The sequence below is a fragment of the Bacillus sp. WP8 genome (assembly GCF_000800825.1).
Taxonomy (GTDB): domain Bacteria; phylum Bacillota; class Bacilli; order Bacillales; family Bacillaceae; genus Bacillus; species Bacillus safensis.
Map to the genome: position 1 here is coordinate 3278370 of NZ_CP010075.1, position 115343 is coordinate 3393712.

Genomic DNA, 115343 nt, shown 5'->3' on the forward strand with positions numbered 1-115343 from the left:
GATCGTATCGTGACATTTTACGAGACAATTGTGGGGAAAATTTTCAGAAGGAAGACAAAGGATCAGGGCTCAGACCTGTCCAACTCTTAAGCGGTTTTGCGATAACGTGATGAAGATTCTTCTCTCACTTATCGTGCCGCTTTTTTTATTGGCTGTCTCCCTCTAACCATACTTGAAAAATAAAGACTGACACCAATGCCAATAAGAGAAATGATGATAAGCGTCCAGCCTAATTGCGCAAAATGAGAACCAGCAATTTCATCCCCAAAGAGCATGCCAAGCACAGCAGATGACAGAATGGAACCAAGGTAGCGGCATGTTTGAAAAAGTCCAGAGGACGTGCCAATCATTTGCTGAGGACTTGCTTTGAGCATCGCAGATTGAAGCGCAACATTCCCAATTCCATAACTGAGTCCAAGCAGCGCTAGAACCAATCCTTTCCCCCATAATGGCGCAGGAATAAAAAAGAAAGTCATTGCAGACGCTCCAGCCAGCATCAATACTGCACTCGCTAAAACTGGATGGCGTTCATCCCCGCGATCTACCCACTTTCCTGTCAGAGGCGACACAATAATGCTCACTCCTGACATACACAGCATAAAAAGACCCGTCATCTCCACACGCCAGCCTAACTCATCTTGAAAATAACTCGGCAAACCAAAAAAGAGACAATAGAAAAAGATATTTAAGATGATAAATTGCACATACACAAGTGACAGCCGCTGCTCTTCTCTGAACATCCGAATTTGAATAAACGGTTCATCCACCTGATACTCCCACCAAATAAAAGCGCCTGCACTCAGGAGACAAAGAATGCCTTGAACATATTGAATGCCATCACCGAGTGATAATAAAAATGAAAGCAGGAGAACAATGCAGACAGTAAAAAGAAGCATCCCTGGCAAATCGAGTGTTCGCACGGTTTCGCCTATGCGCAGCTTTCTCTTCTTCTGCTCCTTCGGAAACAACAATAGACCGAGAAAGAAACTGATCAAAATAAACGGCAGATTCACTAAAAAGATAGCCGGCCAGCCGCCAATGGTCATCAAAAATCCGCCAAGCGTCGGCCCAAGTGCCGTCATCGCTGAAGCAAAAATGGATAATACCGCTAACGCAGAAGCCTGTCTTTCTTGAATATGATCCCGAATGAGTCCGACCCCAGAGGGATAAATGGCACTGCTTCCAATCGCCTGTAACAGACGGATCACAATCAGTACGGCAAACGTTGGGGCAAACGGCGCGCAGATGGCAGAGACTGCGACAAGAACCAAACCGAATAAAAATAAGGTTCTCCGGCTCATGACATGATCCCCAATCCGGCCGCTTACCGGCTGCGTCACTGCACTGGCTAAATAAAAAGAAGAAATAAGCCAAGATACAGTCGTAAACGACAAACCGAATTCATGCTGAATTTGATGCAAGGCTAAAGCAATCATTGATGAATTCAGTGGATTCAACATCGTTCCAAAGGCAATAGCGGTTAAAAAAACTTTTCGATTGTCTTTCCACTTGTGCATACACTACTCCTCTTTCTGGCATGTTCTTTGCCCATCCTCCCGTTATTATGAGATTCAATTCCCTTTTTTACCCTGATCAAATCGAGTTCTCTCTCGGAAAAGCTAGACATACATTTTAAAAAGGGCGGCTGTTGGAAAAACACATATAAAATTGAGAATATGAGGAAGGGATGGTAATATTCATTTCATATTTAAAAGCCTACTTTCTCCTTACAGGGAGAACGGCTGAAAAGGAGGAGAAGCTTATTATTAAAAAAAGACGGTTTTGGGTCCCAGCCCTTTTCTCGGTTGCAGTATTACTTCTGTCTTCGTGTGGTTCAAACGAAACAAATGGAAACGGAGATAAACGTAATTCTACAGCGAAAGGGTCGCCAATTTTGGAGGATGGAAAATTTATTTTTGCAGCATCAGGTGAATTTCATCCGTTTAGTTACATGGATGGAAATCAGATGTCTGGCTTCGATATCGACGTAGGCAATGCGATTAGTGACAAACTAGGCCTCGAGCCTATACAGAAAAAATATAAATTCGCAGGCATTGTCGAAGGTGTGAAAGCAGGTAAATTTGATGCGGCAGTTGCAAGTCATACCATCAATGAGGAACGAAAAAAACACGTCCTTTTTTCTAAGCCCTATTACTACTCTGGTCCGCAAATTTTCACAAGACCTGGAGCAGACATTCAACATGCTGATGACTTAAAAAACAAAGAAATTGCTGTATCAAAAGGATCGTCCTACGCTGATATTGCAAAGGAACATAGCGGGAAAGAACCAAAATATTATGATAGTGATGTCGTCGCCTTAGAAGCACTAGCAAACGGAAAACACGATGCAGTCGTGACAGATTTCGCCACAGGTGCAGAAGCGATGAAGAAAAAATTGAAAATCACAGCGCAGGAAAGACTCGGACAAAGCGAGCAGGCAATTGCTGTATCAAAAGAAAATAAACAGCTCATAGAAGAGATCAATGATGCGATTGATGCATTAAAAAAAGACGGAACATTAAAACAAATTAGCGAAAAGTACTTTGATGAAGACATCACGGTCAAACAAGATTAAAACCACGATTGTGCGCCTTTTTATAGGCGCACTTTCTTCAAATGGAGATGATTGTTTTGCCTACCTTAGCACACTTTTTTCAGACACTCATTGATTCTAGAGGCATTTTCTTAGAAGGAATGCTGATCACCTTACAGCTCACGGTGATCAGCATCTTCATCGGTATGTTCATCGGGCTCTTCTTTGCTTTATTGAAAATATCCCGCATAGCCATTTTCAGTTATATCGCCAATGGTTATATCTTTCTTGTACGAGGAACACCACTTGTTGTTCAAATTTTCATCCTATATTTCGGTCTCACCGAATTGAATATACCCGACTTCTGGGCTGCTTCCATTGCGCTCGCCTTTCATAATGGCGCCTATATCGCAGAAATATTTAGAGGCGCCATCCAATCCATCGATCAAGGGCAAAAAGAGGCAGGACGCTCTCTTGGCATGGGTCGTTTTTTAACCATGAGGCGGATCATTCTCCCACAAGCGATGCGGCGCGCCCTTCCTCCTCTTGGCAACCAGTTCATTATCGGTTTAAAAGATTCATCACTCGCCGCCTTTATTAGTGTGAATGAACTATTTAACGTTGCCACCACGCAAGGCTCCAACAGCTTTGATAATATGACGTATTTACTTGTTGTAGCCGTCTATTACTTAGTTCTTGTCCTGCTGTTAACATTCGCTGTCCAAACCTTTGAGAAGAAATTATCAGCCAGTGACCAATAGGAGGAATAGCATGACAGAATCAAAGGAAATCATTCGTGTTGAAAAACTCAATAAATACTTTGGAGAGCTCCATGTTTTAAAAGATATCGATCTCATCGTTTATGAAAATGATGTGGTCGTCTTAATTGGCGCAAGCGGTTCTGGAAAAAGCACCTTGCTCCGCTGTATGAACTTTTTAGAAATAAAAAATGACGGAGATATCATCATCGATGGCAGCCCTGTTCATCCAAAGCGCGACCAATTAAACGAAATGAGACAAAAAATAGGAATGGTGTTTCAGCATTTTAATCTTTTTCCGCACAAAACTGTTCTTGAAAATATCATTGAAGCACCTATTATGGTGAAAAGAACAAAGAAAGCGCAAGCCATCGCCGAAGCCATCGCCTTTTTAGAAAAAGTCGGACTTGCAGATAAAGCCAACGTATATCCTTCTAAACTATCAGGCGGCCAAAAACAGCGTGTAGCCATCGCCAGATCTCTCGCTATGAAGCCTGATGTCATGTTATTTGACGAACCTACGTCTGCCCTTGATCCAGAGCTTGTAGGCGAGGTGCTGCAAACGATGAAAAGCCTCGCAAAAGAAGGCATGACCATGGTCATTGTCACACATGAAATGGGCTTTGCGAAAGAAGTTGCTGATCGTGTCGTCTACATGCACGAGGGCCGCATCGTCGAAGAAGGCGTCCCTTCGGAATTGTTTGATTCTCCTAGGGAGGAACGTACAAAACTGTTTCTCAGCTCCATTTTATAGGTCAAACGCCCTTCATTTTTAGTGCTTAACTGACGTTTTTGCTCATTTTTTACGAACTTTTCATCCATTTATATTGAACTTAACCAAAAAACCATGTCAGATAAACTTACATGTATATGTTATATATGACTTTTCTCTCTATAATGAAGAATTAAGAAAACAATAATTCTGAATGATTCGGGGGAATGCAGCATGCAAATGGGTGATACAGTATTTATGTTCTTCTGCGCACTACTCGTGTGGTTAATGACACCGGGTTTAGCTTTATTCTACGGAGGACTCGTGAGAAGTAAAAACGTGTTAAGCACAACCATGCACAGCTTAACGTCACTAGCGATCGTTTCAATCGTATGGATCGTATTCGGTTATTCCTTAGCTTTTGCACCAGGCAATGCATGGATCGGAGGATTAGACTGGGTTGGCCTGAAAGGCGTAGGCTTTGAGCCCGGTTCCTATAGCGAGACCATTCCACATTCATTGTTCATGATGTTCCAAATGACCTTTGCCGTCTTAACAACGGCCATCATCTCAGGTGCCTTCGCTGAACGGATTCGCTACTCAGCAGTCGTTGTATTTACACTCCTTTGGGTCACATTTGTATACGCTCCAGTCGCACACTGGGTATGGGGCGGCGGTTGGATTGGCGAGATGGGTGCGCTTGACTTCGCAGGCGGAAACGTGGTTCACATCTCATCCGGTGTTGCGGGTCTTGTCGTGGCGATTGTGCTCGGGAAGCGTAAAGACGCAGCAAGCTCTTCTCCGCATAACTTGATCTACACTCTTCTCGGCGGAGCTGTCATCTGGTTTGGCTGGTTTGGTTTTAACGTGGGTAGTGCTCTTACATTAGACAGCGTGGCCATGTTTGCCTTTATTAACACCAATACAGCCGCTGCTGCAGGAATCATCGGCTGGCTATTAGTAGAGTGGATGATCAACAAAAAACCAACCATGCTCGGCGCGATCTCTGGAGCCATCGCAGGTCTTGTCGCCATTACACCTGCCGCAGGCTTTGTTACACCGTTTGCTTCTATTATAATAGGATTCATTGGCGGGATCGTCTGTTTCTGGGGCGTCTTTTCACTCAAAGCCAAATTTGGCTATGATGACGCACTAGACGCATTCGGCCTTCACGGAATTGGCGGTACTTGGGGAGGAATTGCAACAGGACTTTTCGCCACAACCTCTGTCAATGACGGTGGAGCGAATGGCTTATTTTACGGAGATCCCAGCTTACTTTGGAAGCAAGTGGTCGCGATTGTTGCCACGTACGCTTTTGTTGCCGTTGTGACATACGTGATCATCAAGTTGGTCAATGTCTTCTTCAAAATTCGTGCAACCGAAGAAGAAGAATCCGTGGGTCTTGATTTAACCATGCACGGTGAAAAAGCTTATCAAGATTAAGAAAAAGGGGTGTCTCTATGAGCAAAATGTATAAAGTGGAGATTGTCACACGTCCAGCTAATTTTGAAACATTAAAGGTGGAGCTTGGAAAGATTGGTGTCACCTCGATTACCTTTTCAAATGTACACGGCTGCGGCTTACAAAAGGGACATACAGAGCTATACCGCGGCGTCAAAAGAGAAAGCAACGTGTACGAACGATTAAAGATCGAAATCGTCCTAAGCAAAGTACCTGTCGAACAGGTCGTTGAAACAGCTCAAAAGGTACTTCGTACAGGCGAACCAGGGGATGGGAAAATTTTTATATATGAGATAGCGAATACAATCAACATTCGGACAGGTGAAGAAGGACCTGCCGCCCTATAGTTCATCCTCCGCCGAGTGGCGGAGGATCTTTTTAAGCAGAAAAAAACCTCTGCATATTTTTATATACACAGAGGACCTTGTAAGACATTAAGATTGTTTAGTTTCTTCTGACTGACTGCTGTCTTTAGAGGAATCAGAAGACTTTTCTTGATCAGAGGATTTCCCCTTCTCATCAGACTTTTCTTCTGATTTTTCTCCAGCTGGCTCTTTGGCTTTATCTTCAGCAGCAGGTTCCTTCGTTTTTTCCTCAGTCTTTGGCTGAGCAGGTTCTTTTGCTTGTTCCGTCACTTCTTGCGCTGCTTTTTCAATCGTAGAAACAGGCTTGTCAATGAAGCTAAGCGGATTAAGCGCTAAACCTTCCATACGAATTTCAAAATGCACATGGTTGCCGCTTTCAGCGCCATATAGGTTTTTACCAGAAGCACCAATGACATCATTCTGCTTCACTTCATCGCCTTCTTTGACACTCACTTGTGACAACGATTGATAGACAGTTGATAATCCATCTTCATGTTCAATTTCAACGACATGACCAAGAACTGGATCTTTTTTCGCTTGAACCACTGTTCCACTAAGAGCAGCTGTGACATCAAACACTTTGCCATCTTTATCTGCAAGATCAATACCTTTGCTCAAGGTATAGGTGTTATTATAGTTTACAAGTGCTGCTTCTTTTTCTTTTTGGTCAGCATCTGCTTCATAGAACTTTTTCACGACAGAAACATTATCAGAATTCTGGACCGGCATTGCGACATTTTCAATTGGCTTTCCAACTTCAACAGCATCATCGCGCTGTTCTTGTCCTGTTTGATTTCCATCAGATAGTTGGTCTTTCACATCTTTTGATACAGCTTGATACCAAAGAACGGCTGTTAACACGACCGCTGCGCTGACCAAGTAAATAGCAGGGAATACCCAGCGCTTACGGAAAAATTGCTGAACTTTTGTGATTTTGGAAGTACGTTTCTTTTCTTCCTCTCTCATTTTTCATCACCTCAGCAACATTCTGAACACTTTTCAAAAAATATATACACACGAAATCATTTTTCTTTTTATTTTGCGCAATCGCATCAATAATATGTATGATAAATGAAAAAAAGATGGGGGACTTAATTGTGAAAACTTTCAACCGCATAGCAACAGAAGATGACCTCAAAGCGATTGTTGATATCTACAATTCAACCATTGCTTCAAGAGAAGTGACCGCTGATACAGAACCAGTTTCTGTTGAGGACCGCCGGCAATGGTTTTTGAATCATTCCGAAAAAAGACCTCTCTATGTGAAAACAGATGAGGATGGAATTATCTACGGCTGGCTGAGCTTTGAAACATTTTACGGTAGACCTGCATACAACGGGACCGTTGAAATGAGTATCTATTTGAACCAAGACTATCGAGGAAAAGGCTTAGGCTCACTTTTCTTACAAGAAGCCATTGATTTAGCACCTTCATTAGGCATTCGAACGTTACTTGCCTTTATTTTCGGGCACAACGAAGCCAGCATTCGACTATTTAAAAAGCACGGCTTTGAGACATGGGGCCACCTGCCACGCATCGCAGAAATGGACGGTAGCAGATACGATTTAGATATCCTAGGAAAAGAATTATAAAACGAGCGTCTCTCTGACAAAGAGACGCTTTTTTATGACGCATGTAACAGCTGTTCAAACTGTTTCGCATTTTGAAGAGATTTTCTTTGCAGAATGATACCATGTTCATCAATGAGAATTGCTTGTGGGACAACCATTACCCCATACAGCTCCATAATTTGTGAAGAACGCGTATACACAGCCTGGGCCGGAAGCAATTCAAGGATCGGCGTGTCATCCGCCTGCTCATCTCCATTAATAATAATGAATTGAGTATCATCGCCAGCGATTTGCTGCTGCAGATCTGCCAAAATACTTTTGCACGTCATACAAGTAGAATTCACAAATAACAGCATCACAGCACTCCCGTTTTGAAAATATTCCTTCAAAATGATCTTCTCCCCTAAATGGGAATAGCTTCGAAATAACAATGCAGGATCCCCCACATCTGCTTCCTTTAATTCAATTCCATCAAGGGTTTTAATTTTATTCATAAATTTTCCAATAAAACGAGCAAGCAAAAATATCACAGCCAGCTGAGCAATGACAATGAATAACACAATAATCAATAGAATATCTGTCATTTCACATCGTCTCCTTCTATAAATAATTCAAATTGATTGATCCATTTTCTTTTAAACATTAAGACTTCTTGACCCACCGCTATTATGAAAGAGACAGCCACGGCAATGAGAAAACAAATAATGTTATATTGCCATGGAATGGTTTCTACATAGGGATGCACATAAAACAACCCGATCACAAGAGACAGCATCGACACATTGCGAATCACAATTCCCCAGTAAAGGCGTTCATTATCAAGTAGTCCACCACAGCCGCAAGAAATATCACGATGTCCTCTCAATAAATTGAAGGTCACCGCTCCAGTATAAATACATAAAAGTGCTGTAAGACCAATCGCAGGTACAAGAGTCATGTGCCATATGAACAAATAACCAGTACAAACCAATTCAGCAGTTAAAAACAAATAAAACATGGGTGCCGTGAAAGAAGGAGGCAGCAGCCGATAAGCATCCATCTGCTGCATATGTGCAGTCTGTTTTTTCACTTTATCAAACCATGCACCCGCAAAAATGATCCCTAGTAAATAGACACCTATATAATAAAAGACACTCACCTTACGCCATCTCCTTTTGTTGAAATAATTGAGATTGTGCCTCGTAAAGCCTTTTGTACTCTCCGTTCAACACCATCAGTTCATTATGGTTCCCCTCTTCAACGAAAGCACCATCTTTCATTACGATTATACGGTCTGCTAAACGGGCCGCTCCCATTCGATGTGTGATAAACAAGACACCCTGATCCTGCGTGTGATCGAATAGCTTTCGAATGAGTGAAATTTCCGAGAGTGGATCAAGAGCAGAAGTCGGTTCATCTAAAATGATAAAATCACTCTCTCTAAAGAAGGTTCTAGCCATCGCGAGCTTTTGCCATTGTCCGCCAGACAGTTCATGTCCTTCTTCAAAAAACCGTCCAAGCTGTGCATCATACATTTCTTCCATTTGATGAATTCTTTTCTCTATGCCTGCTTGCCGTGCAGCTGAGATCATCCGCTCTTTCTCGTCCATATGATCAATACGGCCAAACCCGATGTTTTCTTTCACAGTGAACTCGTACTTCATAAAATCTTGAAAAAGAACAGCCATTCTCGCATGGTATGACTTTTTATGAATGGTAGAAATAGACTCACCGTTGACTTTTTGCATATTCGGCTGATCTGGATCATATAAACCGGTCAAACATTTGATCAAGGTGGTTTTACCTGATCCGTTATCCCCCACCAATGCAATACGTTCACCTTTATTGATATGAAAATGTATATGCTCAATGGCAGGTGTTTTCATATTCGGATAAGTAAATGAGAGATTTTCAAGTGTAATGGACTGAATAGACTCGATCTTCCGAAGCGATGCCCCCTCTTCTACCTGCTCATGAATTTCTTCTTCTCTCTTTTGAAAAGCTCTCATTTCATCAATATAAAGACTTGTTTCATATAAACTAGAACATTCTCTTGTTAAGTCCTGAAAACCACTTTGGATGTTTTGCACCGCTTGCAGCACAGCGACAAATGTCCCGGCAGCTAATTTTTTTTGAAAAATAAGAAAGACAATAAAAAGACCGCAGCATACATAGGAAAATGTCATAAGCAATCCGCCCGCCATCTCCCAGCGAACTTGCCGATTAAGCAGTTTATATTTTTCATCTGCACTTTTTACATAATGACCTTTCCATTTCTGAAGAAGATAATCCCCGATTCCATATAAACGGATCTCCTTCAATGAATCTCGTTGCGCGACAAGATCGGACACATACATTTCTCTGCGGTCATTGGCAGTTAACATGCGGTTTAATTGATAACGCGCTCCTCCAAAGAAAAGCTCAATCCACAAGACAGGCAGGGTAAACACGATCAGAATGACCGCCAAGCCCCAATGGATACCGATCATATAGATAAGAAGTGATACAACAGTAATCAATGCGCTCATGATTGTAAAGATACTTCTAACCATACTCAGAACATGCTGATGACTGTTCATCACACGTTGACTTTCATTGTAAAAAGACGGGTGTTCAAATGTAATAAACGGCAGCCTGATCGCCTTTTGAAGCAATTCACCCTTCAAATGCAGACCAATCAAATTTGTCGCTTTCTGCTGGCTAAGCTGAAGAACGAATTGAAGCCCATATCCTAAAACCACGATGACCATTTGCAGTCCAAATAACCACAAAACCTTTTGAATGTCTCCTGAAGACGTCATGAATAAAATAATTTCATTAATCAAAGTTTGAATAATCCAGACACTAGCCAAAGGCATAAAACCAACGATTACTTGGATCAATAAGGTAAGAAGAAGATAAGATCGACTTCTTTTCCAAGTATAGGAGATTGCATATAGACAATGGTTCACTGTACTCATCAAACGCTCCACCTTACACCATTTAGTATAATTGACATATTTTTGATATTTGTATTATGATAGCTTTGCGCGTAACTTCACTCTGAGAGGACGATATACGATGAATTCAATCTTACTTTTACAGCTCACTCTTATTCTTTGCAGCCTATTATTAACGATCGGAGTCATCATCTATTTAAAACAACAAATGGAACTGATCATTTTACCGATACAGCATGTTGGACAAAAACTAGTGCATCCGCTGCTTGATAAACCATCACCTATTCCAGTGAATGATTTACTGCAAACCAACAGTAAGCATCAGCTGCTTATTTTCACTGATACATCATGTCCGCATTGCATTCCATCACTTGAACAATTCCTAGAAACGAAAAAGCAGCGTAAATTAGACATTTCATTTAGTATTTTGCTAAAGAATGGGCAAAAAGAGGATCAAGAATTATATCGTGATAATAAAACCAACATGCGAATTATTCCAGTGGACGAACAAATGATAGACACATTCCAAATTGAAGAATTTCCGTATTACATCATGGTAGAAGAAGATGAAATCATCTCATATGCAGCACCTTTTCCGGATGGTCTTTATTCAAGGATATCTGCAAAATAAAGATAAATGAGGCATGTGAAGAATATCAAACACATGCCTCATTTTTTTATTGTGGATCTGAGTGAACATCTAGATCTTTTTCCACTGCAGCAGCTTCACTTGCTTCATCTGATGCCTGTTCCTCGGCTTGTTCAAACTCACTCCGTGCCTCATTTGAAATGTCTACTTGGTCACCATGCTGATTCACAGTAACAGACGAAGAAGACGTCTCTTTTTGAGCCTCTTTCTCTAGTTCCTTTAATTTAGAAACATGAAGTTCCAAATCTTTACCTTGCTGAACTAAAGTAAGTTGTTGAAATAATGCCTTTCTCTCTTCGGGAGAATGGTCACCTTGAACAATTTGAGCCGCTTGGGTTAAAAAAGAATTTGATGATTGACCCGCTTGACGCCTATTTGACGTCTGCATAGCATTTGTTAAGAATGAAATTGAAGATATGCTCATGCGTTCACATCCTATTAAATAAGATCCTTAGATTTAGCAGCCACATCTAACGCGTTCTTGACTAGTACAAATCTCACCTGTGTCACGATCCACGTAGTAACGGAAAGTTCCAACACCTTGAAGGAAACAAGTCGGTGCTGATTTACATGAAGTGACTAATTTTTGCAAAATACATCTTGCAGCTGCAGGTTGAACATTGGTCATTTTGTTTAAGAAACGATCTAACATATGAATTCCACCTTCCAATTTTTATGGTAATACAACACAATAATAACCAATTAAAAGACAACTAACAACATATTTTGATAAATTTACTAATTATTTTTTACTATCAATCTTGTTTATGACATAATTTGTCGATAATTTTAATAGTAAATGTTACTTTTTTCTTATTTGGAAATAATTTATTTATCCATAAATAGTGAAGTGAAGATAAAAACATTTTCATTAATCAACATTCACTCTTCCTAAAGCACTACTTACTCAAGTATGATAAAGAGTGAATACATAAAGGAGTGAACACCAATGCAACAAACTGAGAAAATCATTCAATCTCTTCATTCAATCGTAAAGTGGGGAAAGGTTGGTAGTATCTTTCTCTATATTTCAGGCGGTCTGGCTATTCTTATTGGTTTTTGGCTTGTTCTTCCTGCAGCCCTTGGCGTCTTCCTCATTATGATGGGAATCCATGTACAAAAATCTGTAAAAGCAGCTGAACAATTGATTCAGGCTCCTGATACTTCTTACGAAGAATTATTAGAACAATACGCTAAGATGATGAAAATGCAGACACTGTTTGCCATTTCAAGTATTGCCGCAGTTATTCTTTCATTCATTGCCATTGTTTTGATGCTTATACTAGGCGGGTTAGCCTTCCTCCAAGAAATTCCTTATGATGTCCAGCAGTATGAAGGTGATTACGAACAAGAACTCGGTGACTTTTATTAATGGGGTGGGGTATCAATGGTCGTTCGATACCCCTTTTGTTTTTATCATTTGGCTTGGATTATCCCCCTATGCTTGACATTCAGTCTTGTTCATTTTAAAATACAAATCGTAACTATTACGAATTAAAGGAGGATCCTATTACTTATGCGCGTGAAAATTACGTTAGCCTGTACTGAAACAGGTGACAGAAACTACATCACAACAAAAAATAAAAGAACGAATCCCGACCGATTGGAGTTAAAAAAATATTCTCCTCGATTAAAGAAATATACCCTTCATAGAGAAACAAAATAAATTTTTTAGACTATAAATCGTAATGATTACTTTTTAAGTGAGGCGGAAAACAAAATGATCGTTTTCAAAAGGACAAAAACAAATGAATAAGCGTATACCTGTTACAGTATTAAGCGGCTTTTTAGGAGCAGGAAAAACAACGATATTAAATCATGTTCTTCAAAATCGTAAAGGATTAAAAGTGGCTGTGATCGTCAATGACATGAGCGAAATTAATATTGATGCAGAACTAGTCAAACAAGGCGGTGAGCTTTCTCGATCAGATGAGAAACTAGTTGAATTATCTAACGGTTGTATTTGCTGCACTTTGAGAGAAGACTTGTTAATTGAAGTAGAACGCCTTTGTAAGACAGGTAATATCGATTATATTGTCATTGAATCAACTGGAATTAGTGAACCAATTCCCGTCGCTCAAACGTTTTCTTATATTGATGAAGAAATGGGCATAGATTTGACCCGCTTTTGCCGTCTAGATACGATGGTCACAGTAGTAGATGCAAATCGCTTCTGGACTGATTTCCAGTCAGGAGAGAGTTTATTAGATCGTAAAGAAGCGGTTTCCGATGACGACGAACGAGAAATTTCAGATTTACTCATTGATCAAATTGAATTTTGTGACGTGCTCATTATCAATAAATGTGATCTAGTATCATCCTCAGAGTTAGATCGACTTGAGCATGTGCTGAACAAACTACAACCAGAAGCATCTATCATCAGAACCTCACAAGGTAAAGTACAGCCAGATGACATATTGAATACTGGTTTATTTGACTTTGAAAAATCAAGTGCTTCTGCTGGATGGATCAAAGAGATTAACGCAGGACATGCTCAGCATACGCCGGAAACAGAAGAATACCAAATTTCATCCTTTGTTTACGAAAGAAGACTCCCTTTTCATACAGGCAGGCTGAATAATTGGTTAGATCAAATGCCTGAGCAGATCGTTCGTGCGAAAGGTTTTACTTGGCTTGCCACACATCATGATTTAACCATTTTAATTTCACAAGCTGGGAAATCTGTTGCGATTGAACCAATTGCATACTGGATTGCTGCTTTGCCTGAGCAAGAAAAAACACGGATATTAAATCAGGAACCAGAGCTTCTAGATGAGTGGGACGCAGAGTTTGGTGATCGTCATACAAAACTTGTGTTTATCGGTGTGGATTTGCCTAAAGCAGAAATTATTCGCACTCTTGATCAATGCTTGCTCACACCTGAGGAATTTGATCAAGATTGGACTACATTTGAGGACCCCTTTCAATGGAAAATACAAAATTAGGCTAGGAGGGTTTTAATTGGCAAAGAAATCTAAGATTGCTAAAGAAAAAAAACGACAGCAGCTTGTATTGAAATATGCAGAATTAAGGAAAGAGTTAAAAGAAAAAGGTGACTATGAAGCTTTACGGAAATTACCTAGAGACTCTTCCCCTACCCGCTTAAAAAACCGTTGTGAATTAACCGGTCGTCCAAGAGGTTACTTAAGGAAATTCAAAATGTCTAGGATTGCTTTTCGTGAGCTTGCCTATAAGGGTCATATCCCCGGGGTGGAAAAATCGAGCTGGTAAAGAATGATTTGATCTTATCACAGCACTCGGAAAAGTAAAGCGGCACAAAACGATGAAAAATCTATTTTCAAGTCTTATCTCATGCTTTTTGAAGTTCAAAATAGGCATTTAAAAACCAGCAGAATCTCTGCTGGTTTTTTATAATGAATGAGTTCATAAGATAAAATAACCTGTTCTCAAAAAAGGATTTTCAACAATGATTACGCCATTTTTCCTTCTTTTCAAAAATACCTGATCATGATACTTTGTTGTCATTATCCACCGATGTATGACATTTCAACCTTTTTCTGATCTTTTTTCTGCTCTCTCTCAGCTGAATATTGATCAAGTCTATTCGACCATAGTTCCTTTAACAAGTTTGCTAACTCTTCATTATCTGTTGTCGTACGAATCATCCGTTTCAGATCAAAACCCGATGATGCAAACAGACATGTAAACAATTCCCCTCGTGCAGATAGCCTTGCTCTGTTACATGTTCCACAAAAAGCATCTGAAACAGAAGAAATAATGCCTATCTCACCTGAACCATCTTTGTAAAAAAATCGGTTGGCAACTTCACCTGTATATTGAGGAGGTTCTGGTTTGATAGGATATGTTGAATCAATTAATTCAATTATTTCATTCTTTGTCATGACATGTTCTAGATTCCATTTATTCGTATTACCGACATCCATAAACTCGATAAACCTGAGAACGTGTCCTTCTTTTTTAAAGTAAGCCGCCATTGGTAAGACATCCTGATCATTCACACCTTTTTGAACAACCATATTAATCTTGATAGCAAGTCCAGCCTTTTTTGCCGCCTCAATGCCATCAAACACTTTTTGGATAGAAATGTGCCTTCCGTTCATTTGCTTAAAACGATCGGGATTTAATGAATCTAAACTAATGGTGACTCTATTAAGACCAGCTCTCTTTAACTGATCAGCATATAAAGGTAAAAGCGTTCCATTGGTTGTCATCGCAATGTCTTCAATCCCTGGAATTTTTGCGAGCTTTTCTATTAAGACAGGCAGATCCTTCCGCATTAAAGGTTCCCCGCCCGTGATGCGTATTTTTACCACACCTAGATTCTTTATAAAAAGGGTAGCAAGTCGTTCAATTTCTTCGAAACTAAGCAATTCTTCTTTTTTCAAGAAAGGATAATCTGGTCCAAAAATTTCAGCAGGCATACAGTACGTACATCTAAAGTTACAGCGATCAGTTACTGATATTCTTAAATCGCGCAATGGTCGATGTCTTTTATCTAAAATACTGTCCATACTTTGCCTCCTATTCTGTAATACGCTGAGGATGAGTGTAAATATTAAAGGATTTCCCTCTGACGAATCCAACTGTCGTAATATTTAATTCTTCTGCCATTTGAAGCGCTAGCTCAGTAGGTGCTGATTTTGAAATGACGATAGAGACTCCTAGTTTTGCTGCCTTCAATAGAACTTCTGACGATATCCGGCCGCTAAACACAAGAATTTTATCTCTAAGTGGGATTTGCTGGAGTAAACAATATCCATAAATTTTATCTAAAGCATTATGTCTTCCTATATCAGTTCTAGTGATGAATAGCTTCTCTGTGTCACACAGTCCAGCATTATGCACTCCGCCAGTATGTTGAAATAATTGACTTTCTTCTTGCAAACATTTCATGAGATGCATACAGGTTTCAGCAGAAATACTAATTCGATCAATGGCTGTTTTTGCCGTCTTCACATCTTGAAGAAAATAAAAGTGTCTTCCTTTCCCGCAGCATGAACCAATCACTCGTTTTGTAAAATCTGATGAATCAAATCCACTTGAGTGAACTAAATCAACATAGGCAAAACCCAGACTTTCATCTATTGTAAACCTTTTAATCTCATTTTCAAATCGAATGACCCCTTCTGAAGCCAAAAAACCGATAACCAATTCTTTCAGGTGCTCTGGTGAACAAACAAGTGTCACAAATTCTTCTCCATTCACCATCACAGTTAAAGGAAATTCTTCTACAATTTCATCAGATTTGCATGTAAACTGGCCTTCACGGTATTGGTGTATGACTCGTTTCTTTTTAACAGAAGGATTCATTGTATGATCTTCCTTTCAATGCAAATTTAGTTATATGATCCAATCAAATTGTGATATTATTTTAAAAAGTCATGAAAATGTAACATATTTCTATCTTATCAAACTTCTTGATTGCTTTATATGGGGGGAACAAAATGAACAAATCGAAAAATCGCTGGCTCATTGCAACAAGTGCTGTAGGAATTCATTTATCTATTGGGTCTGTTTATGCTTGGAGTGTTTTTACGAATCCTTTACATGAAGCCTTTCAGTGGTCATTAACAGAAATCAGTCTCACCTTCAGTATTGCTATTTTATTTTTAGGTTTATCTGCTGCTTTCATGGGTCATTTCGTTGAAAGGTATGGTCCAAAGGCATCGGGGCTCTTCTCAGCTATTTTCTTCGGCATCGGAATGACTGGATCAGGATTCGCTGTCCACATGTCCTCACTGCCCCTTCTCTATTTATTTTATGGTGTACTTGCTGGAATAGGTTTAGGTGTAGGCTATATTGCACCTGTATCAACTCTAGTCAAATGGTTTCCGGATCGAAGAGGGCTTGCAACCGGCTTAGCCATTATGGGGTTTGGATTTGCTTCTCTTATTTGCAGCCCAATTATTCAATTTCTCATTGAAAAAGTGAATATCGCAAATACTTTTTATATTCTTGGAATCTCCTATTTTATCATCATGGTGATCTCATCTCTTTATTTATCACCACCAACACCTGATGACGTCAAGCAATTTGACGCATTCAAAACAAAGCAAGGAAAAATTCCTCAAGATTTATCACAGCTTACTGCAAATGAAGCGATCAAGACAAGACGTTTTTATTATTTGTGGCTTATGCTTTTTATTAATATCACATGCGGAATTGCTATTATTTCAGTAGCGTCACCTCTTGCTCAAGAAAGTGTTGGGTTCACTGCAGGTGCTGCAGCTACTCTTGTGGGCATTTTAGGTGCTTTTAATGGGTTAGGACGAATTGGCTGGGCATCGTTCTCAGATTATATAGGAAGACCGAATACGTACACGATTTTTTTCAGTATCCAGCTCATTGCTTTTCCTTTACTCCCCTATTTAAAAGAACCGCTCATCTTTTCAATCGTCATGGCGATCATTTATACGTGCTATGGAGGAGGATTTGCTTCAATTCCAGCTTATATTGGGGATTTGTTTGGTACAAAGCAACTTGGTGCCATACACGGTTATATTCTGACGGCTTGGGCCGCTGCGGGTTTAGCAGGACCCCTATTTTCATCCTTCATCCGAGATATAACAGGTAATTACACACAGAGTCTTATGGTGTTCTCTGGCTTATTTTTCATCGCTTTTATCATATCACTTCTTATTCGGAAGGATATTCAGCAGCTGAGAGAAACAAGCCCACCTGCTGCTTCCTCTGTCTCAGCCCGACCTTAATTTGAATTTGACAGAATCACAATCTAAAGGTAATTTTTAGATATGAAAACGCTTTACAAAGTAATAGGAGGGTGATGATCTCATGGGGAAAACTAAACATAAGGGGCCTGTTAAACTCAATAAAAAACCCTCACCAAAGCTATGGGCCTCTTTTGCACCAATGGGGCTTGGCAAAGTGAAACCGAAACACATTCGAGATACGATGAAAGTGGCATGGGAGAACAAAGATAACCTTCCCTACGCGTACCGTATTTTAACGCAGGGCGTTTGTGACGGCTGTGCCCTTGGCGTCTCAGGACTGTATGATCAAACGCTCACAGGACCCCATATATGCACTACAAGACTAAATGTACTTCGTCTTAACACAATGCCAGCTATTGATCCAAAATGGTTTGAAGATATTCATCAGCTAAAGCAAATGGACAGCACCTCTCTTCGCAAGCTTGGGCGAATTCCTTATCCATTGCTCCGAAAAAAAGGTGACAATGCCTTTACACGTATTTCTTGGGATAATGCACTAGATCAAATCGCAGCTAAAATTCAATCAATTGATAAACGGCAGCTTGCTTTCTATTTAACCGCCAGAGGAATTACAAATGAAGTTTATTATACCGCTGCAAAGGCAGCTCGATTTATAGGGACGAATCATATTGATAATGCTTCTCGCATTTGCCATTCACCAAGTAAAACCGCTCTTAAACGGTCCCTTGGCATCGGCGCTTCCAGCTGTAATTACAGTGATTGGATTGGAACGGATGTATTAATTTTTTGGGGATCTGTCGCAGCAAACAATCAGCCTGTTTCCACTAAATATATGTACGCTGCTAAAAAGAAAGGGACAAAAATTATCGTCATCAATCCATATAAAGAGCCTGCCATGGAAAAGTACTGGGTTCCTTCTATTCCAGAGAGTGCTTTATTCGGGACAAAAATTGCGGATGATTTTTACCAAGTCAATATAGGCGGAGATATTGCGTTTATGAACGGCGTCATCAAGCATTGGTTTGACATGGAGCAGCATGCTCCCCATTCAGCTCTTGATCACGAATTTATTCAAAACCATACAACAGGCATACAGGATTTAAAACAGCATGTCGCACAGTTGAAGTGGGAGGACCTAGAAGCATCATCAGGTTTATCAAAAGAAAGAATGAAGGATTTTGCAACACTGCTTGCCAATGCTAATTCAGGTGTTTTTATTTGGAGTATGGGCCTTACTCAGCACCGCTTTGCAACTGATAATATATCACAGGTAGCCAACCTTGCCATGCTGCGAGGATTCATTGGCAGAAAACATTGTGGTGTCATGCCAATTCGGGGGCATAGCGGTGTCCAAGGTTCCGGTGAAATGGGCGCTGATCCATTCGTTTTGCCGGGTAGTGATTTTGATGAAGAGAATATTGAAAGAATCGAACAAATATGGGGATTTGACATTCCTAAATGGCATGGTGACACCATTGGGCAATCCTTTGAGAAGATGGCTCTCCCAAAAGATCATCCACAAAAACTCAAAATGCTGTTTACAAGTGGTGGAAACTTTTTAGAAACGATGCCAAATCCAGAAGCGATTGAAAAAGCATTATCTGAACTTGAACTCCGTGTCCACCAAGATATCATTTTGAATACCTCTACGCTGGTAGACGCTGAAGAGGCGGTAATTGTGCTGCCTGCTATGACAAGATATGAACAACCAGGCGGCGGCACATCAACCAGTACAGAACGCATGGTATATTTCAGTCCAGAAATTGAAGGACCTCGTATTGAAGAAGCCAGAGCAGAATGGGACATTTATGTTGATCTTGCGAAAAGGGTCCGGCCAGAAGATGCCGAGCTGATTCATTTTGAAACAGCTGAAGACATTCGTCGTGAGATAGCGATCGCCAATCGAAACTATGATGGCATCCAGCATTTACGTCATAAGGGAGACGTTTTTCAATGGGGAGGCGCATGGCTTTGTGAAGATGGCGTATGTCCAACGCCAGACGGAAAGGGACATCTGCTTCCTGCTCAGCTGCCTCAATATCGAAAAACCGAAGGACATTTCAATATTACGACAAGAAGAGGAAAGCAATTCAACTCCATGATTTACAGTGAAAAGGATGCCTTTAATGGTGGAAAACGTCATTCTATCCTAATGAATGAAGAAGATGCAAAGGAGCTTTACGTCCAAGAAGGTGATCCAGTTGTTCTCTTTAATCAATATGGATCCTATCAAGGAGTGGCTCAATTTGGAGAGTTGAGACGTGGCAATATCGCAGTTTATTGGCCGGAAGGGAACGTTTTAATTCCTAAAGGTGTGTATGAGAGCTACTCACAGATTCCCGAGTATAATACGGCTGCCATATTAGAAAAAGCCGAAACCTTCCATGCAAGAAAGGATCAGCATTACGTGGAGAAACGAATTGATGAATTAGAAACGACTTTGAATTAATCGTCAACTTAAAAACAGCTGGGGTTGTTTCCCCAGCTGCCATTCACTCTCTACCGACCAAAAGCGCTCGCTTCTTGTTGAAGAATGCGGTTCAATTCTTCGGCATTTGCAGCCGGTTGATAATGTCCTCCACCCGCTTTTGCAACAGATTTTAAACTTTTTGCTTCTTTTTCATTTACGTCGAAGCCAATGATATTGACGATTGTATCTATTCCGTCTTCATGTAATTCCTTTGCTGCTTGTGAAGGGCTTCCACCACAAGTTTCTTCACCATCACTGACAACATAAACAATATTTTTCCCTTCAGCCTGGTGATCTTCAAAATCTTGTTTCGTATCAGTTAATGCTTTTGCAAGTGGTGTCCAGCCGGTTGGCTTATACACATTTAGTGCTTGCTGAAATGTTGATGGCTCATATGATCCAAATCCGTAAACGGCTTCAGAACTTGAACAAGAAACGGCTTTCCCTGCATTTTTATTGGTTCCTTCATGACCAAACACACGAAGTAGAACTTGTGTATCTTCTGATAAAATGCCCGCAAAGCTTTGAATAGACCGTTTGGCGATATCGATTTTCTTTTCACCTTCAACTGATTGTGCCATGCTACCGCTTAAATCGAGTAATATCACCACATGAGCAGGCGGCTCTTGTTTTGTTACAGCATGAGCTGGTGAAGAAAGAAGCAGGACAAGACTAGCCAAAATGGTTAATATGATATTTCTTTTCATCAATAAAAACCTCCATTTTTTACTTTTGTACAGAAAAAGAGAAACGAAAGCATGAATCAATCGTTTCCCTTTTGTTCAGCAAGTTATTCGTGTAGTTTTAATGATTCTGCTGATAAGATAGAACCCATTTCTTTACCAGTGCTTGCTTGGTAGTAATGGCCTTTACCAGCTTTGGCTACTTGCTTTAATTGACCTTCATAGCCATCGTTAAAGTCTAATCCGATCACATTTACAACAGTTGATCCTTTTGAGTTATGCAATTCTTTTGCTACTTTTACTGGATCTCCGCCACAAGTTTCTTCACCATCAGTGATTAAGTACACAATATGCTTTGTTCCTTCAGTAAGCTGCTCATCCGCTTGCTTTGCATTTTCAAGTGCACGTGCAATTGGTGTCCAGCCATTTGGTCCAAGTCCGTTTAAAGAATTTTCAAAGCTGTCTTTTTCATAAGGCTGTACGCCGTAAACGCCTCTAATGACTTCACATGATTGAGCTTTACCTGAATTTTTGTTGTTTCCTTCAGAACCAAACAAGCTCATACGAATTTTAGCGTCTTTTGGAAGTGACTGGGCAAATTTAAATACCTCTTGTTTGGCGAGATCAAATTTGCGCTCTCCCTCAACTTTTCTTGCCATGCTTCCACTTGCATCAAGCAAGATTGTGACTCTTACATCTTTATTATGTTTTTTGACTGTAGATGCTTCTGCAAATACTGGTGAAGAGATTGACATAGATAATGTCAATACAGCTAAGGTTACGAGTGAGAATACTTTTTTCAACATAATTTTCCTTCCTCCTTATGTATTTAATTGAAACATCTTAATCGTAAAATATTCTGTCTTGGAATGGTATAGGACTCGGTCCCTTTTTCTCTTTCATCAAAATCACTAAAATTCTGTCAGATGTCTAGATATTTTCACCTAACAGACCCTTTATCCTCTCGATTTCTCCTCCTTTTGAGGGGCTTTGTATCGGCCATCAGTTCTTATCGGGACATAAATGTTTAAGTTTTCCTTCGGTGCGTCTTAAGTCGCAATTTGTCACATTCTGTTCAAACCTCTTTGACCACACAAAAAAAATGCCCCATTTCTGAGGCACCTTTGCTTTATTTTTTAGCCATATACGTGTTGAGAAAACGATCGGCTGATTCGATTTGAATTCCTTTATAATAATGTTTCACGATGGCATCTACTTTTTTGCCAGCCTGCGCCATATAATGCGCACCATATTGACTCATGCCTACACCATGACCATATCCTTTTGTTGTAATGACAATCTGCTGGCCCTGGCGTTCCCATGTGAAGTCCGCTGAATGAAGGCCTAGTGATTCTCGAATGTCTCGGCCTGACAGTGTTTTACCGTTGATCACAACTTTCGCTACTTGGTTTCCTGGTGTCCGTTCTACTATCTGTCCGACCTGAGCCTGCTGAGTGAGCGTCACACCTAATTTTTGCTGAAATTCACTTACCGAGATGGTTTTCTTGTTTTGAAATTTTGGCGATTTTTCGTCCCATTTACTTGAGACACTTTTCAAATAAGGAATTTCGTTTTTCCAATAGGCTTCGGCATTTTCCGTTTTTCCGTTACTTGTTGAAAAGAATGAAGCATCAATTGGTTTCTCGTCATAAGTCAGCACTTTTCCTTGTGTGCTGGCAACAGCTTCCGTGACTTTTTTTAATTTCCAATTGTACGCTTTCCCCCAAATTTTCTTGAGTTCCTGTTTGTTTTTGTACACCTGGAACATTTGGGTATCATCTACAAGCGAGCCCTTAGGTGATTTGACGGTCTTATCACTGATCATTTGTCTGACGATATACGTTCTTGCTGCGAGCGCCTGTGCCTTGAGTGCTTCCATTTCAAAATCAGCTGGCATTTCAGATGCTACGACACCGATCACATACTCTTCTAAGGGGATGTTTTCTACCTGCTGATGAGCAGAGCGATAGACGGGGATAGCGACGGGTGATTGCTTCAATTTGACTGAACCCTTCACTTCTTTTTTAACTGATGGTTCCGCTGCTACGTGCTGGCTGGCCGCCGGCTTCCCTTGGAATGTCGGCAACACAAGTAATGTTGGAATCATTAAAATGATGATACATATTCCTGCGATTGTCCATATCATTGGTTTCATATTTGGCTGCCCCCATTTGTCATTGAATCTCTTTTATCCTATGGGCAGGGACAAGCTAATATGACAGCTTCTTTCATTTAGTGGACAAGTCTTTTATGGAGGTATGAGGCTGTTCTTCAAATGGATTTTACTGTTCGTCTGTATGAATAAAATTTAAGATGGTTGGATACACTAATGATAAGCTTCGTGAAATGAGGCATTCTATGAATCTAAAAAAAATCAGCATGCCCAATGGACACACTGATTTCTTTATGATTAAGCGTTCAGATCTGATACAACTTGTTCTTGTGTCACATCTGCTGATTCATCGTTTACTCTTTCAATATCTGCACCGATTGCTGCAAGCTTTTGGTGGAAGTTCACATAACCACGGTCAATATGCTTCAACTCTGTGACACGTGTATGACCTTCTGCCACTAATCCAGCAAGTACAAGTGCTGCTCCTGCTCTTAAATCAGTCGCTGCCACTTCAGCACCTTGAAGTTGAACCGGCCCATTGATAATGACAGAGCGACCCTCAATTTTAATATCGCCATTCATGCGGCGGAATTCTTCAGCATGCATAAAGCGGTTTTCAAACACTGTTTCTGTAATCATGCTTGTTCCGTTCGCACGAAGCAATAGCGCCATCATCTGAGATTGCATATCCGTTGGGAACCCAGGATGCGGCATTGTTTTTAGATCGATTGGCTTGAGCTCAGATGGTCCAATGACTCTTAAACCTTCTTCTTCTTCAATGATCTGAATACCCATTTCTTCCATTTTGGCAACAAGTGATGTCATGTGCTCTGGCACTGCGCCTTTTACAAGAACATTTCCTTCTGTAATGGCTGCTGCCACCATGAAAGTACCTGCTTCAATTCTGTCAGGGATGATGTTGTGTTTTGCACCGTGAAGTGTTTCCACACCTTCGATTTTGATTGTACCAGTACCAGCACCGCGAACCTTACCGCCCATGGCATTGATGTAGTTTGCTAAATCAACAATTTCAGGTTCTTTTGCTACGTTTTCTAAAATTGTTGTTCCTTCCGCTAATGCTGCTGCCATGATGATGTTTTCAGTTGCCCCTACACTTGGGAAATCCAAATAGATTTTTGCACCTTTTAAACGGCCTTTTACTTCAGCCTCGATGAAACCATTACCTACTTGAATTTTAGCTCCCATTGCTTCAAAGCCTTTTAAATGCTGATCAATTGGTCTTGAACCAATTGCACAGCCTCCAGGTAATGCAACTCTTGCATGACCTGTTCTTGCTAAAAGTGGTCCCATGACAAGCACGGATGCTCGCATTTTACGGACATACTCAAACGGAGCCTCAGTTTCTAGTGCATGAGATGCATCAACTGATACTTCGTTATTTTCAAAATGTACTTCTGCTCCTAAATGACGTAACACTTCATTGATTGTATATACATCGGAGAGCGTAGGTACATCACAAATTACGCTTTTTTCTGTACTTGCTAACAAAGATGCAGCGATAACTGGTAAAACGGCATTTTTTGCGCCTTCTACTTTAACTGTGCCGTTTAACTTTTGACCGCCGCGGACGATGATTTTTTCCAAGGTCTTCCCCTCCGCGTCCCAAATTCTCTATATTAATATTCAGTCGTTACGATTGGTGTGCCAACCGTAATCGTATGATTTTCGTTCATTTCCGAACTTCTGATGGCAATTTGAACATTCATTTTATCATTTGAAGTCATAATGAACTGTTCCCACTTATCTGTGTAAGCGGAAAGCGACACAAAATTAGACTCAACGAGATACTCAACTGGTTTTGCTTGAAATTCATCTGCTAACGTTTCAGCTTTTTTTTGCAAAACAACATCCATCATACCATTTACATGACCATCGAGACAAGTAAAAATTACAATTTTCTCTTGTAATATGCTTTTTGCATGACGTACGAACTGATCATATGTATGCTCCCAGGTATTCAGTGGGCGAGCACCTTTTTGCTCATATAATAAATACGACTTTTGATTTGATTTTGTGTCGGTCTTTACGAGTAAAATTTTCGATTCTGTATCATTTTTTTCATCTTTGTAAATTCCTGTGACTTTGGTGACATGTTGTTCTTTTTTTTCGGTCCACTCATACTGTCGTAGTTCGTCTTTCAAACGTTTCACTTTTTTTGAAAATTGTTCGGATGAAATATCTACATTTGTTTTGGCATGAAGGGTCCATCCATCGACTTCGATTTGCTGGTTTTTCAAACCTTCTGCTATTTGTGCGAGCGGAGAAGATTCTTCCGCACGAACACCTTGAATCATCAGAACAAAAAAAAGAATAAACGCAAATAATGGCCAACCTTTCAAATACTTTCTCACCTGTCATTCCCCCTTGCTACAAGTGTTGCCGCAAGGAGGTCAATGCATACGTGGAAAAGTCAACAAAAGGCGAGCCTTTTGACCCTTCTTTTTACGTTCCCGCAGAAGGCCGTGACCAAACCTTTTATGTTAGAACATATAAGGAATTTGTCTGGAGAAATTTAAGTAATCAAGGAAAAAATTGCTGACCGCAGATGCGATGGCAATGGTAATGAGCATCATCAGCAGCCTTGCTTGAACGATTTTCCCTTTTTTAATGAGTGGATCAATATTTACAGCAAGCAGTGCCCACCATGTAACCGCGATAAAAAATAGGTGAATCACAATGCCCACGATTGCTTGTTGTCCTACGTCTTCCATACAATTGAATCCTCCTTTTATTTATTTCTGTAAAGGAAAACTCCCTTTCATTATATCCTCGAAAATCGGAAAGATGAATCATTTGGAAAAAAGAGCTACATTTAGTGTGAATCCCCTCTTATCCTGATGCCAAGGAGATGATATACTGCGTGTGGAAGGAGCTGAACACATTGAAAGATTCTTTTCCTGACTTTGTTGATTTGTACGGAGAATTGGTTCCCTCATTTGATCATGAATGGGAGGCCATTGCTTTCTACTTTGATTATAGACAGACACAGCTAGAAGAATTAGTACAATTGTGTCATTTTCATAACATTTCTTTGGATTACTCTGAGGAAAGCCTGTATCAGTTAGAATCACTATACTTTGATGCATTGACCAAGCAGCTTTTCGCTGAGTGGAAAATGCCAATAGATGCATTAGAAGCGATGATGAGTGTGTATTTAGGAGAGGTTGTCATCCGTCATCATTCAGATGCTGACTGGGTAGTGCGGCCTTATATGGATTCTTCGCACCAATATACGCTTGGCTTACGCAGAAACAATAAAACATGGCATTGCAGTACGCAATTTTGCGAGCAGTTATATTTAGAAAAGCAAGCAACTCACCCTTATGTGTCGATGTATCAATCTCTCATGTCATCCTAAAAAAAATCCTTCTTATCACAGTGATAAGAAGGATTTTCTGTTTTATTTCCCTGCTACATTTAAACGGTTTAACGCCCGTTTTAATGCGAGTTCCGCCCGGCGTACATCACTTTCATTCGGGTGGTTCAAATGCTCTTCAGCACGCTGTTTCGCTGATTTAGCGCGATCAACATCAACTTTGTCTGATGTTTCAGCGGCCTGAGCAAGAATCGTTACTTGTTCAGGGCGGACTTCAACAAATCCGCCACTTACTGCAACCAATTCAGTTGATCCACTATGTTTTAAGCGAACTGCACCGATTTTTAGCGGAGCAACCATTGGAACGTGGCCAGCTAAAATACCAAGCTCACCGCTTTCTGCTCTTACACTGACCATTTCCACATCCGCTTGATACACTGGGCCGTCGGGAGTAACGATATTGACTTGAACGGTCTTCATGCTTTTACCCTCCTAAGGACCAGATTAGGCCTCTACACCCATCTCTTTGGCTTTTTCAACCACTTCTTCAATGCGTCCAACTAAACGGAATGCATCTTCTGGAAGGTGATCGTATTTACCAGATAAGATTTCCTTGAAGCCTTTAACAGTTTCTTTCAATGGCACATAAGAACCCTTTTGGCCAGTGAACTGCTCTGCTACGTGGAAGTTTTGAGATAGGAAGAATTGAACACGACGCGCTCTGTGTACCACAAGCTTATCGTCCTCAGATAATTCATCCATACCTAAAATGGCAATAATATCTTGCAGCTCTTTATAACGCTGCAATGTTTGCTGTACTTCACGTGCAATCGCATAATGCTCTTCGCCAACGATCTCAGGTGCAAGTGCACGAGATGTTGAAGCAAGAGGATCAACCGCTGGGTAAATACCCATTTCAGTCAGCTTACGCTCAAGGTTTGTCGTTGCATCAAGGTGAGCGAACGTAGTTGCTGGAGCTGGATCTGTATAGTCATCCGCAGGTACATAGATCGCTTGAATCGATGTAACCGATCCTACGTTTGTAGATGTGATACGCTCTTGCAGCTGACCCATTTCTGTTGCAAGTGTCGGCTGATAACCTACCGCTGAAGGCATACGTCCAAGAAGGGCTGAAACTTCAGAACCTGCTTGTGTAAAACGATAGATGTTATCGATGAAGAACAATACGTCTTGACCTTGTTCATCACGGAAATGCTCTGCCATTGTCAAACCAGTTAGGGCAACGCGCATACGTGCACCCGGCGGCTCGTTCATTTGGCCGAAGACCATGGCTGTTTTTTCGATAACGCCAGAATCTTTCATTTCGTAGTAAAGGTCGTTTCCTTCACGTGTACGCTCTCCAACACCAGCGAATACAGAAATACCGCCGTGTTCTTGTGCGATGTTGTTGATCAATTCTTGAATCAGAACGGTTTTACCTACACCGGCTCCACCGAATAGACCGATCTTTCCACCTTTGATGTAAGGAGCAAGCAGGTCAACAACTTTGATACCTGTTTCAAGAATTTCAACTTCTGTAGAAAGTTGATCAAAAGAAGGCGCTTGTCTGTGGATTGGGTCTCTTTGAGCTTCCACACCAAGTGGCTCATCTAAGTCAATGTTATCTCCCAGTACGTTGAATACACGTCCAAGTGTTACGTTACCAACTGGTACTGAAATTGGTTTTCCAAGGTCTACAGCTTCCATACCGCGTTTCACACCGTCTGTTGATGCCATCGCGATGGTTCTCACTGTATCATCACCTAAATGTAGTGCTACTTCTAAAGTTAAGTCGATATCAACTTCACTTTCGCTTTCCGCTTTATGCGAAACTTTGATCGCATTATAAATCTCAGGCAAGTGACCGTCTTCAAAACGAACGTCTACGACTGGTCCCATGATCTGACTGATGCGTCCTGTTTTCATTGCATTCCCTCCTGACAATTATTTCTATTCTAAGGCAGCTGCTCCGCCGACAATTTCTGTAATCTCTTGTGTAATCGCTGCTTGACGAGCACGGTTGTAAGAGAGTGTCAGGCTGTCGATCAATTCTTTTGCGTTGTCTGTTGCACTCTTCATTGCTGTCATTCTTGCAGCATGTTCACTTGCTTTGCTGTCAAGAAGCGCACCGAAAATCAAACTCTCTGCATATTGAGGAAGGAGAACTTCAAGAATTTCTTCTTCAGAAGGCTCAAACTCATAAGATGCGGAACGTTTATTTGGTGTCGCTGCGGCCGAAAGGTCCGTTAGCGGCAATAATTTCTTCTCTGTTACTTCTTGTGAAATCGCACTGACAAAGTGGTTGTAGAACATGTAAAGTTCGTCAAACGCTTCATCAGAGAACATTTGAACTGTGCTGCTTGCTAATTCTTTAATATCAGCAAACGCTACTTCGTCTCCAAGCCCTGTTACTTCAGAAATAACTGGAATACCACGCTTTTTGAAGAAGTCGCGTCCGATTTTACCAATGACAATCACCGCATATTCATCTGCGGATTGATGACGAGATTGAATGGTTTGGTAAGCGGCACGCAAAATCGAGCTGTTAAAAGGTCCTGCAAGCCCTCGATCAGATGTAATGACGAGATACCCTGTTTTCTTGACAGGTCTTGAAAGAAGCATTGGGTGCTTAGCACTTGTTCCAGTTGCGATTGCAGCAACCACTTCCTGGATTTTCTCCATGTAAGGAACAAAAGACTTCGCATTGTTTTCAGCACGATTCAGTTTCGCAGCTGATACCATTTGCATCGCTTTTGTGATCTGACTCGATTTTTTCGTTGACGTGATCCTTGACTTTATATCGCGTAATGAGGCCAAAGATTTCACCACCTTTTTTCAGGAATCCGTGTTCATTTACGTGAAAAGAGAGAAAAAGAGAATCTTTTTCTCTCGGAAAGATTACTAATTAGTTGCTTGGTGCAAACGTACGTTTAAAGCCTTCGATTGCTGTCTTCCACTCTTCATCAGCAGGCATATTTCCTGTTTGAGAGATTGTGTCAAACAAGCCTTTATGGTTTTCTTCAATGTACATGAATAACTCAGCTTCAAAACGTTTAACATCAGCAATGGCAACATCGTCTAAGTATCCTCTTGTTAGTGCGTAAAGAATCGCTACTTGTTTTTCAACTTTAAGCGGTTTGTTTAAGTCTTGTTTTAAGACTTCAACTGTTCTTGCACCACGGTTTAATTTCGCTTGAGTCGCTTGGTCTAGATCAGATCCAAACTGAGCGAAAGCTTCAAGCTCACGATAAGAAGCAAGATCCAGACGAAGTGTACCTGCTACCTTTTTCATCGCTTTGATTTGTGCAGAACCACCTACACGAGATACAGACAATCCTGCGTTTACCGCTGGACGTACGCCTGAGAAGAAGAGGTCAGATTGTAAGAAAATCTGTCCATCTGTGATGGAAATAACGTTTGTTGGAATATATGCAGAAATATCGCCAGCTTGCGTTTCTACGAAAGGCAATGCTGTGATAGAACCGCCACCCTTCTCGTCACTAAGCTTCGCTGCACGTTCTAATAAACGAGAGTGAAGATAGAAAACATCACCAGGGAATGCCTCACGACCTGGAGGACGACGAAGCAATAATGAAAGCTCACGGTAAGCTGCCGCTTGTTTAGAAAGGTCATCATAGACAACAAGTACGTGCTTGCCGTTATACATGAATTCCTCACCCATTGTTACACCTGCATAAGGAGCAAGGTAAAGAAGTGGAGCTGGCTGTGATGCAGAAGCTGTGACAACGATTGTGTAGTCAAGCGCACCATGCTTACGAAGTGTTTCAACAACACCACGAACCGTTGATTCTTTTTGTCCGATGGCTACATAAATACAGATCATGTCTTGATCTTTTTGGTTTAGAATTGTATCGATTGCAACAGATGTTTTACCTGTTTGACGGTCACCAATGATCAATTCACGCTGTCCGCGGCCGATTGGAATCAAGGCATCAATTGCTTTAATTCCTGTTTGAAGCGGCTCATGTACAGATTTACGATCCATAACGCCAGGTGCTTCACTTTCGATTGGACGTGTTTTGCTTGTTAAGATTGGACCTAGTCCATCAACAGGCTGACCAAGCGGGTTCACAATACGTCCGATTAACTCTTCACCTACTGGAACCTCCATGATACGACCTGTACGTTTTACGTCGTCACCTTCGCGGATATCTTTGTAAGGTCCTAAAATAACGATACCTACGTTAGACTCCTCAAGGTTTTGAGCCATACCCATTACACCGTTAGAGAACTCAACAAGCTCTCCTGCCATAATGTTGTCAAGGCCATGTACACGCGCGATACCGTCCCCTACTTGAATGACTGTACCGACATCTTTTACTTCAATTTCTGATTGATAGTTTTGGATTTGCTGCTTTATCAGCGCGCTAATCTCTTCAGCTTTGATACTCACTAAGGTTTCACCCCTTCTAACTATTTTCGCCTGCAAGCTGACGTTCAATGCGGGAAAGCTTTCCGCTGACACTGCCGTCATAAATGCGGTTTCCGATACGGATTTTCACTCCGCCTATTAGATCCTTGTCAATCACATTTTCAACACGCAGTGATGTGACTCCGGCTTTTTTGGCAAATACTTCAGATAAAGATTGAATTTCAGCACCGCTCAGCGGTTTCACTGAATACACGATCGCATCGTCTATTTGTTTCGTGCGGTTTGCAAGTTTCACAAACTCAGACGTCATTTCAGAGAAAATATTTGTGCGTCCGCGGTCAATCAGTAAATACATTGTGTGCAATACATAAGTAGAAACACCTTTGAAAGCTTCAGCAATCAACTGTTTCTTTTTGTCTGCCGTAATCTTTGGATGAACAAGGAAGTCATTGAGTTCTTGATCAGCCTTTAGAACTTTTTTGATCTCATTCAGCTCTTTTTCAGTTTCGTCTACTGCCGAAGAAGCAAGAACGATGTCAAAAAGAGCAGAAGCGTAACGCTTAGAGACAATAGTTACGCTCATCGGCTTTCGCCTGCCTCTTTAAGGTACTCTTGAATCAATTTCTCTTGTGCCTGCTCATCAAGTTCTTTTTCAATCACTTTAGATGCAATCAGCACAGATAGTGATGCAACCTGCTCACGCAGTGCAGCCACAGCTTGTTCTTTTTCTTTCACGATTTCAGTTCTAGCAGACTCTTTCAAGCGCTCTGATTCTTGACGTGCTGCTTGAATGATCTCTTCTTTTTGTTTCTCACCAATCTTTTTCGCATTTTCGATGAGTGTATGTGATTCTTCGCGTGCTTCTTTCAATAAGACACGTTGTTCTTCAAGAAGCTTTTCAGCTTGAACGTGCTTTTCTTCAGCACTTGAAATTTCATTTCCTATATAATCTTCACGCTGTTTCATAATCCCTAATAAAGGCTTAAGCGCAAATTTCTTTAAAAGTGCAAGCAAAATGAGCATAGCGATAAGCTGGAATAACATATCACCGGCGTTGAAGCTTAAGCCCCCTGCTCCTAAAACCACTGGTAACTGAGACATTTAGTACGGCAACTCCCTTCTTTAAATAATATGTTAAGAAACAAAACATAAAGGAATGGCGAAGTTTCGAACTAATCTGATCTTCGCCATTAAAATTCATATTAGAACGCTTCTCACATATTAACCAAAGAATGCCAAGAATGCGATAACGACAGCGATAATTGGAAGTGCCTCAACTAAAGCGACCCCGATGAACATAAGTGTTCTTAGTTCTCTACCAGCTTCTGGCTGACGAGCGATTCCTTCAACTGTTTTAGATACGATTAGACCGTTACCAATACCTGCTCCTAGTGCTCCTAAACCGATTGCAATTGCTGCTGCTATTAAATTCATTAAAAAGCTCCTCCTTTAAAATAACGTCCTTTTTGGACTCTCAATTTTTTTAGTGTTCGTCGCTGACTTTATGGGAAATGTACACCATTGTCAGCATGGTGAAGATAAATGCCTGGATTGTTCCGACAAACAAACTGAATGCCTGCCATACAATCATTGGCACGATAGCACCTAATGTACCAACGATACCAAGTGCAATGTTTTGCGAGTAGAAATTGGTCGCAAGTCCTGCAAGTAAACCAAGAAGAATCTCTCCAGCGAAAATATTTCCGTAAAGACGCAAACCAAGTGTTAGCGTGTTTGCAAATTCTTCAATAAGTTTCAATGGTACTAAAAGCGGAATTGGTCTAAAGTAGTCTTTCGTATATTCCTTGACTCCTTTTGCCTTGACACCGTAGAAGTGTGTAAGTCCCATGACCATAATTGCTAGTGTCATTGTGATTGCAGGATCAGCAGTTGGTGATTTCCACCACAAGTTGTGATCGACCGTAATCGAGAATGGCAGTCCAAGCATGTTTGAAACAAATATGTACATGAGTAATGTAACGCCAAGCGCTAGAAATGGGGCTCCTGTTTTCATGTCCATCGAACTACCTATGATATTTCGAACAAAATCAACGATCCATTCCATGAAGTTCTGCGCCTTAGTCGGACGAATAGACAGAACACGAGTAGTCAGCACCGCTATGAGAAGAACGATGATACTAGCAATCGTAATCATGAGAACATTGGATAAGTTGAACGTTAACCCTAAAAATTCTGTAGTTTTTGAACTGTGACCCAAAGAGTATTCACCTCTCTTCCATAGTAGAACGTTTAAGTTGAATGAAGGAATCTATCATAATGACAGGATATATTGTCATTAATCCTATAACAACACCTGCCAGATGAACTTCATTAGGGTAACGCCAAGCAATCGCTACTGCGAGAATCGCGTTGGCCCACCTGGCTGTACTTCCCATTGAACGAATGGATTTTCCTTTTTTAACCGCTCGATCAAAAGCGTGCATTCTCCGTATAAGTAGGAATAAATTAAAGAAAGCAAAAATTGTGCCGATAATGAAACCAAGAAACAGTGGTTTAAAACCAGGCATGGCATAGCCAAACACAAAAATTGCCAATAGATAGAACATGTATTTACTCTGTCTGCGGAAAATCGCGTTTGGATCGTTCATTCATCTGACTCCCGATGAAAAGTATTGTAAATAAGGTGATAAATGGTGATGAAAACTGCGTAGAAGACGCTTATGATAAGCCGTCCTATTCGAAAAAAATCAATCACCCATCGGTCTAATTACACAATCAGACTTGAAATCTTTAGATCTATGGGATGCTGCTTCATTCGTTGATACAAACCCTGATTATTAAAGGGTTCACAATGAGGATTAGTAGAGTGCTATAGGCTATGAAAACCTTACCATAATACCCTCGTTTAGCATACAATAGCGTCTATGATGTGTCAATCGGTTGAAAGTTAAAAAACTTTTCTATAGTGATAGAGCACACAAAATGTTCACAATTTCATCAAACTTTAGGAGAGATGTGACATTCATTGAAAAAAACAGCCAATGTTCAGTATACAATGATTTTTCTAAGAACGGTATCAACCGTTTGTCATATATTTCAAAAAGCCCACATGCACGTTTTGCATGTGGGCTTTTATTAAGGACTTTCTTATTTCGTTCCATACATACGGTCACCAGCATCACCAAGACCTGGAATGATGTAACCTTTTTCGTTTAGTTTCTCATCTAATGCTGCAATGTAGATATCAACATCTGGATGATGCTTTTGCATTTCTTCTACACCTTCAGGGGCAGCAATCAGACACATGAAACGAATGTTTTTCGCACCGCGTTTTTTCAAGCTGTTTAACGCTTCGACTGCTGAGCCGCCAGTTGCAAGCATTGGATCTACTACGATAAATTCACGCTCTTCCACATCAGATGGAAGCTTCACATAATATTCAACAGGCTTTAATGTTTTCGGATCGCGGTATAAACCAACATGTCCCACTTTAGCAGCTGGAATGAGTTTCAAAATCCCGTCTACCATTCCAAGACCTGCTCTTAAAATTGGCACAACACCGAGTTTTTTACCTGAGATCACGTTTGATTTCGCTACTTGTACAGGTGTTTCTACATCTACCTCTTCAAGCGGTAAATCTCTTGTGATTTCAAATGCCATTAATGTTGCGACTTCATCCACTAGCTCTCTAAATTCTTTAGTTCCTGTATGAACGTCACGAATATATGTAAGTTTGTGCTGAATAAGCGGGTGATCAAATACATAAACCTTTGCCATAGCTTGCTACAACTCCTTTTCTGTCATCTTCCGGTGAACTTTGCACACTTCCTACAATTCTACATAAAAAGACATCATCTTTCAATATGATTCGCAAATCCTACAAAAAAAACCCACATGCCAAAAATAGGCAAATGGGTCTGTTTTTTAATAATCTAATTCGTTATATAGAGGGAAACGGGCCGTAAGATCAGATACACGCTTTTTCGCCTCTTCTAATTTAGCTTCATCTTCATGATGTTTTAGCGCAAGTGCAATAATGGAACCGACTTCTTTCATCGCTTCTTGATCGAAACCGCGGCTTGTTACTGCTGCTGTCCCTACACGTACACCACTTGTGACAAATGGTTTTTCTGGATCATAAGGAATTGCATTTTTGTTCACCGTAATACCGATTTCATCAAGAACGTTTTCTGCAATTTTTCCTGTGATGCCAAGAGAACGCAAGTCGATGAGAACAAGATGGTTATCTGTTCCGCCAGATACAAGCTGAATATCTTCAGATAAAAGAGTTTCAGCTAGTTGTTTTGCATTATCAATGACGTTTTGTGCATATGTTTTGAAATCTCCGTTCAATACTTCACCGAAAGAAACAGCTTTTGCAGAGATGACATGCATGAGTGGTCCACCTTGAATACCAGGGAAGATCGATTTGTCGATCTTTTTACCAAACTCTTCACGGCAAAGAATCATTCCGCCGCGAGGTCCGCGTAATGTTTTGTGAGTTGTCGTTGTCACAAAATCTGCGTAAGGAACTGGATTTGGATGAAGACCTGCTGCAACAAGACCAGCAATGTGAGCCATGTCGACCATAAAGTAAGCACCGACTTCATCAGCAATCTCACGGAACTTTTTGAAATCTATTTGACGTGGGTATGCACTTGCACCCGCAACGATTAGTTTCGGCTTATGTTCACGTGCTTTTTCAAGTACATCTTGATAGTCGATATGCTGAGTTTCTTTATCTACACCATATTCTACAAAGTTGTACTGTACACCACTAAAGTTTACAGGGCTTCCGTGTGTTAAATGCCCGCCATGTGATAAGTTCATGCCCAGCACTGTATCGCCATGCTCAAGAATAGTAAAGTAAACAGCCATGTTCGCTTGAGCACCTGAGTGAGGTTGTACGTTCACATACTCAGCGCCAAAAATTTCTTTTGCGCGGTCACGTGCGATATCTTCCACAACGTCTACATGTTCACAGCCGCCATAGTAGCGTTTACCAGGATAGCCCTCAGCGTATTTATTTGTTAATACAGAGCCCTGTGCTTCCATGACTGCTTCGCTTACGAAGTTTTCTGATGCAATTAATTCGATTTTGTCCTGCTGGCGTTTCCGCTCTAGTTGAATTGCTTTGAATACTTGTGCGTCTTGCTCAGGTAAATGTTTCATCAGCGAAATCCTCTCCAATCTATTTCCATTCGATGTTTTCACCATCTCATTGTACACGGTTTTTGAGTAAAATGTAAAAGTTTTTTTTGGAAAATCGACTTCTTTTTTATGAAAACCCGAATATTCAAGTGGTAAAGCGTCTTCATCATTCAACATTATATTAGAAATATATCGAAGCTATGATCTTGTATAAACCGCTCTTTCTCCGCCAATCAGCTTCGGACGTGTTTTCGCAAAAGTCACATGTGCATGTCCTAATTGATGACGGCTGAGACGGACAGGTACTGCGACTCTCTTTAAGTGCATCCCAATTAACGTATCGCCGATATCAATTCCAGCATGCGCCTCAATGGATTCGACTAATACAGGATGTTCCATTTGCTGATACGCGTGAGCCGCCATCGAACCACCCGCTTTACGGACAGGTACTGCAGCTACAATCTCCAAGTTAAAACGGAAAGCCACTTCTTCTTCAACGACTAGGGCACGATTTAGATGCTCACAGCATTGAAAGGCGAGCTCAATGCCGGTCTCTCGTCTTAACTGATCCAATTCTTGATAGATGGACGCAGCAATTTGCTCACTTCCTGCAGTACCAATATGCTCACCAGCCACTTCTGACGTACTGCAGCCAATGACTAAGATTTGCCCGGCACGCAATTCAACTGTTTGATGAAACTCTTTTAACATTTCAAGCCAATCTTGACCAATGTTCATATTAAGCGCTCCTTATAGGTGCTTTTCTTCGTAATCAGCAATTTTGCCAATCCGCACAGCATGGCGTCCTGCTGTAAACTCTGTTGTCAGCCAAATGTGCGCAATCTCACGTGCTAATCCTGGTCCAATCACTCGCTCTCCCATTGCAAGAACGTTCGTATCATTGTGTTCTCTAGTTGCTTTTGCACTAAATGTATCATGTGCTAATGCACAGCGAATTCCTTTTACTTTATTTGCCGAGATGCTCATGCCGATGCCTGTCCCGCAAATTAAAATGCCGCGGTCGACTTCTCCGTTTGCCACCATATTGGCTACAGGGAATGCATAATCTGGGTAGTCTACAGAACCTGATCCGCATTCACAACCCATATCAATGTATTCAATCTTCAATTCATCCATCAGTTGTTTGATTTCTTCACGAATATTCGTTCCGCCGTGATCGGATGCAATGGCTACTTTCATCGGGCAATTCCTCCTAAGGGTGAGTTGATCTGTTATATCTTACATTCATTCTTTATTTACAGTTATATTTTAACCTCTGCCTAGTGATTTGCAAACAAAAGCAGAAAAACCGTTGACGCAACGGTTTTACAGGTTATCTATGATGATGATCTTTTTTCAATTTCTCAGCGAGCTGATACAGTAAGGCTTCAAGTTCATCACGAGTTTCCTGATAAACAGAAAGACTTCCGCCAAACGGGTCGGATACATCGCCTTCTGTTCCTGTCGCAAATTCCTTTAAAGTGAAGACCTTGCCTTTTGCATGCGCATACTGCTCAGTAATCAACTGTTTATGCTGCATAGTCATCGTGAAGACGTAATGAGCTTCGCGCAGAAGCTCCTCTGTCAATTTTGATGATGAGTGATTCAGGGGAATACTTTTCTCAAATAATGCTTCGATCGCTTGAGGAGAAGCCTTCCCTTCATCGGTGGCAAAAATCCCTGCTGATTTTACAGTGACCTCTAAACCTTTTTCATCGGCAATTGAATCAAAAAGGGCTTGAGCCATTGGACTTCTGCATGTATTTCCCGTACAAACAAATAAGATTTTCATCTTTCGCCCTCCTTTTCTTCTATTATATAGCATTTCATTCTACATGTTATGTAAGGAGACTGGCTAGAGCGGAAATAATAATTTGATACCAAAGGCTAGTAAAATGATTCCGCCAAGCGCGCCGCTATATGAACCCACCCATGACCGAACCTGTTTACCGAGTAATAATCCGAGCCATGTGAGAAGCATACTAAAAAAACCAAACAATAATATAGTCATCCACACCTGGGAACCGTAAATTCCGAGGCTTAAACCAACAGAGAAGCTGTCTAGGCTGACACTTGTAGCAAAAAGAACGAGACCAGTCCCAACAGGTGCGATAAAGGGCTTATCCTCTTTGCGGATAGAAGCAACGATCATTTGCAGTCCCAGCACCAAAAGCAGCGCCCCGCCAATATAGGTGGCAAGAAGACCGAGCCATCCGGATAAGAGCTGACCTGTCAGCATACCAAAAAGCGGCATAAACATATGAAATATCCCAATAACAAGTCCAATATAAATGATCTGGCGGAACCTCAGCTGAATCATCCCCATACCAAGTCCAACCGAAAAAGCATCCATTCCAAGTGCAAAAGCCATGATGCTGAGCGTCAGCAATTCGCCAGCTAGTTCGTTCATGTAAATCCCCCTTGGACACACATTCTCCTTTAACCTATGTTTGTCCAAGAAAGGTTAGAACTATTGGAACGAAGGGAGTGTACGCCCTCCTGCGGCTTTTTGCAGACGGTTCATAATGGCAGAACCAACTCCTTGCTCTGAAAAGGCTTCTGAAATAATCAAGTCTACATCCGTTTCATCAAATTGTCTCAGTACACGATAGAGGTTTGCAGCAACCGTTTCAGGTTTTTCTCTCCATCCACAGCTGTACACAACATCTGCCGCAAACAGCGATTTCTTTTCTTCTGTTGTCAGTACTCCGACTTTTAGACCTTCAGCTTTGTATTTCTGAATGTGCCGCTGCATGTCTTCATCACTTCCATGAAAGATATACATCTGGGCTTCAGGTGCATAGTGTGTGTATTTCATACCTGGCGATACAGGCGCCTCGTCCTTTTTTGTCAGCCCTGGATCCACACTCACCGTCCCCACGACCTCTTCTAATGCTTCTTTTGTAATTCCGCCCGGTCTTAAAATCACTGGGGTCTCACCGACACAGGATACAACCGTTGACTCAACGCCAATTCCAGTTGAACCGCCATCCACAATTCCAGCGATTCTTCCTTCGAGGTCACTCGCTACATGGTCAGCTTGTGTTGGTGAAGGTTTCCCTGAACGGTTCGCACTTGGTGCAGCAATTGGCAGACCAGCTGCTCGGATGAGCTCAAGCGCAATGGGGTGGTCAGGCATTCTCACACCTACTGTGGATAAACCTGCTGTAACCTGCTTGGATAAAGTGCCCGGCTTACACGGAAGAACGATGGTTAAGGCGCCCGGCCAAAAGGCATCCATCAGCGCCTTCGCTTTTTCGCTTTCTATTTGTGCAAATTCGTGAAGCTGCTGAACTTCCGCAATGTGAACAATCAACGGATTATCACTCGGACGCCCTTTCGCTTCATAAATTTTCATCACGGCTTTTGTCTCTTTCGCATTTGCCCCGAGTCCGTAAACGGTCTCTGTCGGGAAAGCAACCACTTCATTTTGCTGCAGCAGATCGGCCGCCTGTTTAATTTGTGGATAGTATGTGGATAAATCCTTTTCTAAATCCACAGACCACCTTTTTGTATTTAACATCATACAAACTCCTTTTAAAAAAGATAAAACTGTTGATATATCTCAATTATCCTTTTGAAAGTATAAAAGATGATGATCAATAAAACAAGCGTTGTCCACAATTTGTGGATAACGCTTGTTTTCTAGTGGATAAGTATGTGTATAAGTCCATCATTTTGTGATTAACTGCCTTTTTTTTGCAGGACCACAGCCTGTTCTTTCCCCAATGTCTCTTTTGCATGTGCAGAGCTCCATATGCTTTCTGGGATTTCTTCTAAAGGCGTAAAGCCCATTAATGCCAAAAAATCATGGGAAGAGGAATGGTTTGCAACGACATAAAAAGTATCCACACCTATTTTTTCTCCGAGCGTTTGAACGCTTTGGAACAAGGAGACAATGTGCCCCTGACCGAGCTTATCTGATATGACAAGAGACCGCAGCAATCCCTCTTGTTCATTGAGCTGTTCAAGACCTAAGCAGCCTGCCAGCTGACCATCCGCATCTTCCATCACGACAAATGTCGTTCGCTCTGCAAGCGTTACTCCGCCTTTTGCTTGTCCCTTTTCAAGAAAAACATTGATCGCCGGGACATCTTCCTCTGTGGCTATTCTTAATTGATAATACATGCTTTCACCTCTTTTTTGATCTCTTACTTCAACTCTATGAGGCAAAAACCGATTTATACCTTTTTTAAGAGAAAAGACTAGAGACCCATTCGAACAAAAAGAACTTTACTTCACCTGTCTCTTCTTCCTCTTCTTTCACCACTTCATTGACAGACTCTTTCGTTTGCTGCGCTGTCACTTGTTTATCATCATCGCTTTCTGGTGAGGCAATGGCTTCTCCGTTTGAAAAATCGATAAAACAGAGCGGCGGGAATAACACACACCACCAGTTGGCTCCGTCCCCTTCTCCAAGCGTAATTAAAATGGCTTCATATTTCCCAGCAGGATAGACGAAATTTCCATAGAGTTTTGTTGGAAATGAAGCTTTTTGAAAACTGACCGATACAGATTGATCAATATGCTGTTCCTTCAATTTCGCTTTGGCGATACGATTAATTTCTGGCAGCTTCGATCGAATGACACGTCTTGCTTCTTCAATGGATGTGAGATCTTTGACCCACTCCGTCATATTCGCATTGACCTCGTCACGAATACTTCTTTTCACATCCTGATCCGCTGAACGATCACTATTTGCTAAAATGCGTAATCGAATCGCTTCATCTGGTATGACAACAGGCTGATTTGCAGAAGCAGCCGCCGTCTCCTCTCTGCCAAGGTTTGCAAAAGCACCACATAATAATAGAAACATATAAAGACAAATCATCGTTTTACTTTTCAACATTGTGTGTTCCCCCCACTTTTTCTCTTCGCTACAAACATTGTGTCCAGGAAACTCATTTCATAAACAGTCAATATGATTTTTTTAATAGATTATGAGTCAAAACAAAAAAGCCGTTCTCTTTAAGAACGACTTTTGAGTGAGGATTGGTAGTCAGAAGGGTACAGTCTCCCATCCCAATCTCGGCTGATTTTTAAACCAGATTCTGTTTTAATAACAGTCATGGCCCCTTTTTTCTCGATTTCTTTTTTGACTTTTCCTTTGTGATCGATAAATTGGATCACCATTTCATAGTTAAATTCAATTCTGTCATCGCTTTCATCTGAAGGCGTAAACATAATTTTCTTCAGCTTAATTTGACAATCTTGATCCTTCGCCGCTTCTAATATGCTCGGGAACATGCTGTCTTGTGTATATTCTTGATATTCATGTTCGGTTAAATAAATCTTCAGCTTCTCTTTCATATCAGATAGGTCATCCGTTCGATTCACTGTGTATTGTGCTTTTTTATAGCTTTCTCCAAATGCTGCTGCCTCTTTTTTAAAGCTCGGTTTACCACAAGCACTCACAATCAATAGTACACTGACGATGACCAACACCATCGCATACCTTTTGTTCACACCATTCGCTCCTTCAAAACAAATTTATGTAAAAAATCATGATCAGAATGTTCATTCTTCTATATATACGTTTCTCTTTTACCATAAGTTTCATCTTTACATAATAAAATAGTCCGGCTATATTCAGCCGGACTTTCCGTTTTGAATGTGTGCGCAAATAGCTCGATCTTTTCCATTAATATCTTTGACGGTGTAGACATGCGCTTCAGGAAAAGCCTGCACGAGAAGCGCTGTGACATCTTGACCTTGTGTATGTCCAATTTCAAAGACAACAACTGCCTGTTCACTCAGCACGCTGTGAAGATCACGAACAAGACGTTTATAAAACCACAAGCCATCACGTCCGTCCGTCAGCGCATTCACCGGCTCATGCTTCGTCACAACCTCAGACAGACTGTCCATTTCTTCCGCCGCAATATAAGGTGGATTGGAAATAAATACATCTACTTTAATGCCTTGAGCTATAACCGGTTCAAGTAAATCTCCATGTAAAAAATGAACGTCTGCACCGAGCGCTTGTTGATTCCGTTTTGCTACCGCAAGCGCTTCTTGTGAGATATCAGTCGCTGTGACAGATAGTGATTGTTTTTCAAGAGCGAGCGTAATTGCAATGGCTCCGCTTCCTGTGCCAACGTCAACTGCTTTGAGCGGCTGATCAGGCGGGAAAACGTCACCTACCAAATTGAGCGCCGCCAACACAACTTCTTCCGTTTCAGGACGAGGAATAAGAACATGCTTGTTCACCTCGAAAGGACGTCCGTAAAAGAATTCAACACCCGTTAAATGCTGAACAGGAACACCTGCCTTATGCTGCGTCACAAATTGGCTGAACAGTTGATCTTGCTCCTCAGGTAGCGCATCATGAAATCGTGCAAGAAGCTCACTTCTGCTCCAGCCGAGCACATGCATCAACAGGAGTTCTGCTGCATTTTGGTCTCTGCCAGCTTCCGTTAACAAAGAAGAAGCCCATTTAAGGGCTTCGAAGATTGTTCGCTCTTTATTTTGCATCTTGAAGCTTTCTTGCTTGGTCTTCCATAATTAGTGCATCAATGACCTCGTCAAGTTTTCCTTCTAAAATTTGATCAAGCTTTTGAATCGTCAATCCGATGCGGTGGTCTGTTACACGGTTTTGCGGGAAGTTGTACGTACGGATACGCTCTGAACGATCCCCTGTTCCAACCGCAGATTTACGTGTTTGATCGTATTCAGCCTGTGCTTCACGCTGGAATTTATCATAAATTCTCGCACGCAGTACTTTCATGGCTTTTTCTTTATTTTTAATTTGTGATTTCTCATCCTGACAGGATACAACAACACCTGTTGGAAGGTGAGTTAATCGAACAGCAGACATTGTCGTGTTTACACTCTGTCCGCCAGGTCCGCTTGATGTGAAAGTATCGACACGGATGTCTTTTTCATGGATATCAATTTCAACTTCCTCAGCCTCAGGTAATACAGCGACTGTCGCAGTTGATGTATGAATCCGTCCGCCTGATTCGGTTTCTGGAACACGCTGTACGCGGTGTGCGCCGTTTTCAAACTTTAGTTTGGAGTATGCGCCTTTCCCGCTGATCATAAAGATAATCTCTTTATAACCGCCTGTGCCAGTGACACTCGCTTCCATCACTTCCGTTTTCCAGCCTTGCATTTCAGCATAACGGCTATACATACGGTAAAGGTTTCCTGCAAAAAGAGCAGCTTCTTCTCCGCCTGCTGCACCACGAACCTCCACAATAACGTTTTTATTGTCATTCGGATCTTTCGGGATCAGCAAGATTTTCAGCTCGTCTTCTAAACGTTCCGTTTCCTCAGTGAGCTCTGAAATTTCTTCTTTGACCATGTCGCGCATCTCAGCATCCAGCTTCTCTTCGAGCATTGCTTTCGCATCATTCAGCTGGTCATATGCCGCACGATATTGTCTATATACCTCAACAGTTTCTTGAATATCGGATTGTTCTTTCGAATATTCACGAAGCTTCGTAGTGTCGTTCACCACTTCAGGGTCACTTAAATATTCATTTAGTTTTTCATAACGTTCTTCAATTGATTTTAAACGGTCTAACATGGTCTTCACCTCTGTTTTGTGCGTAACAGTCTAATTATAGTATAGCGGGGTATGACAGTCAAAAAAATTTCCAAAACAATTGATTTTCTGCAATTTTTCGCTAGAAAACACGATCTTTGGCGATTGGTTACTTGTTTTGTCTAACGTGAAGGAACAGGTCCTCCTTAAAGAGAATGGTACTTGTAATTGAAAAAAGGGAGGGCATTTGGTTTGAATACAAATGAGGTTGCAAAGGAAATTGGTGTTTCTTCAAAGACGATTCAGCGTTGGGTCAAACAGCTCAACATCCCTGTCGCCCGGAATGAACTTGGACATTATGAATTTCATGAAGATATTGTACAGCTGCTCAAAGAGGTCAAACACCAGATGAGTGAAGGTGTGATCCTCCAAGATATTCAACTGCCAATCCATAAGGAAACCGTTCGTCAATCAGCACCTGCTGCCGAAGCTGATGTCTCTATACAGCGGATTGAAGCATTAGAAAAACAAGTGAAAGCGCTCATCCAGCAGCAATTACACGTCATTGATGTCGAAGACCGCCTGCAAGAACTTGAACGGAAATTGGCTAAAAAAGCAGATGAAGGTGTATCGTATCAGCTGCTTCAGCACCGCAGAGAAATTGAAGATTTATCCACAAAATTTGACCGCCTCGCCGCAACCTTGAAACAACCGTCACAAGCAGAAGAAAAAAAGGAAATCGTACCCCCTGATCTCAAAAAAAAGCGTGTACTCTTCCCTCTGTTTCATTCATTTCGCTAAGAAAGGCTGCCTCAATAGGCAGCCTTTTTACTATATTATACGGTAAGAGCAATAATGATCGGTAATGTGATAAGTGACATGATGGCACTGATGACAAATGCGGATGCAGTTTCCGCCTCTTGTTTTTCAAATCGTGTTGCGATCATTGCTGCAACAGCTGAACCTGGGAAGGCTACAAGTAATACAGCTTTTGTAATTTCATCAGCCGAAAGACCCATAAGAACCGCAATAAGATACATAAGTATTGGTTGTACAGCTACTTTTAGCAATGCAATACTGAATGCCGGCAAGCTTAATTTAATTTTGCGGATACCAACAGTAACACCGACTGCGAATAGCGCAACCCCTGATGTAACACTGCCAATTTCCTCTAACATTTCATGTCCAATTGCAGGAAGTTTAAAACCTAAAAGAACAAGAATGATACTGGCTAACGGTGCAAGTGCAAGCGGCTCTGATAAACCGTGCAAAATTGCTTTTGTCGTCATTTTTAGGAAGCTTTCGCCGTCTTTGGTTTTCCCTTTTGTTTTTTCACCGACAGTTGATACAATAATTGCAATTGGATCAAGCATTGCATTTACAACTATTCCGGTAATCGCAATCGGAATTGCAACTTCTTGAGCCCCAAATAAACTGCCCAAGACCGGAATCCCCATAAATGCAAAGGTCGGTTGTGCTGAGTTTAATGAGAAAACAGATGAGTCTGTTAAATCATATTTAAAAGCAAATTTCGTAACTAAAAGGATAATGATATAAAAACCAACGATTCCGAAAATCAATGCAACGAAAAATGGAATTTGACTATAGAATTTATCTTTTGGTGTTGACAGAATACTGGCGATAAAGTGCGCTGGTAAAGCATACTTTGTTACAAGTGTACTTACACCTTTTGCAGATTTAGCGTCATAGCTGCCGAAGTGTCCTGCGAACCAACCCAGCGCGATAACGAAAAAAATCGGTGCTAGGAGGATCAAAATATTTAAAAAGTCCATCTTACTATTCCTCCTTAAATCCTTTACATGTTTCTTATTTATTGCGGCATTGCTTAGATTACCCGAAGCAATGCCGCGTTACACATTTTATTATGCTCTTACTATTTTTTTATATTCAGGAATCCACATTGCGTCTTTCACAGCTTGTTCGATGTTGTCCGGCGTTTTTCTTGCGACACCATCTTCAATTGCTGCTTTCGCTACTTCAACAGCCACATGAATTGACACTTCTTGCAATTTATCAATACTTGGAAGAAGACCAGCACCTGGTTTCTCATGATCAACCATTTCAGCAATTGCATTTGCAGAAGCAACGAACATGCCTTTTGTGATGATTTTTGATTCTGTTACGATTGAACCAAGACCAAGTCCAGGGAAAACGAACGCATTGTTTGATTGTCCGATTTCGTGTTCGATTCCGTTATACTCAACGTTTTCGAACGGGCTTCCTGTTGCAACAAGTGCACGGCCGTCAGTCCATTTGAATAGATCCTCTGGCACTGCTTCAGCAAGCGGTGTTGGGTTAGACATTGGCATGATCACTGGACGCTCTGTATGAGCTGCCATTTCTTTAATGATTTCTTCAGTGAATGCGCCGCCTTGACCTGAAGTACCAATAAGAATTGTTGGCTTCGCTTGGCGAACCGTTTCAGCAAATGAGATTTGTCCTTTTTCATCGCGTGCCCATCCTTCTACTTCATCAGAAGAACGCAGGTATGGTTTTTGGAAATCAAGCACTTCATCTTCAAATTGGTCTGTTAGCAATCCTCTGTAGTCTAAAGTCCAGAATGCATTGTTTGCTTCTTCTTCTGTTAGACCTTCAAGAACCATTGTGTCACGCATTTGATCTGCGATTCCGATACCAGCTGATCCAGCTCCGAAGATGACAACACGGTGATCTTTCAATTGAGTACCAGTTTTCTTGACAGCTGCAAGAACACCCGCTAAAGTAATGGCACCAGTACCTTGAATATCATCGTTGAACGTTAAGATGTTATCATTGTATTTTTTCATGATGTTACGCGCATTTTTGTTTCCAAGGTCTTCCCAGTGCAGCAATGCTTTCGGGAAGAATTTAAGTGCTGCTTTTACATAAGCATCAATGAATTCTTCGTATTTTTCACCTTGTACACGTTTGTGATGGTTCCCGATGTATAATGGATCATTCAATAATTTTTCATTGTTTGTTCCAACATCTAATACAACTGGAATCACGCGGCTAGGATCAATACCTGCTGCAGCCGTGTAAACAGCTAATTTACCGATTGCGATGTTGATACCACCAACACCCCAGTCACCAATTCCAAGAATACTCTCAGAGTCAGTTGCAACGATGAGGTCAATGTCTCCAGCAGTTGCGTGCAAGTTTTCAAATGCTTTCTCGATGCCGTCAATGTCGTCGATTGAAAGATAGACACCATGAGGTCTTCTGTATTCATGGCTGTATTCTTGAATCGCTTCACCAACAGTTGGTGTGTAGACAACAGGAAGCATTTCACGAAGCTTTTCTGTTAAAAGCTTGTAGAACAATACTTCGTTACGGTTTTGTAAATCACTTAAGTATACGTTTTGACGAAGACGATCCGGCTGAGCTAGAAATTGCTTGTACGCTCTTTCTGCTTGCTGTTCTAAAGTGAGAACGGTTGGAGGAAGTAAGCCTTCTAGTCCAAGCTCTTGTCTTTCTTCTTCAGAGAAAGCAACGCCTTTGTTCAACGTTGGAATCGATAATACATCTTTACCTGTCAAAGTGGTTTCGAGGTACCCTTCTTTTGTTTTCTTCACGTTGTTCATCAAAAACTACCCTCTTTCTAAAATATAAATAAAGTGAACTATTAATCCAAAGAACGATTAAGGAGAAAAATCCTTAATCAAAAAAATTATGACAAGAAATCGAACTTTTCGTTTAAATGCTTTACACTACAGTTAGTCATTTTATGCCTGCTTATGACAAAACGCAAGCGTTGAAAATTAGATAATTTAATCGTAGTGTTATTTAATTTATTTAAGTACAAATGATGGGTGTTCAGCCAAAATCTCGAAAAACGAAACACAGCGGCATTTGCTATTTTTTTATTTGTCAAGTGTTGTACCAACATCAAGTCTTGGTACTTCATGGTGATGTCTGCATCGTGCTTCGTATGATTCCTGCGCACCTACTAAAATAATAGGATCATCATAGGATGCGGGTTTACCGTCGATCAAGCGTTGTGTTCTACTCGCTGGGGAGCCGCATACCGAACAAACTGCTTGAAGTTTTGTTACAAGCTCTGCACATGCCATTAAATGCGGAACAACACCAAATGGCTCTCCTCTGAAGTCTTGATCCAGGCCTGCAACAATGACTCGGTAGCCTTGGTCAGCCAATTGAGTGACAATGTCAATGATTGTCTCATCAAAAAATTGCACCTCATCAATGCCAATGACATCGGTTCTTTCTGATATGTGCGTTATTATGTCTTTTGGTGAGGCTACTGCAATCCCATCTAATGATGAACCGTTATGTGACACAACTGAGCTTGTACTATATCGGTTATCAATCGCTGGTTTGAATATTTTTACTTCTTGTTTGGCAAAGGTGGCCCTTTTGGCTCTCCGAATCAATTCTTCCGACTTTCCAGAAAACATACTACCGCAGATGACTTCAAGCCAACCGCTTTGTTTCATCACATACATAAGGTCTTCTCCCCCGTTTTAAAAAGTTCCATCAATCCACGTAAAAAAACAGGCAAGAACGGATTCCTGCCTGTTTATTGTATCTATTATTACTTAAGACCGTATTTTTTGTTAAAGCGGTCAACACGTCCATCAGCAGAAGCGAATTTTTGACGGCCTGTATAGAAAGGATGGCACTCAGAGCAAATCTCGATGCGTACCTCTTCTTTTACTGATCCAGTTTCAAACTCATTTCCACAAGCGCATTTGACTGTAGCTTTTTTGTAGTTAGGATGAATTCCTGTTTTCATCTACTGTCATCTCCTTCCGCCCTGAATCCAATTCGGAAACAGAGTTAATATCTCAGAAATAAATTCTGAAACGCACATGATAAAATTATAACAGTGTAAGTCTATGATTGCAAATGTATTTTTTAAGAAGCTATCTTCTTGATGCAGACATATTGGCTTGTTTCCATTCTTGCGTTAAAATATCGAAAAACTCTTGGTTTGTCTTTGTTTTTCTCATTTTACGCATGAACTTCTCAGCGAAGTCAGGTGTATCTGACATCGATTTTCTCATCGCCCATAGACGATCAAGATGCTCTTTTGGCACAAGCAGTTCTTCTTTTCTCGTACCAGAACGGCGAATGTCGATCGCAGGGAAAATTCTTCTTTCGGCCAAAGAACGGTCCAAATGAAGCTCCATGTTTCCAGTTCCTTTAAACTCTTCATAAATCACGTCATCCATACGTGATCCTGTATCAACAAGTGCAGTGGCTAAAATCGTCAAACTTCCGCCTTCTTCAATGTTACGCGCAGCACCAAAGAAGCGTTTTGGACGATGGAAAGCCGCTGGATCAATACCACCTGAAAGCGTTCGGCCGCTTGGCGGAATCACAAGATTGTATGCACGAGCAAGCCTTGTGATGCTGTCCATTAAGATGATGACATCTTTTTTATGTTCAACAAGACGCATCGCACGCTCTAAGACAAGCTCTGCTACTTTAATGTGGTTTTCCGGTACTTCGTCAAAGGTTGAACTAACAACATCCCCTGCAACAGAACGTTCGATATCTGTTACTTCTTCTGGTCGTTCATCAATCAAAAGGACAATCAGCTCTGCCTCTGGGTGATTTTCAGAAATGCTGTTGGCAATTTCTTTAAGCAAAATGGTTTTCCCAGCCTTAGGCGGTGCAACGATTAAACCACGCTGTCCAAATCCAACTGGCGCCATCATGTCCATAATTCTAGTAGACAGGTGATTAGGCTGTGTTTCAAGAATCATTTGACGGTCAGGAAATAGCGGTGTGAGTGCAGGAAAGTGAACACGTTCCTTTGCTGATTCTGGGTCGTCCCCATTTACCGCTTCTACATGAAGGAGGCCATAGTAGCGTTCATTCTCTTTTGGAGGTCGTACCTTTCCAGACACTTTATCTCCATTTCGTAAATCAAAGCGTCTGATTTGTGAAGCTGAAATATAAATGTCTTCAGAACTTGGGGAGTAGTTAATCGGTCTTAAGAAACCAAATCCCTCAGACTGAATAATTTCAAGAACCCCTTCCATAAATAAGAGATCCTCTTGCTCAGCATTCGCCTTTAAGATGGCAAAAATTAATTCTTTTTTTGTTAGTTTGCTGTAATAAGAGATTTTGTATCGTTTTGCTAACTCATACAGCTCTTTTAATTTCATATTCTCCAAAGATGAAATCGAAACATCTTTCAATATGGACACCACACTTTTCTAGTCAATGTATTTCTTTACAAATGCATGACCATTGTATTTGATTAGCTTTTTAATTCCGTTGATGTTGGAATGACCTCGCTCTGATGGTAACGCTCCCACTCGTTTTATCGTGAAAGATAGGAACAATGTGAAATAGAGCTTTTTTAACATAGAGAAGGATAATGAGTATATCGTCATGATGCGGCAGTATTTAAACTTGTTGAAGCTTAAAAGAAGTAAATTCGCAGAAAATTTCGCAGCACTCTTTAGTTTTACCTCATTTGCAGAGAATATTCAACTTTAAACAGAAAATGATATACATTTGACACCTATATGAAAAGCGGGTAATGAATACCCGCTTTCAGATTACGGACGAATGACAAGATTCGGTTTTTTCTTTAAGCTGTGTCTGCCGTCTACGAAACGAACTGTACCCGATTTCGCACGCATGACAACACTATGTGTTGTTCCAACAGAGCCTTTGAATTGAACACCTTTAAGTAATTCCCCGTCCGTTACACCTGTCGCTGCAAAAATGGCGTCATCTCCTTTTACGAGATCTTCCATTCTGAGGACTTTACCAACATCCAGTCCCATTCTCTCACAGCGTCTTAATTCTTCTTCACTTTGAGGAAGAAGCTTACCATGGATTTCACCACCAAGTGCCTTTAACGCAACAGCAGAAAGGACACCCTCAGGCGCTCCGCCTGAACCAAATAGAATATCAACACCTGTATGATCAAATGCTGTATTAATGGCTCCTGCAACGTCACCATCATCGATCAGTTTAATTCTTGCTCCTGCTTCTCTCAGTTCAGCAATAATTTTTTCATGTCGATCTCTGTTTAAAATCGTTGCAACCACGTCTTCAATATCTTTGTTTTTCGCTTTTGCAACAGCGCGAAGATTATCAATGACAGGCGCTTCAATGTCGATGCAGCCTACCGCTTCTGGACCTACTGCGATCTTATCCATGTACATATCAGGTGCATTCAGCAGGTTGCCATGATCTGCAACTGCAATGACAGCTAAGGCATTCCAGCCGCCGCTTGCCACAATGTTTGTTCCTTCTAATGGATCAACAGCGACATCCACGCGAGGTCCATATCCGTTCCCAAGCTTTTCCCCAATATAAAGCATTGGTGCTTCGTCCATTTCTCCTTCGCCAATCACCACTGTTCCCTTCATAGGAATGGTGTCAAATACATCACGCATTGCACTTGTTGCAGCATCATCCGCTTCGTCTTTTAATCCTCTTCCCATCCAACGAGCAGATTTTAATGCAGCTGCTTCTGTCACCCGTACTAGTTCCATCGATAAACTTCTTTCCATTTTTGTCCAAATCTCCTCTCACAGTCAAAGCCTTATGAATTTTGAAGTTCTTCTATTTCTTGGTCATTCAGCTTTTCACGCCAGATGGTTGCACCCAAGCCTTCAAGCTTCTTCTCAAGCAAACTATATCCTCTGTCTATATGTTCAAGCCCTGTGATTTCGGTCACACCGTCCGCCATTAGCCCTGCGACAACAAGACAAGCTCCTGCACGCAGATCACTTGCTTTGACCTTTGCTCCTTGAAGCTGCGTTTGTCCGGTAATAATAGCGGATCTTCCTTCGACCTTCATGTTTGCACCCATTCGGCGCAATTCGTCAATGTGCTTAAAGCGAGCTGAGTAGATCGTATCTGTGACCACACTCGTGCCTTTCGCTTTTGTTAACAGCGCCGTCATCGGCTGTTGAAGGTCAGTCGGAAAGCCCGGATACACAAGGGTTTTGATATCGACAGGCTTGAGTCCTTCGTTTCTGCCAACGATCAGCATCTGATCGTTGCTAGTTTCAATGGTGAACCCCATTTCTCTAAGTTTCGCCGTAATTGATTCTAAATGAGTTGGGATCACATTATCAAGTACAACTTCATCTCCCATCGCTGCACCAGCAATTAAAAATGTTCCTGCTTCGATGCGGTCAGGGATGATTGAATGCTTACAGCCATGAAGAGATTCGACACCTTCGATTCGAATGACATCGGTCCCCGCACCTTTGATTTTGGCACCCATGCTTGCAAGCAGTGTCGCTACATCAATAATTTCGGGTTCCTTTGCAGCATTTTCAATCACGGTTTTTCCTTCAGCCAGTACGGCTGCCAGCATGATGTTGATTGTCGCACCTACACTGACAACATCAAGATAAATCCGGGCTCCGACTAATTTTTCAGCGCGCAAATAAATCGCACCCTGCTCGTTTGTCACCTCAGCTCCGAGTGCTTCAAAGCCTTTGATATGCTGATCAATCGGTCTAGGTCCTAAGTGACATCCTCCTGGCAGCCCGATGACAGCCTGCTTGAATCTTCCCAGCATGGCTCCCATTAAATAATAAGATGCACGCAGTTTCTTCACTTTTCCATTAGGAAGCGGCATACTGATCATGGAAACAGGATTAACAACCATTTCACCTTTTTCAAAAGTGACCTTTCCACCAATTTCTTCTAACAGATCTCGCAATGTGTCGATATCTGATATATGCGGAAGGCCTTCAATGGTTACTGGAGAATTAGCGAGAATCGTGGCAGGAATCAGTGCCACAGCACTATTTTTCGCACCACTAATATGTACGGTCCCACGCAAGGGATCACCGCCGGCAATGTTTAACTTTTCCATATTTGTCTCCCTTCTTAAAGAAGATCACTGTTGGAGTTATACTGTTTGTGGATGTCGCGCTTTAAAAGGTCTTGTCCAAAATTTAGCCAATATCAAGAGAAAGAATACAGGTTAAACGAAATTTGTCGGAAGAAAAATAATCGAAGCTTTGCGAGGCTGTGATGTTCTCTTCTTTGCACAAAACATTTCTTAGCGTTTATAAGGAAAACTGCGGCAAACGAGAGACGATCCCGCCTGCCACAATCATTTATTTATTCCAGTCTGCTAAAAATTGCTCAATGCCTGCATCCGTTAATGGGTGTTTCGTCAGCTGCTTGATGACTTTCAGCGGCATTGTGCCGATATGAGCACCTCTAAGCGCAGCTTCTGTCACATGCTGCGGGTGACGAATGGATGCAGCAATGATTTGTGTATCTAATCCATGAACATCAAAAATAGTTTTCACTTCGCTGATGAGATCAAGACCATTTTGGCCAATGTCATCTAAGCGGCCAAGGAATGGAGAAACATACGTCGCACCAGCTCTAGCTGCAAGAAGTGCCTGGTTTGCACTAAAAATCAATGTGACGTTTGTTTTAATTCCAAGGTCCGTTAATGCTTTAACAGCTTTAAGGCCATCTGTAGTCATTGGAATTTTGACCGTGATATTTGGTGCGATAGCAGCAAGCTCTTTTCCTTCTTCAATCATTTCCTCTGCTTTTAAGGAAATCACTTCTGCACTGACAGAGCCTGATACCACGTCAGTGATTTCGCGAAGGCGGTCGTGGAATGATACGTTCTTTTCTTTCGCTACTAAACTAGGGTTTGTTGTGACGCCTGCTAAAATGCCAAGCTCGTGCGCCTCTTTGATGTCTTCAATATTTGCTGTATCTACGAAAAATAACATAACTGTGCCACTCTCCTATCAATAAATTGTCTGAAATGTAAATTTGATTGCGCTTTCTCGAGATATGGAGAAAACCGCCTGTGACTCAGGCGGCTTTCGGTTCTCATCAAATTATGCTTGGTTAGAAGAACCAAATTCGCGCATTTTGCCGATAACAGTCGCTTTAATTGCGTCACGAGCTGGTCCAAGATATTTACGTGGATCATACTCTTCTGTTTTTGCAGCAAGTGTTTCGCGTACTGCTTTCGCAGAAGCAATTTGGTTTTCAGTGTTTACATTGATTTTTGCTGTACCAAGTGAAATTGCACGCTTGATGTCAGCAGTTGGGATACCTGTTCCGCCGTGAAGAACAAGTGGAAGACCAGTCGTTTTACCGATTTCTTCCATTTCAGCGAAACCAAGGTTTGGTTCACCTTTGTATGGACCATGTACTGAACCTAATGCAGGTGCAAGGCAGTCAATACCAGTGCGTTCTACAAGCTCTTGGCACTCTTTTGGATCAGCATAAATAACGCCCTCAGCGATGACGTCATCTTCTTGCCCACCAACAGTTCCAAGTTCAGCTTCAACAGACACACCATGGAAATGTGCAAGTTCAACAACTTTCGCAGTTGTTTCCACATTCTCATCAAATGGGTGGTGAGAAGCATCGATCATGACAGAAGTAAATCCTGCATGAATCGCTTTTGCACAAGATTCAAAGCTTGAACCGTGATCTAAATGAATCGCAACAGGAACTGTTACATTATATTCTTCGATTAACGCTTTAACCATTGCGACAACTGTTTTGAAGCCGCCCATGTAGCGTCCTGCTCCTTCAGATACTCCTAAGATAACAGGAGATTTCTCTTCTTCAGCAGCTTGTAAAATCGCTTGCGTGAATTCTAAGTTATTTAAGTTAAACTGTCCAACAGCGTAACCTTTTTCCTTTGCGTCTTTCAACATTTCTGTCATTGAAACTAAAGGCATGATGAAAAATCCTCCCTATGTAGCTAATTTGCTTGCTAAAAAAAGCTCTCCACCCTAGCATGACCAGAATTTCTCGCCATATGTAAACTTTCAAAGTCAGATCGCTTTCTTCTTCCTTTATAGGATACCAATTATTCGACAAATCGGCAACAGAATGACTCGATTCAATCATTTCCATCTAGCCATTTGTTTCAAGCGGCAAGTATTCTTTGACAGCATCTCGGATTTCATCAATATCAAACGGCTTAGCGAAGTGCGTCAATGCACCTAGTTCTTTGGATTCTTGGATCATATCTAATTCGCCATAGGCTGTCATAATGATGACACGGATATCTTCATCAATTAATTTCATCCGTTTTAAAATTTCGATACCATCCATCCCGGGGATTTTCATATCAAGCAGGACAAGGTTCGGTCTATGATTTTTCACAATATCTAATGCTTGTAGTCCATTGGCAGCTTGGAAGGTTTGATAGCCTTCTTTATGAAACACTTCATTCAATAATATTCTAATACCGTACTGATCATCGACAATTAAAATTTTCTCATTCATCTGTTACACCCCATTGCTTTCATTTTTCGCCATAAAAAGAGCTGTTGTTAAATAATTCTGTTTGATTTTCACATTTCCTTTAATTATAATAGTTTACTTTACGACATTTTCTGAGCATTTTTCCTAATATTCTCTTTATATTCTATTATAAAATGATCTGACCGAAGGAGGAAATGAGTCTTGTTAAAAATTTTTACGACCCAGTTATCAGGTATTTTTTCACGTATTGGAGAAAAGCAGGCTGAAGCGATTGAGGACGGTGCACGCCTTCTTGCACAGGCTGTTGTCAGTGGACATGCCGTTTATTTTCACGGAAAGAATGAACTGGCTGCTGTCGCCCTAGAGGCATCTGAAAGCAATGAGCCGTTTCCCGGTGCGAAAGTGCTGCCGCTCGATCAAAAGGAGCGCAGCTTACTTCAACCTAGTGACAGGGTGCTGCTATTTTATTCAGACCCAGAAGATCAGGAAATTCAATCTCTTGTTAAAGAGCTGCACGAACAAGGTACACCCGTTGTTGGTGTAGGGCCGGCACAAAAGGAGCCGTCCACGATTGAAGAGCATTGTGATGTCCACATTGATTTTCAGCTCAAGAAACCGCTTGTGCCCGCTGAAGATGGGACAAGGTTTGGTTTTCCTGCTTTAATGACCTGCTTATACGTCTACCACGCCCTATCGTTTACTGTGAAGGAGATCGTGGAGGAATATGAATAAAAAAACTGCCGAGAAGTGATATTCTCGGCAGTTTTTTGTTTTATTTTGATTCAGATGCTTGTAGTGAAGCACCAACGAAATCTCTAAATAATGGCTGTGGTCTTGTCGGTCTTGAAACGAATTCTGGGTGGAACTGAGAAGCAAGGAACCAAGGGTGATCCTTCAGCTCGATAATTTCAACAAGACGTCCGTCTGGGCTTGTACCAGAGAAGACGAAGCCTGCTGCTTCCATTTGCTGTCTGTATTCGTTATTAAATTCGTAACGATGACGGTGGCGTTCGTAGACCACTTCGTCATTGTATGCAGCAAATGCTTTTGAGTCTTCATTTAATTTACAAGGATATAGACCAAGACGAAGTGTTCCGCCTAGATCATCTACATCCTTCTGTTCTGGAAGAAGGTCAATGATTGGGAATGCTGTTTCAGGATCAATTTCCGCTGAATGAGCTCCTTCAAGGCCTAATACGTTTCTCGCGTATTCGATAGATGCCACTTGCATTCCTAAGCAGATTCCGAAGAATGGCACTTTGTTTTCACGGGCAAATTGTGTAGCAATGATTTTCCCTTCTACTCCGCGGTCTCCGAAGCCTCCAGGAACAATAATGCCGTCAACATCTTGTACGAAATCAGCGATATTCTCTGCTGTCACTTCTTCTGCATTGATCCATTTAATTTGAACATCTGCATCAAACGCATAACCAGCATGACGAAGTGATTCAACAACAGAAATATAAGCATCTTGCAGCTCAACATATTTCCCTACAAGTCCAATTGTGACTTGTTTTGAAAGGTTTTGCACTTTATCAACAAGTGCTGTCCACTCTGTCATGTCCGCATCTTGGCAGTCAAGTTTCATATGTTCACATACTAGCTTGTCCAGCCCTTGTTTTTGTAAATCAAGCGGAATGGAGTAAAGCGTGTCTGCATCCTGACATTCGATAACAGCTTTTGTATCAATATCACAAAACAGTGCAATTTTGTCCTTCATATCTTGTGCCAATGGCATTTCCGTTCTGACCACGATGACATTTGGCTGAATACCAAGACTGCGAAGTTCTTTTACACTATGCTGTGTTGGTTTTGTTTTCAATTCACCCGCTGCACGGATGTAAGGAACGAGGGTACAATGAATGTACATCACGTTTTCGCGGCCGATGTCACTCTTCATTTGACGAATGGCTTCAAGGAATGGAAGGGATTCGATATCTCCTACTGTTCCGCCGATTTCTGTAATAACCACATCTGCACCCGTTTCTTTTCCGGCACGGTACACGCGGTCTTTGATTTCATTTGTAATGTGGGGAATGACCTGTACTGTTCCACCTAAGTAGTCACCGCGGCGCTCTTTCTTCAGAACAGTAGAGTAGATTTTACCAGTTGTGACGTTGCTGTACTTATTTAAGTTAATATCAATGAAACGCTCGTAGTGACCTAAGTCAAGGTCTGTTTCAGCACCATCATCTGTGACAAAAACCTCACCGTGCTGGTATGGACTCATTGTCCCTGGGTCTACGTTGATGTATGGATCGAATTTTTGAATGGTGACATCCATCCCTCTATTTTTCAGAAGGCGGCCTAACGATGCAGCCGTGATTCCTTTTCCAAGTGAGGAAACAACTCCTCCTGTTACAAAAATATACTTTGTCATTTCGTATGCTCCTCTCTTTTTTACCCTTGCATGTCTACGCATGCACAGCTTCATCCTTTTTAGAGTGTATCCCTAAATCTCTTGAAAAATAAGAAAGCTCCCTTTCAAATAAATGAAAGGGAGCGTAAATGAACGTATCTTTACGTACTCTTTTTTAGAGAGCCCAAAATACATACTACATAGTTCGCTCACGAAAGTCAAGACGGTTTTGTCCTGTTTTGAGGACGGGTTTGAGAGGGTTATTTCTCTTCCTCATCATCGTCTAAATCGTCTTCATCAATCTCCGTTAAGCCGTCATCATCTTCATCATCATCTTCGTCGAAGTCTTCAATATCTTCATCAATTTCTTCATCATCGTCTAGGTCGAGATCATCGTCGTCTTCAACAAGATCAAGGTCTTCTTCAAGCTCGTCGATTTCTTCTTCCTCTTCGATCTCATCGAAGTCGTCTTCAACGACAGCTGCTTTTGTTTTTTTCTTTTTCGCTTTTGTTTTCACAGCTGGCTGAACTTCTTCTTCGATTTGATCAACTGGATACCAGCTGCGAAGCCCCCATCTCTGATCACCTAACGAAATAAAGCGGCCATCTATATTTAAGTCTGTATAAAATTGAGCAAGTCGATCATCAAGATCGGATTTTTGTATTCCTTGCAAACGGACAATTTCATCTATTAACTCGGAAAACGTAATGGGTGTTTTGCTGTCTCTGAAAATTTCATAAGCAAGTTCAACTAAAGACATTTGTTTGAGCTGTTCCTGTGAGTATTCTTTCAAACTCAAGGTCAGACACTCCCTTTCTATTACATGTATGTATCCATTTATCAGTGAAATAATAAGTATTTATACCTTATTCTTACGACAAACCATACCTCTCATTATAAACAAATTAGGGGAGTTTATGCCACCTTTATTGTTGTTAATTTTTGATTTTTATCACGAGTAGCGCCAAGAGGTCCATCATCTGTATGAATATGGACCGGTTCTTGTATACAGCATACTTTTTGTCTTTCAGTTGATCACGTCTATTTTAAAACTGGATATTCTGAATGGATGAGAGAACGAGAAAAATCGTGAATAACATTCCCGCTGACATGAGTACGATTAGTTTTCTGCGGCTGTTGTTTTTTTCTTCCTTCTTTTTTGTAGACTTTGTAAGCTCTGCGGAAACCATAATCCAGATAACCATTGTGACGATTGCTGTAATGCCCATAAATGTTGAGTTCAATATCACACCCCCATATTATTCCTATTTTTAACATAATACCACATGCTTATGGATTATGATTGGAAATTACATTACATACTAACTGCATGGCCCACCAAAACAGACCACCTCACATTCAGGTGGTCTTTGCTTGTTTTCTACATATCTAGCAGTTTCCTTGAGATGACCAGACGCTGGATTTCCTGTGTTCCTTCATATATTTGAGTGATTTTCGCATCACGCATGTATCGTTCGACTGGGTAATCCTTTGTGTAGCCGTACCCGCCGAAGATTTGAACCGCTTCTGTCGTCACCTTCATCGCTGTATCACCGGCAAAGAGCTTGGACATGGCTGATTCCTTTCCATACGGGAGGCCTTTCGTTTCAAGCCATGCCGCTTGGTAAGTAAGCAGCCTTGATGCTTCAATCGCTGTGGCCATATCAGCCAGCTTAAAGGCGATCCCTTGCTGCTGAATAATCGGTTTGCCAAATTGTTTACGCTCCTTGGCATAATCAACCGCCGCATCAAGAGCGCCTTGAGCAATCCCAACTGCCTGTGCAGCAATGCCGTTTCTGCCGCCATCGAGCGTCATCATGGCTATTTTGAATCCTTCTCCTTCTTGACCGAGCCGGTTTCTTTCATGAATCCGGCAATCTTCAAATCGAATTTCAGTTGTTGGGGATGAGCGTATGCCCAGTTTGCTTTCCTTTTTGCCAACGGAAAAACCAGGTGTCTCTTTTTCTACAATAAAAGCAGTTGTATTTCGGGATGAAGCTCCTTGGTCTGTTACGGCAAACACAATATAATAATCTGCAATGCCTCCATTTGTAATAAAGATTTTCGCCCCGTTCAGAACATATTCACTGCCTGCCTTGACAGCCGTTGTCTTCATTCCGCCAGCATCTGAGCCTGAACCACTCTCTGTGAGCGCATATGCTCCTATCTTCTGCCCTTCTGCAAGCGGCTTTAAATAGGTCTCTTTTTGTTCATCTGTTCCGAATGTATAGATTGGCCATGAAGCAAGAGATGTATGGGCGGACAGGGTGACGCCTGTAGAGGCGCATACTCTTGAAAGCTCCTCAACTGCTATGACGTAGGCTAAATAGTCACTGCCGATTCCGCCCACGTCTTCCGGCCAAGGGATACCCGTTAAACCAAGCTCTGCCATTTTGCGAAAAATAGATGGATCATATGTCTCTGTTTCGTCTCGCTTTGCTGCTGTTGGCTCCACTTCATTTTTCGCAAAGTCTCTCACCATTTTTTGAATCATTTCATGTTCGTCACTTAATTGGAACTGCATCGTGAGCCACCTCGTTTCATATTAGCTGTTTACAGATGACCAGCCTTTGTATTTCACTTGTTCCTTCATAGATTTCACAAATTTTCGCATCACGAAAGTAACGTTCTGCTTGATAGCGATTCGTATAACCATCCATGCCTAGCAAATGGATCACTTCTGTACTGATCTCCACCGCCGTTTTTGACGCAAATAGCTTTGCCATTGATGCTTCCTTTGTGACGGGACGATTGGCCTCTTTGAAAGAAGCCGCTTGATAGACGAGTAATTTAGCTGCCTCAAGCTTCGCCGCCAAATCGCCCAGTCGAATGGTCGTTTCAAGACCTGCTGGATGTCGCTTTAAATAGCTGACTGCCTCGGTTAAAGCAGCTTCTGCAATGCCAAGGCTTTGAGCCGCAATTCCGATTCTCCCTGCATTTAAGCTAGACATGGCAATTTGAAAGCCTTCTCCTTCTGCACCCAGCAGCTGATCTTTTGGAATCCGCACGCCATCAAAATGAAGCGTGACTGTTTTTGAACCGTGCAGTCCCATCTTTTTCTCATCTTTTCCAATCGTAAATCCCGGCGTATCTTTCTCTACAATGAACGCCGATATATTTTTTCTCGCAGAAGCCGGATCGGTCACCGCAAAGACAAGATATAACTCTGCTTCTCCGCCGCTTGTGATAAAGATTTTCGTCCCATTTAATACATAATCGCTGCCCATCCGCTCTGCTCTTAACTGAATACTGGAGGCATCTGATCCAGCCTTTGGTTCAGTCAGACAAAAGGCGCCCAGCTTCTCTCCTGATGCAAGCAGCGGGACATAGGATTCTTTTTGTTCCTTCGTTCCAAAAGTCAAAATAGGCATCGTCACAACAGATGTATGAACGGACACAATGACACCGATGGTCGCACTCACTTTCGATAATTCATGGATTGCGATGATATACGTTGTAAAATCTGCTCCTAAGCCTTGATACGAAGCTGGTATTGGAATCCCTAGATAGCCTTGCCTTCCCATTTCACTTAAAAGGGTTTTTGGAAACCGGCCTTGTTCCATGGCTTCTACTTCAGGGAATACACGCTGGCGTGCAAATTCTGCTGTCTGTTCTCTCCAGAGACGCTGTTTATCCGTAAGCATAACATCCATCTTGACTCCCCCTATGAGTGGTCGTGGTATGTGTAAAAACCTCTCTTTGTCTTTTTGCCAAGCCAGCCTGCATTCACGTATTTTTTCAAAAGAGGACAAGGGCGATATTTGCTGTCTCCAAGTCCTTCGTGAAGGGTATTCATAATAAATAAACATGTATCCAATCCGATGAAATCAGCTAGACGAAGCGGCCCCATTGGGTGATTCATCCCTAGTGTCATCACGCCATCAATGCTTTCTGCATCTGCCACGCCTTCATATAGGGTGTAAATGGCTTCATTGATCATTGGCATCAATATGCGATTTGAGACGAACCCTGGGAAGTCTTCCACTTCAATTGGGGTTTTGTTTAATGTCTTCGCTGTTTCATAAACAAATTGATATGTGTCATCACTCGTTTGCAGCGCGCGAATGACTTCAACGAGTTTCATGACAGGAACGGGATTCATAAAATGCATGCCAATCACTTTCTCCGGTCTGCTCGTCACAGCTGCTAATTCTGTGATCGACAAGGAAGACGTATTTGTCGCAAATATGGCCTCCGCCTCTGCAAATTGATCAAGTGTTTCAAAGATTTGTTTTTTGACACTCATTTGTTCAGAAGCAGCTTCAATCACTAAATGAGCCTGCTGAACGTCTTTTAAATCTGTGGATACGGCAAGTCGCTGCGTGATATCTCGGACTGCCTGATGTGCCAGCTTTCCTTTTTCTGCCCGCTTCGTCAGTTGTTTGGTCATGGAGGAAATCGCTCGATGAATCTGCTTTTCTGATGCATCATGGAGCAGGACTGTATAGCCTGACTGTGCAAACACTTGGGCAATGCCTGATCCCATTTGACCGGCTCCAACGACCAGAACGGTCTCTTCTATGCTCATCAAAAAACGCCTCCCTTTTCATCTACCTTTATCATGATCGCATCTCCTTGACCGCCTCCACTGCAAATCGCTGCAATGCCAATGCCACCGCCTCTTTGTCTTAATGCATGAATCAATGTCAATATGATACGTGTTCCGCTTGCCCCAATCGGATGACCGAGTGCGACAGCCCCTCCGTTGATATTCATTTTCCGCCGGTCGATCCCGGTCATTTTTTCACATGCCAGAGCCACAGCTGAAAAGGCCTCATTGATTTCAACCAAATCGATATCCTCTAGGCGCTTTCCTGTTTTCTTTAAAAGCTTCTCGATGGCAAGGGCTGGTGTTTTCGGGAAATCCTTCGCCTCTACAGCAACCTGAGTATGACCGAGAACGACTGCCATAGGCTTTACACCATGCCGTGCAGCATACGTGTCTTTCATTAGAAGAAGTGCACTTGCACCATCATTGACACCTGGTGCATTTCCAGCGGTGATGGTACCTGTCTGATCAAAAACAGGCATGAGCTTTGACAGCCGTTCATATGACGTATCACGCCGCGGAGATTCATCTTCTGTGATCAGCCGTTTTCCCGTTTTTGTTTTGACAGTGACGGGGGTGATTTCATGTTGAAAAAAGCCACTTTTTTGCGCTTCGATGGCCCGTTCATGACTTCTGAGTGCCCACAGATCCTGCTCTTCCCGCGTGATGCCCAGCTCCTTTGCAGCCATACTTCCATACTCACCCATATGAACGCCTGTAAACGAACAGGTTAAGCCATCTAAAATCATCGCATCTTGTACTGCACCATCTCCCATTTTGTAGCCCCATCGCGCTTTTTTTAGCAGATAAGGAGCGTGAGACATGGATTCCATACCGCCCGCCGCGATGACCTCAGCATCACCGGCTCGAATGATTTGATCTGCCGTGCTCACACTGCGCATGCCTGATGCACAGACTTTATTGATGGTTTGTGTTGGAACATACCAAGGAAGATCAGCATATCTTGCTGCTTGCCTTGAAGGAATCTGCCCTTGCCCTCCTTGTAAAACACTTCCCATAATGACCTCATCTATTTCATGAGAACCCGAAACTCTTTCCAGTGCAGCCTTGATCGCTATACCGCCTAGTTCTGCGGCAGTCAAACCACTGAGAGCACCGCCTAGTTTTCCAAATGGTGTTCTTGCTCCAGATACAATGACCGTCGTACTCATGTATGTCCCTCCTAATTGTTACCGCTTACATATCATCTAGGCAGCTGATGTAACAGCGCCATGGATAAGCCGATGAACATCCTATTCATCGGCCTGTCATCTTTACGACACCTGTTTTCCAGGCTCGCCAAACACTGATTTTTCAAGAAGTTCGGCGACATCAAATGTGCCTACCTGCTCCTCTACTTCCTTCGCCTTCGTCCCATCTCCCAGCATCGTTAAGCAATAAGGACACCCTGAGCTGATGATGGACGGCTGGACCTGTAGCGCCTGCTCCGTTCGTGCAGTGTTAATCCGGGTACCCGTCTCCTCTTCCATCCACATTAAGCCCCCGCCTGCACCGCAGCACATACCAGTTTCACGGTTGCGTTCCATTTCTTTCAGCGTCACACCTGGAATGGCTTTTAAAATGTCTCTTGGCGGGTCGTACACTTCGTTATATCTGCCTAAGTAGCATGAGTCGTGGAAGGTAATTACCTCGTTCACTTCATGTACAGGCGTTATTTTCCCTTCTTTCACTAACTCTGCCAATAATTCTGTATGATGGTACACTTCTGCCTCAAGTCCAAAGTCTGGATATTCATTTTTAAATAAGTTGTAGGCGTGTGGATCAATCGTGACGATCTTTGTGACGCCGTTTTTCTGAAATTCTTCAATATTTTTTGCAGCAAGCTCTTGGAATAAAAATTCGTTTCCGAGTCTTCTTGGTGTATCGCCTGAGTTTTTCTCTTTATTGCCTAGGATCGCAAAGGATACCCCCGCTTCATTGAGGAGTTTTGCAAAGGCAAGTGCAATCTTTTGGCTTCGATTGTCATATGCCCCCATTGAACCAACCCAGAATAAATAATCAAAGGTTTGCTCTGCTTTTTTCAGCTCTTTCACTGTCGGCACATGCACATCTTCTCTCAGTTCACGCCAATTTTCTCTTTCTTTCCGGTTCAATCCCCACGGGTTTCCTTGGCGCTCAATGCTTGTCATGGCACGCTGTGCATCTGCGTCCATTTTTCCTTCGGTCAGCACAAGATATCTGCGCATATCAATAATCTTGTCGACATGTTCATTCATGACAGGGCATTGGTCTTCACAGTTTCGGCATGTCGTACATGCCCAGATCTCTTCTTCTGTAATGACCTCTCCAATAAGAGAAGGATGGTATATAGAGCTGGCAGCCGACTCTTCCGCACCTGCTCCTCTCGCCTGCAGTGCCAACTGGTTTCCTGTTGTCTGCTTGAAGGCAAGCTGCGGGACCCAAGGTGTTTTCGATGTAATGGCGGCCCCTTTATTGGTTAAATGATCTCTTAACCTTAAAATCAAATCCATTGGAGACAGCATCTTTCCTGTCCCTGTTGCCGGGCACATATTCGTGCAGCGCCCGCATTCCACACAGGCGTAAAGATCAATCAGCTGAGACTGACGGAAGTCTTCAATTTTTCCCACACCGAAGGTCTCTTGTGTCTCATCTTCAAAATCGATTTTTTGCAGCTTGCCTGGCGGGTCTAATCTGCTGACAAATACGTTGACAGGCCCTGCAATCAAATGGGCGTGCTTTGACTGAGGAACATATACTAAAAATGTCAGCAAAATGAGCAGATGCATCCACCATGCGGCATAAAAAACAATCGCAGCCGCAAGAGGTGAAATTCCTCCCAGCAAGAAAGCAATACCAGAAGCGATTGGCTCAGTTGGTGATAGAGAGTGTCCATGCCAGATGATGTTCATGCCGTTCCCTAGTAAAACTGTCAGCATTAATCCGCCAATAAATAAAAGCACTAGACCCGATTTAAAACCTCGTTTTAAACGGACAAGTTTTTCCACATATCTTCTATGGAAAGCCCATACAACGGCCACTAAAATGAGAAGTGTGACCACCTCTTGGAAAAACGTAAAGACGCCGTATACCGGACCTAAAGGAAGCCCGCTGTCTGGAATAAGCCCCTTCAAAATAAAATCAAGGGCTCCGAACTGTACAAGGATAAATCCGTAGAAAAACAGCACATGAATGATGCCGCTCTTCTTGTCCTTTAACAGCTTCTTTTGCCCAAATACATTGACCCAAACACGCTCTAAGCGTTTCTTCATGTCTTGTTGAAACTCTTCTTTTTTACCAAGACGAATATACGCCGCTCGTGTTCGAATGAGATAAACAAACAAATACACAGCGTAAGCGGTCACCGCCGCAAATGCGATCAAGTTGATGATTAAAAGGCTATTCATCTTGCTCCCCCTTTCATTCCCCAAAACCCACTTTGTTCCGTTTCCATGTTGTACCTCTATCATAAATAATGAATGAGTATTCAGTCAATATTTTTTGTGCGTTTGGGTACACTATTGAAATATGCAAAAAAGGAGGAAGTTTCATGATCGCATTGATCATCCTACTCGTACTCATTGCCATCGTTTTGCTCGTCATGTTAGACCTTTATATGGGAAAGAAATATTTTTCTACGCACGCATTTGAACGGTCTTTTGACCAAACAAGCGGCGATGCCACCTTTTATCATGATGGCGAACCATTTTTCGATCAGCTGCTTACGGATATACAGCAGGCCTCTTCTTCTATTCATATGATGTTCTTTATTGTAAAGAACGACAAGATTGGTCAAAGGGTGTTCCAAGCATTGAAAGCCAAAGCGGAGCAAGGCGTTTCCGTCTTTTTGCTAACCGACCGATTAGGCTCCTATCCGTTTGATCAAAAGTCGATTGACATGCTAGAAAGAAGCGGCATTCAATTTTACTTTTTAAATAAGCCTCGTTTTCCTTTTTTGATTTACCGGTTAAACATGAGAAATCACCGTAAAATTACGGTGATTGATGGGAAGATTGGCTATATTGGCGGATTTAATATAGGTGATGAATATGTTGGGAAAAAAGGCCGCTTTGGCATTTGGAAAGATTATCATTTGCGGATGACTGGACAGGTTGTCGCAGATCTCCAGCATGTGTTTCTGAATGATTTGTACAGGTCGTCTGGCATTCATCAGCTGCAATATGAGGTTTTCCCTGCATTGGAACCGGGAACATTACAATGCACAACACGCGCGACTGCCGGTTTTTCTTTAGAAGCTTTATTTCTCCAAGATATTGAGCAGGCGAAGAAACAGATCATCATCTGTACGCCTTATTTTATTCCATCAGCTCCTCTTCTGAAGGCGCTGCTTGATGCACGAAAACGGGGCGTCACAGTTGAAATTATCATTCCAATGAAAGCGGATCATCCACTTGTCAAAGAGGCTGGTTTTCATTATTTGAAGGATCTCATTGCCTCTGGATGTCTTGTTTATCGTTTTTATAAAGGGTTTTATCATTCGAAAGCCATATTGATTGATCACAGCCGCTGTATGATCAGTACCGCGAATTTTGATAAACGAAGCTTGTTTTTAAACGAAGAAGTAGATGTAGCCATTGATGATCCCGACTTTACTGCACACGTGGAGGAAAAAATTCGGGAGCATATGGAAGTATCTGAGATCCTGACAGAAGAAACATTGTCAAAGCGCCCTCTTTTCACACGGCCGCTTGAGTGGGTTGCCGCCATGTTCTCGTATTTTTTATAAAGGAGATGACCTATGCGTTATCGATTTGGTTATGTGTCCAATGCCGTCACCTTGTGGGAAGCTTCTCCTGCCAAGTCGCTGACCTTTGCAAGATACAGCAAGCTCTCTAAGGAAGAAAGAAAAGAGGCTTTATTGCGAACAACGAAAGCCAATCTCGTGAATACATTAAGAACGCTTTATTTCGCCATTGCTCATGATATCCCGCTGTACCGTTTTTCAAGCTCGATCGTCCCGCTCGCGACCCATCCCGAGGTGCGCTGGGACTTCGTGACACCTTTTCACAAAGAATTTCTTGAGATTGGCGAGTTGGTGAAACGGCACAACTTACGGGTAAGCTTTCACCCCAATCAATTCACCTTGTTTACCAGCCCAAAACCTTCAATTACAGACAATGCCGTCATCGATATGACGTACCATTATCAGATGCTTGAGGCGATGAAGCTCGAAAAGGAAGGTTACATGAATATTCATGTAGGCGGGGCTTACGGCGATAAAGAATCGGCTCTTCAACGCTTTGATGAAAATATTAAACAACTTCCGGCTCATATCAAAGCGAGAATGACACTTGAGAACGATGACAAAACATATACGTCGCTCGAAACGCTTGGTGTATGTGAAAAGCATGACATTCCGTTTGTTTTTGATTACCATCATCACGTGGCAAATAAAGATGACGATGCCGCACTCGATGACATCCTTCCAAGAATGTTCGACACTTGGACAAAGACTGGCATTCCGCCCAAAATCCACTTGTCTTCACCTAAATCAGAAAAAGCCATACGCAGTCATGCAGATGGTGTAGATATGGACTTTGTCTTACCGCTTTTTCAAGCATTAAAACCGTATGGCCGTGATGTAGATTTTATGATTGAAGCAAAATTAAAGGATCAGGCTCTGCTCCGTCTAGTCGAAGAGCTGTCTGCGATTAGGGGCAATAAGCGGACGGGCGGAGGAACCATTGAATGGAAATCATAGAGAAAGGTTTACCTTTGTGCAAATGGGGGTAACAAAGCTATTGTGAAAAAGTAATTAACAGGAGGATATGAAGATGTCTCAAATCTATTCAATCCGAATCGCTGCAAAAGCGTTGAATTTACATAAGCTTATTTCTCTTTATGAAAAGTGCCAGCAGGCTCAGCATCGTATATATGTGTATTCTAAAAAAACAATGTGCAGCATTAAGAACATCGTAGAGCTTGAAACCTTCAGGCTCACTCATTTAGAATCTGATTACTTAATTGTGGTTGAAGGGAAAAAAGCGCAAGATCTTCTTCAGCCGTTTGAGAAAGAAAAGGTTTCATAAAAAAGAGCAGCCTCGGGCTGCTCTTTTTCTTATATCCAATCTTCTGTTAACCAAACTTGTTTAGAAGCTGCATCTATTTTCACTTGTGCCCCAATTGGCATCGTAAGCATTGGGTGCGTATGGGCACAGTCAAAATCAGCGATGAGTGGTCTCTTCGTCTCTCCGAGCACCTCAAGTAAAATCTCGTAAGGCTCTTTGCCCGTCCCCTCGTCATCAAACAACTCATGTTTTCCCAAAAGAATCCCAGATACCCGTTCAAACACTCCATTTACTTTCAATAAAGAGAAGTTCTTTTCTACAACCGAAGCGGTTTTCATACAATCTTCAATGAGAAGGATGTCTCCGTTTTGGATAGCTGGCATGAACTCACTTCCCCAAATGCCGTACATCGCATTCAAGTTCCCGCCGATCAATCTGCCTTCTGCCTGTCCCTCTATGACGCACAGCCAATTGTTCGGACGCTGCTTTTTATCACCCGTCTTTTCTTCCCAATTGATTCGTTCATCTGTCCAAAAAGGCGGTTTTTCAATCTGATAAGGTAAGGTTTGATGGGACTTCAGGATGTCCTCAAACGACTGATATGTATAAGTGACAAACGGTTCAAACTCGCCAAAAGAAGGAACAAGCGCCGGTCCGTAGAAAACAGGCAATCCCGTTTTTTCGTAGGCCGCTAAAAGAATCGCTGTCGCATCTGAATAACCGATCATGATTTTCGGATGTTGTTTCAGCAGGTCAAAATCAAGATAAGGCAGCAAGCTATTTGAATTCGTCCCGCCAATCATTGACATGATGCACGCCAAGTCCTTTCTAGCCATCAGCTCATTCAGCTCATCTGCTCGTTCTTGAATTGTACCTGAACGGTAGTGATCCTCTTTCCCTGTTAATGATCCTGGTACCACAATGAATCCTTTTTGCTCAAGCCACTTCTTCGCCCGCTGATACCTAAGAGGCGAGGTCGCTGATGCAGGACTGGAAGGTGAAAAAATACCGATCTTATCGCCCTTTTGTAATCGCCGAAGCCACTTCATTCCATCAGATCCTTCCTACACGCATTTTTTCTATCCTAACAAAAAAAGCCCTTTATCAAAAGGGCTACTGAACGAATGAAAATCTTTTCAAAAAAATATTTTAAAAAGGCCAAGTAATATGAGCGTAAAACTAATAATCAATGCTATCGATATTTTGACTTTGCTTAAAGAACTGTCTATAACGTTTACAAAAAGGTGAATGCCAAATAAAATAATCCCAATGTAAAAAAATACTGGGTTGATTCCAGCTGGAATGATCAATATAAATAAACCAACAAGAGTCACGTAGTGAATGCTTTTCAGCATGAATGTTTTTGCTGTTTCGCTCAAACAACCCTCTCCTTTTGGATCTAATTTCCTTAAATTATATCAAAATTCCATTTAAATGGTGATTTAAATATTTGCAGGACGAACCACTTTTTATTATCACATGTAAAAAAATGAGTCCAACTCAATAGCTGAACTCATTTACGCCTTACTATCAATGACCAAACTGCGCTTCATGCAGTCTGCTGTACACGCCGCCCATTTGAATGAGGTCTTGGTGGCGGCCTTGTTCTTGGATGCCTTCCTCTGTCACGACGATGATACGGTCAGCGTGCTTGATTGTTGCCAGACGGTGGGCAATGACGAGTGTTGTCCTGCCAATAGCCAGTTCGCTCAGTGCATCCTGTATGGCTTTTTCTGTTTCTGTATCGAGCGCTGAAGTGGCTTCATCTAAAATAAGAATCGAAGGATTTTTCAGGAACATCCTCGCAATCGACAGGCGCTGCTTTTGACCGCCCGACAATTTGACGCCGCGCTCGCCTATGACTGTATTTAATCCTTCTGGGAAACGCTGAACGAGTTCCTCTAAATGCGCACGACGTACAGCCTCCCAAATCTCTGCATCGCTGGCTTCTAGGTTGCCGTACGCGATGTTTTCTCGAATGGTGCCTGAGAATAAAAAGACATCCTGCTGCACAATGCCGATCTGCTGTCTTAAAGAAGACAGGGTCATCGATTTTGTACTCACACCATCAATTGTAATTTCCCCTTCATCCACATCATAAAAACGTGGCAGCAGGCTGCAAATCGTCGATTTCCCGGCTCCTGAAGGCCCGACAAACGCAACAGTTTCTCCTTGTTTGATCTTCAAATCGATGTCCTTTAACACATGGCTGTGCTCATCGTAGCCAAATGTCACGTTTCGATATTCAATTTCACCTTTCAATCCGAATACATCACGAGCTCCTTCTGTATCCTTCACATCTGGCTCTGTTTCAAGTAAGTCGACATAGCTTTTAAAGCCCGCAATTCCTTTTGGATACATTTCAATCACGGTGTTGATTTTATCAATCGGTCTGAATAAGACGTTTGTAATCAGAACAAACGCGATAAATCCACCTGCCGTTAATTGCCCCTGCAGAACAAACCATGTCCCTGCCAGAAGGACAAACAGTGTCACAAGACGTGTGAGAATGTAACTGATTGAGCCGTTAACCGACATGATTTTATATGAAAGAAGCTTCGCTTTCCGAAAACGGTTGTTGTTTTCAGCAAAACGCTTTTTCTCGAAATGTTCGTTGGCAAAGGCTTGAACAAGACGAATACCGCCAATATTGTTTTCAACCCTTGCATGAAAGTCTCCAATGTCATTGTTCAGCTGTGTAATCGCCTTCGTCATCTTCTTATTAAAATGAAGGGCAAGCCAGATGATGACTGGCATGATCAAGAAGGTTAGAATAGCAAGCTGCCAGTTAATCATCAGCATGACAGCAAAGGCGCCAAGAATCGTCATAATCGCAATAAACAAATCCTCAGGTCCGTGATGAGCTACCTCACCAATGTACATGAGGTCATTTGTCATTCGAGACATAAGCTTACCCGTTTTGTTGTTATCAAAGAACTTAAATGAGAGACGCTGAAAATGATCAAACAGCTTCTTCCTCATATCTGTTTCAATATTGATGCCAAGCATGTGTCCCCAGTACGACACAATAAATTGCATAACTGAGCTGAGTGCATAAATGATAAACAGAGCAAGTGCGGTCCAAGCAATGACCGTCCAGTTCCCTGTTGGTAATAATGTATCAATGAAGTAGTTCACGATCAGCGGGAAACCTAGTTCCATCAGTCCAACTGCGACAGCGCAAAAGAAATCTAAAAAGAACAGACCGCGATAGGGCCTGTAATAGGCGAAAAAGCGTTTTAGCATATGTAAAAGAACCTCATTTCCTCTATAATTGATAATCATTTTCAATTATAGAGGAATCCTCTCCAAAATACTAGATCAGGAAATGATTTCTTTGACTGGAAATCCTCATAATACGCCGGAAAACAACCGGGCAAATGATTCTTTCAACCGCTCTTTTAAGCCTCTTTTATAAAAGTGAACAGGACCCATTTGCTCACATTCTTTCATATCTTCCTCATAGTGGGCCATTAATTGCTCAATTGGCTTTTTCGCGGCTGTAAAGACATTGACCTCAAAATTGAGCTGAAAGCTTCTCATATCGACATTCGCGGTGCCGACAGAGGCGAGTTCTCCATCTGCGATCATCACCTTTTGATGCATAAACCCTTTTTGATAGTGATACACCTTGATGCCCTCTTTTAGAAGCTCAGAAAAATAGGATCGTGTGGCATATTGCGTGAGAAAGCCGTCATTGATCTCCGGTACCATCACCCGCACATCCACCCCTCTTGTGGCAGCGATTTTGAGCGCAGTGCGAATCGATTCGTTTGGTACAAAGTAAGGTGTGGCAATCCAGACAAATTGTTTCGCATTAGAAATAAGGGCATCATATAAATCACTCATACTTTCTTTCATATCAGGTCCAGTTGGTACAACCTGAATGACATCCTCGCCTGTCACAGAATGCGGCGTATGATACTTCGGATCATCAATTAATACTTCATCTGATACATACTCCCAGTCCAGCATAAAAACGGAGTGAAGGGTCTGAACAGCCTCACCCTTTAACATGGCATGTGTATCACGCCAAAAGCCGATCTTTTCATCCCGTCCTACGTATTCCTTGCCGACATTTAAACCGCCGACAAACCCTGTCTCTCCATCAATAATGACGATTTTTCGGTGATTTCGGAAATTGAATTTTTGATTAAAGAATCCATATTTTAAAGGCAGAAAAGGAGCGACCTTGACCCCTGCCTGCTTCAAGCGTCTAATATCTTTTCGGGAGAAGCGGATGCTGCCTGCCGCATCATATATAAAACGGACCTCTACCCCTTCTTTCACTTTTTCAATCAAAATCTCCATCATCCGGTGGCCGAGGAAATCGGATTTGAACATATAATATTCTATATGAATGAACGATTTTGCCTTTTTTAGCTCTTCAAAAATTCGAGGAAACGTCTCCTCCCCATTTTTTAAAATGTCCATATCACTATTTGTGTTCACATGCATGCCTGTGGCTTTTTCTGTGTAATGAAAAAAAGCACGCTGATTATCGGTTAAACGTGATTCATCCGGCTTGCTCTCAAGCTCAGAGATTCTTCTTAATTTTTCACGGTTATACATTCTCTTTGATTTGAATAAATGACCTTTTACATAGAGCTGCCCTGAGAACAGATAGAACATATAGCCAATGATCGGGAAGAAAATCAGCACATACATCCATAACAGCGTGTGCTGTGATGTCCGGTTCTCCAGCATGAGTGAGATGATACTAAATAAAATAATGGCGATATAAATCGCTGCGTACAGCTGAACGCTCCACGCCGGCACAGGCCACCAATACACCACATATGCCCCAAATATCATAAAATATAAAAATAAAAATTCCAGTCTCCTCTTTTTCACATTCTCCGCCCTCATTCTGTCTTTTTCTCTTCCATACCCTTTGCACTGCTTGTATGAAACGCACGACCCATTCCTTTTTCCTAGCCTTTACAGACTTGCGCTATTTGATCCGATATAATGGAGAAATATGTGATGGAAAGGAAGATTTGTTTATGCATACACCCTCTCCTTTAAAAAAAGGCGGCCATATTCGTGTCATTGCCCCAAGCCGAAGTGCCAGCATTTTATCAAAAGAAGGAATTTCTCAAGCGAAAAAACGTTTAGAGTCTTTAGGTTTCACTGTCTCTTTTGGACAGCACGTGTTTGAATGTGACATTCATTCCTCATCGTCTATTGAACACCGCTTGTCTGATCTGCATGAGGCGTTCGCAGATGATGAGGTCGATGGTATTTTGACAGCCATCGGAGGCTTTAACTGCAATGAGCTTCTGCATTATATTGATTACGACTTGATCCGTCAGCATCCTAAAGTCCTTTGCGGCTATAGTGACATCACTGCACTTGCAAGCGCCATAACAGCCAAATGTGAAATGGTGACATACTCAGGCCCCCATTTCTCAAGCTTTCAAATGGAGCAGGGGCAGGAGGAGCAGACCGCCATGTTTCAAGCTTGTTTGATGAATGGCGGCGAACCGTTTGATGTAATACCTTCAACAAAATGGAGTGATGACGCGTGGTATTTAGATCAAGCGAACAGGCAGTTTCATCCGACGAAATGGAAAATATATCAGGAAGGAACAGCTGAAGGCACCTTGTTTGGCGGAAACCTTTGTACACTGAACTTACTGCAAGGGACATCGTTTATGCCGAATGTAAAGGATACGATCTTATTTGTGGAGGATGATGAACTGGTGTTCCCTGAAACGTTCGCCAGAGACCTCACCTCCCTCTTGCAGCATGCAGAAACAATCAAAGGGTTGATCATCGGGCGCTTTCAGAAGAAATCCAACATGACAGAGGAACACTTAAGATTCATCCTAGATAAGCATCCAATGCTCAAACACATCCCAGTGATTTACGACGTCGATATCGGACATACACAGCCAGTCTTCACTTTCCCGATTGGTGGAAACATTCAGCTAACGTGTACAAATGGAGACGTGAAGCTGCGCATTCATTCATAACGTAAGGCAAAAAAGCACCCGAATAGGCGGTGCTTTTTTCTATGCCACCATCTTTTTCAAAATTTTTTTAGAAAAAGTGATCCAACCTTCCATCCCCTTCGTTAAGTAGATGTAAAAAGAAAAGAGAGGAGGCAAAAAACATGTTCTCTGATGTACTTAGCCAATTATTTGATTCTATTTCTAACATTATTAATACGCTTGGATAATTTCATTTGACGCACACATACTACATGCTTACCGAAGGGAGGCACACTCTATGTTCTCTGATGTACTTAGCCAATTATTTGATTCTATTTCTAACATAATTAATACGCTTGGATAATTTTCAAAGCCCGCTTGAAGATAGCGGGTTTTTTATATGAAAAAGCCCCACTCATCCAATAGAGTGGGGCTTTCTTTCATTTCATTACATCTTTTCCGGAGCCGATACACCAATTAGTTTTAATGCATTAGCGAGCGTGATTTGTGTTGCTTTCATGAGTGAAAGACGTGCTGTTGTTTTTGTTTCGTTTTCTACATCGATGACCTTCTCGGCATTGTAGAAGCTGTGAAGGGCTGATGCAAGGTCATAAATATAGTTCGTCACGCGGTGCGGAATACGCTTTTCAGCTGCTTCTGCTACAACTTCTGGGAAGCTGCCAATGATTTTGAGAAGATCGTATTCTTTTTCCGATTGAATGTGAGAGAAATCGTCTTTTTCAAGGTTTGGTTCGTAGCCTTTTTCTTCTCCTTGACGCAGCATGCTGCAAATTCTCGCATGCGCATATTGTGCATAGTACACAGGGTTTTCGTTAGACGTAGAAATGGCTAGGTCTAGGTCAAAGTCCATATGTGTCGCCGCACTTCTCATCGCAAAGAAATAACGAGTCGCATCTAAGCCGACTTCTTCAATGAGATCACGCATTGTGACAGCTTTTCCTGTACGCTTACTCATCTTCATCTTTTCGCCGTTTTTGTAAAGATGCACAAGCTGAATGATTTCTACTTCAAGCTTGCCAGCTGGATATCCAAGTGCTTGGATCGCCGCTTTCATTCGAGGGATATAGCCGTGATGGTCCGCTCCCCAAATGTTAATAAGCTGGTCAAAGCCTCTGTCCAATTTGTCTTTATGATATGCGATGTCTGGAAGCAGGTAAGTGAAGCTGCCATCTTTTTTAATCAGCACACGGTCCTTATCATCGCCAAAATCAGTTGAACGCAGCCATGTTGCGCCGTCTTCTTCAAAGACATAGCCTTTTTCACGAAGTGTTTCCAGCGCTAGTTCGATTTTTCCGTTTTCATATAAAGAGGTTTCTGAATACCATACATCAAATGGTACACGGAAATTCTCAAGGTCTACACGTAATTTCTCTAATTCGTATTTCAAGCCGTATTCACGGAAGAACTTCATACGCTCTTCTTCCGGTTCATGCACGAAACGGTCACCAAATTCATCCGCAAGCTTTTGTCCGATGCCTTTGATATCTTCCCCTCTGTAGCCGTCTTCAGGCATTTCTTTTTCAAGACCGAGTGCCTCAAAATAACGTGCTTCGACAGATAAAGCGAGGTTATTAATTTGATTCCCTGCATCGTTGATATAGTATTCACGGCTCACATCGAACCCTGCTTTATCAAGGATATTGCAAAGGGAATCTCCTACAGCTGCTCCGCGGGCATGTCCAAGGTGAAGGTCACCTGTTGGGTTGGCTGAGACGAATTCGACTTGCACCTTTTGACCGCCGCCTGTATTCGTTTCGCCATACGCTTCTTTTGCTTCAAGGACAGCTGGAATCAGCTTTGTTAAATACTGATTGTTCATATAAAAGTTAATGAATCCTGGACCTGCGATATCCAGTTTTTCAATGGAAGCTTTCCCTTTATCAAACGCATTGACGATGTCTTCTGCGATTTGACGAGGTGCTTTTTTCGCAATGCGGGCAAGCTGCATCGCCATGTTGGTAGAGTAATCACCGTGAGTTTTGTCTTTCGGCACTTCTAAAAGGACATCTGGCACCTGGCTTTCATCGGCAAGTCCTGCTTTGACGACTGCCGCAATGATTTCTTCTTTTAACGCATCTTTGACCTGTTCTGCGATATTCATGAACGTAAATCCTCCTTATACGAAATCGATAATGTATGTAAATGCTTTTGATCTTCTCCTGTCAGCATATCGTACGTAATGTGCAGCAGTCCCTTGTCCACATCGAGATCAATGCCATGTGTGTGCACATCTAACTGAAGTGTACCGAATGGCATCGTGTAATGTGTGACGGTCGTTTCTCCAATGAGAAAGCGCTGCTTCATTTGAATAGCCCCTGATCTCATGACAAAAATTTCTTTTTCACTCATTTTCACAACGGTTTTTACTTGACCCATTTCATGTTCTTCATGGTAAGTGAGATACGTTTTGTCATTCTTCTCTTGATACGTTCCAGTCGTGCGGAATTCGATCGTTTCAGCCGGCTCCGTCTCTGGTTTCATCACTGACTTTACATGAATTGAAATTTGGTTTTGTGTCATTTTGCACTTCCTTTGCTAAGACCCGTTTAACTAAAATAGTATACCATAATCATGATCGCCTATCATACCATCATTTCTCTTCTTCACGGCGATTAAACTTTTTCTAACATAAAAAAAGAGCAGATAAACTGCTCTTTAGAAAAATATGAAGATAAAACTGACTAACACAACAAGTACTGCCTTTAACCCCAAATCTTTTCTTTTAATTAAATAAAAAAGAGCTTGTATTCCCGAACTCGCCAAAAACACTTGAAAAAAATCAAATGGAACGATTTGTCCCTTTTTAAATACCACCTGTATAAATAAAGCAATAGCCGTAAGGTAGAAAAAACCTCGATCCTGAAATAAACCAACTAACTCCTCCTTCGCTTCCTTTTTAGAAGCAAAAACTGGTGGATCAGTTGCCAACTCTTTTTTCAGTGTAATAAAGCCTGCCGCTAAAACACATAAAGCGAGTAACACCATGAATATAGAAGATAACATTTTATTCCTCCATTTACTTATAATAGAATTTATGTTAAATATTATATATGGAATCTACTAATTTAAGAAAGAGGAGTTTTTATGAAAAGAAAATTGTACTCATCAATCCCTATTCTAATCACGTTAGCTCTAATTGGAACGATTATTAACCCTAAAATAACGCATGCTAAGAAAGAAATGAACCCCGCTAGTGATATAGAAAATATTACAGGAATAAACGGAATATTGAAATCAATCAAAAGTAATAATACTTACAAGTATGGAAATACTACAAAAGGATATGAAGTGCCAAAAGATCCCAATGCACCTATTCAGCTTGATGTCTCAACTAATATATCTTTGCCTTCCGGAAATATTAAAAAAGGTGTAATTTCTCCAAATGGAACAGTAGTTTATAAAAATAATGATAAGAAAAATGTAATTTACGCTGTTCAACCGACAAATGACGGTCTAAAGAGTTTAATACAGATCAATGACCAAAAAGCTCCTAAAGAATATCGATTTAAAATGAATCTGCCTAGGGGTAGTAAATTGGTAACTGCAGCGGAGTATTTGGGTAGTGAATTCGACACAGGAGAAGTTTATGTAGTTAACAAACAAAATATGATCACTTCTATATTTAGTCCAGCTTGGGCAAAGGATGCCAATAATCAAGATGTCCCTACTTATTATAAAACTGATGGAAATACACTAATACAAGTTGTAGATTTTAATAGCAAAACTGCTTTCCCAATTATTGCTGATCCAGATTGGTCTAAGATCGCTGCATGTTCAGCAGCAATAGCTTGGTTTATAGGTTCTAACTTGTTTGCTGCAGCTAAAATTATAAAAGTAAAAAAATACGTAAAAGAATTAGGTGGAATAAAAGAGACTGCAAAACTATTAGCTGGTGCTACATCATGGGAGGAAAAGTTAAAAATTGGCGGCGAAGCTTTTAAAGGACTTGCTGCCGAAATCACAGGTGTTGGCGGCCTAGCCGTTTGTATAAATTGGTAAATGTTACTTTTGAAAAACCTGTCCAATTAGAAATTGGACAGGTTTTTTTATTTCACAAATCCAAGCAGCATTTCGCGTAAAAGCTTACTCGCTGTATTCGCTGTTTGGTCAGAATGATCATATACAGGTGCTACCTCGACTAGGTCTGCCCCGACTACTTGGACGTCAGATCCTGCAATCGCATGAATGGATGCAAGCAGCTCTTTTGATGTAATACCGCCAGCATCTACCGTTCCAGTACCAGGTGCATGGGCTGGGTCAAGTACATCAATATCGATCGTCACATATACTGGACGCCCTTTTAGCTTTGGCAATACTTGCTTCAATGGCTCCAGCACTTCAAATTTAGAAATGTGCATACCCGCTTCTTTTGCCCATTCAAATTCTTCTTTCATTCCAGAACGGATGCCGAAAGAGAATACATTTTCAGCTCCAATAAGTCCTGCAACTTTACGAATTGGTGTTGAATGTGAAAGCGGCTCACCTTCATATTCCTCACGAAGATCTGTATGTGCGTCCATATGGATGATCGCCAAATCAGGGTATTTCTTATACATCGCACGGAAAACCGGCCAAGACACAAGATGCTCGCCGCCCATTCCTAATGGAAATTTCCCTTTTTCTAAAATGCTGTCGACATACTCTTCAATTAAATCTAAGCTCTTTTGTGCATTCCCAAAAGGAAGTGGGATGTCCCCCGCATCAAAGAATGGCACCTCGTGCAGCTCACGATCTAAATAAGGGCTGTATTCCTCTAAACCGATCGATACTTCACGAATGCGGTTCGGACCGAAACGTGAACCTGGGCGGTAGCTAACTGTCCAGTCCATCGGCATGCCGTATAAAATGACCTTTGCATCTTCCCATGTCGGATGACTTCCAATAAACACTTTTCCTGAATAAGCCTCGTCGAATCTCATGCAAGATTCCTCCTTTTACGCTTCAAAAAATGCGCAAACCGTCATTTGCGCATTTCCATTTCGCTCGATTTATTTGATTAAGTCGCTCACAAACTTCGGCAGAACGAATGCCGCTTTGTGCAATTCTTTTGTGTAATATTTCGTATCAATATCAAAGAAACGGCTGTCTTCTACAGCAAGTGGATCATATTTTTTAGAACCGATGGTGAATGTCCAAAGACCGCTTGGATACGTTGGAATATTCGCTGTGTAAAGCTTCGTAATTGGAAAAATTTCTTTTACATCACGCTGTACATTTGTAATCAGCTCAGGTGTGAACCAAGGGTTGTCCGTTTGTGCAACGAAAATACCGTCTTCTTTGAGTGCCTTTGAGATTCCTGCGTAAAATCCTTTAGAGAATAGGTTCACAGCTGGTCCAACCGGCTCAGTTGAGTCCACCATGATCACATCATACTCGTTGTCAGCTTCAGCAATGTGCATAAAACCGTCTCCGACTTTGACATCTACACGAGGATCGTCTAATTTCCCAGCAATAGAAGGAAGGAATTTTTTCGAGTATTCGATAACCTTTCCGTCAATATCAACAAGTGTCGCTTTTTTCACACTTGGGTGTTTGAGGATTTCACGAATAACACCGCCGTCTCCTCCGCCTACGACAAGAACATTTTCCGGGTTTGGATGAGTGAAAAGAGGAACATGAGCCACCATTTCGTGGTATACAAACTCATCTTTCTCAGATGTCATCACCATGCCGTCTAAAAACAGCATATTGCCAAACTCTTCTGTTTCCACCATTTCTAAATGCTGAAAGTCTGTTTGTTCTGTGTGAAGGGTTTTGTTCACCTTCAATGTAATACCAAAATTCTTCGTTTGCTTCTCTGTATACCAAAGTTCGCTCATTGTTCATCTTCCTCTCATCCAATAATAAACAAACATCTATTGTTAGCGCCTTTTATCGGCTTTGACTATATCGATTGTCCAAGAAAAAAGTATAGTGGATTCATATCAAATTGTAAAGAACCGCATGAGTTCTCTTCATTTTTTAAGGTGCTCCTGCAATCGCTTGTTTAAAACGGTTTTCTTTGTTCCATACTGATAAAAAACCGTCAAAATGGGGGCTTTGCATGGACACAATCATGAGTAATAAAAGAATCCGCATGACCGTGAAAACGATTCGAGCCTGTTTTTTTATCGGCTTGCTCGCTTTTCTATTTGCAGGCACTGTCTTTTTGACGATTCTATTAATAGCTAAATGGCAAGGTGCCCCTTCTGTTCAAGTTCCCCAATCCACGACCATTTATGCAGCTGATGGGTCAAAGCTTGGAGAATCCAGTTTTGGAGAAAAGAGATATTGGGTGCCATTAAAGAATATGTCTCCTCATATGAGACAGGCTGTTGTGGCTGTTGAAGATAAAACCTTTTATGAGCATCATGGCTTTGATGTGAAACGGATGGCAGGTGCTGCGGTGGCCGATATTCGTGCCATGGCTAAGGTACAAGGTGCCAGCACGATCACCCAGCAATATGCACGAAATCTGTATTTAGATCATGATAAAACGTGGAAGCGGAAGTGGAATGAAGCCTTTTACACGATTCGTTTAGAGCAAAACTATACAAAAGATGAGATTTTAGAAGGATACTTGAACACCATTTATTATGGTCACGGAGCGTACGGTGTGGAAGCAGCGTCACGTCTGTATTTCGGAAAAAAAGCAAAGAACTTAACCCTCGCTGAATCTGCCCTTCTTGCCGGTATCCCAAAGGGGCCTTCTCTCTATTCCCCTTATGTGAATGAGGAGAAAGCCGGCGCAAGAAAGAATATGATTTTGAGACAAATGCAAGAGGATGGCATGATTACGAAAAAAGCAGCCAATGACGCTGCGAAAGAAAAGCTGTCCTATCGCCCTTTGCAGAAGAAGCAGCTGCAAGCAAAGCAAGCCCCATATTTTTATGACGATGTGATTCGAGAGTTGAAACAAAGCTTGGGGTTAACAGAGGAACAGATCGAAACCTATGGACTTCATATCCAAACGACCCTTAATCCAAAATTACAGAAAATCGCAGAAAAGACGTTAAAAAACACGATGGATTCCAAATCAGATATCCAAATTGGCTTTGCCGCCATCCATCCTCAAACAGGCCATGTACTTGCCCTCATAGGTGGGAGAGATTATGAGAAAAGTCCATTCAACCGGGTGACACAAGCAAAAAGGCAGCCCGGTTCAACCATGAAACCCCTTCTTTATTACATTGCCTTGCAAAACGGGTTTACACCCGCAACCGTCATGCGCAGTGAGGAAACGGTGTTTGAACTGGATGATCAAGGCAGCGGTGCGGCTTATTCACCAAGCAATTATCACGGCTATTACGCCAATGACGGCATTACAATGCTACAAGCTTTAGCGCTGTCTGATAATATTTACGCTGTAAAGACCCATCTATTTTTAGGAATGGAGCAGCTTGTACGTGCTGGCAAGACATTTGGAATCAAGGAGAAACTAGATCAAGTACCATCTCTTGCTCTAGGCACGTCTCCTGTGAAACCCATTGAAATGACCAATGCTTACGCCATGCTGGTTAATGGCGGAAAACACGTCAAACCAACCTTTATTACGAAAGTAACCGACGCAAAAGGCAATGTGCTTTTTGAAGAGAAACAAAAACGAGAACAAATCCTCGATGAAAAAGCAGCCTTTGTCACCACCGATATGATGTCAGGAATGTTCAACGATCAATTAAACGGCTATACAAGTGTCACTGGCCGCACCATTATAAAGGACCTTACACGAACATACGGAGGGAAATCCGGGACAACAGGAGCCGACAGCTGGATGATCGGCTTCTCTCCCCAGCTCGTCACAGGAGTATGGACTGGCTATGATAAAGGCCGCACCATTGATTCAGTCGAAGAAACAGCCTATGCGAAGAAAATATGGGCTTCCTTTATGGAATCAGCCCTCTCGAAGCAGCCAGCCTCCTCCTTCATGCCGCCAGACGGTGTCAAAGGGGTATATATCAATCCAAAAACAGGCGATCTCGCAGGACCAGGATGTGAATCAAAGGTATTTACTTATTTTATAGAAGGAACAGAGCCGACAGGTGTCTGCTATGGTGCTGAGGACAAAGCCTCTGAGCAGGAACCAGTTCCAGATCAAAAGCCAAAGAAATGGTGGGAAAAGTGGCTGAAACGTTAAAAAAAGACATGAAAAACCCCGAGATCTGCATCTCGGGATTCTCCATGTCCTAGCTTTAACACCAGTTTACTCAAAAAACGGATGGATTTGGTAGCGATCCGCCATTCTTCACAAAAATTTCACAATTATTCAGGGACAGCCAATCCTTCTTTTAATTCATCTGTCGATGCGTCCCATAGCGCTTCATTGTGACCCTTTAAGAAATCAGCCAGCACCTTTTTGGATACGTCATCCATATGACTGACAACGATTTTTCGCTTCATCGATTTATCCATTAAATTCACATGCTCTGGAAGTGACTTATACCCGCGGCGAATCGAACGGTCAACGGTCATCTCACAAGCCGTCACCCCTGCATAATAAGGGCCTTCTTCTCTGCGGTCAATCGTCACCCATACGAGCCAATAAGGCTTTCCGTTCGGCACCTCTTCTTTTGTTTTCAAAAATTTAATTCCTTTTTCGACGGCACTTCTTGCATGCATGGCACCAATATCAATGACAGCTTCTTTTTCCTCTACATCAATGATGACTGGCGAGATATTATCAAGACTGAGGGCACCTGCCCCAAAGCCTCCATGTCCGTCGGTTGCATCTGTTTTTTTAATGATGTTAAAACCAATTGGTTTCTTCTTTTTACCTTCCATTCATTAAACCTCCTAAAGCAGCGGCTTCAAAATAAGATTAAACCAGTATATGATTTGATCCCGCATTCCGATCAATGGACCAAACACAAACTGACCCAGCGGTGTGATCACGAATATGAGAAAAATAATGATCCCATATTGTTCAAATTGCGTCATTTTCGCACGAATACTAGGACTGACGACGTCCTCAATGATACGATATCCATCAAGCGGCGGAAGCGGCAATAAGTTAAATAGGAACAAGATGACGTTTAAGTTAATAAAGATCTGGAAGAAATAATCGACTCCCGGCTCAAAGCGCATGATCCATTCCCCGCCAAACTTCTGAAGAAGCACATACACAAGAAAGCCCAAAAACGCCAGCACTAAGTTACTTAATGGCCCAGCAATAGAGACACAAATCCCTGCTAAACGCGGTTTTTTAAAATGGTAACGATTCACTGGTACAGGTCTCGCCCAGCCAAACCCGGCCACAAAGATCAAAATCGTCCCGAATACATCGAGATGCTTCAGTGGATTTAACGTCAGTCTCCCTTGATTCTTAGCCGTCGGGTCTCCGAATCGGTACGCAACATATGCATGCGCCAGCTCGTGCATCGTAAATGCAACAACAAGCGTAATGGCGACATATGGAATAAGTTCTAATGGATAAACAAGAAATTGGTTCAAAGGCATGAATCCCTCTTTCTTTCTATACAATGATTTACTTCATTCAGTATACTATAAGAAGTCCCTTAAACTAAAGGGAAGCGTAGCATTAAAGGAAAAAGGAGGTTTTCGCCATGCCGATTGTCACCGTTCAAATGCTTGAAGGAAGAACAGACGAGCAGAAAAGAGCTCTTGTGGAGAAAGTCACTGATGCCGTTGTAGAAACAACAGGCGCAGGTGCAGAAAAAGTCTCTGTTATTATTGAAGAAATGAAAAAAGAACACTATGCCGTAGCAGGAAAACGAATGAGCGATCTGTAAGCATATAAAAAGGACAAACACTCAATGTGTTTGTCCTTTTGTCTCTTATTTTATCTGTACCAAGCTTTATTACGGTTCACTTGATTTTTATGAGCCGCATCGAAGAAATCGACTGTGTAAGAATAATCATAATTCATTAGGCAGACAATGCCGCTTCCTTGAGGGTCGTGCGGTAAGCCAAAGTTATGACCGTATTCATGCGTAGCCGCTTTTGCAGTGTTCGCTGTCCCTTGATCAAGGTTAACGGCGAATGCACTTCCGCTTGGTGCACTATTGTAAACATAAGCGATTCCGCCAGCATCAAAGTTTGGATTTGCTGTAAATCCAGTGACAAAGTCATATCCTCTGCCATCAAAGCTGCGCGCAAGGTTAGACAAAATTTGCTCTGCATTTGAACCCGAAGACGTCCATGATCCTACTGCTTGTACGACAAAGTCCACATCATGATCACGGTTAAACGTGACATCTGCTTGCTCGATGATGCTGACAATCCGTGTTTGCCAGTCACTATATTTCGCACGATACTGCGCATCAGCGACCGCATAGACAGTGACCTTCTGACTGCCTGTACTTGCTTTTGTTGAAATTGAATCTCCTGTATTGGCCTTAAAGGTTCTTGAGCCTACCTGCTTACCAGACTCATCTAATACCTTTGTTGTCACATCTCGTTCAATTGGAGGTGCTGTCGTCAAATCTTTAAAATCTTTTGCTTTTGGCAACCCCTCACTAATATGGGTTTCGAACGGCGCATGACCATGATCATGCCCATGACCTGCACTCGCTACTGGTGCTGAAGCTGAACTTACCCCCGGTAACAAACTACCTACCAATAAAAATGACAAAAAGACTGAACGCTTTTTCATTCCTATCCCTCCTTTGTTTTTCACAAGGTTATATATTCACTGAAAATTCACCATTTTCCTTCTATTCAGTCAAAAACAGGGAATTAGATGCACAGGAAGAAAGTCGAATTACGTCATTTTCACTAATTTTTCGGATATTTTGACACACATTTCATCGAAAAATAGCGCTTTTGGTCTGGGTCATTTACTTAGTAAACACTCATGTTTTTAAGAAATAATATCATGGACCTAATGTCACATCTGAAAGAACCAAAAAATGATATTAGAAAAGATAAAGTCACACTTTACTGATACCAATTATACTTCTCTGCGGTTCTGCCTTATGATGAAGAACATAAAACATTGCTACCTCAAAAACGGAAGGGACGATCGGCATGTCTGGAAAAAAGCACATACAATTTGGATTAATGTTACATGGCCCAGGGGGTCACATGAATGCATGGAAGGATAAATCGGTGCCAGCAGATGCAAGTGTTAACATTGATTATTATCAAGAGATGACCAAAAAAGCGGAATCAGCGGGTTTCCGTTTTGTCTTTGTGGCAGATGGCTTATATATTCATGAACATTCGATTCCTCATTTCTTAAACCGATTTGAACCATTAACCATCTTATCTGCACTTGCCACAGTCACGAAACAGATTGGACTTGTGGGTACTGTATCCACTTCATACAGTGAGCCCTTTACCATTGCCAGGCAATTTGCTTCCTTGGACAAATTAAGTAAAGGCCGGGCAGGCTGGAATGTTGTGACTTCCCCATTAGAGGGCTCTGCTGAGAATCACATCATCCGTTCGCATCCTAGCCACTCACTTCGATATGAAATTGCAGAAGAGTATTTACATGTAGTGAACGGGCTTTGGAGCTCATGGGAAGAAGATGCTTTTGTAAGAGATCGATCAACAGGTGTCTTCTTCGACCGAGATAAATTGCACACCTTAAACCATCATGGCAAACACTTTTCTGTCAAAGGTCCTTTAAATATTGAGCGCTCTGAACAAGGGCAGCCCGTGATTTTCCAAGCAGGCGCATCAGAGGCAGGAAAAGATCTAGCCGCAAAAGAAGCAGACGCTGTATTTACAAATGCCGACTCACTTGAAAAGGCAAAAGCCTATTACCGCGACGTGAAAAATAGAGCGGCAGCGCTTGGAAGAAAACCATCCGAGATCAAAATATTCCCTGGCATCCACCCGATTACAGGGAAAACGGTCGAAGAAGCAGAAGAAAAATATGAAGCCATTAAACATCTAGTCTCTATTGAAGAAGCTCTGCATTATCTCGGCCGATTCTTTGACCATTTGGACTTCAGTCAATTCCCGCTTGATGAACCTTTTCCGGATATAGGTGACGCTGGGTCAAACAGCTTCCAATCCACAACAGAGTCCATTAAGAAAATGGCCAAAGATCAAAACCTGACCTTAAGAGAAGTCGCTTTACAAGTGACCACACCAAAAAGTGCCTTTATCGGCACTTACGAACAAGTAGCTGACAAATTAATTCAATGGATCGAAGAGGACGCCGCAGATGGATTTATTTTTGGCGCTCCAATTTTAGCAAGCGGTTTATCCGAATGGACGGAGCACGTCATTCCGATATTAGTCGAAAGAGGATATTACGACCCAAATTATCCAGCTCATACCCTTCGCGAAAACTTAGGCCTGCCGATGAAGAAGAATCAGTTTCTGAAACAAACAGTAAAATAAATTTAAAAGAGGGGCTAGCATAAAGGCTAACCCCTCTTTTTATGACGGTTGGTGCTGGTGCAATCGACTTTCAATGAGATCAATAAACTGGAGCACAGCTCTTCCAGGCGTATCATTTGTTTTCCTCAATAGACCAACTGGCGGGGAAACTTGAATGCCCTTTATTTCTAATACCTTCGTACCGGGGAGTGTAAAAGAATGAGCCGTTCGTGTAAACAGAGATACTCCTAAGCCCGCCTGAACATAGTGTTTATGGGACATGCTGCTAGTAATCTCTAATTTCTTGTAATTTGTCCCAATGACATCAACGATTTGTTGTTCAATCTGGATACGGATGGGGCAATTGTGAGGTGTGAATAGTATAGTCTCATTTTCTAAATCAGTTACCTCTACGACATCTTTTTCCGCCAATCGATGGGAGGACGGAACCAGCAGGACAATATCATCTTGAAAAAGCGGCTTATAGCTATTTTCCATCGAAGCTTCTGGTGCACCGCAAATCGCAAAATCAATCTCATCATGCGAAAGCAAGGAACTCAGGGTATTCGCATCTGCTACTTGTACCGAAAATTCTACATTCGGAAACCTTTCCTTGAATTCTGCAAGGAGCGCCGGGAATTCTAAACTGGCAGTAGGCTCAGAAACACCGAGGCGAATGAATCCCGCAATGCCCACTTCTAAATCTTGAAGCGTTTTCGTCAGTTTCTCATATTCATTGAGTAAAGAATTGGCTCTTTCATAAAAAAGCTGTCCTGAAGCTGTTAACTTTAAGGTCTTCCCTCTCTCTAGAAGCTTCTCTCCAATTTCCTCTTCTAAATGCTTGATGTGCAAGGTAATGGTTGGCTGAGAATAATTCAGTGCTTCTGCTGCTTTTAAAAAATTCCCATATTTCACAATGGTGGCAAAGGTGCGGATCGCACGAATCTCCATAAAACCCCTCTTTTCTCTATATTTTAAATAACTGAATCGTGTATTTATGATTACTAATTATACTTTTCAATTGGTTTGCCTTATTATAATTTATATTATCAACTATTCCAAGTTGTTTAGAAGGAATTATGTGAAATGGAGGAGACGAATTGACGAAAGTAACGATTATAGCAGGCGGACATTCCGTCCAATCTCGATTAACCGGTGTTTTGCATCATGTTCAGCAGCATTTAACGATCAATGGAATCGATGTACATATCATTCAAGTTCACCAGCTGCCTAGCAGCGCACTAATACGTGCGGACTTTTCAAACGAAGAGGTTGTCAAAGCCATTGAACTTGTGAATGAGAGTGACGGTGTCATTGTGTTAACGCCTGTCTACAAAGCGTCATTTTCCGGTATTTTAAAAACGTTTTTAGATTTACTTCCACAGAAAGCGTTACAAGGAAAACCCGTCCTTCCGTTTGTTTTAGGAGGAACCTACGGCCACCTGCTCGTCATTGAATATGCTCTTAAACCGATTATTCATCAACTTGGTGCAACGGTTGTGCAATCTGGCGTGTATGTTGTGGATCAACAGGTCACAAAGCAGGAGTCAGGTGATTACTTACTTGATTCAGATGCCACAAACAGGTTAAACCTCGCATTATCTCAATATCAAAGTCTGATAGGAGGAACAGCCAATGTCGTTCACCCTTAGTATTCTTGATCAAAGCCTTGTCGGTGAAAACGAGAACGCAGAGACGGGCATTCAGCATACTGTCAGATTGGCTGAAGCAGCGGATCAGCTTGGCTATCACAGGTTTTGGGTGTCTGAACATCACAATAACCCTCAAGTAGCAGGTTCTTCCCCTGAAGCTCTTGCCGGCTATCTCTTAGCAAAAACAAACAACATACGAATTGGGTCTGGCGGTGTCATGCTTCAGCATTACAGCCCGTTTAAAGTGGCTGAAACATTTCACGTCCTCGCATCATTAGCGCCTGGAAGAGTCGATTTAGGTGTTGGGAAAGCACCTGGAGGACTGAACCTATCGACACAAGCTCTTCAGGAAGATTATCAGGCGTCACGGAAGGATTTTTCTCAAAAATTAGTGGATCTCAAAACTTATCTGACGGAACACACAAATGAATTGAATGCTCAGCCCATCCCTCGTTTATCACCTGACATGTTCCTTTTAGGGGGAAGTATAGAGAGCGCTGAATTTGCAGCAAAACTTGGTATCTCCTTTGTCTTTGCCTTTTTTATTAATGGAGATGAAGCCTTATTAAAAGAAGCAAGAGAGACCTTCCAAACATATCAGAAAGCGGGCACCCGCCAGCAATTCCTTCTTGCTATCACCGTTTCTGTAGCCGATGATCCTGCGCAAGCACTCTCACATATCAAACAAAAGGAAACAGTAAAGGTCTCCTTTTCTGATGGAAGAAAGCTGAATGTCACATCGTTAGAGGATGCAGAAAAACTGGTGAAAGAAACGGAGAAGGAACAGTACAACATTCACGTACAAAAAACCGGCTATACCGCTGGCACAAAAGAAACCGTTCATCACAGGCTGACTGAGCTGGCCGAGTCATACGATATCAATGAATTCATCGTGCTGTCGCCGATCGTAAATATTGATGAAAGGATCACGTCTATCACTTTATTAAAAGAAGCACTTGATCAAGAACAAACAAATCAAAAACCAATCAATCAAGAGGTGAACGTCTAATGTCAAACAATCAAAAAATCATATTATGGAGCAAAAATGGATGCAGTTATTGCAAGGACATTCAATCCTACTTCAACGATCAGCAGATCCCTTTTTCAACGATTGATGTCACAGAACATGATGATTACAGAAACATTTTAGAAGCAAAATACGGTGTCCGCTATGTACCTGTAGTTGAGATCAGTCATGATCCCCACGTGTATCAAGCATTGCTGAATCCAGATATCGAGACTTTAAAAAAAGCATTAATCTGACATTACATTTTGAATGGAGGTTTGTCATGAGTCGAGATATTTTTCGCATCGCTACCGAAGAAGATGCGCCAGCTTTTTTAGAATTGCTGTCCAGTGCATTTAAACCGCTTGGGGAAATGGGCATCGATTGGCCATCCACGAACGCCACACTTGAAATGGTCACAGAAAACATTACAAAGTCCGCTGCCGTTGTATTAGAACGAGACGGACGGCTCATATCAACCATCACCATACGTTTTCCTTGGGAGAGCACTGAGCCGGTCTCAGGCTATCCATTTGTCTGGTGGTTTGCAACAGCTCCTGATTTAGCCGGTCAAGGGATTGGAAATAAGCTGCTCGATTATGTAGAAAACACCTTGCTCCGGCAGACATATAAAGCGCCTGCTTATACACTAGGCACTTCTGGCCGGAAACACCCTTGGCTTTTAGAGATGTACGAACGAAAAGGATATACAAAATATATTGAACGCGAGGCTGAAAATGGAGATTTAGGTGTTTTGATGTATAAAGTGCTTATCCCTGAACGCTTTGATCCAGCCATTTTAGGGGCACCACCCGCAGAAGAAAAAGTCGAAACGACTTCTACATAGGAGGTGATTCAACGTGGGTGAGTTTTTCAAATGGGAGTATGTGGTCACACTTTTTCCTAAAGTATTATCAGCCCTTCCGACGACCTTGCTGATTGTTTTATTTGCCACTTTGATTGGCAGCTTTCTTGGATTCATCCTTGCTTATTTTCGAATTGAGCGCATTCCTGTTCTGCATCAACTCAGTGCAGTCTATGTCTCATTTATTCGCGGAACGCCTATCCTGGTTCAAATGTTTATTGTCTTTTATGGTCTGCCAGGTGTGCTCGCAGCAATTGGCCTTGATATCTCCATGTGGAACAAATTGATCTTTCTTTATATTACATATGGACTCAATACAGCTGCCTACTTTTCAGAAATATTCCGATCAGCCTTATCAAGTGTCCCAGCATCTCAATATGAAGCGGCTGCCTCAATTGGGCTGACGAAATGGCAGATTTATAGAAGAACGCTCATTCCTCAAGCAGGAAGAATTGCGCTCCCGAATATCGGCGTGGCCATTGTGAACTTATTACAAAACACCTCCCTCGCCTTTACACTAGGCGTGATGGATATTATAGGAAAGGTCCAAACATTAGGGGCTTTATACTATCGCGTATTAGAAGGATACTTTATTGCTGCCGTCATTTTTATTATGTTAAGTATGCTGCTGGAAAAAGCGTTTGATCTATTGGAAAAACGGATCAATACACCGAAAACGAGAAAACAGCGTCAGACGACATTCGTTTCCTTAAAAAGACCTGAAACGGCCTTCACTGTCGAAAAGCGTGCGAAGTAAAACGAGGAGGATTTCACATGAAAAATAACAAACGATTCAAAAAACATTACATCATCGGTCTGCTTACACTTGGCTCATTGCTGCTTGCTGCCTGCGGAAATACAGAACAATCGAATGAAGTCAAAGCAGAAGCAGCGAATAATGATCCAGATGCGAAAGAAATCATCGTTGGCACAGGGAACGCTTATCAGCCTTTCGTTTACTTAGATGAAAACGGTCAACTAACAGGCTATGAGAAGGCTGTATTAGATGAAGTGGATCAGCTGCTTCCACAATATAAGTTTAAATATGAATCCTTCGAATTTAAAAATATTCTGCCCGCTTTAGATGCTGGTAAAGTAGATCTCGCTGCCCATCAATATGAAATCAACGATGAGCGCCAGAAGAAATATCTATTTGGAAAAGTTGGCTACACAGATTATACAAGCTATGTCGTTGTTGATAAAGCATCCGGTCATGATTTTCAAAGCCTTGACGATTTGGCTGGACACAAAGTGCACACCTCTACAGGAAGTAATTTCGCTTATCTTCTAGAGCAATATAACAAAAAGCATGATCGGAAAATTGACATTGTCTACGGAGATGGCGGGAACGAAATTCTCGTCAAAAACCTTCAAAATGGCACAGTCGATGCGGCATTGCTCACAAAGTATGACGTCAACAAACTAAACAAACAATTCAATGCCAATCTAGTCACCTCTGGAAAGCCTGTAAACGTATCTAAAACATATTATCTATATCAAAAAAACAATACAAAACTTCAAAAAGACATTGATCAAGCATTACAAAAACTGATCGATAACGGCAAGCTCGCTGAATTGTCTAAGAAAATATTGGGCGGAGACTTTACTACATCATAAGAAAGGAGCGATCTGAGTGGATTTTGATGTTGCCTTTATGCTGCAGGCCTTTTTAGCCGCACTTCATTATTTGCCAACCACGCTGCTATTAGGCTTTCTCCCGCTATTATTTGGCTCTGTCTTTGGATTTGGTATTGCCCTTATCCGTTTTTATCAGGTGCCTGTATTGTCTCCATTGTTCAAATGGTTTGTGGCTATTTTTAAAGCAATTCCTGTTGTCCTCATTCTGCTCGTATCTTATCTTCTTTTTTCTGATTCGCTGGATCGTTTGGCTGCATCTCTTTCTCTTCAGATTCGTTTCAGTGATTTGGACAGACGATGGATTGCCATTTTCGCCCTTACTTTATATGCTGTAAGCGGGTTATCTGAAATATTTCGAAGCTCTCTTGCATCTATTCCAAAGGGGCAATTCGATGCTGCTCTATCCGTTGGTTTCACCAGCAAACAGGTTTTACGAAGGGTCATTATTCCGCAAGTCTTTCCCATCGCCCTTCCACTTTTGAACAACATGCTGATCAGTTTAATCAAAGCCTCTTCTCTCGTTTCTATGGTGTCTGTGGTCGATATTTTAAACGGCGCTTTAATTAAAGCCAATGTGAACTATCGTTATCTTGAAGCATACATCGCCGTTGCTCTGATTTACTGGGCACTGTGTGCCTCTATCGAAGCCATTACAGCCGGATACGAGAAATATGGACTCAAAAACAAAAGGAGACGATTGGCATGATTGACATTAAACAGGTGCATAAAGCGTTCGGTAAAAACCAGATTCTGAGAGGAATTGATTTAACGGTAGAAAGAGGCGAAGTGGTTGTCATTTTAGGTCCGAGCGGTTCTGGGAAATCAACCTTTCTGCGATGCTTGAATTTTCTTGAGCGTGCGGATCAAGGAGAAATCAGCATTGATCACACGACCGTCAAGTTCAATCAAGCAAGGCCTAAAGACATTCTCGCACTTCGCAGAAAAACCGCCATGGTCTTTCAGCAATACGATCTATTTCTTCATAAAACAGCACTTGAAAACATCATGGAAGGTTTAGTCATTGCCCGTAAACAACCGAAAGATCAAGCCTATGACACAGCTCTCCAATTACTCACAAAGGTCGGACTACTAGAGAAAAAGGATGCCTATCCGCATCAATTATCTGGCGGACAGCAGCAGCGCGTCGGCATTGCACGGGCACTGGCTTTGAATCCAGAAGTCATTTTGTTCGACGAACCGACCTCAGCATTAGATCCCGAACTTGTAGGAGAAACGCTTGATGTCATTAAACAGGTAGCCCAAACCGGTGTCACCATGATCATCGTCACCCACGAGATGAACTTTGCCTATGATATTGCCGACAGGGTCATTTTCATGGAGGATGGGGTCATTGTCGAATCAGGTACGCCGGAAGAAGTCTTTGAACATACGAAAGAAGAACGTACAAAACAATTTTTAGCGAGATTCTCTTATCACCATTCATAAAATACAAGTCGATCCATGCGGTCGGCTTGTTTCTGCGCAAAATAAAAACCAGTCTGTTCTAGCTATTAGCCATCACACACTGGTTCTTCTCATTAGTTCAATTCCTTCAACTGATCAATATAAGCAAGGGCCGCCTCAAATTCTTCGTCCGTATAGCGCTGCTTGCTTTTAATGGTGAAGACCTTTTCCTTCACCTCATCTTCTGGCAGGTTATCAAAATATAAAATCGTTGAGACAAGCTCTAGGAAACGGGATGATTGCTCGTTCATCTGCTGCGTCAGCGCTTTGAGGTCAGGCATGTCCACTTCACACTGATCGAGAAACTCTTTCCCATTGTCCGTCAGCGAATAGCGATATTGATAGTATCCGCCCTTTTTTTCCTTCATTTCGTCCAAGAATCCAAGGTTGCACAGCTCTTCAATTCTGAGCGTCAACTCCTCTGAATAGGGGCCATAAAAATGAAAATCGTATTTCTCGTAAAAAGGCAAATCTAGCTTTTTTGCTATGTAAATCATCTTTTGCAGCTTCTTCCGACCAACGATTTCCCCTGATTCAGAGAATACCTTCATCAACTTTGCATGCTCTTTCAACAAATTCCCGACATCTCCTTTTTCAGTACTTCCTTATCCCAAACCAAGCAGCTTCATGATCGCCTTTTTTTCTTCAGCTTTTTCCGACATATCTACAATTAAGTCCATCGGGAAATAAAGTTTATGATCGGTTCTTCGTTTACCGGAAATGGCGTCAACAATATCTGACTGTCTCGACAGTTCTTTAATATGACCGCTTTGCGTCAAAAGGTGGATTGGCAGCCTCTCTTCTTCCTCGCCTGGTCTGTAGAAGTCATAGGGCAAGTCAGAGGAAGAATCGACCACTAAATAATAGTCAGGATCAATTCCGGCCTCCTTGAACAAGGCGGTCAGCTTGAAATATTTCGTCATTTCTTCATTTGGATTAAACTCTGTATATTGGAACAATCGACGGTTCATAAAACGGCGGCACAAATCAGCCAGCACGTGATCTTCTTCATCTTCCCACGCCTGAAAATAAAATAAAACAATGGATTCATCCAGCTTAATATAGTCCTCTGTGGTGACATTCCCCTCAAAGATTGAATAAAAGTGAACGGGGGCATGTGTGAAAATATAACCAGTTTCATGCAGCTCTTTTGCACGGTGAAGGATTTTCGTTAAAATGACTTCCGCACTGCGTGTCACTGGGTGGAAATAGACTTGCCAGTACATTTGATAGCGGCTCATAATATAATCTTCAACCGCATGCATCCCGCTCTGCTTCATCACAATCTGATCTTCTCTCGGGCGCATCACACGTAAAATACGTTCCATATCAAAGTGGCCGTAGCTGACGCCTGTATAGTAGGCATCACGCTGCAAGTAGTCCATTCGGTCGGCATCAATTTGACTTGAGATCAAACTGACCACCTGTTTGTTTTGATACGTTTTGGCAATGACTTCAGCCACATGCTTCGGAAAATCATCACTCACCCGGCGGAGCACTTCATTGACTTCCGTCTGCCCTAAAATAATATCTCTTGTAAACGATTCATGGTCTAAGTGGAAGACCTTTTCAAAGGAATGAGAAAATGGACCATGTCCGAGGTCATGAAGCAAGGCTGCACTAAGTACAAGCTCGCGCTCCCCTTCATCCCATTCAGGCCGCCCTTTAAACACATCATCCACAATTCGTCTCACAATCTCGTATACACCGAGTGAATGATTGAATCGGCTATGTTCTGCACCATGAAACGTCAAATAAGTAGTTCCTAGCTGTTTAATTCGTCTCAGGCGCTGAAACTCTCTTGTTCCTATTAAATCCCATATTAATGCATCCCTTACGTGAACATAACGGTGTACAGGATCTTTAAATACCTTTTCCTCAGATAATTTCCCTTTTGGATACGCCATCGTTTCGTCCCTCTTTTTTTAAGACGTGTTTCTATTATATCGGGTAACTTTTCCCGAAAACATCCTTGAATTTGCTGGTGAATGTGTTCTCAAAGATTGCACGGACGTAAAAAGCCCGACCTGACAGGGACGGACCTCTTTTTAGGTCGACTGAACACATTCAGTGACATTTATTTGACTTTTTTTTGAACCTTTTCGAGTAATTCATCTTCTGTTGGTGCGGATAATGGGCGATTGTTCACAAACGCAAAAGCCTTTTTTCGTCCTGGACCACAATAGGATTGACAGCCGATCTCAATTTTTGCATCAGGGTCAACCGATTTGAGTCGAGGCAATAACGTCTTTAGGTTCGTCGCATCACAATCGTCACATACGCGAAACTCATTAGCCATGGTCTTACGCTTCCTTTCAATGATGATACTTCATTCTATATGAAACAGTTGGACAGCCAATCGTGAATAATATACCACCCAACATTGTACATCGAAGCGCCTGGACTTGCAAGATGCTTTGCCGCCCCCATCATCCGCTTACATAAAAGCTAGTATTTTCCACTATCCTTTTAGCAAACTTGTATAAACCTTCTTGAACTTGGCTAATCTAATACCATCAAATCATATGGGGGTTTAAACACATGTCAAAACAAAGACAAGATGCTTGGTCAGAGGAAAATGATCTCCTCCTGGCAGAAACCGTCTTACGTCACGTCAGAGAGGGCAGCACGCAGCTAAATGCGTTTGAAGAAGTTGGAGACAAGCTGAACCGCACCTCAGCGGCATGCGGATTTAGATGGAACGCTGTCGTCAGACATCAATATGAAAAAGCGTTGGCACTTGCCAAAAAACAGCGAAAACAACGGATGCGCGCACTTGGCAATGGCCAGCCAGCGAAAAAACGATTACTTTATCAGCCGCAAGTAGAAGAAACGGTGACTCAAGAGGAATTCTCACAGGAATTGGAGCCAGCAAAGGAAGAAACATTTGCACCAGCAGCTGAAACGGCTGAACAGCTTCAGTTTGTGGATCAAAGCTACAATGAAGAGTTAGCTAGTTTATCACATTTATTGTCACAGGCTGCTCCTGCCCCAAATACCGCAGAGAAAAAGCCGGAAGCAAATCCATTTAGGCAGCATCAAGAATTAACCATCGACGATATCATTGATTTCTTACGCCGTTATGAAGGCGATGGTCAGCAATCCACTGCCTTACGTATGGAAAACAGCCGCTTAAAACGAGAAAACAATGAGCTTTCTCATAAAGTCTCGCAGCTAGAAGCTGAAGTGAAGAAGCTTGAAAAGGATCAGCTCACGATTCAAGAAGATTATGAAACACTCGTCAAAATCATGAACCGTGCAAGAAAACTAGTTTTATTTGAAGAGGACGATAGTGCCGCACCAACCTTTAAAATGGACCGGAACGGCAACCTCGAAAAAATGGCAGAATAACAAAAAGTGCTCCCCGCCTCGGGAAGCACTTTTTTAAATGCCCAAAAATAGCATCACACTAAAAAGGACATTGATCAAAAACACAAACATAAAAATATACCTGACCTGCCTTACCTGAAAATCACCAAACATAAAAATATAAAGACCTGCAATGCCAAGTGTCAGGACAGGCTGAAGAAATGGCACTAAAAGCGAAATACCGTAGCCGGCTCCCATGATGACAGGAAGCCATAGTAAATAGAGGTAACCGCCGTTTTTGGACTTCAAGAAACCACTCCCTCTCTTTCTTCTATCTGCTTGATTTCAGGCTGAACAAACTTGAGTCCGGCCATTGTGCGGCCGCGTTTTTGTGATGTCCAGACTGCAATCGCCGGCTGATCTGTCAGAGATTCTGTGTCAATGGTGATCAGCACTTTCTCATGTAATTTAATGACTTCTTCAGACTCTATTTTACACCCAGATACACTAATATCATGTATGTTCACCGGCACCTTCTCTTCTAACCGGCCCTCATAGGACAGCGTGCCTGTCACGCTTTGCAACGGTCTTCTCACCCATTTGCGCCGCAAGGCCCTTGGTACTTTCTCCGTTTCTCTTATAAAGCGGAGAAATGTCCGAACAGCATAGGATTTTTTCTCACGATCCGTTATCGATACATGCTCTCGTGTGAATAAGAAACGGATCAATGATAGGTACTCTGATTTTTCTGTATCAGTAAAAGCAACACCAACCATCAGCTTGTCTCCATCTGGATGGCTCCAAACCACATCACACGCCACACTTTGATCCTCTGAAAAGTACAATTGCATTTGTCCTTGATTTAAAGAAGAAGCTTGATCCAATGGAATGGATAGACGCGCACCTGAATCACTCATGTCTAGTAGAAAACAAGCAATCGATTCTTCTTGACGATCAGAACAGAGCTGCCCCTCTTTTTCTATGACAAACCGCTCTGATTTTCGATAACGCGGACGGTCAAACGCCACAATCAGTGCCATAAATAGACCTGCACCGTTATAAAGCACCCAAAAAATATTAATCAACGTGAGATCAGCATTCATCGTCCCATTTACCTTCATATCGTATCCTATTTTCACAAGGACAAGCAATGAGAGCAGCAAGAAGATCAAATGAGGAATCATCGTTTTCAAATGAAAATGTCTCTTGTCCGTTTGAATTCCCTTCGGCGTGACAAGGAATTCAACCCTCTTCTTCAAAAACAGCTCACTTAAAGCTACACCAGCCAAGTGGAATGCCATAGAGCTTTCGTAAATATGACTCCAAAACATACTTCTTTTTTGATTCGACACCAGTTTAAACGCTAAATACGAACTAAAGAACGCCGGCAGCCAAAACATAAAAATGGACTGGAAATCGGCCCAGAAACTTTGAATACCAAACAATAAAAACAAAATCGGTGTAAGAATGTAAATCATTTTAAACAAACCGTTAAACCAATACACAATGCCATCTAAATAAAGAACTCGCTGCATAAGCGTTAAGCCGCGCACCTTCAATGGATTAAACTTACGGGCGCACTGAATGTTCCCTCTCGACCACCGGTCTCTCTGCTTTAACAAATCAAGCCAGCTTTCAGGTGCGAGCCCGACGGCTAATACTTCTCCGACAGACACAGATTTGAACTTCCCTTGGAGAAGCATTCCGGTCGCCATGTCTTCTGTAATCACTCCAGTAGCAAATCCGCCAATTTCCTCTAAGGCCGTTCTTCTAAATACAGTATTACTCCCGACATACATCACCGCATTGAACCGATCCTTACCAGCCTGGAGGGTTTGCATAAAGAAGTCCTGTTCATTTGGAATTCGATCTTTCGAGAACATATTATATTGGAAAGGGTCTTCGTTATAAAACGCCTGTGGAACTTGAACAAACGCAGTCGCTCCATCATGAAAGTAAGGCACTGTCTTTTCTAAAAAGGCAGGAAGGGGGACCATATCAGCATCAAGTGTGAGAATCAGCTCCCCATTCGTTTGAGACATCGCATGGTTTAAATTACCCGCCTTAGCAAACTTGTTATCTGTTCTTGTCAGATAATGAACGCCAAACTCAGATGCAAGCTGCTCCACAGACTCCCTCTTGCCATCATCACATAAATAAATATGGACGCTGTCTTTTGGATAAGACAGATTCAAACAGCCTGCCACCGTGCGTTTCAGCACTTCAATCGGTTCATTATATGTAGCTATGAAAATATCAACTGTTGGCAGCCTGTCCAAATCACTGATCATGACTTGTTTTCGATTGGAAGGCTTCCAAACAAGTGTATAAAACACAAGCAGCTGTAAAAATCCAATACATTCACAGGCAACAAGCAAGATGCCCATTATCATATTAAATGTACCTTCATGCGGCAGTGTAAAGAAGAGACGCCAGCAAATATAGGCAGCATTTGTTAACACACAGAGCACAATGATGATTTTTTTAACAGTAGAGGCCAGCGGCTGAATACGATACATCACATACAACACAGACAAAACACAAAGCATAAACAGCGGGTAATACGTGGTGAATAATGACAACAAATTTACCTTCTTTCTTACGCCATAAATGACTATCACATATAAAATTCCATAACAAAGGAGGGGATTTTTTCATCACATTGCCCCTCCAAATCTATTCAAGCAGCCAAATCAACTATTATTTCCATAACCTATCTAATTGATTTGAATAAAAATCAATCGCTTTTCGATAACTTAAAATAGCAGGATCTTTTGTCGTTTCAGTTAAACAGTTCAGTAATATTTCCATCGCTTTGCTGTGTTCCTTTAAATTATACAAAGTCATGGCATAGAACGTTTGAATGGCTTTGTTGTCCGGATAAGTTTCCATCCCTTTTAGGAATATCTGTTTTGACTTTTCATATTCTCCTAAAGTTCTGTATGTACTTCCTAACCCTAGTAAAGCGTCTTCTAGTTCTTCTGAAGACAATCCTAACTCAATGGCCCTTTCATAAAAAAAGACAGCTTGTTTTTCCTTTCCTAACACATCATAACTCCAAGCACATTGATAGTGAATGGGGGCATGATGTGGATACTCTTCTACAAGACGGGTGAGCATGTCATTGGATTCTTGAAGATGTCCACTTTCTCGAAGTTCAATGGCTTTCAGAAGTTTCGTTTCCATTACATCACCCCTATTTTTTAAGATGGAAAGATGTGTTTACGAGAACACTTTCTCATTCCGCTCAATCATCCGCGTCATGTTTTTCTCAAACTCTAGCTGTTCCTCAGTGGTCAGTCCTGAAGCTGTCAGTTGTTCGCTCAGCTTTTGGAGTTCTTCTAGTAAAAGACGCATGAGAAGCGCACAGTCAATTGGTTCTCCAGTTAATTCTGATAGGGATGCCATCGTATCCGGCTGTATATCAGGGAATACCGCTTTCACCTCATGTCGTTTATCCTTTAAGGCCACCTCATAAAAACGGCGAATCAAATCAGCTCGTTTTCGACCGCTTCCATCTGCACACAAATAGATTTGCACAGCGACCCCTCCGCGTAATCTACGCTGAGAAATGCCGGCAAATTTCTTCCCATTGATACTCAAATCGTAGCTGCCTGGACAGTAAGAGCCGACAATTTCATAAGCTTCAATGTCCACCTCATACACCGACAGCATCCGGCGGATCAATTCCACCATCGCATCATACCCGCGGTCAATATCAATGCCCTTCTTTTGTTCAGCAAAGATTAAAGACACATTCAGTACGCCTTCATCCAGTACCACAGCAAGACCGCCTGAATTGCGCACAATCACACGATATCCTTCATCCTCAAGCAGCTTTACACCATCTTGGAGAAAAGGAAGTCTTGTATCCTGAATCCCAAGCACAATCGTATTGTGATGCACCCAAGAACGGGCTGTCGCTGGTGAGAGGCCCTTCCCCACCGACGCGCAAAGCGTATCATCCATCGCAAAGGATTGCTTTGGGTCTACATAGAGACCTAGGCTCGATTGATCTATGATTCGCCATGTCGGCTGTGTCAATAACTCAATAGGTTCATTTTTCATGTCCTGCATATCCTCTCGTTCATAAACTGTGTTTATTATACCATGGGAGGAATGGAGGGAGAATGCAAAAAAGCTCCATAACATTTGGCGTCACAGAGCGTTTCAATTAGATGATTTTGTTTTCTTGTTCTTCCTTTTCGAGATGAAATAAACAGCTGCAATTAAAACGACAGGAACCCCAACCACGAGGCATGCAGCGATCAATGTATTCCACGGCAAATCGATCATCTCCTTAATAGACTAAACTTCTATGAAACAGCCCTCATTTACCCAGCTCAACAAGTCTTCAGCGACCAATTCCGCATGCTGCGGGTCCATCACACCAGCATCGACGATCCACACTTTTTTCTCCTCTTCTGCCTGCCGCATGAGAAGTACTCGCCCGCCGCCATCGTCGCCAATGGCTACATAGCTGCTGGCATAATGATGGACTTCCCGCGTTGTATTGCGTTCCACTATGTCCTCAGTTCCGTATAGTAGAACGTCACGTCCAACAGAACATCCATTTGTCTGTTTCAACAATTCCTTATAAGCATGGGGCAGTTGCATGTTTAGCTGGGATTCTGCCTCTTTGATATGTATGTCACTTGCTGGTTTGTTCACGTGCAAATTTGGGATTTGAGGTAAATTGAGCATTTTAAAGCCTCCTCTATGTTAAGTAGCTGATTTTTTCATGACCCTTTTATACATCTTTAAAAGAAAATAGCCTCATCTAGAACTATAGACAGCCATTTTATCTATTACAGCATTTCTTTTAGCAAACTCTCTGCTTTATGCAATTCATCTAGAAAGGGGTTTAGATAGTCATTGTAACTATCCAAATAAGCTCTTACCCCGCCAATGATCAACATCTTTTGGAGATCTTCATTGTTCTGAATGATCCTTTGTGCATCCTTATATCTTTTGTATATTAATTGGAGAACACCTTGATTGATTTTTTGGGAATAGTCTTTTTCTAGGATGTTGATGACGGTTTGGATTTGTTTCGTTAGTTCTTGTTTTTTGTTCATTGATCGCTCCTATTTTCGAAGTTTTTTTTAAATCATTCAATGGTACTTTACTGTTAATAATATTGATTGAGCTTTGATGATACACATGCGCTATCATATTTCAGCCCAAACTGCCCCAGTTATGAACCTACAGAAACCGGTTTTGCCAACGATCAACTTGACGCATATTTCACTAACTCATAAATAATTAAAAGGCCCTCTTACCGAGGGATTAGATTTTAAAATTCTAAAATGTCAATTGTTACTCTTATGCCAATTCCCATACTATTTGGCCATCTACCAAAATCTTATTTGGTGGATCATCATAAAGAGATATCTCAACTAAAGAGCTTTTCTCTTGAATTAACCAATCGTATACACTGCCACTGTTTTCATTAGGATGAGATAGAATATCATTTACTTGGAAAGCAGCTGCAATATATTCTGTAAAATTAATATCATCTTCATCTAACATATTATTTGTTTCAAAAACTGTATCTAGTTTCCCTAAGATTTTCAAGCCACTATTCCATTCCAAAATCATATCTTTTTTTTCATATTTTATTAATGTTCCAATCAAAGAATCATAACCCATTTTTTACCTCCAATTCATTTTAAGGCCTCGCTGGTACGATGTGAGCACCATCTTTCCCATAATGTATCATTCCCTTAGTAGTCTCTTCATACTTTCCAGTATCAATATTATAGTATTTTCCTATTGCTTGGCCAAAGTCTATCCTTTCTTTATTCTTACCCAATTCTTTGCCTGTCCCTGCATATTTATCCAGCAATTCTTGTGCCTTTTTATTATCTCCGTAAAAAATACTTTTCTTTTTTCCATTTGCTACTTCTTGCTTGTAATTTGGTGTTTCTGGAATATGTTTTTCTTGAGCTCCTGATTTTACTTTTGCTGGGAAACCATTTACTTCACGGTAAGGTCCTTTAGGTACGGATTGTTTTCCGTAAGCAGGTGTTTTAACCCTCTTAATATTCTTCCCTTGATCCAACCTAAAAACATATTTCCCAGCCTTCACTATTTTCGTGATTGGGATGGTAGAGGCTGCGGATAAGGCTCGGTCTGTGCTGCTGATGTTTTGGCTGGTTTCTGGGTCTTTGCCAGTAACGGCTCGGTAGCCGTCGTAGATGCCGCTGTATTCTAAGATGATGTTTTCGGTAGTTGAGACAACTTCACCGTCTAATATGCGTTTAGCGTTGCCACGGCTGCGGCTTTCTGGAATTTTATCGACTTCTTCTATTCTTATTTCGTCGTTTGCGATATACGTTCGGATGATTTGTTTATTGGCGTAAACGGTGTATCTTCCGCCAATAAAATCAATATCCGATGGGTCCGTGACGACTTCATCTGCGATGTCGAATTCTTTTAACTTTTTAATGCCTTTTACGTTGAATAGTTTACCATTTATGACCCTGATGTCTCTATGAATCTTGTTTTTCCCGTTCACGGCTTCCCTTTGCAATGTCGTAAGCGATGGATCGTTTGCTGTGATTTGTTTACTGATGTTTTTATGGGTGTCATTCCGAACAACCGTCTCCACATTCGCTTGTTGTTTCTCTTTCAGTTTCTTCAGCATGATGATCATTGGATTGTCTTTTGGGTTGTCTATTTTGTCGTTCAATCCACTGATAGTGCTGCTTACTTTTTCTTTTTTTCCATCTTTGAAAATAGATCCCTTTTGATAGCTCGTGATGTCGATTCTTGGGCCGGTGAACATGGTACTTAAGGTATCTATGTATTGCTTCATTGTTTGAAGGGAGCTTTTGGTTTCATGTAAAGCACTTGTTTGCTCCCTGTCAAATGCATGAAGCAGACCAATGGTTTTTGAGGTCTCAAGCCATGCCTTTTGATAGTTTTGCTGAAAAGCTGATTCGTCTACACTTGGCAAGTGAACAATATGACCAACTCTGCCGATGGCGTGGTTTACCTCTGATACGATTTCAGAAATCGTACGTTCAGCTTTTTTTAAGCCTTGATCAAGATCATCTTCGATAAACGCTTGTGAGATAAAGCCGTGCTCGTTTGATTCTAGTGCGTGAAGAGCCTGCTTTATGTTTTTTAATGCAGCACTATATTCCTCAATGACGACCTGAAAGAATTGCAGGAAGGGAATATGGCATTCTGTATAGAAGGCGCGGATGGCTTGTCCTGCCTCTCCCTTTAGTGCGCCATCGAGTGAGATGATGTGATGGATTTGTTTCTCTATGGAGCTGATTTGCTGTGACTGCTGATTTAACGCATTCAGCGTTTGATCTATTCCGTTTATTAGCGCAAAGGCGTCAAGGGTTTTCATTGCTTTCTCCTTTATTTTCTTTTACTGCTGGAAGCAAGAGCCTTGTCCGTTTCAATCATGGTGTTCACCGCTTGTTCTGTTTGTACAAGCTGTTTCTGAAGGATGCCTATATAGGATGTACTTAATTCGTTCAACTGTTGATTGATCTTTTCTAATGAGTCTGCCGTCAGGAGCTGATTTCTTCCTTTGATGGTTGTTGGAAGGGCTGCATTCATTTGAGTGCCTGATTGTTTTGCATGCTGTAATACTCGTTTGACCTGACTGGCATCTATTTTAATTTCTCTCGTCATGTGACTACCCTCTTTTTTCTTCCAGTTGTTTCTGCTTTTCTTTCTCTATTTTTCTTTCAACCGAATGAATTTCATGTTCTAACGATTGGATCTCTGATATTAGGTCATTGATTTTCTCATCAATTCGATTTAATAAATTGGTTAGCTGTACACTTTTTATCTCTTGACTGGCGGAAGCCATTCCGTCACGAATGTCATCAAACGTGTCTGCCAAATGGCCAAACCATGTTTGTGATGTCAGATCTGGATGAGTGATTTTCTTGCTGGCATCTGACAGGGTTGATTTTGCCTCTTTAATTTCTTTGCGGCACATGTTGAGTTCGATGATTTGTTCTTTTTTTATAGATATATCTGCCTTTAATGAATACAAGGCTGTTTTATAACCGATGATTGCTCCAGATATCGTCAAACACCTCTATCCCTTAAATAGTCCTCCGTTATGTTACCATTTACTAGAACAAGAGGCATATGATTGAAAGTGAATTGACCAAAAAATGAATCGTACGTATTGGGTTTTAATACCTATTTCTCGCGCGCAAAAAAGCTGAATTCATTTTCTGAATCCAGCTGTTTATTGCTTATTTGAGCGAATCACTCGCTGATGCTGATGGATGATCGCTAAATGAGGTGTCTTTCTTTTCAGGAATATAATTGAGAGAGAAACCAACAAGACTAAAAAAGGCACTTAACACCAGTGTTGGGTTTTTGAATAGATTCGTACTCGCAATAATCATATCACCCTTTTGCAAGAGAATCCCTAGTATTTGACCGAATACCAACAGGGCTCCTGACGTTAAGAACAGGACAAGCAGCACTTTAAATAATAATTCCATTAATGCTCTCATGTGTTTCTCCTTTCTATACTGGAAGTATTCCCATTCCGATGAGCCAGCCAATTCCCACGATCGGCAGCATATAGTAGAGAATCAGCGGTATAAATGTTTTCTCAGGTTTGGCTCCTGCAAGACCAGAAGCAATGAAAATCGATCCTGATGCCGGCGGGGAAGCGCCTTCTGTCGATGAAAAAGCAAGAATGGCGACAACAGCCACAACTGGATCAACTCCGACTGAGACTAAAGCTGAAAACGAGACAAGTCCAACAGCTGTTAATGTGGCTGTTGAAGATAATGGTCCAGCCACCAGCGTGACAAGAATTCCCACAATGAGTACCATGAGCCATTTCGGAATGGTAAGTACTGATGTGATTTGCGTCAAATCTTCTGCCAATCCTAATTCAGCAAGCACCTGACTTGCCGCAACAGCAAACAGCATCAAGGCACCGATCGTTGTAAATTTAGGAATGGCCGACTTGAAAAACTGAGACCAATCAAGTGCAGACGCCTTTTTTCTCCCGATCGTTAAACTAATCAACATCATGAGAATCGGAATCCACGTAATTAAAGAAATTTGATCCATTGCCTCTGGTCCAATGTTTGGATTACTTTTTAAGTAGTTTGCCAGTGGACCAATTGTGATAATGATAGGAATCAAGGCACCGAAAAAAATAAAGATCGACTTCCACCCTTGTTTCACAGCTTCCCTAAAAGGAAGAATATCATCTGGCGGCATGGCCTGAATTTTATTCTTTTTCACCAGAATATACACCAAAATAAATCGGTATACGACTTGATACAGTCCTCCTATGAGAAGCGCAATATATAAATCTCCCTCAGATACAAGGGCTGCAATTGGTGCAAACCCCAGCATGATAAACATGGAAGAGTTTGGAGGCAGTGCCGCTCCAAGTCCGCCATTCCCTGCTAAAATGGTCGCTGTATGGGTTCGGCTCCAGCCTGATTTAATCATCCAAGATGCCGTGATAGAGCCAGTGGCAGCTGTGTTTGCAGAATTTGAACCTGAAAGAGCACCTAAGACTGCTGAGCCTAACGTACTCATATAAGCCGCTCCACCAGGAAGTTTACCTACAACCGAATTTAAGATTCGCAAGAGTGCATGAATTAATTCCAGCTTTTCAATTAAATAAGCCATGAATACAAATGCGACAGCTGCATAGAGCACCTCATATGTGGATGCAAATTTTAATCCATCCCAGAAAAGTCTTAATGCATCCAATCCGCCAAATAATGTGGTTGCAATAAAGCCCAATAGCATGGCTTCTCCCATATTCCGTTTCACGACGACATTCCATATAATGATGACAGCTATGAATACAATCAACGCAATAAAACCCATATCGTTTTTTCGCCTCCCCTTTGTTAAATAAAACGCTTACAATTTATTACCCCTGCTGCATCACGTCAATGACTTCCTCCCAGCTGGCCGGCTTTTTCCCATTAAACCGTTCAACGAATTGAAAGTCTGCTAATCTCTCTAGCTTCTGTTGCGCTGCCCGAGACATGCTGGCATCAACCTCTGCTTCATCTAACATTTCAATAGAGCCAAGAAGCTCGATCGCTCGTCGTTTTGCATGTAATGCACTCCCTGTCACAAGACGGTTCATGGTCTCTTCAAAACTTTTGCTATCCATTGTATCGCTTAATGAAGAAATCACTTGTTGTTCCACATTATATTTTTTGGAAATTTCCAAAAATTCAATCATAAGACCAACGATCCCCTTCATATAGACACTTCTGATCAGCTTTAAGGCAGAAGCATCTCCTGGCTGGTCACTGATTTTTGTGATATTCATGCCATAAGCATTCATTACTTTCATGAATTGGTCGGTTCCACTGCCGCTTGCCGTGATCGGAACCTTGTGTTTGTTGACTGGAAGAGGCCCTAGCATGGCAGCATCTACAAATAGAGCTTTTTGCTTTTCAATTTCGTTTGCCACTTGTTTTTTGATGTCTGGTGTTGATGCCGATACATCTACATATACTTGATTCTCTTTCAAACTTCCCGATACAGATTGGGCAACTTCTAAAGTTTTATTCGCTGGCACAGCTGCAATGACAATATCAGATTTCTCAATGACTTCACTAATACTGCTGGTTAATTGAACTCCTGTCTGCGATGCTTTTTCTTTCAACGCTCCAGCCAATTTCTCATTTTGTAAAAGTACATCATACGCATAAAATTGATCTAATCCTTCTGTTTTCAATCCCGTTGATAGCTCATATGCTGCTTCTCCATAACCGATAAACCCTATTTTCATCACCGATTCTCCCCTATTCCTGAAATTTTTTCAATTTGCCTGCCAGCCATGCAGGTGCTAAGAGACTAGTGTCTTGCTTTCCTTCGTCCATATATTGTTGAATCGTGTTTAATCTCTGATTTTCATACGCTTGTTTCTCTTCCGCTAGTGTGAGCATGTGTTCCGCCTTCTCCTGTGGAACGATGACGACTCCATCATCGTCAGCAATGACTAAATCACCTGGTGCTACTTTGACACCGCCGCACGAGATGGTTTGATTCAATTCCCCAGGACCATCTTTAAAAGGTCCGTTCGGCATAAACCCCTTACTGTATATTGGAAAAGCCAGCTCCTCTAAAGCGAGTTTGTCGCGAACAAGCCCGTCAATCACGATTCCTTCTATTCCTACAGCCTTTGCTACACCTGCCATCAATTCCCCTAAATATGCATGACCTTTATGGTCTTTTCCATCAACAATCAGTACATCTCCTTCTTTAGCAGAGTAGATCGCATGATGAAGAAATAAATTATCCCCTGGCCGTAAGCTAACGGTAAAAGCAGTCCCTACTATATTCATGCCTCTTGCAACAGGTTTAATTTGATGATCCATCGCTCCGGTGCATCCCATCACGTCTGACAGCAAGGTTGAGTTAAGCTTTCTTGCCCGATCTATTAGATCATTTGACACGAATTGAACAGTACTCATTGTTTCCATCATCCCCTTTAAGTTATATTCATTACATTCAATTTTATTAAAGTAATATATATTACTTTCGTGACACGATCATACCATCTCGATTTTATTTAGTAAAGCGCTTTCAAAAAATTAAATAAAAAAATGAGTCGCCACACGACTAATGTGTTGTGTGATAACTCATTTTCGTTAACATATGATTGATTTGATCTAAACGTGGTTTTGTCCTTTCAGGGTCATTAATGGCTAAGGCACTTAAAATATAATCTACGATAAAGATAGCAGATACGACAGAGTTATGAGAGCCCGCACTTGCTGAGGAACATGGTAATACATATTGTGCATATTTAGTTAGTGGAGAGCTGTAGCTGTCTGTAATTAAAAGCACTTCCACCCCATATGACTTCGCTGCCTCCAGCAAGTCCTTTATACGCTTTGCATAGCGAGGATAGCTGACCGCTATAATGAAATCATCAGATTGAAAATGAACGAGCTCATCCACCCAGTCGCTTTTGTCCGCATCAATATATTGACAGTTCCCCAATAGCCGATTGATTCCAAATGACAGATACTCGCCAACAGGTCTTCCACTTCGGACACTTGTACACAGAACTTGGCGGGAGCTGGCTATTTTTTCAACAATATGCTGAAAGGTTTCTTCCGTGATATTGTCTAAAGCATATTGGATATTTTGAAATTGCAGCTCTACATGGTTATGCAGAAGCTTACTTTTATTTGAATGCTTGAGGTTCGCTTCAAGTCTCGTTTGAGGGGCAGCTTTATGCTTCATGTTTGATTGAAGCTCTTTTTGAAGCTCAGAGAAACCGGAATACCCTACAGCAGCAGAGAATCTCATGATGGTAGCTGTACTCGTCCCTACTTTTGAAGCCAATTTATCTACAGTTAAAAACGCGACCTCCATCGGATTGTGCACGATATAATCTGCAATTCTCCTTTGTGCCTCTGTTAATCCCGCGACCTTATGCTGAAGCTTATGTATTAAATCGTTCATTATAGCACCTGCCCATTCTATCGGCTTTATCTACGATCAAATTTTTTCTTTTCCCCTATATTGTACACATTTGTCATCAAAAAAACAGCCAGCACGAATCTATCGTACTGGCTGCCTTTGTCGAGATCATTATAATGCTTGAGCTGCTGTGATCAGCGCAAGGTTGTAAACGTCTTCGGCATTACAGCCTCTTGAAAGATCGTTTACTGGCTGGTTTAAGCCTTGCAGGATTGGACCTACAGCTTCAAAGTTACCTAAACGCTGTGCAATTTTGTAGCCAATGTTTCCAGCTTCGAGGCTAGGGAAAACAAATACGCTAGCGTCGCCTTTGATGACGGAATCTGGCGCTTTTTTCGCTGCTACTGAAGGAACGAAAGCTGCATCAAATTGGAATTCTCCATCAAGTACAAGCTCAGGTGCCTTTTCTTTTGCAATGCGAACTGCTTCAGATACTTTTTCTGTTTCGTCTGATTTTGCTGAGCCTTTTGTAGAGAAGCTAAGCATTGCCACACGTGGTTCGATATCAAACATTTTTGCTGTGTTTGCACTTTCGATCGCAATTTCAGCTAGATCTTGGCTGTCTGGAGCAATGTTGATTGCACAATCAGCAAACACATACTGCTCTTCGCCGCGAGCCATAATGAAGACGCCAGATGTTTTCTTTACGCCTTCTTTTGTTTTAATGATTTGAAGTGCTGGACGCACTGTGTCAGCAGTTGAATGTGCCGCACCGCTCACAAGTCCGTCTGCAAGACCTTTATACACAAGCATTGTACCGAAGTAGTTTTCATCTAGTAATGCTTTTCTTGCTTGCTCTTCTGTTGCTTTGCCTTTACGTCTTTCGACGAAAGCTTGTACAAGCTCTTCAAAACCTTCATATGTATGAGGATCATACACGTCAACACCAGCAAGTGTAAGACCTAATTCTTTTGCTTTTGCTTCAACATCTTGTTTTTTACCTACCACAATTGGCTGCAATACTTTGCCGTCTGCTAGTTTTTGAACGGCTGTTAGAATGCGTTCGTCCATTCCCTCAGGAAAAACGATCTTTACTCCTTTACCTGCAACCTTTTCCTGAACTGTTGAAAAAATATCTGCCACTACAATACCCTCCTTGATTTTACAAAAAAAGCGTTCTCTTTTAAGCATACTCTTCTTCTACCTAAATTCAAACTACCAACTTATATTATAGCGCTTACAAATTAAATTCTTATTTTTCAAACTAATTTAATCAATTTTGATAAAAGCTGTTTTCTTCGTTCAAGTTTTGATCACATCTCCATTTGGACAAACTATGTTATAGTTGGAACAGATGGAAAACTGTTAATAGGAGTGAAAGAAATGAGCGAACAACATACAACAAATGAAGCAGCTCAAACACTAGATGGCTGGTATGCGCTGCATGATTTTAGAACGATCGACTGGACAGCTTGGAAGCTGCTGACAAGTGATGAGCGCCAAGCCATCATTCATGAGTTCACAGGTCTATTGGAAAAATGGAAAACAGCTGAGCAAGATAAAGCTGGAAGCCAAACAATCTATAGTATTGTCGGCCAAAAAGCAGATATTATGCTCATGATTTTACGTCCGACAATGGAAGAACTAGGTGAAATTGAACTTGAATTCAACAAAACACGACTAGCAGAGTTTACGATTCCAGCTTATTCGTATGTTTCAGTTGTTGAGCTCAGCAACTACTTAGCAGGAGGCGGCGATGGCGGAGATCCTTACGAGAACCCGCATGTACGTGCGCGCCTATATCCAGAGCTTCCTTCTTCTCAATACGTGTGCTTCTATCCAATGGATAAAAGACGTTCTGGCAATGACAACTGGTACATGCTTTCCATGGATGAGCGTAAATCTCTTATGAGAAGCCATGGCTTAATTGGCCGAAGCTATGCTGGAAAAGTAAAACAGATCATTACAGGTTCTGTTGGTTTTGATGATTATGAGTGGGGAGTTACCCTTTTCTCTGATGATGTGCTCCAATTTAAAAAATTGGTTTATGAAATGCGCTTTGATGAAGTCAGTGCACGCTACGGCGAATTCGGTTCCTTCTTTGTTGGAAACCGTTTAGCAAACGAGCAGCTGGCGTCTTATTTCCATGTATGATAAACTCTTAAGGCTTCGGATCTTTCCGAAGCTTTTTTATGTATTTGTTTAGAAAGGTGATCACATCATGAAAAACTTCCCCATCGCTATTTTTGCGTTAACGCTCGGTGCGTTTTCGATTGGCATGACTGAATTTGTCATCATGGGCCTTTTGCCAAATGTCGCAAACGATCTTCATGTATCAATTTCTGCTTCAGGACAGCTGATTACTGGATACGCACTTGGTGTCGCAGTTGGCGGACCTATATTAACGTTATCGACTGGGAAAATGTCGAGAAAACGTCTCCTCATTCTGTTAATGATTCTTTTCGTGGCGGGAAATGCTGCTGCCGCTGTCTCGACCTCTTATGGTCTATTAATGGCCGCCCGTATTTTAACGTCATTTGCTCATGGAACGTTCTTTGGCGTCGGAGCCATTATGGCTGCACGGCTTGTGCCTAAAGAGAAAAGTGCAAGTGCGATCAGCTTCATGTTTACAGGACTGACGGTAGCCAATGTACTCGGTGTGCCGTTCGGTACCTTTATCGGAAATCAATTCGGCTGGCGTATGTCTTTTCTAGTCATTGCCGTCATTGGTCTCATTTCCTTAATCGGTATCATCAGCTTAGTTCCGAATCAATCAAAGGAAGAAGTATTGGATATTCGAAATGAAGTATCCGTCTTGAAAAAACCACAGGTACTCGTTTCCTTTGCGATGACCATCTTTGGTTTTGCTGGTGTTTTTACAGCATTTACGTATATCAGCCCAATCCTGCTGCAAGTCACTGGCTTTCAGGAAAATGGGGTAACGCTCATCCTTGTCCTATTTGGACTTGGGGTCACCATCGGGAATTTAGTTGGCGGAAAGCTTGCTGACTGGAAGCTGATGCCGAGTATTATGGTGACACTGATCCTACTCATTGCTGTCCTGTTATTGTTTACAGTCACTTCCGAATTCAAAGTGCCTGCCGTGCTGACCATTTTTGTTTGGGGAATCATTTCATTTATTCTTGTTCCTACCTTGCAATACCGCACGATGAACATGGCACATGAAGCACCGACACTCGCATCGACGCTCAGCCATTCTGCCTTTAATATTGGGAATGCCGGCGGTGCAGCGCTTGGCGGTCTTGCTATCGACATCACACATTTACAGCTTGTTCCGTTATTTGCTGCAGCTGTGACATTTATTGGCCTTATCATTACGTTTATGAGTTATCAGTCAGATAAACGAATAAAAAGGACCTGACATAGGTCCTTTTTTATTTCATCACGGTCATTTTTGGCTCTTCTATTTGTTTCACACGTTCCTGAATGGGATGAGAAAAAGATTGCTCTGACAAGACAATATGGGAGACGGTTTTTGTAAATCCAGACACTTCTTGAATAAAGGCTTCAATTTCTTCAAGAGAAGAAACAGACAGCTTAATGAAAAAGCAAGACTGCCCTGCCACTCGATAAGCAAAAAAGGCGCGTGGGTGCTCGTTCATAAAAGCCACAAAACGCTGATACTCCCCATTTAACACTGTAACTTCCAGCAGGCAGTCAATCAGAAGCCCTAATTTTTTATAATTGACCTGAACAGAGTACCCTTCGATAATCCCTGCATCCTCTAATTTACGCACTCTTTCTGCTACTGCAGGTGCTGATAAATTCACTCGTTTGGACAATTCCCTCATGGATAAGCGGGCATCTTCTCTCAATTCATTTAAAATATGCACATCTACATCGGTGATTTTCATTCGTACCTCTCCTATCCAAAAATCGTTCCATTTGAAAAGTATTTTATAATAATACTTATGATGCGAAATGTAAAATAAAACTAAATAATGGTAGAATTTATTTTAACGGAATTGAATGAAAAAGCAAGTATGGAGGGATCACTTGATGAAAGAATCTTTAGACAGCCAGGCTTCTAAAACATTTCCCATCACACTTGCCATCGCACTCACACTTGGCGTTTTTGCGGCAGGATCGGAGGAACTGGTGATTTCACCACTGCTGCCTGATTTATCAAACTCCTTTCAGCACTCTCTTGATGTTCTCGCTCTTTCCATCAGCATTTATGGGTTAGCTGTGCTGGTTGGAGCTCCGCTTCTCGTTCCTTTAGGGGACCGGTATTCAAGAGAGCTGTGTTTGATAATTGGGCTGTCTTTCTTTTTGATTGGAACAGTGATGTGTGCTGCTGCCCCAAATTTGGCCGTGTTTTTTACCGGCCGTGCTATTTCTGGGCTGGCGACTGGTGTATTTGTGCCAACAGCCTATGCTCTTGTGGGGGACCGGGTTCCATATGAATATCGCGGCAAAGTGATGGGACTCATTGTCTCGAGCTGGTCTCTTTCTCTTGTCCTTGGTGTGCCCATTGGCGCTTTTATCGGTCAAAGTTTGAACTGGCGCTGGACATTTTGGATTTTCGCCATGATGAGTCTCGTTGTCCTGCTGCTCGTCATCCTTGAATCTCGAAAACAAGTCGCCACAGCTCATCCGAAGGCACCTCAAGCTAGGGAGAAATCAGGCTCTTTATGGGGGGCTTTGAAAATCGACCGTGTCCCTGCCTATTTGACCGTGACATTTTGTAACATGCTTGGATTTTATGGCATGTACTCATTTTTAGGAGCTTACCTGCAAAGTTTGTTTTCCGGAGGGCAATCAACAGCTGGACTTCTGATCATGGCTTATGGCGTTGGTTTTTCCATGAGTATATTTACCGGGAAATTAGCAGATTGGTTTGGCAAAACACGGTCTCTTTTCTTTGTGCTGGGCGGGATTGCGCTCGTTCTTGCCTTACTTCCTTATGCACCGTTCTCATGGACATTGCTCATTTTCGCTTTATTTATTTGGGGTGCCATGCAAAGTTTATCCGTCACGCTTTTGAGCACCGTCCTGAGCGACTGCTCCCAAACCCACCGAGGCAAAGTGATGGCTTTTTACAGCCTTGCTTCCAATCTAGCCGTTATGCTTGGGTCCGCTTTGATGGGACCTGTTTATGTCCATTTCGGCTATCATACGGTAGGACTTGTATGTGCACTCATTACGCTCGTTGGTTTTCTCATCAGCTTCATCAGCTATAAACGTGAAAAAACCTTACAGCAGAAACATAAAAATACCTTTGAAACGTGAGCTCATTTCACTGCACATCTCGATATGTGCAGTTTTTTAGATCAATTTTTAATATCATCATAAAATACATTTTTTATAAATTTTGTTGACAATTACCAATTTTATTTTTTATAATCTAGTAAAAATTTGAAAAAGATTGGATGGTAAACATGATCTTAAAGAATGATGTTTTTCATTTCAAAGAAGAGCCCATCGTTTCACCTAAGATGTTTACAGTCAATACATTAGGCCCTAAGGGGACAAGCAGTGAATATGCAGCAAAACATTTCATCTCTCATTCCACCACTACACTCGGCACTCATACGAAACTATCCCTTTACGACACATTCGAAACTTGCATTGAACATACTCTCTCTAACGCACTCCAATACACTCTCGTTCCACACGCATACGAAGGAATCAAACATTTCTACATGAGACCTGACCTGCAGCTTTTACAAATATTCAGATGTGACACGCCCATGTATGGTTTGGCTGTCAGACCAGATTTCCCCTTTCAAGAACAAATGCTTCACCATTTAAAAATTGTTTCTCATCCTGCACCTGTGAATTTGATTCAATATTTTATTCATCAAAATGCTGAATTTGAGCTTGTCAATTCCACAAGTACAGCCGCACAAAAAGTAAGAGACGGCGAATTTGATTTCGCTTTAACCAATGAGGTGGCTAGAGCTACATACGGCCTCACCTTCATTCGAACATTTAAAAGCATTCCTATGAGCTGGTCTATATTCGGAAAAGGAGAGATGTAACATGACGACTGAACAAAAGGTGCAAGAATTATATTTTCCTCAAGCGAAAAAACGAGAATGGGATAATGGTGTCATCCAATATTCTACTGTCAGAGGCGATACGGAAGTGTTAATTTCATACGTCCCTCCTCACACGATCATCGAACCTCACGAGCATCCAGAAGCGCAAATCGGCATCGTATTAAAAGGCGAGCTTCAAATGACGGTCGGCCAATCGACCCAAGTGCTCACCCCATTAGAATCAGCCTATATTGCACCACCATTCGTTCCTCACGGCGCATCGAATCTGACAGATGAAGAAGTGATCGCCATTGATATTAAGAGATTAAAAGATGGCGAGGAATATACGGCTCCTCCTACTTATTTCTTAGACATTTTCAAAACGCGTGATTTGCTTCCTGGCATGGAAGTGACCTTTTTTGTGGAGGACTGGATGGAGCTTATGATTGCCAACATTCCGGGGAATGGCGGGGAAATGCCTTTTCATAAGCACCGTAATGAACAAATTGGGATTTGCATTAGCGGTGGATACGATATGACGATTGAAGGCTTTACAGAGAAGATGGAATTTGGCACGACCTACTTCTGTGATCCAAAAGAAGATCACGGCGCCATTAATCCAAAGCCAGAAGCATCAAAGTCTATTAATCTCTTCTTCCCTCCACGCTATAACCGCTTAAAGCCAAAAGCGTCTAAGGTGAAGAAATGAACATTGCCGGAAAAGTCGTCCTGATTACAGGAGGTGCGTCTGGGATTGGGCTTGCCGCCGTCAAGCTTTTCCTTGAACACGGAGCAAAAGTAGCTGTGGCTGATATTAATGAAGATAGCGGTAAACAACTCGTTGAATCATTGCCTCATGAACATGCTGCGTTTTTCAAAACAGATATTACAAATGAGGCTGACTGTCAAAAAACCGTTCAATCCGTGCTGAGCCAATTCGGGACAATTGATGTGTTGATTAACAATGCAGGCATCGAAATTGTCTCACCTATTCACGAGATGACACTGGAAGATTGGAACCACATTCTACAGGTCAACCTGACGGGTGTATTTCTCATGAGTAAGCATACATTGCCGCATATGCTTGAGAAGAAAAGCGGAAGTATTATTAATACTGGATCTGTCGGAGGTCTCGTTGGCTGGCCTGACATTCCTGCATACAACGCAACAAAGGGCGGTGTCATCCAGCTCACCAAATCGATGGCGATTGACTATGCCGCTCATCAAATCAAGGTGAATTGTATCGCCCCAGGCATCATTGATACGCCATTAAATGAAAAATCCTTTTTAGACAATCATTCAGAAAGTCTTGAGGTTGTCAAAAAGGAAAAAGCAAAGGTGAATCCCTTGCTTCGTCTCGGAAAACCTGAAGAAATTGCGGGCGTGATGCTGTTTCT

General features: G+C 41.8%; 126 protein-coding genes (2 of these 126 cut by a window edge). 40 read left to right on the forward strand and 86 right to left on the reverse strand.

The genetic code is table 11. The features are described from left to right. Nucleotides 1–90, forward strand: partial view of an undecaprenyl-diphosphatase gene (locus QR42_RS16540; RefSeq protein WP_024423699.1) — the end only. 510 nt of this gene lie to the left of the window's left edge; the window shows 90 of its 600 coding nt (coding positions 511–600); the start codon falls outside the window, past its left edge; it ends in the stop codon at nt 88–90. Between the two features lie 38 nt (nt 91–128). On the opposite strand, the gene QR42_RS16545 is transcribed toward QR42_RS16540, so the two are convergent. Continuing rightward, entirely contained in the window at nt 129–1517 is a 1389-nt protein-coding gene (locus QR42_RS16545) for an MFS transporter (protein ID WP_039182036.1), read from the reverse strand. A 170-nt stretch (nt 1518–1687) separates the two neighbouring features. Between QR42_RS16545 and QR42_RS16550 the strand changes: the two genes are divergently transcribed. From QR42_RS16550 to QR42_RS16570, 5 genes are all read left to right on the forward strand, one after another. After that, nucleotides 1688–2575, forward strand: a complete 888-nt coding sequence (locus QR42_RS16550; protein WP_039182039.1) for a transporter substrate-binding domain-containing protein — start codon at nt 1688–1690, stop codon at nt 2573–2575. Nucleotides 2576–2616: 41 nt separating this feature from the next. After that, nucleotides 2617–3294 carry an amino acid ABC transporter permease gene (locus QR42_RS16555; protein WP_084096447.1) on the forward strand — a complete coding sequence of 226 codons (678 nt, stop codon included), beginning with the start codon at nt 2617–2619 and terminating at the stop codon, nt 3292–3294. Nucleotides 3295–3304: 10 nt separating this feature from the next. Then, a complete protein-coding gene (locus QR42_RS16560) occupies nt 3305–4045 on the forward strand; it encodes an amino acid ABC transporter ATP-binding protein (protein ID WP_039182045.1) in 741 nt (246 codons plus the stop codon). A 192-nt stretch (nt 4046–4237) separates the two neighbouring features. Then, entirely contained in the window at nt 4238–5446 is a 1209-nt protein-coding gene (locus QR42_RS16565) for an ammonium transporter (protein WP_039182048.1), read from the forward strand. Between the two features lie 17 nt (nt 5447–5463). Then, entirely contained in the window at nt 5464–5811 is a 348-nt protein-coding gene (locus QR42_RS16570) for a P-II family nitrogen regulator (RefSeq protein ID WP_039182051.1), read from the forward strand. Nucleotides 5812–5898: 87 nt separating this feature from the next. On the opposite strand, the gene QR42_RS16575 is transcribed toward QR42_RS16570, so the two are convergent. Beyond that, nucleotides 5899–6795: a stage II sporulation protein SpoIIQ gene (locus tag QR42_RS16575; protein WP_034281210.1), complete on the reverse strand. Its 897-nt coding sequence runs from the start codon at nt 6793–6795 to the stop codon at nt 5899–5901. 116 nt (nt 6796–6911) lie between these two features. On the opposite strand from QR42_RS16575, the gene QR42_RS16580 reads away from it, so the two are divergent. Continuing rightward, complete coding sequence (locus tag QR42_RS16580; RefSeq protein WP_039182054.1) at nt 6912–7421, forward strand: GNAT family N-acetyltransferase; 510 nt, start codon at nt 6912–6914, stop codon at nt 7419–7421. Nucleotides 7422–7453: 32 nt separating this feature from the next. Here the strand turns inward: QR42_RS16580 and QR42_RS16585 are convergent, their stop codons facing one another. The 3 genes from QR42_RS16585 to QR42_RS16595 are packed head-to-tail and all read right to left on the reverse strand — an operon-like array spanning nt 7454 to nt 10339. After that, the gene (locus QR42_RS16585) at nt 7454–7984 is read right to left on the reverse strand and encodes a TlpA family protein disulfide reductase (protein ID WP_039182058.1); all 531 of its coding nucleotides are present in this window, start codon (nt 7982–7984) and stop codon (nt 7454–7456) included. Then, a complete protein-coding gene (locus QR42_RS16590; protein WP_039182060.1) occupies nt 7981–8538 on the reverse strand; it encodes a MauE/DoxX family redox-associated membrane protein in 558 nt (185 codons plus the stop codon). The genes QR42_RS16585 and QR42_RS16590 overlap by 4 nt, the downstream gene beginning before the upstream one ends. Before the next feature lies 1 nt (nt 8539). After that, on the reverse strand, nt 8540–10339 hold the full coding sequence (locus QR42_RS16595; protein WP_039182063.1) for an ABC transporter ATP-binding protein: 1800 nt from the start codon (nt 10337–10339) through the stop codon (nt 8540–8542). A gap of 100 nt (nt 10340–10439) precedes the next feature. Between QR42_RS16595 and QR42_RS16600 the strand changes: the two genes are divergently transcribed. Continuing rightward, nucleotides 10440–10949 carry a thioredoxin domain-containing protein gene (locus tag QR42_RS16600; RefSeq protein WP_039182066.1) on the forward strand — a complete coding sequence of 170 codons (510 nt, stop codon included), beginning with the start codon at nt 10440–10442 and terminating at the stop codon, nt 10947–10949. A gap of 46 nt (nt 10950–10995) precedes the next feature. Here the strand turns inward: QR42_RS16600 and QR42_RS16605 are convergent, their stop codons facing one another. Beyond that, a complete protein-coding gene (locus QR42_RS16605) occupies nt 10996–11391 on the reverse strand; it encodes a hypothetical protein (protein ID WP_039182070.1) in 396 nt (131 codons plus the stop codon). Nucleotides 11392–11916: 525 nt separating this feature from the next. On the opposite strand from QR42_RS16605, the gene QR42_RS16610 reads away from it, so the two are divergent. From QR42_RS16610 to rpsN, 4 genes are all read left to right on the forward strand, one after another. Further along, nucleotides 11917–12339, forward strand: coding sequence for a DUF5362 family protein (locus QR42_RS16610; RefSeq protein ID WP_039182073.1), 423 nt, complete (start codon nt 11917–11919; stop codon nt 12337–12339). Between the two features lie 144 nt (nt 12340–12483). Then, nucleotides 12484–12633, forward strand: a complete 150-nt coding sequence (gene rpmG, locus QR42_RS16615) for a 50S ribosomal protein L33 (protein ID WP_003214771.1) — start codon at nt 12484–12486, stop codon at nt 12631–12633. A gap of 82 nt (nt 12634–12715) precedes the next feature. Next, nucleotides 12716–13912: a GTP-binding protein gene (locus tag QR42_RS16620; protein ID WP_039182076.1), complete on the forward strand. Its 1197-nt coding sequence runs from the start codon at nt 12716–12718 to the stop codon at nt 13910–13912. Nucleotides 13913–13928: 16 nt separating this feature from the next. After that, the gene (gene rpsN / locus QR42_RS16625; RefSeq protein ID WP_039182078.1) at nt 13929–14198 is read left to right on the forward strand and encodes a 30S ribosomal protein S14; all 270 of its coding nucleotides are present in this window, start codon (nt 13929–13931) and stop codon (nt 14196–14198) included. 254 nt (nt 14199–14452) lie between these two features. Here the strand turns inward: rpsN and moaA are convergent, their stop codons facing one another. Together moaA and fdhD are read right to left on the reverse strand one after the other, a co-directional pair. Then, nucleotides 14453–15460, reverse strand: coding sequence for a GTP 3',8-cyclase MoaA (gene moaA, locus QR42_RS16630; RefSeq protein WP_039182081.1), 1008 nt, complete (start codon nt 15458–15460; stop codon nt 14453–14455). 10 nt (nt 15461–15470) lie between these two features. Next, nucleotides 15471–16259 carry a formate dehydrogenase accessory sulfurtransferase FdhD gene (gene fdhD / locus QR42_RS16635; RefSeq protein ID WP_039182084.1) on the reverse strand — a complete coding sequence of 263 codons (789 nt, stop codon included), beginning with the start codon at nt 16257–16259 and terminating at the stop codon, nt 15471–15473. A gap of 134 nt (nt 16260–16393) precedes the next feature. Between fdhD and QR42_RS16640 the strand changes: the two genes are divergently transcribed. Both QR42_RS16640 and QR42_RS16645 read left to right on the forward strand, forming a co-directional pair. Further along, the gene (locus QR42_RS16640; RefSeq protein WP_039182087.1) at nt 16394–17659 is read left to right on the forward strand and encodes an L-lactate MFS transporter; all 1266 of its coding nucleotides are present in this window, start codon (nt 16394–16396) and stop codon (nt 17657–17659) included. An 82-nt stretch (nt 17660–17741) separates the two neighbouring features. Beyond that, nucleotides 17742–20090: an FdhF/YdeP family oxidoreductase gene (locus tag QR42_RS16645; RefSeq protein WP_039182090.1), complete on the forward strand. Its 2349-nt coding sequence runs from the start codon at nt 17742–17744 to the stop codon at nt 20088–20090. Nucleotides 20091–20140: 50 nt separating this feature from the next. Here QR42_RS16645 and QR42_RS16650 read toward each other — a convergent pair whose 3' ends face one another. The 6 genes from QR42_RS16650 to QR42_RS16675 all read right to left on the reverse strand — a co-directional run bounded on the left by QR42_RS16650 (nt 20141) and on the right by QR42_RS16675 (nt 25639). Next, nucleotides 20141–20818 carry a VWA domain-containing protein gene (locus QR42_RS16650; RefSeq protein WP_039182093.1) on the reverse strand — a complete coding sequence of 226 codons (678 nt, stop codon included), beginning with the start codon at nt 20816–20818 and terminating at the stop codon, nt 20141–20143. An 83-nt stretch (nt 20819–20901) separates the two neighbouring features. Further along, on the reverse strand, nt 20902–21600 hold the full coding sequence (locus QR42_RS16655) for a VWA domain-containing protein (RefSeq protein ID WP_039182096.1): 699 nt from the start codon (nt 21598–21600) through the stop codon (nt 20902–20904). Nucleotides 21601–21923: 323 nt separating this feature from the next. Beyond that, nucleotides 21924–22949: a stage II sporulation protein D gene (gene spoIID, locus QR42_RS16660; RefSeq protein ID WP_039182098.1), complete on the reverse strand. Its 1026-nt coding sequence runs from the start codon at nt 22947–22949 to the stop codon at nt 21924–21926. 255 nt (nt 22950–23204) lie between these two features. Continuing rightward, nucleotides 23205–24512: a UDP-N-acetylglucosamine 1-carboxyvinyltransferase gene (gene murA / locus QR42_RS16665; protein ID WP_024423722.1), complete on the reverse strand. Its 1308-nt coding sequence runs from the start codon at nt 24510–24512 to the stop codon at nt 23205–23207. 32 nt (nt 24513–24544) lie between these two features. After that, nucleotides 24545–25279, reverse strand: a complete 735-nt coding sequence (locus QR42_RS16670) for a YwmB family TATA-box binding protein (RefSeq protein ID WP_039182101.1) — start codon at nt 25277–25279, stop codon at nt 24545–24547. 129 nt (nt 25280–25408) lie between these two features. Continuing rightward, the gene (locus tag QR42_RS16675) at nt 25409–25639 is read right to left on the reverse strand and encodes a DUF1146 family protein (protein WP_024423724.1); all 231 of its coding nucleotides are present in this window, start codon (nt 25637–25639) and stop codon (nt 25409–25411) included. Between the two features lie 170 nt (nt 25640–25809). Here QR42_RS16675 and QR42_RS16680 point away from each other — a divergent pair, with 170 nt between their 5' ends. Beyond that, on the forward strand, nt 25810–26286 hold the full coding sequence (locus QR42_RS16680) for a hypothetical protein (protein WP_039183344.1): 477 nt from the start codon (nt 25810–25812) through the stop codon (nt 26284–26286). Nucleotides 26287–26328: 42 nt separating this feature from the next. On the opposite strand, the gene QR42_RS16685 is transcribed toward QR42_RS16680, so the two are convergent. The 21 genes from QR42_RS16685 to prfA form a co-directional block, all read right to left on the reverse strand. Further along, entirely contained in the window at nt 26329–26724 is a 396-nt protein-coding gene (locus tag QR42_RS16685; RefSeq protein WP_003214592.1) for a F0F1 ATP synthase subunit epsilon, read from the reverse strand. A gap of 24 nt (nt 26725–26748) precedes the next feature. Then, nucleotides 26749–28170: a F0F1 ATP synthase subunit beta gene (atpD, locus tag QR42_RS16690; protein ID WP_008354929.1), complete on the reverse strand. Its 1422-nt coding sequence runs from the start codon at nt 28168–28170 to the stop codon at nt 26749–26751. A 24-nt stretch (nt 28171–28194) separates the two neighbouring features. After that, on the reverse strand, nt 28195–29061 hold the full coding sequence (locus tag QR42_RS16695) for a F0F1 ATP synthase subunit gamma (RefSeq protein WP_024423727.1): 867 nt from the start codon (nt 29059–29061) through the stop codon (nt 28195–28197). 88 nt (nt 29062–29149) lie between these two features. Further along, a complete protein-coding gene (atpA, locus tag QR42_RS16700; protein WP_039182105.1) occupies nt 29150–30658 on the reverse strand; it encodes a F0F1 ATP synthase subunit alpha in 1509 nt (502 codons plus the stop codon). A gap of 16 nt (nt 30659–30674) precedes the next feature. Further along, nucleotides 30675–31220 carry a F0F1 ATP synthase subunit delta gene (locus QR42_RS16705; protein WP_039182107.1) on the reverse strand — a complete coding sequence of 182 codons (546 nt, stop codon included), beginning with the start codon at nt 31218–31220 and terminating at the stop codon, nt 30675–30677. Next, nucleotides 31217–31738 carry a F0F1 ATP synthase subunit B gene (gene atpF, locus QR42_RS16710; protein WP_034281220.1) on the reverse strand — a complete coding sequence of 174 codons (522 nt, stop codon included), beginning with the start codon at nt 31736–31738 and terminating at the stop codon, nt 31217–31219. Before atpF ends, QR42_RS16705 begins: the two co-directional genes overlap by 4 nt. Before the next feature lie 120 nt (nt 31739–31858). Then, nucleotides 31859–32071, reverse strand: a complete 213-nt coding sequence (atpE, locus tag QR42_RS16715) for a F0F1 ATP synthase subunit C (protein WP_003214968.1) — start codon at nt 32069–32071, stop codon at nt 31859–31861. A 49-nt stretch (nt 32072–32120) separates the two neighbouring features. After that, nucleotides 32121–32855: a F0F1 ATP synthase subunit A gene (gene atpB / locus QR42_RS16720; protein ID WP_039182108.1), complete on the reverse strand. Its 735-nt coding sequence runs from the start codon at nt 32853–32855 to the stop codon at nt 32121–32123. A gap of 7 nt (nt 32856–32862) precedes the next feature. After that, nucleotides 32863–33246: an ATP synthase subunit I gene (locus tag QR42_RS16725; protein ID WP_024423731.1), complete on the reverse strand. Its 384-nt coding sequence runs from the start codon at nt 33244–33246 to the stop codon at nt 32863–32865. Between the two features lie 499 nt (nt 33247–33745). Next, a complete protein-coding gene (gene upp / locus QR42_RS16735) occupies nt 33746–34375 on the reverse strand; it encodes a uracil phosphoribosyltransferase (protein WP_003214553.1) in 630 nt (209 codons plus the stop codon). Nucleotides 34376–34522: 147 nt separating this feature from the next. Beyond that, entirely contained in the window at nt 34523–35770 is a 1248-nt protein-coding gene (gene glyA / locus QR42_RS16740) for a serine hydroxymethyltransferase (protein ID WP_034281450.1), read from the reverse strand. Between the two features lie 177 nt (nt 35771–35947). Then, entirely contained in the window at nt 35948–36487 is a 540-nt protein-coding gene (locus tag QR42_RS16745) for a TIGR01440 family protein (RefSeq protein WP_039182113.1), read from the reverse strand. A gap of 12 nt (nt 36488–36499) precedes the next feature. Continuing rightward, entirely contained in the window at nt 36500–36949 is a 450-nt protein-coding gene (rpiB, locus tag QR42_RS16750) for a ribose 5-phosphate isomerase B (RefSeq protein WP_003214714.1), read from the reverse strand. Nucleotides 36950–37082: 133 nt separating this feature from the next. Continuing rightward, nucleotides 37083–37541: a low molecular weight protein arginine phosphatase gene (locus tag QR42_RS16755; RefSeq protein ID WP_039182115.1), complete on the reverse strand. Its 459-nt coding sequence runs from the start codon at nt 37539–37541 to the stop codon at nt 37083–37085. Between the two features lie 63 nt (nt 37542–37604). Continuing rightward, nucleotides 37605–38159, reverse strand: a complete 555-nt coding sequence (locus tag QR42_RS16760) for a manganese efflux pump MntP (protein ID WP_039182117.1) — start codon at nt 38157–38159, stop codon at nt 37605–37607. Nucleotides 38160–38219: 60 nt separating this feature from the next. Beyond that, nucleotides 38220–39272, reverse strand: coding sequence for an L-threonylcarbamoyladenylate synthase (locus QR42_RS16765; RefSeq protein WP_084096449.1), 1053 nt, complete (start codon nt 39270–39272; stop codon nt 38220–38222). 161 nt (nt 39273–39433) lie between these two features. Then, nucleotides 39434–39877, reverse strand: a complete 444-nt coding sequence (locus QR42_RS16770) for a GNAT family N-acetyltransferase (RefSeq protein ID WP_039182122.1) — start codon at nt 39875–39877, stop codon at nt 39434–39436. A gap of 64 nt (nt 39878–39941) precedes the next feature. Beyond that, nucleotides 39942–40598 carry a stage II sporulation protein R gene (gene spoIIR, locus QR42_RS16775; RefSeq protein WP_039182125.1) on the reverse strand — a complete coding sequence of 219 codons (657 nt, stop codon included), beginning with the start codon at nt 40596–40598 and terminating at the stop codon, nt 39942–39944. 119 nt (nt 40599–40717) lie between these two features. Then, nucleotides 40718–41197 (reverse strand): hypothetical protein, encoded by a 480-nt coding sequence (locus tag QR42_RS16780; protein ID WP_039183347.1) that lies wholly within the window; start codon nt 41195–41197, stop codon nt 40718–40720. Between the two features lie 141 nt (nt 41198–41338). Next, the gene (gene prmC, locus QR42_RS16785; RefSeq protein ID WP_039182129.1) at nt 41339–42223 is read right to left on the reverse strand and encodes a peptide chain release factor N(5)-glutamine methyltransferase; all 885 of its coding nucleotides are present in this window, start codon (nt 42221–42223) and stop codon (nt 41339–41341) included. Then, nucleotides 42213–43280, reverse strand: a complete 1068-nt coding sequence (prfA, locus tag QR42_RS16790; RefSeq protein WP_039182133.1) for a peptide chain release factor 1 — start codon at nt 43278–43280, stop codon at nt 42213–42215. The genes prmC and prfA overlap by 11 nt, the downstream gene beginning before the upstream one ends. A 210-nt stretch (nt 43281–43490) precedes the next feature. On the opposite strand from prfA, the gene racA reads away from it, so the two are divergent. Continuing rightward, nucleotides 43491–44039, forward strand: coding sequence for a chromosome-anchoring protein RacA (racA, locus tag QR42_RS16795; RefSeq protein ID WP_039182136.1), 549 nt, complete (start codon nt 43491–43493; stop codon nt 44037–44039). Nucleotides 44040–44074: 35 nt separating this feature from the next. Here the strand turns inward: racA and QR42_RS16800 are convergent, their stop codons facing one another. The 10 genes from QR42_RS16800 to QR42_RS16845 form a co-directional block, all read right to left on the reverse strand. Then, nucleotides 44075–45031, reverse strand: coding sequence for an AEC family transporter (locus QR42_RS16800; RefSeq protein WP_039182138.1), 957 nt, complete (start codon nt 45029–45031; stop codon nt 44075–44077). A 90-nt stretch (nt 45032–45121) separates the two neighbouring features. Further along, on the reverse strand, nt 45122–46822 hold the full coding sequence (malS, locus tag QR42_RS16805; protein WP_039182140.1) for an oxaloacetate-decarboxylating malate dehydrogenase: 1701 nt from the start codon (nt 46820–46822) through the stop codon (nt 45122–45124). 279 nt (nt 46823–47101) lie between these two features. Beyond that, a complete protein-coding gene (locus QR42_RS16810) occupies nt 47102–47704 on the reverse strand; it encodes a thymidine kinase (RefSeq protein ID WP_024423745.1) in 603 nt (200 codons plus the stop codon). A gap of 89 nt (nt 47705–47793) precedes the next feature. Then, entirely contained in the window at nt 47794–47994 is a 201-nt protein-coding gene (rpmE, locus tag QR42_RS16815) for a 50S ribosomal protein L31 (RefSeq protein ID WP_003215407.1), read from the reverse strand. A gap of 130 nt (nt 47995–48124) precedes the next feature. Beyond that, nucleotides 48125–49408 (reverse strand): transcription termination factor Rho, encoded by a 1284-nt coding sequence (gene rho, locus QR42_RS16820; RefSeq protein WP_008354975.1) that lies wholly within the window; start codon nt 49406–49408, stop codon nt 48125–48127. Between the two features lie 366 nt (nt 49409–49774). Continuing rightward, complete coding sequence (gene glpX, locus QR42_RS16825; RefSeq protein ID WP_039182142.1) at nt 49775–50740, reverse strand: class II fructose-bisphosphatase; 966 nt, start codon at nt 50738–50740, stop codon at nt 49775–49777. 32 nt (nt 50741–50772) lie between these two features. After that, nucleotides 50773–52062, reverse strand: a complete 1290-nt coding sequence (locus tag QR42_RS16830; RefSeq protein WP_039182145.1) for a UDP-N-acetylglucosamine 1-carboxyvinyltransferase — start codon at nt 52060–52062, stop codon at nt 50773–50775. A 247-nt stretch (nt 52063–52309) separates the two neighbouring features. Next, complete coding sequence (gene fsa, locus QR42_RS16835) at nt 52310–52948, reverse strand: fructose-6-phosphate aldolase (protein WP_039182147.1); 639 nt, start codon at nt 52946–52948, stop codon at nt 52310–52312. A gap of 111 nt (nt 52949–53059) precedes the next feature. Continuing rightward, the gene (locus QR42_RS16840) at nt 53060–53917 is read right to left on the reverse strand and encodes a class II fructose-bisphosphate aldolase (protein WP_024423748.1); all 858 of its coding nucleotides are present in this window, start codon (nt 53915–53917) and stop codon (nt 53060–53062) included. Nucleotides 53918–54095: 178 nt separating this feature from the next. Next, nucleotides 54096–54470, reverse strand: a complete 375-nt coding sequence (locus QR42_RS16845) for a response regulator (RefSeq protein WP_003214681.1) — start codon at nt 54468–54470, stop codon at nt 54096–54098. A gap of 180 nt (nt 54471–54650) precedes the next feature. Between QR42_RS16845 and QR42_RS16850 the strand changes: the two genes are divergently transcribed. Then, on the forward strand, nt 54651–55181 hold the full coding sequence (locus QR42_RS16850; RefSeq protein WP_039182149.1) for a DUF2529 domain-containing protein: 531 nt from the start codon (nt 54651–54653) through the stop codon (nt 55179–55181). A gap of 40 nt (nt 55182–55221) precedes the next feature. Here the strand turns inward: QR42_RS16850 and pyrG are convergent, their stop codons facing one another. The 8 genes from pyrG to QR42_RS16890 all read right to left on the reverse strand — a co-directional run bounded on the left by pyrG (nt 55222) and on the right by QR42_RS16890 (nt 64744). Next, the gene (gene pyrG / locus QR42_RS16855; protein WP_039182151.1) at nt 55222–56829 is read right to left on the reverse strand and encodes a glutamine hydrolyzing CTP synthase; all 1608 of its coding nucleotides are present in this window, start codon (nt 56827–56829) and stop codon (nt 55222–55224) included. A 239-nt stretch (nt 56830–57068) separates the two neighbouring features. Further along, entirely contained in the window at nt 57069–57608 is a 540-nt protein-coding gene (gene rpoE / locus QR42_RS16860) for a DNA-directed RNA polymerase subunit delta (protein WP_039182153.1), read from the reverse strand. 247 nt (nt 57609–57855) lie between these two features. Continuing rightward, nucleotides 57856–58053 (reverse strand): hypothetical protein, encoded by a 198-nt coding sequence (locus QR42_RS16865; protein WP_082700883.1) that lies wholly within the window; start codon nt 58051–58053, stop codon nt 57856–57858. A 137-nt stretch (nt 58054–58190) separates the two neighbouring features. Then, nucleotides 58191–59333, reverse strand: coding sequence for an acyl-CoA dehydrogenase (locus QR42_RS16870; protein ID WP_039182155.1), 1143 nt, complete (start codon nt 59331–59333; stop codon nt 58191–58193). 16 nt (nt 59334–59349) lie between these two features. Then, nucleotides 59350–60462, reverse strand: a complete 1113-nt coding sequence (locus QR42_RS16875) for an acyl-CoA dehydrogenase family protein (protein WP_039182157.1) — start codon at nt 60460–60462, stop codon at nt 59350–59352. 11 nt (nt 60463–60473) lie between these two features. Then, nucleotides 60474–61337, reverse strand: a complete 864-nt coding sequence (locus QR42_RS16880) for a 3-hydroxybutyryl-CoA dehydrogenase (RefSeq protein WP_039182159.1) — start codon at nt 61335–61337, stop codon at nt 60474–60476. Beyond that, the gene (locus QR42_RS16885; protein WP_039182161.1) at nt 61337–62530 is read right to left on the reverse strand and encodes an acetyl-CoA C-acetyltransferase; all 1194 of its coding nucleotides are present in this window, start codon (nt 62528–62530) and stop codon (nt 61337–61339) included. Before QR42_RS16885 ends, QR42_RS16880 begins: the two co-directional genes overlap by 1 nt. Nucleotides 62531–62632: 102 nt before the next feature. Then, nucleotides 62633–64744 (reverse strand): heterodisulfide reductase-related iron-sulfur binding cluster, encoded by a 2112-nt coding sequence (locus QR42_RS16890; protein ID WP_039182162.1) that lies wholly within the window; start codon nt 64742–64744, stop codon nt 62633–62635. 143 nt (nt 64745–64887) lie between these two features. On the opposite strand from QR42_RS16890, the gene cls (QR42_RS16895) reads away from it, so the two are divergent. The 3 genes from cls (QR42_RS16895) to QR42_RS16905 all read left to right on the forward strand — a co-directional run bounded on the left by cls (QR42_RS16895) (nt 64888) and on the right by QR42_RS16905 (nt 67387). Continuing rightward, nucleotides 64888–66084, forward strand: coding sequence for a cardiolipin synthase (gene cls / locus QR42_RS16895; protein WP_039182165.1), 1197 nt, complete (start codon nt 64888–64890; stop codon nt 66082–66084). 12 nt (nt 66085–66096) lie between these two features. Beyond that, the gene (gene uvsE / locus QR42_RS16900; RefSeq protein ID WP_039182168.1) at nt 66097–67059 is read left to right on the forward strand and encodes a UV DNA damage repair endonuclease UvsE; all 963 of its coding nucleotides are present in this window, start codon (nt 66097–66099) and stop codon (nt 67057–67059) included. A gap of 73 nt (nt 67060–67132) precedes the next feature. Continuing rightward, a complete protein-coding gene (locus QR42_RS16905) occupies nt 67133–67387 on the forward strand; it encodes a hypothetical protein (protein ID WP_039182170.1) in 255 nt (84 codons plus the stop codon). Nucleotides 67388–67416: 29 nt separating this feature from the next. On the opposite strand, the gene QR42_RS16910 is transcribed toward QR42_RS16905, so the two are convergent. From QR42_RS16910 to cls (QR42_RS16925), 4 genes are all read right to left on the reverse strand, one after another. Next, nucleotides 67417–68415 (reverse strand): S66 family peptidase, encoded by a 999-nt coding sequence (locus tag QR42_RS16910; protein WP_039182174.1) that lies wholly within the window; start codon nt 68413–68415, stop codon nt 67417–67419. Nucleotides 68416–68502: 87 nt separating this feature from the next. Then, on the reverse strand, nt 68503–68745 hold the full coding sequence (locus QR42_RS16915) for a hypothetical protein (RefSeq protein WP_039182177.1): 243 nt from the start codon (nt 68743–68745) through the stop codon (nt 68503–68505). A 151-nt stretch (nt 68746–68896) separates the two neighbouring features. Further along, nucleotides 68897–70612 (reverse strand): ABC transporter ATP-binding protein, encoded by a 1716-nt coding sequence (locus tag QR42_RS16920; RefSeq protein ID WP_039183351.1) that lies wholly within the window; start codon nt 70610–70612, stop codon nt 68897–68899. 105 nt (nt 70613–70717) lie between these two features. Further along, a complete protein-coding gene (cls, locus tag QR42_RS16925; protein WP_039183353.1) occupies nt 70718–72220 on the reverse strand; it encodes a cardiolipin synthase in 1503 nt (500 codons plus the stop codon). Between the two features lie 152 nt (nt 72221–72372). On the opposite strand from cls (QR42_RS16925), the gene QR42_RS16930 reads away from it, so the two are divergent. Continuing rightward, complete coding sequence (locus QR42_RS16930; protein ID WP_039182180.1) at nt 72373–73344, forward strand: S66 family peptidase; 972 nt, start codon at nt 72373–72375, stop codon at nt 73342–73344. Between the two features lie 406 nt (nt 73345–73750). Here the strand turns inward: QR42_RS16930 and argS are convergent, their stop codons facing one another. The 3 genes from argS to QR42_RS16945 all read right to left on the reverse strand — a co-directional run bounded on the left by argS (nt 73751) and on the right by QR42_RS16945 (nt 76326). After that, nucleotides 73751–75424, reverse strand: coding sequence for an arginine--tRNA ligase (gene argS / locus QR42_RS16935; protein ID WP_039182181.1), 1674 nt, complete (start codon nt 75422–75424; stop codon nt 73751–73753). Continuing rightward, nucleotides 75421–75843 (reverse strand): YwiB family protein, encoded by a 423-nt coding sequence (locus tag QR42_RS16940; protein ID WP_003215400.1) that lies wholly within the window; start codon nt 75841–75843, stop codon nt 75421–75423. Before QR42_RS16940 ends, argS begins: the two co-directional genes overlap by 4 nt. Nucleotides 75844–75978: 135 nt before the next feature. Then, complete coding sequence (locus tag QR42_RS16945) at nt 75979–76326, reverse strand: hypothetical protein (RefSeq protein ID WP_039182184.1); 348 nt, start codon at nt 76324–76326, stop codon at nt 75979–75981. Between the two features lie 81 nt (nt 76327–76407). Between QR42_RS16945 and QR42_RS19300 the strand changes: the two genes are divergently transcribed. Continuing rightward, entirely contained in the window at nt 76408–77322 is a 915-nt protein-coding gene (locus QR42_RS19300) for a hypothetical protein (RefSeq protein WP_039182188.1), read from the forward strand. A gap of 47 nt (nt 77323–77369) precedes the next feature. On the opposite strand, the gene speB is transcribed toward QR42_RS19300, so the two are convergent. Further along, nucleotides 77370–78242 carry an agmatinase gene (speB, locus tag QR42_RS16955; RefSeq protein WP_039182190.1) on the reverse strand — a complete coding sequence of 291 codons (873 nt, stop codon included), beginning with the start codon at nt 78240–78242 and terminating at the stop codon, nt 77370–77372. 69 nt (nt 78243–78311) lie between these two features. Next, nucleotides 78312–79142 (reverse strand): spermidine synthase, encoded by an 831-nt coding sequence (gene speE, locus QR42_RS16960; protein ID WP_003214614.1) that lies wholly within the window; start codon nt 79140–79142, stop codon nt 78312–78314. Between the two features lie 224 nt (nt 79143–79366). Between speE and QR42_RS16965 the strand changes: the two genes are divergently transcribed. Then, a complete protein-coding gene (locus QR42_RS16965; RefSeq protein WP_039182193.1) occupies nt 79367–81436 on the forward strand; it encodes a transglycosylase domain-containing protein in 2070 nt (689 codons plus the stop codon). A 125-nt stretch (nt 81437–81561) separates the two neighbouring features. On the opposite strand, the gene QR42_RS16970 is transcribed toward QR42_RS16965, so the two are convergent. Both QR42_RS16970 and QR42_RS16975 read right to left on the reverse strand, forming a co-directional pair. Beyond that, complete coding sequence (locus QR42_RS16970; protein WP_039182196.1) at nt 81562–82080, reverse strand: YwhD family protein; 519 nt, start codon at nt 82078–82080, stop codon at nt 81562–81564. 12 nt (nt 82081–82092) lie between these two features. Then, nucleotides 82093–82749, reverse strand: a complete 657-nt coding sequence (locus QR42_RS16975) for a site-2 protease family protein (RefSeq protein ID WP_442852933.1) — start codon at nt 82747–82749, stop codon at nt 82093–82095. A 113-nt stretch (nt 82750–82862) separates the two neighbouring features. Here QR42_RS16975 and QR42_RS16980 point away from each other — a divergent pair, with 113 nt between their 5' ends. Further along, complete coding sequence (locus QR42_RS16980) at nt 82863–83048, forward strand: 2-hydroxymuconate tautomerase (RefSeq protein ID WP_003214939.1); 186 nt, start codon at nt 82863–82865, stop codon at nt 83046–83048. A 50-nt stretch (nt 83049–83098) separates the two neighbouring features. Here the strand turns inward: QR42_RS16980 and QR42_RS16985 are convergent, their stop codons facing one another. Next, nucleotides 83099–83911 carry a zinc-dependent metalloprotease gene (locus QR42_RS16985; protein WP_024423771.1) on the reverse strand — a complete coding sequence of 271 codons (813 nt, stop codon included), beginning with the start codon at nt 83909–83911 and terminating at the stop codon, nt 83099–83101. Nucleotides 83912–84285: 374 nt separating this feature from the next. On the opposite strand from QR42_RS16985, the gene QR42_RS16990 reads away from it, so the two are divergent. Beyond that, a complete protein-coding gene (locus tag QR42_RS16990; protein WP_039182202.1) occupies nt 84286–85614 on the forward strand; it encodes an LLM class flavin-dependent oxidoreductase in 1329 nt (442 codons plus the stop codon). A 39-nt stretch (nt 85615–85653) separates the two neighbouring features. Here the strand turns inward: QR42_RS16990 and QR42_RS16995 are convergent, their stop codons facing one another. Next, nucleotides 85654–86544, reverse strand: a complete 891-nt coding sequence (locus tag QR42_RS16995; RefSeq protein WP_039182204.1) for a LysR family transcriptional regulator — start codon at nt 86542–86544, stop codon at nt 85654–85656. Between the two features lie 149 nt (nt 86545–86693). Here QR42_RS16995 and ssuE point away from each other — a divergent pair, with 149 nt between their 5' ends. The 8 genes from ssuE to QR42_RS17035 are packed head-to-tail and all read left to right on the forward strand — an operon-like array spanning nt 86694 to nt 92200. Beyond that, nucleotides 86694–87245 carry an NADPH-dependent FMN reductase gene (ssuE, locus tag QR42_RS17000; RefSeq protein WP_024426370.1) on the forward strand — a complete coding sequence of 184 codons (552 nt, stop codon included), beginning with the start codon at nt 86694–86696 and terminating at the stop codon, nt 87243–87245. Next, nucleotides 87229–88254 (forward strand): LLM class flavin-dependent oxidoreductase, encoded by a 1026-nt coding sequence (locus QR42_RS17005; protein WP_039182208.1) that lies wholly within the window; start codon nt 87229–87231, stop codon nt 88252–88254. The genes ssuE and QR42_RS17005 overlap by 17 nt, the downstream gene beginning before the upstream one ends. Next, complete coding sequence (locus QR42_RS17010) at nt 88254–88508, forward strand: glutaredoxin family protein (protein ID WP_025093857.1); 255 nt, start codon at nt 88254–88256, stop codon at nt 88506–88508. Before QR42_RS17005 ends, QR42_RS17010 begins: the two co-directional genes overlap by 1 nt. A 26-nt stretch (nt 88509–88534) precedes the next feature. Further along, nucleotides 88535–89098 (forward strand): GNAT family N-acetyltransferase, encoded by a 564-nt coding sequence (locus QR42_RS17015; protein ID WP_039182213.1) that lies wholly within the window; start codon nt 88535–88537, stop codon nt 89096–89098. 13 nt (nt 89099–89111) lie between these two features. Next, nucleotides 89112–89873: an amino acid ABC transporter permease gene (locus tag QR42_RS17020; protein WP_024426374.1), complete on the forward strand. Its 762-nt coding sequence runs from the start codon at nt 89112–89114 to the stop codon at nt 89871–89873. 17 nt (nt 89874–89890) lie between these two features. Next, nucleotides 89891–90733: a transporter substrate-binding domain-containing protein gene (locus QR42_RS17025; RefSeq protein WP_024426375.1), complete on the forward strand. Its 843-nt coding sequence runs from the start codon at nt 89891–89893 to the stop codon at nt 90731–90733. A gap of 16 nt (nt 90734–90749) precedes the next feature. Further along, nucleotides 90750–91460 (forward strand): ABC transporter permease subunit, encoded by a 711-nt coding sequence (locus QR42_RS17030; protein ID WP_039182216.1) that lies wholly within the window; start codon nt 90750–90752, stop codon nt 91458–91460. Next, on the forward strand, nt 91457–92200 hold the full coding sequence (locus QR42_RS17035) for an amino acid ABC transporter ATP-binding protein (protein ID WP_039182218.1): 744 nt from the start codon (nt 91457–91459) through the stop codon (nt 92198–92200). The genes QR42_RS17030 and QR42_RS17035 overlap by 4 nt, the downstream gene beginning before the upstream one ends. A 92-nt stretch (nt 92201–92292) precedes the next feature. Here QR42_RS17035 and QR42_RS17040 read toward each other — a convergent pair whose 3' ends face one another. The 3 genes from QR42_RS17040 to QR42_RS17050 form a co-directional block, all read right to left on the reverse strand. Beyond that, nucleotides 92293–92793, reverse strand: a complete 501-nt coding sequence (locus QR42_RS17040; RefSeq protein ID WP_024426378.1) for a YwgA family protein — start codon at nt 92791–92793, stop codon at nt 92293–92295. 30 nt (nt 92794–92823) lie between these two features. Beyond that, a complete protein-coding gene (locus QR42_RS17045; RefSeq protein WP_007497716.1) occupies nt 92824–94125 on the reverse strand; it encodes an HD domain-containing protein in 1302 nt (433 codons plus the stop codon). 170 nt (nt 94126–94295) lie between these two features. Further along, on the reverse strand, nt 94296–94517 hold the full coding sequence (locus QR42_RS17050; RefSeq protein WP_003215259.1) for a YuzB family protein: 222 nt from the start codon (nt 94515–94517) through the stop codon (nt 94296–94298). A 242-nt stretch (nt 94518–94759) separates the two neighbouring features. Between QR42_RS17050 and QR42_RS17055 the strand changes: the two genes are divergently transcribed. Next, nucleotides 94760–95569 carry an RsfA family transcriptional regulator gene (locus QR42_RS17055; protein WP_024423774.1) on the forward strand — a complete coding sequence of 270 codons (810 nt, stop codon included), beginning with the start codon at nt 94760–94762 and terminating at the stop codon, nt 95567–95569. A gap of 33 nt (nt 95570–95602) precedes the next feature. Here the strand turns inward: QR42_RS17055 and QR42_RS17060 are convergent, their stop codons facing one another. The 16 genes from QR42_RS17060 to pta form a co-directional block, all read right to left on the reverse strand. Continuing rightward, a complete protein-coding gene (locus QR42_RS17060) occupies nt 95603–95836 on the reverse strand; it encodes a DUF5970 family protein (protein ID WP_024426379.1) in 234 nt (77 codons plus the stop codon). Continuing rightward, on the reverse strand, nt 95833–98109 hold the full coding sequence (locus QR42_RS17065) for a glycosyltransferase (RefSeq protein WP_039182224.1): 2277 nt from the start codon (nt 98107–98109) through the stop codon (nt 95833–95835). The genes QR42_RS17060 and QR42_RS17065 overlap by 4 nt, the downstream gene beginning before the upstream one ends. A gap of 118 nt (nt 98110–98227) precedes the next feature. Next, nucleotides 98228–98713 carry a tetratricopeptide repeat protein gene (locus QR42_RS17070; protein ID WP_039182225.1) on the reverse strand — a complete coding sequence of 162 codons (486 nt, stop codon included), beginning with the start codon at nt 98711–98713 and terminating at the stop codon, nt 98228–98230. A 36-nt stretch (nt 98714–98749) separates the two neighbouring features. Beyond that, a complete protein-coding gene (locus QR42_RS17075) occupies nt 98750–99595 on the reverse strand; it encodes an octanoyl-[GcvH]:protein N-octanoyltransferase (protein WP_039182234.1) in 846 nt (281 codons plus the stop codon). Between the two features lie 240 nt (nt 99596–99835). Beyond that, nucleotides 99836–100231 (reverse strand): SMI1/KNR4 family protein, encoded by a 396-nt coding sequence (locus QR42_RS17080; protein ID WP_052196537.1) that lies wholly within the window; start codon nt 100229–100231, stop codon nt 99836–99838. Nucleotides 100232–100335: 104 nt separating this feature from the next. After that, entirely contained in the window at nt 100336–100605 is a 270-nt protein-coding gene (locus QR42_RS17085) for a hypothetical protein (RefSeq protein WP_039182236.1), read from the reverse strand. A 247-nt stretch (nt 100606–100852) separates the two neighbouring features. Further along, on the reverse strand, nt 100853–101179 hold the full coding sequence (locus tag QR42_RS17090) for a hypothetical protein (RefSeq protein ID WP_039182239.1): 327 nt from the start codon (nt 101177–101179) through the stop codon (nt 100853–100855). Nucleotides 101180–101198: 19 nt separating this feature from the next. Beyond that, nucleotides 101199–102893 (reverse strand): T7SS effector LXG polymorphic toxin, encoded by a 1695-nt coding sequence (locus QR42_RS17095; protein WP_039182242.1) that lies wholly within the window; start codon nt 102891–102893, stop codon nt 101199–101201. 11 nt (nt 102894–102904) lie between these two features. Further along, a complete protein-coding gene (locus QR42_RS17100; RefSeq protein ID WP_039182249.1) occupies nt 102905–103183 on the reverse strand; it encodes a YwqI/YxiC family protein in 279 nt (92 codons plus the stop codon). A 4-nt stretch (nt 103184–103187) separates the two neighbouring features. Further along, on the reverse strand, nt 103188–103586 hold the full coding sequence (locus tag QR42_RS17105) for a YwqH-like family protein (RefSeq protein WP_039183359.1): 399 nt from the start codon (nt 103584–103586) through the stop codon (nt 103188–103190). 175 nt (nt 103587–103761) lie between these two features. Then, nucleotides 103762–104028 (reverse strand): hypothetical protein, encoded by a 267-nt coding sequence (locus QR42_RS17110; RefSeq protein ID WP_039182253.1) that lies wholly within the window; start codon nt 104026–104028, stop codon nt 103762–103764. Between the two features lie 13 nt (nt 104029–104041). Beyond that, entirely contained in the window at nt 104042–105376 is a 1335-nt protein-coding gene (locus QR42_RS17115) for a TRAP transporter large permease subunit (RefSeq protein WP_039182254.1), read from the reverse strand. Nucleotides 105377–105422: 46 nt separating this feature from the next. Further along, nucleotides 105423–106298, reverse strand: a complete 876-nt coding sequence (locus QR42_RS17120; RefSeq protein ID WP_039182256.1) for an NAD(P)-dependent oxidoreductase — start codon at nt 106296–106298, stop codon at nt 105423–105425. 13 nt (nt 106299–106311) lie between these two features. After that, nucleotides 106312–106983, reverse strand: coding sequence for an RraA family protein (locus QR42_RS17125; protein ID WP_082700881.1), 672 nt, complete (start codon nt 106981–106983; stop codon nt 106312–106314). A 148-nt stretch (nt 106984–107131) separates the two neighbouring features. Then, complete coding sequence (locus QR42_RS17130) at nt 107132–107983, reverse strand: MurR/RpiR family transcriptional regulator (protein ID WP_039182261.1); 852 nt, start codon at nt 107981–107983, stop codon at nt 107132–107134. Between the two features lie 129 nt (nt 107984–108112). Then, nucleotides 108113–109084: a phosphate acetyltransferase gene (gene pta, locus QR42_RS17135; protein ID WP_039182264.1), complete on the reverse strand. Its 972-nt coding sequence runs from the start codon at nt 109082–109084 to the stop codon at nt 108113–108115. A gap of 240 nt (nt 109085–109324) precedes the next feature. Between pta and hemQ the strand changes: the two genes are divergently transcribed. Beyond that, on the forward strand, nt 109325–110095 hold the full coding sequence (gene hemQ / locus QR42_RS17140; protein ID WP_024423793.1) for a hydrogen peroxide-dependent heme synthase: 771 nt from the start codon (nt 109325–109327) through the stop codon (nt 110093–110095). Nucleotides 110096–110162: 67 nt separating this feature from the next. Next, a complete protein-coding gene (locus QR42_RS17145; protein WP_039182267.1) occupies nt 110163–111323 on the forward strand; it encodes an MFS transporter in 1161 nt (386 codons plus the stop codon). 13 nt (nt 111324–111336) lie between these two features. Here the strand turns inward: QR42_RS17145 and QR42_RS17150 are convergent, their stop codons facing one another. Further along, complete coding sequence (locus QR42_RS17150; protein WP_039182270.1) at nt 111337–111816, reverse strand: Lrp/AsnC family transcriptional regulator; 480 nt, start codon at nt 111814–111816, stop codon at nt 111337–111339. Between the two features lie 145 nt (nt 111817–111961). On the opposite strand from QR42_RS17150, the gene QR42_RS17155 reads away from it, so the two are divergent. From QR42_RS17155 to QR42_RS17170, 4 genes are all read left to right on the forward strand, one after another. Next, nucleotides 111962–113194, forward strand: a complete 1233-nt coding sequence (locus tag QR42_RS17155) for an MFS transporter (protein WP_039182272.1) — start codon at nt 111962–111964, stop codon at nt 113192–113194. A 149-nt stretch (nt 113195–113343) separates the two neighbouring features. Continuing rightward, the gene (locus QR42_RS17160; protein ID WP_024423797.1) at nt 113344–113946 is read left to right on the forward strand and encodes a type 2 periplasmic-binding domain-containing protein; all 603 of its coding nucleotides are present in this window, start codon (nt 113344–113346) and stop codon (nt 113944–113946) included. Nucleotide 113947: 1 nt separating this feature from the next. Further along, on the forward strand, nt 113948–114655 hold the full coding sequence (locus QR42_RS17165; RefSeq protein ID WP_039182276.1) for a 3-((4R)-4-hydroxycyclohexa-1,5-dien-1-yl)-2-oxopropanoate isomerase: 708 nt from the start codon (nt 113948–113950) through the stop codon (nt 114653–114655). After that, a protein-coding gene (locus tag QR42_RS17170; protein ID WP_039182279.1) for a glucose 1-dehydrogenase crosses the window boundary here: on the forward strand, nt 114652–115343 show its 5' portion. 70 nt of this gene lie beyond the right edge of the window; only the first 692 of its 762 coding nucleotides appear in the window; the start codon lies at nt 114652–114654; its stop codon lies off the right edge, out of view. The genes QR42_RS17165 and QR42_RS17170 overlap by 4 nt, the downstream gene beginning before the upstream one ends.

Bases quoted from the DNA above. Each gene is read 5' to 3' on its own strand.
- QR42_RS16675 (WP_024423724.1), bottom strand. From the start codon at position 25,639: ATGGAAGACGTAGGACAACAAGCAATCGTGGGCATTGTGATTCACCTA.
- QR42_RS16570 (WP_039182051.1), top strand. From the start codon at position 5,464: ATGAGCAAAATGTATAAAGTGGAGATTGTCACACGTCCAGCTAATTTT.
- QR42_RS16840 (WP_024423748.1), bottom strand. From the start codon at position 53,917: ATGCCTTTAGTTTCAATGACAGAAATGTTGAAAGACGCAAAGGAAAAA.
- QR42_RS16800 (WP_039182138.1), bottom strand. From the start codon at position 45,031: ATGGACTTTTTAAATATTTTGATCCTCCTAGCACCGATTTTTTTCGTT.
- QR42_RS16550 (WP_039182039.1), top strand. From the start codon at position 1,688: ATGGTAATATTCATTTCATATTTAAAAGCCTACTTTCTCCTTACAGGG.
- QR42_RS16845 (WP_003214681.1), bottom strand. From the start codon at position 54,470: ATGAATGAGAAAATTTTAATTGTCGATGATCAGTACGGTATTAGAATA.
- QR42_RS16575 (WP_034281210.1), bottom strand. From the start codon at position 6,795: ATGAGAGAGGAAGAAAAGAAACGTACTTCCAAAATCACAAAAGTTCAG.
- QR42_RS16905 (WP_039182170.1), top strand. From the start codon at position 67,133: ATGTCTCAAATCTATTCAATCCGAATCGCTGCAAAAGCGTTGAATTTA.
- atpE (WP_003214968.1), bottom strand. From the start codon at position 32,071: ATGAATTTAATAGCAGCAGCAATTGCAATCGGTTTAGGAGCACTAGGA.
- QR42_RS17025 (WP_024426375.1), top strand. From the start codon at position 89,891: ATGAAAAATAACAAACGATTCAAAAAACATTACATCATCGGTCTGCTT.
- QR42_RS16610 (WP_039182073.1), top strand. From the start codon at position 11,917: ATGCAACAAACTGAGAAAATCATTCAATCTCTTCATTCAATCGTAAAG.
- QR42_RS16830 (WP_039182145.1), bottom strand. From the start codon at position 52,062: ATGGAAAAGTTAAACATTGCCGGCGGTGATCCCTTGCGTGGGACCGTA.
- hemQ (WP_024423793.1), top strand. From the start codon at position 109,325: ATGAGCGAACAACATACAACAAATGAAGCAGCTCAAACACTAGATGGC.
- QR42_RS17100 (WP_039182249.1), bottom strand. From the start codon at position 103,183: ATGACGAGAGAAATTAAAATAGATGCCAGTCAGGTCAAACGAGTATTA.
- QR42_RS17050 (WP_003215259.1), bottom strand. From the start codon at position 94,517: ATGGCTAATGAGTTTCGCGTATGTGACGATTGTGATGCGACGAACCTA.
- moaA (WP_039182081.1), bottom strand. From the start codon at position 15,460: ATGGACAGTATTTTAGATAAAAGACATCGACCATTGCGCGATTTAAGA.
- QR42_RS16970 (WP_039182196.1), bottom strand. From the start codon at position 82,080: ATGGAAGGTAAAAAGAAGAAACCAATTGGTTTTAACATCATTAAAAAA.
- QR42_RS17070 (WP_039182225.1), bottom strand. From the start codon at position 98,713: ATGGAAACGAAACTTCTGAAAGCCATTGAACTTCGAGAAAGTGGACAT.
- QR42_RS16880 (WP_039182159.1), bottom strand. From the start codon at position 61,337: ATGAGCATAGAAGAGACCGTTCTGGTCGTTGGAGCCGGTCAAATGGGA.
- QR42_RS17085 (WP_039182236.1), bottom strand. From the start codon at position 100,605: ATGAACAAAAAACAAGAACTAACGAAACAAATCCAAACCGTCATCAAC.
- glpX (WP_039182142.1), bottom strand. From the start codon at position 50,740: ATGGAAAGAAGTTTATCGATGGAACTAGTACGGGTGACAGAAGCAGCT.
- QR42_RS16980 (WP_003214939.1), top strand. From the start codon at position 82,863: ATGCCGATTGTCACCGTTCAAATGCTTGAAGGAAGAACAGACGAGCAG.
- QR42_RS17035 (WP_039182218.1), top strand. From the start codon at position 91,457: ATGATTGACATTAAACAGGTGCATAAAGCGTTCGGTAAAAACCAGATT.
- QR42_RS17165 (WP_039182276.1), top strand. From the start codon at position 113,948: ATGACGACTGAACAAAAGGTGCAAGAATTATATTTTCCTCAAGCGAAA.
- QR42_RS17150 (WP_039182270.1), bottom strand. From the start codon at position 111,816: ATGAAAATCACCGATGTAGATGTGCATATTTTAAATGAATTGAGAGAA.
- QR42_RS17090 (WP_039182239.1), bottom strand. From the start codon at position 101,179: ATGGGTTATGATTCTTTGATTGGAACATTAATAAAATATGAAAAAAAA.
- QR42_RS16920 (WP_039183351.1), bottom strand. From the start codon at position 70,612: ATGCTAAAACGCTTTTTCGCCTATTACAGGCCCTATCGCGGTCTGTTC.
- QR42_RS16990 (WP_039182202.1), top strand. From the start codon at position 84,286: ATGTCTGGAAAAAAGCACATACAATTTGGATTAATGTTACATGGCCCA.
- QR42_RS16600 (WP_039182066.1), top strand. From the start codon at position 10,440: ATGAATTCAATCTTACTTTTACAGCTCACTCTTATTCTTTGCAGCCTA.
- cls (WP_039182165.1), top strand. From the start codon at position 64,888: ATGATCGCATTGATCATCCTACTCGTACTCATTGCCATCGTTTTGCTC.
- QR42_RS16605 (WP_039182070.1), bottom strand. From the start codon at position 11,391: ATGAGCATATCTTCAATTTCATTCTTAACAAATGCTATGCAGACGTCA.
- QR42_RS16985 (WP_024423771.1), bottom strand. From the start codon at position 83,911: ATGAAAAAGCGTTCAGTCTTTTTGTCATTTTTATTGGTAGGTAGTTTG.
- QR42_RS16890 (WP_039182162.1), bottom strand. From the start codon at position 64,744: ATGAATAGCCTTTTAATCATCAACTTGATCGCATTTGCGGCGGTGACC.
- QR42_RS17115 (WP_039182254.1), bottom strand. From the start codon at position 105,376: ATGGGTTTTATTGCGTTGATTGTATTCATAGCTGTCATCATTATATGG.
- QR42_RS16995 (WP_039182204.1), bottom strand. From the start codon at position 86,544: ATGGAGATTCGTGCGATCCGCACCTTTGCCACCATTGTGAAATATGGG.
- QR42_RS16640 (WP_039182087.1), top strand. From the start codon at position 16,394: ATGAACAAATCGAAAAATCGCTGGCTCATTGCAACAAGTGCTGTAGGA.
- fdhD (WP_039182084.1), bottom strand. From the start codon at position 16,259: ATGAATCCTTCTGTTAAAAAGAAACGAGTCATACACCAATACCGTGAA.
- QR42_RS16930 (WP_039182180.1), top strand. From the start codon at position 72,373: ATGCATACACCCTCTCCTTTAAAAAAAGGCGGCCATATTCGTGTCATT.
- QR42_RS16945 (WP_039182184.1), bottom strand. From the start codon at position 76,326: ATGTTATCTTCTATATTCATGGTGTTACTCGCTTTATGTGTTTTAGCG.
- malS (WP_039182140.1), bottom strand. From the start codon at position 46,822: ATGAACAACGTGAAGAAAACAAAAGAAGGGTACCTCGAAACCACTTTG.
- QR42_RS16560 (WP_039182045.1), top strand. From the start codon at position 3,305: ATGACAGAATCAAAGGAAATCATTCGTGTTGAAAAACTCAATAAATAC.
- atpD (WP_008354929.1), bottom strand. From the start codon at position 28,170: ATGAAAACAGGACGCATCAGTCAGATCATGGGACCAGTCGTAGACGTT.
- QR42_RS16765 (WP_084096449.1), bottom strand. From the start codon at position 39,272: ATGTTAAATACAAAAAGGTGGTCTGTGGATTTAGAAAAGGATTTATCC.
- speE (WP_003214614.1), bottom strand. From the start codon at position 79,142: ATGAGCGAACTTTGGTATACAGAGAAGCAAACGAAGAATTTTGGTATT.
- prfA (WP_039182133.1), bottom strand. From the start codon at position 43,280: ATGTTAGACCGTTTAAAATCAATTGAAGAACGTTATGAAAAACTAAAT.
- spoIIR (WP_039182125.1), bottom strand. From the start codon at position 40,598: ATGTTGAAAAGTAAAACGATGATTTGTCTTTATATGTTTCTATTATTA.
- QR42_RS17125 (WP_082700881.1), bottom strand. From the start codon at position 106,983: ATGAGTACTGTTCAATTCGTGTCAAATGATCTAATAGATCGGGCAAGA.
- QR42_RS16965 (WP_039182193.1), top strand. From the start codon at position 79,367: ATGGACACAATCATGAGTAATAAAAGAATCCGCATGACCGTGAAAACG.
- QR42_RS16940 (WP_003215400.1), bottom strand. From the start codon at position 75,843: ATGACACAAAACCAAATTTCAATTCATGTAAAGTCAGTGATGAAACCA.
- QR42_RS16650 (WP_039182093.1), bottom strand. From the start codon at position 20,818: ATGAAAAGAAATATCATATTAACCATTTTGGCTAGTCTTGTCCTGCTT.
- QR42_RS17095 (WP_039182242.1), bottom strand. From the start codon at position 102,893: ATGAAAACCCTTGACGCCTTTGCGCTAATAAACGGAATAGATCAAACG.
- argS (WP_039182181.1), bottom strand. From the start codon at position 75,424: ATGAATATCGCAGAACAGGTCAAAGATGCGTTAAAAGAAGAAATCATT.
- uvsE (WP_039182168.1), top strand. From the start codon at position 66,097: ATGCGTTATCGATTTGGTTATGTGTCCAATGCCGTCACCTTGTGGGAA.
- fsa (WP_039182147.1), bottom strand. From the start codon at position 52,948: ATGTTATTTTTCGTAGATACAGCAAATATTGAAGACATCAAAGAGGCG.
- QR42_RS16595 (WP_039182063.1), bottom strand. From the start codon at position 10,339: ATGAGTACAGTGAACCATTGTCTATATGCAATCTCCTATACTTGGAAA.
- QR42_RS16760 (WP_039182117.1), bottom strand. From the start codon at position 38,159: ATGAACGAACTAGCTGGCGAATTGCTGACGCTCAGCATCATGGCTTTT.
- QR42_RS17155 (WP_039182272.1), top strand. From the start codon at position 111,962: ATGAAAGAATCTTTAGACAGCCAGGCTTCTAAAACATTTCCCATCACA.
- QR42_RS17110 (WP_039182253.1), bottom strand. From the start codon at position 104,028: ATGAGAGCATTAATGGAATTATTATTTAAAGTGCTGCTTGTCCTGTTC.
- QR42_RS16875 (WP_039182157.1), bottom strand. From the start codon at position 60,462: ATGGATGTTATGCTTACGGATAAACAGCGTCTCTGGAGAGAACAGACA.
- spoIID (WP_039182098.1), bottom strand. From the start codon at position 22,949: ATGAAACCAATGATATGGACAATCGCAGGAATATGTATCATCATTTTA.
- rpiB (WP_003214714.1), bottom strand. From the start codon at position 36,949: ATGAAAGTAGCCATTGCATCCGATCACGGCGGAACGAATATTCGTGAA.
- QR42_RS16580 (WP_039182054.1), top strand. From the start codon at position 6,912: ATGGGGGACTTAATTGTGAAAACTTTCAACCGCATAGCAACAGAAGAT.
- QR42_RS16555 (WP_084096447.1), top strand. From the start codon at position 2,617: ATGGAGATGATTGTTTTGCCTACCTTAGCACACTTTTTTCAGACACTC.
- QR42_RS16870 (WP_039182155.1), bottom strand. From the start codon at position 59,333: ATGCAGTTCCAATTAAGTGACGAACATGAAATGATTCAAAAAATGGTG.
- QR42_RS16770 (WP_039182122.1), bottom strand. From the start codon at position 39,877: ATGTATTATCAATTAAGAATAGCCACAGAGGAAGATGTCCCGGCGATC.
- QR42_RS17160 (WP_024423797.1), top strand. From the start codon at position 113,344: ATGATCTTAAAGAATGATGTTTTTCATTTCAAAGAAGAGCCCATCGTT.
- QR42_RS16655 (WP_039182096.1), bottom strand. From the start codon at position 21,600: ATGTTGAAAAAAGTATTCTCACTCGTAACCTTAGCTGTATTGACATTA.
- rpmG (WP_003214771.1), top strand. From the start codon at position 12,484: ATGCGCGTGAAAATTACGTTAGCCTGTACTGAAACAGGTGACAGAAAC.
- speB (WP_039182190.1), bottom strand. From the start codon at position 78,242: ATGAGATTCGACGAGGCTTATTCAGGAAAAGTGTTTATTGGAAGTCAT.
- QR42_RS16755 (WP_039182115.1), bottom strand. From the start codon at position 37,541: ATGAAAATCTTATTTGTTTGTACGGGAAATACATGCAGAAGTCCAATG.
- QR42_RS16910 (WP_039182174.1), bottom strand. From the start codon at position 68,415: ATGAAGTGGCTTCGGCGATTACAAAAGGGCGATAAGATCGGTATTTTT.
- prmC (WP_039182129.1), bottom strand. From the start codon at position 42,223: ATGCAAAATAAAGAGCGAACAATCTTCGAAGCCCTTAAATGGGCTTCT.
- atpF (WP_034281220.1), bottom strand. From the start codon at position 31,738: ATGTCTCAGTTACCAGTGGTTTTAGGAGCAGGGGGCTTAAGCTTCAAC.
- QR42_RS16565 (WP_039182048.1), top strand. From the start codon at position 4,238: ATGCAAATGGGTGATACAGTATTTATGTTCTTCTGCGCACTACTCGTG.
- QR42_RS16585 (WP_039182058.1), bottom strand. From the start codon at position 7,984: ATGACAGATATTCTATTGATTATTGTGTTATTCATTGTCATTGCTCAG.
- QR42_RS16685 (WP_003214592.1), bottom strand. From the start codon at position 26,724: ATGAAGACCGTTCAAGTCAATATCGTTACTCCCGACGGCCCAGTGTAT.
- QR42_RS17120 (WP_039182256.1), bottom strand. From the start codon at position 106,298: ATGAAAATAGGGTTTATCGGTTATGGAGAAGCAGCATATGAGCTATCA.
- QR42_RS17010 (WP_025093857.1), top strand. From the start codon at position 88,254: ATGTCAAACAATCAAAAAATCATATTATGGAGCAAAAATGGATGCAGT.
- QR42_RS17130 (WP_039182261.1), bottom strand. From the start codon at position 107,983: ATGAACGATTTAATACATAAGCTTCAGCATAAGGTCGCGGGATTAACA.
- upp (WP_003214553.1), bottom strand. From the start codon at position 34,375: ATGGCAAAGGTTTATGTATTTGATCACCCGCTTATTCAGCACAAACTT.
- QR42_RS19300 (WP_039182188.1), top strand. From the start codon at position 76,408: ATGAAAAGAAAATTGTACTCATCAATCCCTATTCTAATCACGTTAGCT.
- QR42_RS16620 (WP_039182076.1), top strand. From the start codon at position 12,716: ATGAATAAGCGTATACCTGTTACAGTATTAAGCGGCTTTTTAGGAGCA.
- QR42_RS16780 (WP_039183347.1), bottom strand. From the start codon at position 41,197: ATGGTGTTGGTCATCGTCAGTGTACTATTGATTGTGAGTGCTTGTGGT.
- QR42_RS17145 (WP_039182267.1), top strand. From the start codon at position 110,163: ATGAAAAACTTCCCCATCGCTATTTTTGCGTTAACGCTCGGTGCGTTT.
- QR42_RS17075 (WP_039182234.1), bottom strand. From the start codon at position 99,595: ATGAAAAATGAACCTATTGAGTTATTGACACAGCCGACATGGCGAATC.
- QR42_RS16725 (WP_024423731.1), bottom strand. From the start codon at position 33,246: ATGAACGATCCAAACGCGATTTTCCGCAGACAGAGTAAATACATGTTC.
- QR42_RS16745 (WP_039182113.1), bottom strand. From the start codon at position 36,487: ATGAACATTGGTCAAGATTGGCTTGAAATGTTAAAAGAGTTTCATCAA.
- QR42_RS16810 (WP_024423745.1), bottom strand. From the start codon at position 47,704: ATGTATGTGATGAAACAAAGCGGTTGGCTTGAAGTCATCTGCGGTAGT.
- QR42_RS16705 (WP_039182107.1), bottom strand. From the start codon at position 31,220: ATGAGCGTAACTATTGTCTCTAAGCGTTACGCTTCTGCTCTTTTTGAC.
- QR42_RS16545 (WP_039182036.1), bottom strand. From the start codon at position 1,517: ATGCACAAGTGGAAAGACAATCGAAAAGTTTTTTTAACCGCTATTGCC.
- QR42_RS17045 (WP_007497716.1), bottom strand. From the start codon at position 94,125: ATGGCGTATCCAAAAGGGAAATTATCTGAGGAAAAGGTATTTAAAGAT.
- QR42_RS17015 (WP_039182213.1), top strand. From the start codon at position 88,535: ATGAGTCGAGATATTTTTCGCATCGCTACCGAAGAAGATGCGCCAGCT.
- glyA (WP_034281450.1), bottom strand. From the start codon at position 35,770: ATGAAACATTTACCTGAGCAAGACGCACAAGTATTCAAAGCAATTCAA.
- QR42_RS16645 (WP_039182090.1), top strand. From the start codon at position 17,742: ATGGGGAAAACTAAACATAAGGGGCCTGTTAAACTCAATAAAAAACCC.
- QR42_RS17055 (WP_024423774.1), top strand. From the start codon at position 94,760: ATGTCAAAACAAAGACAAGATGCTTGGTCAGAGGAAAATGATCTCCTC.
- pyrG (WP_039182151.1), bottom strand. From the start codon at position 56,829: ATGACAAAGTATATTTTTGTAACAGGAGGAGTTGTTTCCTCACTTGGA.
- QR42_RS17005 (WP_039182208.1), top strand. From the start codon at position 87,229: ATGTCGTTCACCCTTAGTATTCTTGATCAAAGCCTTGTCGGTGAAAAC.
- QR42_RS16885 (WP_039182161.1), bottom strand. From the start codon at position 62,530: ATGAGTACGACGGTCATTGTATCTGGAGCAAGAACACCATTTGGAAAA.
- QR42_RS17080 (WP_052196537.1), bottom strand. From the start codon at position 100,231: ATGCTCAATTTACCTCAAATCCCAAATTTGCACGTGAACAAACCAGCA.
- rpmE (WP_003215407.1), bottom strand. From the start codon at position 47,994: ATGAAAACAGGAATTCATCCTAACTACAAAAAAGCTACAGTCAAATGC.